Below are 109846 nucleotides of genomic sequence, written 5' to 3' on the forward strand. Positions count from 1 at the left end.
CGCATCCCCGTCGCACAGCCCCATTATACAGCAACGGCAACGTACAAGGATGAGGGCGGCCACCGGTTACCGGCCACAGATCAACCAACCACCAAGGAGCAGAACATGACCGACACTCAAGATCCCTATATCGCGCTTGCCGGCGTCAGGAAGGCGTTCCGGATCGGGGCGGAGACGATACCGATCTTCTCGGGGCTCGACCTTTCCATTCCGCGCGGCGATTTCGTTGCGGTCATGGGGCCGTCGGGTTCGGGGAAATCGACGCTGTTGAATATGCTGGGCGGCATCGACAGCGCTGACGCCGGTGAGATCCGCATCGGGCGCAGCCATCTCGAGCAGATGGGCGAAGGGGCGAGGGCGGCCTGGCGGGCGCACAGCATGGGCATCGTCTTCCAGTTCTACAATCTGCTGCCGATGCTGAATGCGGCGGAGAATATCGAGCTGCCGCTGCTCTTGAAGCCGCTGACGCGCAAGGAGCGGCGGGCGCGCGTCGATACGGTCATGGATCTGGTCGGGCTTGCCGGGCGGCAGCGGCAGTTTCCGTCGAGCATGTCGGGCGGGCAGCAGCAGCGCGTCGGCATTGCCCGTGCCATCGTCGCCGATCCCGATCTCATTCTCTGCGACGAGCCGACCGGCGATCTCGACCGGAAATCGGCCAATGATATCCTCGAGATGCTGGATTTGCTCAATCGCGAGCTTCGGAAGACCATCATCATGGTCACGCATGATCCCGAGGCCGCCGCTTTTTCCCGGCGCACGCTGCATCTCAACAAGGGCGAATTCGTCGAGGGGGACGGCCGATGAGTTTTTTCCAGCTGATGCGGCGCAATGCCTGGCGCAAGCGGCTGCGGGCGATCCTGCTGATGTTTTCGGTCGGTATCGCCTTCCTGATCTACGGACTGACGGGGAGTTTCGTCAGCGGCAGCCAGGGGGCGGCCGGCGCCAGCGCCAACCTGCTCGGCGTGTTCAACAAATCGGGCCGGGGGCTGCCGCTGCCGATCGCTTATCTCAACCGGATTGCGGCGCAGCGCGATGTCGCGGCCGTCGCCTATACCGCGCGCATGCGGGGTTTCGTCGAGGTCGAGAAGAATGTCGTGGCCGTCAGCGCGGTTGATCCAAAGGCGATTGCCGCCGCCAACGGCGCCGAACTCGGGCTGACGCCAGAGCTGATCGCGGCGCTGGAAGTGGGTCGCGACCGGGTGCTCGTCGGCAGGGCATTGGCCGAGGCGCAGGGCTGGTCGGTTGGCCAGCGCATCGGCCTCACCAGCCAGCTCATGAAGGCCGATGGCAGCCGGAACTGGAGCTTCAGCATCGCAGGCATCTTCGAGGGGGCCGATACCAGCACCGATACCTATTTCATGCTCGCCCGCTACGACATGGTCAATTCAGCCCGCGCGCGGGACAGGGATACGGTCGACGCCTTCGTGGTGCGCCCGCGCGAGGGTGTCGCCTCGGGCGTGCTGGCGGCGCGCATCGACGCGCTCTTTGCCAATTCGGCAGCCGAGACCAGGACGCAATCGGAAAAGCAGTTCCTCGAAGCGTTTCTGCGTCAGTTCGCCGATGTCGGGCTGATCGTCAGCCTCGTCGTCGGCGCCGCTTTCGTGACCATCCTGATGATCTCGGTCAACACCATGCTGTTTGCCATCCGGGAGCGCCGTTTCGAAATCGGCGTGATGAAGGTGCTCGGCTTTTCCCGCGGGCGGATCGTGGCGCTCATTCTCGGCGAGACGCTGTTCATCTTCGCCGTCGGCGGGGTGGGCGGGCTCATTCTGGCGAAGCTCGCGACGCTGTCGATCGGGCCGGAATTCGGCCTCGTCTTCAGCGGTGGGGTGCTGCTGAAATCCACCGCGATGATTGCCGGGCTCGGCCTGCTGACCGGGTTGCTGCCTGCGGTGAACGCCATGCGTCTGCCGATCGTCAACGCCTTCAAAACGAGATAAGCCAATGTCATCAGCGCTCAAGCAGACCTTTCTCATGATCAGAGTCAATCTCGGCAGCCTGCCGCGGCGGCTCACGATTTCGCTGTCGATGGTGCTGTCGGTCGCCCTCGTGGTGGCGGTGCTGGCAGGCTTTCTGGCGATGGCGCGCGGCTTCGAGGCCGCTCTTGCCGGCGCCGGCTCGCCCGATATCGTCGTCATCCTCGGCGGCGGCACCAATCAGGAAACCGGTTCGGACGTGCCGGCAGATGCGATCCGCAGTCTGACCGCCAGCAGCGGCGACACCGGCATCGTGCGCGACGGCGCCGGCGGGCTGGCGCTGTCGCGCGAGACCATCGTGCCGATCGACGTAAAGGGGAGCGACGGCGCCGAGCAGACGCTGTCGCTGCGGGGCATGGATCTCACCGGGCCCCATCTGCGCGGCCGCGCCCGGCTTTCTCAGGGGCGGCTGTTTGCGCCGGGTGCGCGTGAGATCGTCGTCGGCGCCCGCGTCGCAGACGCTTTCCCCGGCTTTGCCGTCGGCCAGAGGGTGCGGTTCGGCGCGGTCGATTGGACCGTCGCCGGCCATTTCACCTCAGGCGGCAGCGCCTTCGAATCCGAGATCTGGGCGGATCTGGACGCGGTGCAATCGATCTTCGGCCCCCAGGGGCAGGTGCAGAGCCTGCGCGTGCGGCTCGATGGGGGTGATCCCGTGCGTGCATTGGCGGCGCTGCGCCAGTGTCTGTCCGATATATCGGGCACGCCGCTCACCGCCATCCCGGAGGCCGATCTCTATGCCGCGCAGGCCGAGCGCACCGAGAGCCTGATCCGCCTGTTCGGCTGGCCGATCGCGCTGCTGATGGCGGTGGGTGCGACGGCCGGCGCCCTGAACACGATGATGAGCTCGGTCTCCGACCGCGCCATCGAGATCGCCACACTGCGCCTCCTCGGCTTTGCCCGCCTGCCGGCCTTCGCCGCCACCTGGGTGGAGGCGGTGCTGCTCTCGGCTCTCGGAGCGGCAATCGGCGTCATCGCCTCGCGGCTCGCCTTTGACGGCTGGCAGGCGAGCACGATGGGCGCCAACAACACCAAGATGGCGTTTCAGCTTGTGGTGACGCCGGATGTGCTTTTGACGGCGGGTTTGCTCGGGCTGGCCGTCGGGGTGATCGGCGGCGCGCTGCCGGCGCTGGCGGCCGCGCGGCTGCCGCTGAGGGCGGCGTTGCAGGCGAGGGGGTAGCAACGCAATTCCGGCTACGTTGAAGACTGTGCCGTGTAGCCCCCTTCTGTCTGCCCGGCATCAGCCTGGGCGAGCCATGGGTCTCGCCCGTGCTTCGGACCCCCGCTGGGGAGAACTTCGCGTCCACAATCGATGCTCTGAAGAAGGGCGAGACGTCACCGCGATGCCTCTCCCCAGCGGGGAGAAGATGCCGGCAGGCAGATGAGGGGCACACGGTAAAACTTCTATTGCCTGTCCCTATCCTTACACGTTGCGAATTCATGCAATTTCCAGTGCCTTAGCGAGCGAAACGCGCCAAGCAGCGAAACCTGGCCACCCCTTTACTCCTCCACCACCTCAATCTCCGGCCGCCCGGCAAGCGTCAGCCGCAGGCGGCCGCGGTCGGCGCGTTCGAGTGTGATCGGGCCGGCCTTCTCCTCCAGCCGCCGGCGCAGGAGGATCAGCCGGGTTTCCAGATTGTCCTTGAAGTCGGGCAGTTGCAGGCGACGGTCGCGGCGGATCTCGCGGTTCAGAAAATCCCGCTTGCCGGTGCGCGCGTAGTCTTCGAGGAAGTGCAGGAGTAGCCGCCCCGGCACACCACGGATCAGATAGTCGTCGTCGACGAACAGGGAGCCGTCGCGTGGATAGAAACGAACGGCGATGCGCCGGCTGGCGGGCGCGCTGGCGGCCTCGTCGGCCGGGGCCTCGGCCTTTTCCCGGCCATTCGTCTCCGCCCGCTCGCGTTCCTCGGACAGGAAGGAGAGCGCGGTGGCGAGATGGGATGCGATTATGATCAGCGCCTCCTCGTCGTGATGGCGGAAGGTGAAGCGCTCGGTCGATTCCGAAAACAGCAGGCCGACGAGCCTTCCCCGCGCGACAAGCGGCAGCGCGATCTGGCTGAGCGGCTTTTCGAGCGCCGGAAGCGGGATCGGCGTCGCATCCTCGACGCCCGCCATGGCCTGCACGGCCTTGATGTAGCGCAGGCCGCGGCTGAGATCGGTGATCCGCACGTTGCGTCGCCGCTCGGCCGCAAGTCCGATAATGCCGCGCCCGGCCGGAACCTCGGCGCCGAAGCCGAACTGGTCGTAGCCCCGGCTGCCGATTGTCGTCAGCCCGCCACGTTCGCCGTCCGGCACCAGCACCATGGAATTGTGGTAGCCGAAGAGCTCGCCCAGGCCCTCGAGCGTGGCGTCGAGCAGCGTTTCGGGATCGCTGCAATTCGACATGCGTGCCGTCAGCCGCGCCACCTTGCCCATCAGGTCGGGCAGAAAGAGCGGCTGAGGCTCGACCAGCGGATTGGCCGCCGGCACGGCCCGGCAGTCCTCAACCCGGTAGATGTCGACGGCGCGCAGCTTCATGATCCCGCTCATCCGGCTTTCCAGGATCTCCAGGTGGATCGCCATCCGCTCGAATGTCTCGCCCTCCGTCTCGGAGCGCTCGAACGCCAGGTCGAGCACGTGCTGCTGGCCGCTATAGCCGTCGACCACCATCACGGTCGCGAGTCCGTTGCGCGCCACATTGGCGGCCGTCTTGGAGAAGAACTGGTCGGAGAGCGCCACATGCCTCTCATCGACGTAGTGCACGTGCGAGAGATAGGAAATATTGGGCATTCCGTCGGCATCGGCGGTGGCGATGATGGAGGGAATGATGCCCTCGAAGCTGTCCCGCAGCCCCTCCAGCGGAATCATGCGGCGGCTTCCGGCATCAGCCTGCGTCCGGCGCCGGGCCCCGGCGTCTGCTCGAAGATTTCCTGCGGCTCGATCGTCAGGCAGACGAGGTCCTGGTCCGACAGCGTGCTGGAGAGCTGCATGCGGGTGACCCCGAGCGCCATCATCAGCGCCAGCTGTTCTGTGACATAGGCCTCGCCCCATGCCCGGCCTGCGGCATCGGCCGGCCCTGCCGTGAGGATCCGGCCCTTGACCTGGCAGGCCTTATAGTCGGCGGGCCGCACATAAGTCATGGCAATCGGCCGGCCGATCTGCGCCTCGCTGACGGCTTCCGGCCATTGGCAGCGGGAGGCGAGAAAGTGCAGCTGCCCGCTCTGCCGGTCGACGCGCACGCCGGAGCCGCGGCCAATCATTGGCCGGCCGGCCTCGTCGCGTGTCGCGAACAGGATCATGACGGGACTTTCGATGAATTCTGCGAGTTCCGGCCCCAGCATGCTTTTCCCCACCCCAAGTCAGGCGATGATAGTTACTTAGGATATTCTTAGCAATCGTTCCAAGTGCTTAGGATGGTTTTAGGAAGCGCTTCGCAAGGGCCTCGGTTATCTCACCGTCATCGACCCGGCGCACAAAAAGAGGCGCCTGATAACGAGAGGAAAACCATCATGAGCCATGAATTCTCGCTTACCAGCATTCCCGATCTCAACGGCCGCTACGACATTTACGGCGCGATCCACAAGGGGCTGCGCAAGGCCGGCTGCGACCTGCTCGGACGCCTCGGCACGGCCGATTTCCAGAATGTCGAGGAGACGGTCCTCCTGATCGGCGACCTGCGCCATTACCTGATGCTGGCCGCCTCCCATGTCACGCACGAGGACGACAACATCCACACGGCGCTTGCCGACAAGGGCGTTTCGACCGTCACGCTCGACGAGCAGCACGACGACCACCGCACCGCGTTCCGCGAGCTGGAAGAGCTTGTGGTCGCCTGGGAAAAAGCCTGGCCGCTCAACAAGGCAGCCTGCGGCCGCAAGCTTTATCTCGCCTTTGCCGCCTATATCGCCGACGACTTCGCGCATATGCACGAGGAGGAGGCGGTGACCGGCCCGCTGCTGTGGCGCAACTTCGACGATCAGGAAATATTCGGCATTGAGATGCGCATCATCGGCTCCCTGCCGCCGGAGAAAAGCATGGCCTTCATGCGCATCATGATCCCGGCCATCAATCCGGCGGAGCGGGCGGCACTGCTCGGCGCCATGAAGAAGGATGCGCCGCCGGAAATTTTTCAGGCGGTCATCGACTTCGCCGTCCGTCCGGGGCTTTCCGCCGGCGACTTCGCCAAGCTTGCCGACGCGCTGAAGCTGGCCGCCTGAGAAGAAGTTGCGGGCGGAGGACCGAGGTTCCGCCCGTGGCATCGCCTGTTAATTTGCGGAGAAGAACCATGTGCAAACCAAACGGCGAGGCCGGCACTCCGGCCAAGTGTCCGTGCCGCGGCGACTGTGGCGGCTGCCCCCATTTTGCTTTCGACGATGGCGCGCGAGAGGATCGCCGCACAGCGCCTGGTCCACACATCCGGGCCGGGCGCCAGTCCGCCGATCTGCTGGCGAAATTCGCCGAAGCGCTCGGCGCGGCGGGCCTTTCTAAATGAAGCAAGCCCCGGGGCGAATCATCTGCGGCGCGTTCGAAGGGGAGGGAAGGTGCGATGGCGTACAACCGCGATTTATTCGCCTCCGGGTCGACGGTTTATGGAGCTGGGTTGCAGCTTTCTCGCGATGATCGGAGCTCGCGCCATTGCCTGTGGGATAAGAGCCGCGAACTTCGCCGCTGCCCCATTGACAACATCTTCTCGCCTTTTTGCCATGGACGTTTGCCCGCGCCGCGTTTCCGATCAGCCGATTCCGGCCGGTCGGGCGGCGACTTAGCGATCCGATGAACAGGGCAACATGGCGATATGACAATCTACTATGTGAACTCAGCGACTGGCTCCGACCGCAACGGCGGAACGGGCCAGAACTCGGCTTTTGCGACTTTGTCCAAAGTGGAATCCTTGACGTTGAAACCGGGCGACAGCGTGCTGCTCGCCAAGGGCAGCGTCTTCAACGAGCAATTCGATATCAAATATTCCGGCACGGAGAGTGCGCCGATCAAGATCGGCAGTTACGGGACGGGGGCCGCACCCGTCATCCACAGCGGCGGCGACGGCATTCACAGTCTTTATGCCTCGAACATCGTCATCGAGAACCTGAAGATATCGAACACCGGCGGTGCGGCCATCTATGGCGGCGATGTCACCAACTGGACGGTCCGCAATGTCGAGATTGCCAAGAGCGGAATGTCGGAAAACGCAGGTGCCGTCACCTTCAGGAGCAGCAAGAACGTCACGGTCGAAGACAGCAAGATCTCCGATGTCAAAGGCGACGGCTTCTGGATCGAAAAGGTCAGCGGCGTCAAACTTCTCAACAATACCGTCACCAGCGCCAATGGCTCGACGGCCGATGCGATGCAGCTCAACGACAGCAGCAATATTCTGATCAAGGGCAATCATCTCGACCAGACTCATGCCGTCAGTCCGAAGGGGGGGATCGCGCTGGTGCGGGCCACCGATGCCGTGGTCGCGGACAATGTCCTGACCGGCGGCGGCTTCGGCATCAGCGCGCCTGGAGGTAAGAACGTCGCCATCCACGGCAACGACATATCGGGATATCACGGTTACAGCTGGTCCTTCGCCGTCGGCCTCGGCGATCAGGGCAGTGCGCGCGATTACGACATATCGGGCAACCATATTCACGATGGCGCCTGGGGCGTGGCGGTCAGTGGCGCCACCGGCTCCAGCTATAGTCTCACTGGCATCAAGGTCCACGACAATGTCTTCGACGACCTCACGCAGGCGGCGCTGAAGGTCGACAGGCCGGCATCCGGCTCCTTCTACAACAATACCATCGAGACCGGCGTCAAGGCCACCAGCATATCGCCTGCCATCGTCGACGCGCACACCTTTTCCGTCAGTAACAACCAGACGGTCGCAAATGTCGAGACGGCGCTTGCAAGCACCGAGACCAAGGCTGCCGCGACGACGGAGGCGGCTGTCGACCCGGCGGTCGTCGCCGTCCATGACAATCTGAAGATCTTCACCGATACGGGCGAGGCCCATCGCGGCAATCTCCTGGAAAACGACAGCTCGGACAACGACACCTTGGCGCTTCGCCGCTTCGGCGACGAAGCCGTCGGCAAACACGGACTGACGCTGACCGGGGATTATGGTTCCATCCACGTGGACCGCGAAGGCAACTACGCCTACACGCTCGATGAAACGAAGCTCCCCGACGACCATAGCGGACATGTGAGCGAGTCCTTCAGCTACCGCATAGACGATGGAACCTCCCATCACAGCGACGCGGATACGCTGACCGTCTTCATCCACATGGATGGCTTGCTGAGCTGAGGTTAGGGGACGGTCTCCCTCCGCCCTCATCCTGAAGCGCGCCCCGTGAGGAGCGTTGAAGGGCGAGGGCGGGCGGCCATCCCCTGACGTTAATTGCAAAACGGTCCGTTACCGTTTCATTCACCTTTCGGTCGCTATTTTATAGACTATTTTCTCTTAAGTTGTATTGTTGAGGATGCAGCCACCGCCAGGCTTCTCGGGAGCATCGCAGGCCACAGCCTGTCTACCGCCGTAATGACAATAGAAGATTGTCTTATGGCCTTTCGCCCCGGCCGCATCCGATCCACTGATCGCAGCTGATCCCCACACGGCTGCGCGACAATGCGAGCATATGGCGATATGACAGTCTATTACGTGAACTCGGCGACAGGCGCCAACAGCAACGCTGGCACGAGCGAGGATGCGCCCTTTGCATCCTTCTGGGCGGTGGAAAATTTGAAGCTGCAGCCCGGCGACACCGTGCTGCTCGCTGCAGGCAGCGTGTATAACGACCAGCTCGACCTGAAATATTCCGGCACCGTCAGCGCCCCGATTACCATCGGCAGCTACGGGATCGGCGATGCGCCGGTCATTCATAGTCCCGGCGACGGCATTCACAGCCTTTATGCGTCGAACATCGTCATCGAGAACATCAAGATCTCGGATACCGGCGGTGCCGCCATTTATGGCGGCTATGTCTCGAACTGGACGGTGCGCAATGTCGAGGTCGATCACACCGGCTTGGCAGGCAAGTCCGGTTCGGTCACCTTTCGGACGGGCTCGAACATCACCATCGAAAACAGCACGATCAACGACGTGAACGGCGACGGCGTCTGGATCGAGAAGATCAACGGCGTCACCCTTCTCAACAACACTGTCACCAACGCCCACGGCACCACGGCAGATGCCGTGCAGATGAACGACAGCAGCAACATCCTGATCAGCGGCAATGTTCTCGACCAGACGGGCGCCATTAGCCCTAAGGGCGTGCTGACGCTCATCCGGCCTGTGAATGCGGTGATCGAGGACAATACGCTGGTTGGCGGCGGCTTCGGGGTTAGCGCTCAGGCGGGCACGAATATCGCCATCCACGACAACGACATTTCGGGATATGGCGGCTACAGCTGGTCCTACGCCGTCGGCCTCGGCGACCAGGGCGACACGAGGGACTATGATATCTCAGGCAATTACATCCATGACGGCGTATGGGGCGTGGTGGTCAGCTCTGCCGGCACCACCAGTTACGTTCGTGAAGATATCGATATTCACAACAACGTTTTCGACGACCTGTCGCAGGCGGCGCTGAAGGTCGACAGGCCTGCATCCGGAGCTTTCCACGACAATGTCATCGCCAGCGATGTCACGCCCTACAGCATATCCCCTGCCATCATCGCCGCGAACACCTTTCCCGTCAGCAACAACACAACGCTCGACGAGGCTGACGCCCTGTTTGTTAGCCTCGATAGTCACGCTGCCGGCGATACAGCGCATGCGGACACGGTTCCGACAATCGTCGCAGCCCATGACAGTTTGAAGATCTCAGCCGACATGGATGCCGCCCATCACGGCAATCTCCTTGAAAACGACAGTTCGGCCAATGGGATCCTGCTGCTGCGCCGCTTCGACGGCGAAGTCGTCGGCAAGAACGGCCTGACGCTGACCGGCCAATACGGCAGCATCCATGTCGACGATCATGGCGACTACAGCTACACGCTCGACGCGGCGAAGCTTGCCGGGCTTAGCGGAGATGTGAGCGAGACGTTCTATTATAAGATTTCGGACGGGGCCGCGCATCATTTCGATACGGATACGCTGAGCATCTCCATCGATGTGGACGGTGTGCTGACCTGACAGGGATAGCGGCGGCAAACTCATCGGCCGCCGAGCAGGATCCTGGTGACGTCGATTTCGATTTCCGCACAGATGATCTCGTATTCGGTGACGATCGCCGGGTCGGCCGACCTATCCTTGCGCATGCGATCAAGAACGGCGCAGGCCTCGCCATAGGCTCCGCAGAGTTCGTAAAGATGGGGTTGGCTTGCCGCGGCGGCCCTGATCGTTGCCCGCGTTGCGGGCAGCCTCATCATCAGCCTGGCCAGCCCCTGTTCGGCGATTTGCCGGACGATGTGTGCCACGCCTACTTTTCTGACCATGCCATCAACCCTCGCTGCCTGTATTCCGCTGTCGAGAGTTGGTACGCAGGAATGCTGCATCTGGTTTCATGCCGGATGCAAAGTCGCCGTTTAAAAACTCGATGATGGAGGAAGTCCGGCAGGGTCAGCGGCTGGTGATTGGCGACTTTCTCCTGCGCTATCCGCTCAGGAAGAGAGGCCGATCGTGATGGTGGCGGACAGCACGCCACCGTCGAGCTTGTCGAAGTCGAATATGTGATCGGCGGCGTCTTGCGGGATGATGCCGTCCGCTTCGTTGCGGGTATCGCGGGTAGGACGTCCGAGATAGTCCGGATGCTCGCCATAGATGATGTCGCTCAGCGTATCGTCGAAATAGATCTGGCTGACGAGAAGCTCCTTGCCGTCGACGAGGATGCGGCAGTGAACATGTGGCGTGCGGCCCTGGTACCATCCGGGATAGGCCGTCAGGAAGCTTGCCTGCCCCTCAGCATCCGTCAGTTGGCGCCCGCGAAAGGCGAGGCCGCTGATTGCCTCGGCATCGCCGAGCGTACACATTTCGGCCGCCTCGCGGCCGGAATAGATGCCACGATGATCGGTATGCCAGATTTCGATATCGGCGCTCTCGACCGGCCGGCAATCGGCGGCATGGACGATGCGGACGGCCAGCCGCAACGGCAGCCCGGCCTTTCCTTCCGAGACGTCCTGGCGGGCCGGAATATTGTTGACATGGCAGGGGCCAAGGGTTTGGGCTGATGTCACGATGCAATTCGGACGGCTGCGGAAGAGCGGCGCAGGCAATTTTTCCAATGTGACCGACTTTGTGCCGCCGCTCAGGAAATCCGTCCCCTTCCAGTCGAATGTCCTGGCGGCAACGGTGATATGCCGCCGTGGCCAGATCGCCGCCGCAGCCACGGTCGAGGCGACGATGGTCGCACCTCCAAGCACCAGGGTTCGCCTTTGCATGAGTCTTCCTTTCTCGAAGGCACTGCGTGTAAGGAGGATGCGCAGGAAACTCCAATGAATTCCAGTCAATGATGGAGGGCAGAGAGAGCCAAAGTCTCCAAAACTCGCCATTCCCGGTCATGCAGCCTTTACAGCGCGTAGCGTCTTTTCAGATGCGTAAGGTCGCTGTAATTCTTTGCGGCAGCCATCCGACATTCGTTGCTGAGCCAGGGCGGGGCACATGGAACCAACACACTTATTCGAGCTCGTTATCGCGATGTTTCTCGCGATCATCGCGCTGCAATATGCCGCCCATAGGCTCGGCCTGCCGCCGTCCGTCGCGCTGTTGACCGGTGGTGCTTTGCTGGCGTTCGTGCCGGGGCTGCCGGCGATATCGGTCGATCCCGAGCTGGTGCTGGTTATCTTCCTGCCGCCGCTGTTGATGGATGGCGCCTGGTCGATCGCGCTGTCGCGGCTGCGGCGGCATATGATCGGCATCGCTTCGCTTGCCGTCGGCGCGGTATTCTTCACCTGCATCGTCGTGGCCGTTGTCGCCCACCTTATCTTTCCGTCACTCCCCTGGGGCGCCTGCGCGGCACTGGGCGCGATCGTTGCGCCGCCGGACGCGGTTTCGGCGCGTGCCGTGCTGGAGCGCGTACGATTGCCACGGCGGCTGCAGATTCTGCTGGAAGGCGAGAGCCTGCTCAACGATGCGAGCGGCCTGGTACTCTTCCGTTTTGCCGTTGCCGCCGCCGCGACAGGCGCTTTCAGCGCAGGTGAAGCCGTCGGCAGTTTCTTCGTGCTGGCGCTGGGCGGCGCCGTCGTCGGCATCGCGGTCGGATTGGCATGGGTCAAACTCATCCGCCATCTCGGCGACGATTATCTGATCATCGCGGCCACCGTGCTGCTCGGCTGGATTTCCTATCTGTTGGGCGAACTGCTGCATGTCTCCGGCGTCATCGCCACCGTCAGCACCGGGCTGATCGCTTCCTGGCATCAGCACACGGTCTTTTCAGCGGCGACGCGCATGCGCGGCACGTCGTTCTGGACGGTGATGATCTTCCTGATGGAAGCGGCGGTCTTCACACTGATCGGGCTGTCGCTGCGGGACGTCGTCGAACGCGGCGGCGGCTTCACCACCGTGATCGCGACAATGGGTCTGCCGATGCTGGCAATCATTGTGGCACTCGTGGCTGCGCGGTTTGCGTGGGTCTTTGCCTCCGATCTCGTCATGAGGTCATGTGCCGCGCTGGGGTTCACCCGTGCCCGGCCGCTCGGAGCAGGCGGGGCGACCGTTCTAAGCTGGGCAGGTGTGCGCGGGGTAGTTACGCTCGCCTTGGCGCTGAGCCTGCCCGAGGGTTTCCCGGGCCGTGACTTCATCCTTGCCACGTCCTTTGCCGTCATTCTCGGAACCGTGCTCGTGCAGGGCACCACATTAGGGCGGGTGATTGCCTGGGTGCGGCTGGCGCCGGAGACGGAAAGAGCGCGTCTGACCATGAGCCAGGCCGAAGCCGCCATGGCGCAGGTGCAGTTCGGGATCGTCCAAAACCTGGCCTATGACGCAGAGGGAAAGCTCATCCACCCGCAATTGCTGGAGCGCTATCAGCGCAGGGCGACAGCGATCGTCGACTATGCCGAGAGAACCGAGCATTACGTGCCGCTGCTCCATGCTCATTTTGACGTCGTTCTCGAAGCGGTTGCGACAGGGCGTCGTGAACTCATTCGCCTCCACCGCGCCGGCGACATCGATGACGAGACGCTGGACGAGCTGGAACGGGATCTTGATCTCGAGGAATTGAGCGCGATCTCGGCCAAGGCCTGACGTGCACGCCGCTGCAATTCTCCGCCTCCGGCATCCCGCTCTAAATGGCGATCTGTTCGCCGAGTTCGACGACGCGGTTTGACGGCAGGTTGAAGTAATCGGAGGGATCGATCGCCAAGCCTTCCAATACCATGAATATGCGCTCCTGCCAGCCGGGCAGGCCGGTGTTCGGTGTCCTCACGAGGTTCCGGCGGCCGAGATAGAAGGAGGTCTTCATGATCTCGAACTTGAAACCTCCCTCCCGGCAGAGCGCCAGCGCCCTGGTGACATCAGGGTCGTCCATGAAGCCGAAAGTGAGATCAAGGCGCACGAAGCGTGGCGAGAGCTGGCTGATCTTGATGCGCCTGCTGTCGGGGACATAAGGTTCGTCTTCGGTCCAGACGGTCAGGATGACGTTCTGTTGGTGGAGCACGTGGTTGTGCTTGAGATTGTGGAGCAGAACATTCGGCGTCCGATCCGGGACGCTGGTCAGGAAGACTGCCGTTCCCGGAACGGTGACCGGTGAATGGTCCGACTTTCGCTCGATCGATCTGATGAAGGAATCGAGCGGGATTTCATTGTTGGCGCGCAGTCTCTTCAGATAGGCCTGCCCGCGGGTCCATGTCCACATCAGGATCATGATCGCCAGCGCAAGGGCGACCGGAACCCAGCCGCCATCGTAGATCTTCAAGAGGTTGGCCGCCAGGAACAGGACTTCGATGATGAAGAGCGGCAGCAGCAGGGCAGCGGCGAGCACGAGGGAGTAGCCCCAGACGGCGCGGAGGAACTGGAAGACCAGCATGGTCGAGATGACCATGGTTCCGGTCACCGAGATACCGTAGGCCGTCGCCAGCGACTCGGAGTCGCCGAAGGAAAAGATCAGCATCAAGACGCCGACCAGGAGGAGAAGATTGACGCTTGGCACGTAGATCTGGCCGGTGTTGGTCTCGGAGGTGAACTTGATCCGCAGCCGCGGCAGGAAGCCGAGGTGAACCGCCGAGCGGGCCAGCGAAAACGCACCTGTTATGACAGCCTGGCTGGCGATGATCGTCGCCATCGTCGCCAGCAGAACCACCGGCAGCAAGGCCCAATCAGGATACATCAGAAAGAACGGATTGGCAGCCGTTTCGGGATGGGCGAGAACGAGCGCGCCTTGTCCGAGATAGTTGAGGAGCAATGCCGGAAAGACGAGCACGAACCATGCCGTCTGGATCGGCCGGCGCCCGAAATGCCCGAGATCGGCATAGAGCGCTTCGCAGCCGGTGACGGTCAGAAAGACGGCGCCGAGCACGATCAGGCCGATAGTGCCGGCATGGGTGAGGAACAGGAATGCATTGACCGGATTGAGCGCCTCCAGAATCGTCCAGTCGTCACCGATATGGATCAGACCGCCCGCCGCCATCGCCAGAAACCACAACACCGTGATCGGCCCGAAAAACATCGAGACGGCAGCAGTTCCCCGCGACTGAACGCCAAAGAGAACGATCATAATCGCAGCCGACGCAAGCGGGACGTAGTCCGCAAAGGCCGGGGTAACCAGCTTCAGGCCTTCGAGCGCCGACATCACCGACAGGGCAGGCGTGATCATCGCATCGCCGATGAAGAGGGCCGCTCCGATCAAGCCGGCGAAGAAGAGCACGGGTACGTTTCGCCCCATCTTCTTCATCAGGAGGGCGAGAAGCGAAAGCGTGCCGCCTTCGCCGTCATTGTCCGCCCTGAGAAGGAAGAGCACATATTTGAAGGTCACAATGATCGTCAGCGTCCAGACCATCAGCGAAATGAGCCCGATGACCTCGGCCTCGTGCACGCCGTCGGCGGCAAAGGGCCTCAGTGCCTCACGAAGGGCATAGAGCGGGCTGGTGCCGATATCGCCATAGACGACGCCGATCGCGCCGACGACCAGTCCGACAAAGCCCTTTCGGCTGGCACCTTCACCCGTCTTGTCTGCATGTGTCGACGTCATGGTTCCCCGCTCATGCCACCTGGCCATGAACACAAACATATGCCGCATTGCAGAACGGCAAGTAAATTGATGCGGGTGCGAATTTTTTGTGAGGGGTGGAGGCGAGGAAAGAGGGCAGAATCCCCGAGTGACGTCTTAAGCGGTTGGACCGGCGACGCTTCTGGTGGCCGCCACCTCTCGTGGACCGGCCGGGGGGATCAGCGTGCTGACAGGAACTGTCAGCAACGGTGGGAGATAACCGGGAACCGCGGTTTGGGGGCCGGTCGCCATTTCGTCGGAATATCCGGCTATGCCGCTCGGATGCCTGGACTTCAATCCCGCCCCAATCGGAGCAAGTCCCGAGATGAAGCCGCATGATCGCATTTTCTTCATTCAATTTGCCGTGGCCCTTTCCGTCGGTGCGTTTCTTTCGCGGCTGCCCGACCTCCAGCGCAAGTTCGGCCTTGCCGAAGGAGAACTCGGCCTTTTGCTCGCTGTGTTGTCCTTAGGCGTTCTCTGCGGTCTGACCTTCTCGGTGAAGTTCATCGAGAGGCTTGGTGCGCGCAGAACCGCCTTCGTCACTGTCTTCGGCGCGTCGCTGTTTTTGGCACTGATCCCCTGGATGCCTTCGGCTCCGTCGGCAGTGCCGTTGTTCTTCATTGCCGGCATTTTCACCGGGGCATTCGAGATCAACGCCAATATCGAAACCGATCGCCATGAGGCGCTGCTTGGGTACCGCATCATGAGCCGGGCTCACGGCATGTGGAGCCTCGGCTTCTGCCTCACCGCCCTTGTTGCCGCCGGCATGCGGCAGGCTGCCGTGTCCATCGAACTGCATACTTTCCTCATCCTCGTCATTGTCTTGATTGCCGGATCGATCGTTTTCTCCGGGATCGAGAATGCCCCCAAGCGGCGCGATGCTCACCCCGGACATGCGCCGCTTATCGCCTTTCCCACCGTCGGGCTGCTGCCCCTCTGCCTCGTCGGCGCAGCTCCGCTTCTTGCCGAAGGCGCAAGCGTCGATTGGTCGGCGATCTATATGCGGGACGTTTTTGCCGTCGAACCATTCGTCGGCGGGCTTGGCGTGACCGTCTTCTCCTTGCTGATCGCCATCGGGCGGCTCGGCATGGACCCCGTCATCGACCGCTTCAATCCCCGCCCCGTCGCCATAACCCTCCTTGGAATCACGGCCATCGGTGTTGTGATGGTTGCGACGGCGACGCATCCTGTTGTCGCGCTTGCGGGCTTCGGCGTGACGGGGATCGGCTGCTCATCGGTCTATCCGCTTACCATCTCGGCTGCGGCCCGGCGCACGGATAGACCTGCAGCGGTCAGCGTTGCAGCACTCGGGCAGACGACGTTTCTCGTGTTTTTTGCCGGGCCGCCGCTGCTCGGATTCGTTGCCGAACACGTCGGCATCCGCTTTTCCTACTGGGCGGTCGTCCCTGTTCTCGCCGCCGCACTTCTGCTCACCAGGGCTCTTGCCGCTGATCCTGCCGCCATCACAGGCCAGCCCGACCCGGTACAACCACACGGTTGATACGCCGCACCGGCCCGTCCGCTGTCGCGGAGCGTTCATATCCGCAACCGGCAGGGAGGTGGGCCATCGGCTTTCGTCGGCGGATGGGGCGGTGCGATGTATTTCCCGCCGTATCCAAGTATTATTTGTAGTCGTAGAAAGTATAGCCCGTATGGGTGATGACCAGGGTCGCGCGCCGATGTCAACTCTTTGGCGAATGATCTTGTTGCTCAATCACTTGCGGGTGCGGTTCATCTGCTCCGAAAGAACCCGGTTCGGATAGCGAAAGCTTAGCCTTTCCGGCTCGCAGAACCTCTGTTTTGCGGGATTTTCGACGGTCGTGTCCGGCCGCAAGGGAGACGCGCCTGCAGTCTATCCGCGCCTCGATTCGAACAAATTGCCGCCGTCAAAATGCCAGTATTAGTTGTTTCTAAATCACGCCATAATTGGCATCTACGTTGCCGCGCCTGTTTTATTCTTCGCCACATTTCGGAATTTCAGCGTTATACAAACAATGGTGGGTAACTATGAAGGTTATTCTCGTCATCGTCCTCACGGTGCTTGCCGTGCCCTGTGAGGCGGACATGCTGGGCACGGCATCCAAGTACAAGAGCATGCACGAACGCTCCATCTCCTTCCTCAGCATCAATCCCCGCAAGGTATCGTGGTGCGGTGCGTTCCTGGCCTTTGTCGCCAAGCGATCTTCGCGGCAGCCGCCCCCCAACCCCAACATGGCGGCGTCCTGGAGGAATTTCGGAAAGCCGGTGTTCTTTCGCGCCGCCAGGCGGGGGGATGTCGTGGTGATCCGCACCGGCAGGCGCTTTCATGTGAGCCTTTTCGATCACATCGACCAGCGCCGGCAGTTCGTCTACCTGTTCGGCGGCAATCAATCCAACCGGGTGCAACTGTCGAGGTATCGCGCCAGTTCGGTCGTGGCGGTGCGACGATGATGCCGGCTTGTCTGCGGTGAAGCCGCGTGCGTCAGCGCCAGTGAAAAACGTCCTTCCAAACGTCGATGACGGCGCGTTAAAGTTTGCGCGCCCTGATATGCAGGAAGATCGGCGCGATGCGGGTGTCGGCGACGACGGGCTCGGCCTCTGCCACCTCCAGCGATGCCATCGGCTCCCCGAAGGCCTCGATCGTCAGCCTCGCTTCGACGATCATCGAAATCCAGTTTGACAGCGTCCGGTGAAAGCGCGGGATGGAAAAGAGCGTCGCGCAGATCGAAACCAGCACTGTCACCACGATGGCGCCTGTCTTGGCCGCGGCATACAGCCTGTTTCCTCTATGCGTGTTTGTCTTTCATTCCGGTCGATTTGAAATGTCGTGATCGGGGATAATCCAGTGAGGCCCGAAGGAATCGTCCTCGATTGTGGAAGCGTTGATGATCAGGATCTCCGGCGGAATCTGTATACTGCCGGCGTCATAATCGAAGACCGATGTAACCGTCTGGAAAGGAACCGATTTCTGATCGTACTGGAAAGGAAACAGCATTTGATCTTCACCGAAGTGGCGGATGAGCTTCTGAAGCTTCTTACCGTCAGGTGTCAGCCAGATTTCGGCTCTGGTACCGTGAGGATATTTTTGCCAAATCGCAACATAATGAAACTCGGAGGCGTTGCCGACTGGTTCGCAGTTCAAGAATCTTGTTTTGTTTGGCTCACGCGGAAACCTCAACCAGTTCAATGTGTCGTAATATCTGACGAAATCTCGGCCATCCGCGTGTATGATCTGTACGTATTCCTCGTCTTTTCCGTCTTTTGCCCGACCAAATACGGTTTCGTGGTAGCCGGATGCCTTGATGCCATTGAGTGCATCCATCAGGACCTTGCAGACCGGTTCGGCTGACGGGTCCGTGATCGTTACAGGATTGACATCATCGGCGCTGACGGAGTGCGCCGCCAGAGCCCCACAAAGACAAAGAACCGTAGGGGATAGCTGAATTTTCATGCGCCTGAATTCCTCAACCCGGAAGAGAAGTCGTAGCCGTTTTGAAAAAAGCCGCCGCATGCGTCACTGCGTCAGCGACTGGATCCTGTCGTAGCGGGATGTGTACTCGTTGGCTGTGCCTTCGTCATAGACCTTCGCCAAAGTGGCCTGGAGGTCGGGCGAATAGAGCACGCTCAGAATGTCGACCTGCTCGTCGCCTCTCTTGATCACCTGCTTGATCCTCAGCACCTTGTATGTGCATTCGCCGAGACTGAAGCTCTCCTGGCCGGCGACGGTCAGTTCCAGGCTCCAGAGCGTATCCGCATGCTCGTCCGGGCCAAGCGGCAAGAAAGCGACCTTGATTCGAGCGCCTTTCTTGAGCGGCAGGGTGTGGCTCAAATCGGACAGGGGGTGCATCGCATATTGTTCGTTTTTGCTGAAGCGGGCCAGATCGAACAGGCCTGCAAAGGAAAACACCGTCTGCTGCGGTGAACCGCTGAAATGATTGACGGTCTTAACGATCTGCCCTTCCGCCTTGCGGAACTCGCTCCGCGCGCCGTTATTTTCCAGCACAAAGCCCTTATTGGCGGTGTCAGAAGACGGACAATCGGCTGCGTGAACTGAAACAGGCAGAAGGGTGGCAATGAACAATGAAGCAAGGCTATTCTTAAACATGTTTTTCGTTTCCAATAGGACTGGGATCATTGAGGTTGGACACCTTCAGATCTCGTTTGATTCTCCGGCAATACTGGAACGCGCGGGGCCTGTCATGAACCTCATGATTGCGACAGGAACTATTCCACATTTTCATTAATGGCCTGGGCTTCGTGCGGGCATTCGGGCTGCATTACCCCCGGCTGGCACTCTCGAACGCGGCGATGATGCTTCGGGCGGCGAGTTGCGCCTGATCCGATGTCGTTTGAAAATTGGTGACGGAGAGGCGCAGCACGTCGCGGCCGTGCCATTTGGCGCCGCCGGCGAAGATCAGGCCGTCCGCCTGGATCTTCTCGATCGTCTTTCGGGTCAGGGCATCGCCTTCTTCTTCCGGGCGGCCGGCCCCGAAGCGGATGACGAGCTGGTTCAGCGTGACCTCGTTCAGAATGGCGATGCCGGGTTCGCGGGCGAGCAGGTCGGCCGCCAGCCGCGCCGAAGTGCAGCACTGGTCGATGAGGGCGGCCACACCTTCACGGCCGAGATGTTTCAGCATCGCCCAGGTGGCAAAGCCGCGCGCCCTTCTGGATAGCTCCGGCACGTAATGGGAAGGATCGCGCTCACCTTCACCGGCGAGCGGCAGATAGCTTGCGGCGATCGTCATGGCGCGGCGATGAGCGATTTCGTTACGGACGATCGCATAGCCGCAATCATAGGGCGTCTGCAGCCATTTGTGGCCGTCGGTCGCCCAGCTGTCGGCGGCTTCGATGCCGCGGCTGAGATGGCTGGTCTTCGCCGACGCCTGCGCCCAGAGGCCGAAGGCGCCGTCGATATGCACCCAGGCGCGCTTCGCCTTCAACAGCGGAATGATGGCGGCGAAATCGTCGAATGCGCCGGTATTGATCTGCCCCGCCTGGAGAATGGCGATGACGGGACCAGAGACCGTATCGAGCGCGCCCGCCAGCGCGGCCGGGTCTATCCGTCCTACCGGATCGGTGCGCACGCGCAGCACGCGATCATGACCGAGGCCCAGGAATTGCAGCGCGGAGAACACCGTGGTGTGAGCGTCGTCACCGATCAGCACGGTGATCTCAGGCGCGCCGAACAGACCGTTGGCATCGGCATCCCAGCCGGCTTGGCGCAGCACCTCGCCGCGCGCGGCGGCAAGACAGGTGAAGTTCGCGACCGTCGCCCCCGTGACGAAGCCGACCGAGCATTCGGCCGGAAGCTTCAGGAGATCGAGAAGCCATTTCGCAGCGACGGTCTCGACGGCGGCTGCGGCCGGGGCGGCGGTATGGTTTCCGGCATTCTGGCCCCAGGCGCTGGTGAGGAAATCGGCTGCAACGCCGACGGGATGCGAGCCGCCGATGACCCAGCCGAAGAAGCGTGGGCCGGTGGTTGCATGCAGCCCGGGTTCGGCTCCATCTGAGAGCAGCCTGATGACATCGAGCATATCGGAACCGGCCGTTGGCAGCGGCTCGTCAAAGGAGACAAGCGAGGTTGCGTAGTCGTGAGTGGGCATATGGCGGGAAGGCGCTACCTGCCGAAACTCCGCCGCAAGCCGGGCGGCTTCCTGAAACAGAGATGCAATTGCCGACATGCGGATCCCCCTGCCGCCGACCGTTCGCCCTGGGCGCCCCTCGAGGCAGGGTGTCGGTGCAGGCAGTCTAGCCGATATTGCCGACGCTGTCTTGGCAGCGAACATAAGGTCGATCCTGGACGCCGCGGAACCTTGCAGCATTGCGCCGGCGCGCCGGCATCCATCAAGGCGATCCTGGGGAGGGCGGCATCGATGTAAAATTGCGTGAGCTCCGGCGGCGCATTAACGATTTCCAGTCGGAAGCGCGCGGCAGCCATCGTTGACGCTCGGCTCGCCTTTGCCGGGATATCCAAGATAAATCGAGCGGTGCGGGAGATATTTCCTGCAACTCGCCAATAACTACATTATACGACGTTGTTTATTTCTGAATTTTATTGGGTTTATTTAAAATCTATTGCCTTTTATGAAAGTATCATTCAATGATGGGGAAATATCAATCGCGCTACTGCCAAGGACGCTATGCCAATGAGCGAGGGATATGCACTGAAGTATTTCGTTCTCTATACGCTGTTGTGCATGATGGTAGGGATAGTTCTTCTCGCCATTGTCCAGCAGGTTGCACCCTTCAAGATGGGCACGCGGAGCGACCAATCTGGCTGGTCGGCGACCGGGGCGAGCGAGCAAGCTGATGACCTGGTTGTGGGGTCGACCCCTGACCCAGCGACCAACCCACCAGCCGTCCGGCCGCCCGCTCAATGGGACCTCAGGCCGACGAACCAACCGACTGTCGGACCGTCCGATCAATCGGGCGTCCGGAAAGGCGGCCGGGTCGGAACTCCAGCGCAGTAATGGGCGCTGGCGCCCGCTATTTTGGGTGTGGCACCTCTCCTCATTCTGAATCGCGGGGCCTGAAAGGGCGGAGCGTCGAAGGACACTCTTCAGCACTTCCCCCTGCATTCTTCAGCCGTCCGCGCACCCGCCTCGTCCTTCAATGCTCTGTGCGAGGCGCCTCACGATGAGGCTCTCTTAGGCGCCGACGTGACGGGTGGCGCAATAAGAGCCGGAATCGAAGTCGTCACCGCCGCTTGCATCGGCTGGAGCCCTCTGCAATGACGATAGCTGAGATATCCCAGGAGGTTTCCCGAATGGATGCAATCGGCGTGACGATCAGGCAAATCCAGCCAGGCGAGGTGGAGGCTTTCCGGCGCATCCGTCTGGAAGCGCTTCGCACCGAACCCTCCTGCTTTGCCAGCCGCTACGAAGACTGGGCGGCTCTTTCCCTCGAGGAGTGGCGCAGCCGCCTGAGCGAGCCGGTTTTCATTGCGTTTCAGGATAATGAGCCCGTCGGCATAATGGGCCTGGTGCGGCAGCGGTCGAGCAAGATGGCCCATCGCGCGACGATCATCATGGTCTACATCGGAAGGAGCCTGCGCGGCACCGGTCTTGCCGGGAGGCTGCTCGATGTTGTTTCCGATCATGCGCGCCATATCGGCATCCGGCAGCTGGAACTCTTCGTCAGCGCCGAGAACCCGGCGGCGATCCGGTTTTATCAGCGGCAGGGCTTCTCCGAGGTCGGCAGGATTCCGGCCGGGGTTCTGGAAGAGGGCAGGGAGATCGACGACGTTATCATGGCCCGCCGTCTGGTCACCTAAAGCGGGTCGCGACCTTTCAGAACAACCGCTTTCCCTCCTCTATTGACCTCAAGCGCGGTTGGGGTCGCAGCATGCCGGAATAGGCTGGAGGTTCGCCGTGACGAAAATTCTGAGAGACGAGGATCTGGTCGGCAGTGCGTTGATGGGCGTGGCGATTGATGCACTCGAGACCGCTTTTCTCGCGAGAGCCGGCAATAGCCTGGTCTCTCCGCCCCGGCATCATGTGTCCTTTTCCAATCGAGGCGATCTCGTCTTCACCGTCGGCGGTATCCTCGGCGACAAACCGCTCGCGGGTTTCCGCGTGTACGAAACATTCGACGGGGCGGAGCATTCGCAGATCGTCGCGGTGTGGTCGGCCGATGACGCCAAGCTCAAGGGCATCATTCTCGGGGAGCGCCTCGGCAACCTCAGGACCGGTGCCATCGGAGGTCTCGCCGTCCGCCATCTCAGCGCGCCCAGCGCCAGGATCGTCGGAATTCTTGGCAGCGGAGCGCAAGCGCGAACCCAGCTTGCCGCGGCCACCGCCGTTCGAAAGCTGGATCGCGCCCGCGTCTACAGCCGCGACGAGAAAAATCGCTCCGCCTTCGCAAGCGAGATGCAGATTGCCCTGGGGCTGGAGGTGGAGCCTGTCGGCAGCGCCCGCGAAGCCGTCGAGGCTGCCGACATCGTCATCTGTGCGACGACGAGCCAAACGCCTGTCATCCATGCGCGTGATCTGAAGCCCGGCGTGCACGTCAACACCGTCGGCCCGAAAACGCTTCAGGGATACGAACTCGGCCTTGATATCGCCGATGCCGCAGCGGTGATTGCGACGGATTCTCCCGAGCAGACCCGCGCCTACGCGTCGCCCTTTTTCCTCGCCGGCTCCGGCAAAGACGATCGCATGGCCGATCTTGCCGACATCATTGCCGGGAAGGCGGCCGGGCGAGGATCATCTGGGGAGACGACGCTGTTTTGCTCGGTCGGTCTCGCCGGAACCGAAGTGGTCGTCGCTTCGGCAATCCTCGATAGGTTAGGGATGCCGGCGTAGATTTTGATCAAGGGCGGGATTTAAGCCTTCGTTTTGATGCTGGATGTCACCCGCCTCGTCCTTCGAGGCCCCTCACGGGGCGCCTCAGATGAGGCTCTCTTGGAGGCCGTGCGCAACCAGAGATGCGCTTAGAATTTGATTCAAGGACGAGCCTCAAGCCTCTGTTCACACTGTCCGTTCACCCCAAACCCAGGACATCCTGCATGCCGTATTCGCCGGGCGGGCGTCCCGCCACCCAGCGGGCGGCGGCAAGGGCGCCGCGGGCAAACATGCCGCGATCGAGAGCCGAATGCGAAAGTGTCACGACTTCTTCGGCGGCGGCAAACAGTACGCTGTGTTCTCCGACGAGCCCGCCTGCGCGCAGGACGGCGAAGCCGATCTCGCCGGGTGGCCGCTCGCCGGTGATGCCGTCGCGCCCGCGCCGCTCGACGGAGGCGAGGGAAACGCCGCGGCCTTCGGCGGCGGCTTCACCGAGCATCAGCGCCGTGCCGGACGGTGCGTCGATCTTCCTGTTATGGTGGGCTTCGAGGATTTCGATATCCCAGCCCTGCGCGGGAAGGGCGCGGGCGGCCTGGGCAACGAGGCCGAGCAGCATGTTGAGGCCGATGGAGAAATTGCCGGAGCGCAGGATCGGAATCGTCCGGGCGGCCTCTGATATCCGTTCGAGTTCATCCGACTCGAAACCCGTCGCCCCGATCACCAGGGCCGGTCCGCCGGCCGAGGCACACAAGCCGGCAAGTTCGGCGGCGGCACGTCCCGTGGTGAAATCCAGGATCACGTCGGCGGTCGCGATCGCGGCCGAACGCTCGATCAGCCCTTCACCGATGGAGCCGGGACGACCGATGCCGCCGACGACCGCGAAAACCGGATCGGCCGCCAGCAGCGGCAGGATGGCGCGACCCATGCGGCCGTTCGCGCCGGCGACCGCTATTCTAATTGGTGATGTCACAGACTTTCCTTGCTGCGATATTGCCGATGTAGGGCTGTTCTTATCCGGCGTTCGCGCCGAAGAAGGGGATCTGCAACTACCGCACTTCCGCTTCCGGCGCAAAGCGGGGGCCTCCTCCGTTCCTCCCCGTGAACGTCTCGCCCTTACCAGTTGCCGGGGTCGGCGGTGTGATCGATGCTGGCGAATTCATCCGCCTTTTCCCGATCCAGCTTCACCTCTGTGGTCACCCTTGTCTCGTCGGTGACCGCGTAGCGGTCGGGAACCGGTCCCTTTGATAGTTCCTGATAGAGGAGCAGCGCTGCCTCCTCGGCGGTATCGGCCTCGATCTCCCGGGTGAGGGTAACGGTGAATTTATGCATGGTTCGGCCCTTTCGTTCGGCGCGCCGGCGATGCGCAGCTTGCTGCAGTCTGACACGAGTTTTGTGGCAAGGACACAAAAAGCGTGCCGCTCAGAATTTGATTCATGCGATGAATTCAGGTCTTTGTTTTTATGGATGTCGCGGCCACGGAACCATCGCACAGTTTTGGGCGAACTCCGCCGAGGAGGATAGATCATGCGCCTGAACCAGGTGACCGTTACGATGCCTGACCTCGATCTGGGCTGGAGCTTCTACACTCTCCTCGGTCTGAGGCCGGTCGTTGATGCCCGTCCGCGCTATGCGCGCTTCGTCTGCCCGGACGGAGACAGCACCTTCTCCCTGCATCAGGGCGAAAGCGGCGGTGGGGGAACCATAGTCTATTTCGAGTGTGAGAGCCTGGACGAGACGGTCGGCCGCCTTAGCGAGGCTGGCCTTCACTTCGTGAGCGGCCCCGAGGACAAGAGCTGGCTCTGGCGCGAGGCGGAACTGTTCGACCCCGGCGGCAACCGCGTCATCCTTTATTTTGCCGGATCGAACCGCGTCGATCCGCCTTGGCGGGTGGGTCAAGGAGACCCGAACTAAGGGCCTCGGCGCCGAAGGATCCTCGCCGCCCCCGAATTGACGAATCGCGGGCGCCTCGGCATCTTCAACTCGGCGTGGCCTAACGCCGAACCTCTCCAGACCTTCCCCAGCAGGGTCTTCAACCGGAGGCAAAGGGACTTTTGTCTCGGGTCGTTACCTTGGTCCTGATGTTTCGGGCCTGTTGCTGGGGAACGATGTCACGGAACGTGAGAGGCCCTGATATGACTGAGAATGGAAATTTCAAGCGGCGGGTACGTGCGCGCGCCGCCAAGACGGGTGAATGCTATACCGCCGCCCGCATACATCTGCTGCCCAACTCGGCGGAAGACGCAGCGCCCGAGGTGAGGCGCCTGCGTCTCGCCGTGGCGCAGACCACTCATGCAGACGATCCCCGCGACATCGACAAGCTTCGCCGCAGCGGCCAGGAGATCTGCCTTTTGATGCGGCAGGCGCGGCAGGCGGGGGCACGATTGGTGCACTTTCCCGAAGGGGCGACGTCAGCGCCCAACAAGCGCATCATGTCGGAAATCGGGCCGAGAGAGATTGGGCCGTCCGATTGGCGACGGTTCGAATGGGGCGTGCTTCGTGAGGAACTGGATGCAATACGCAGGCTGGCGCGTGAACTCGGCCTCTGGGCGGTCATCGGCTCGGTGCATCCGCTGACGGCGCTGCACCGGCCGCACAACAGCCTCTATGTCGTCTCCGACCGCGGCGAAGTGGTGACGCGTTACGACGAGCGCCTGCTGTCCAACACCAAAATCTCCTTCATGTACACGCCCGGGTCGATCCCCGTGACCTTCGAGGTCGACGGCATCCGCTTTGGCTGCGCGCTCGGCATGGAATGCCACTATCCGGAGATTTTCAGCGAATACGAGCGGCTCGACGTCCATTGCGTGCTGTTCTCGACGACAGGCGGTTCACCGGCTACTGAACCGTCTTTCGCCGCAGAGGCGCAAGGGCATGCGGCGAGCAATAGTTACTGGGTCAGTTTCTCGATCCCTGCCCATCCCGGTCGGGCTGATCCTGCCTCTGCCGCGATCATCGCGCCTGGCGGCCGATGGGCGGCGCAATGCCCTACGGATGGAACGGCCGCGATAACGCTCGCCGATATCGACGACAATCCCGGCGATCTTTCCCGTCCCTGGCGGCGCAAAGCGCGGAGCGGCCTCTATGAGCCGCATCGCGTCGATGGCGACCCGCGCAGCGACGGGCGGGATATGTTCTAGAGCCGCGTCGCGGCGAACCAGAATTTCATCACCGGTGGCTCGCGCCGCCGGTGATGCGGCGGCAAAAGAGGTCACTTTGAGGCGGCCCGCGGGGGCCGGAAGGGTGAGGCGTGCGCGGCTCTGATGTAGTGGTGGATGTCGATCTCCGACATTAAGCCGCGCTATAAACCGGCAATGAACCTTGGTGGACTACGACGGTCACCGGGACATGACCTTGTTATGCAATCACGCCGGATATCGTATCGGCCGAAGCGGTTACCAGAGTGAACTCACCATCGCAAAGACGATAGAACCCGTCTTGGGGAACGGGCAGTTCCAGCATTTCCCGCTTTGAAAGGCCAGAATAGACACCGCGTACCAATCTGCCAAACAGCCCGTGAGAAATCGCAACTGTCGGTCCATGGGAGCCTGCGAGCCAGTCCATCGCCCGGGCACAGGCAGCATCAAAGCCTTCCCCGTCGGGAGATTTGAAATACCAATCAAAAGCGTCGGATCCGTCCAGCATTCCTGGAAACTCGTTGTCGATCTCGAACTTGGTCATGCCATCCCAACAGCCGATGGTCACCTCCATCAGCCGTGGTTCCAGGCGGGCCGCCAGTGGCAATATCCGTTTCACGCGCGCCGCAGTCTCCTGAGTACGGCCCAGCGGGCTGACCTGGAGTTGGAATGACTGCTCGTTGCCTGCAACTTCCTTTTGCAGAAGCTTCGCGGCCTGGTCGGCCTGTTCGATACCGCGCTCCGTCAGCGATGAATCTTTCTGGCCTTGGAAGCGGCCCAAGCTGTTCCAAATGGTCTCGCCGTGGCGAAGCAGGTAAATCATCAGCGTTGTTCCAGGCCGGCCAATCAACAATGAGCGAGTCTGCTGGACCGAAGAGGGCGGTTGTAGCAGCTCCGTCATGCTACAGATCGATGATGACCGCAATTGGCGCGATCCATGCGAGCCCTGTTTTCTGCTGCCGGCGTTTTTGGTCACTCGGCAGCGCGCGGCGATCACTACCGGGAAATTGCTTCGGTGGGCTGGAGAAAGACGGTTTGCCTCTTATTTCACGGAGGAAATTCGAAACGAAGAGCGAAAGGACCGCGCAATGGCAAAGAACACGATCTGCGTATGGTACGACAAAGACGCCGAGGCGGCGGCCCGCTTTTATGCGGCGACGTTTCCCGACAGTGCCGTGGGCGCCGTCATTCGGGCACCGGGAGATTATCCCGATGGCAAGCAGGGCGACGTGCTGGTTGTTGAATTCACCGTGGCGGGTATTGCCTGTATCGGCCTGAATGGCGGTCCCGCATTCAAACACAGCGAGGCTTTCTCGTTCCAGATCGCCACCGACGATCAGGCGGAAACCGACCGTTATTGGAACGCCATCGTCGGCAATGGCGGCCAGGAAAGCGAGTGCGGCTGGTGCAAGGACAAATGGGGTCTGTCCTGGCAGATCACGCCGCGCGTCCTCTCCGAAGCGCTGTCGGCAGGCGGTGGTGAGGCAAAGCGTGCTTTCGATGCGATGATGAAGATGAGGAAGATCGATGTCGCGGCGATCGAGGCGGCCCGGCGCGGCTGAGGCGCCCGTCCGACGCCAAGAGATATCAGGCTGTCAGAACCAGAGGTCGCGCACGCAGCGCCCTTTGGTGGGAAGATCTTCGAACGTCTCCAAGCCGTCGAACTGATCGATGGGCAGATCGGCGACGAGATCCGGCGGCGCAAGCCGCATGTTGACCGCCATGCGCCGGCGGCCATCCTTGTGAAGCCGCAGGCCGCGCCAGCTGACGCAGGCGCAGGATGGGCAGAACAAGATTTCGAGGGACGACGTCTCCCGGCCGGAGCGGGTATAGGAGGCGGTCTCTCCGCTGAGCGCGATACGCTCTCCTTCGTAATCATAGGCCCAGAGCGTGCCGTAGCGGCGGCAGAGGCTGCAGTTGCAGGCGGTGATCGAGCCGGGATCGCCTTCGAGCGTCCAGCTTGCCTTGCCGCAATGACATGAGCCCGTCAGCATGAGTTTTTCGATCCTGCGGTTTCTTCAGGGTGCGCATCCTGCCCCACTCGCGCGGCGACCGCAATTGGGGCTTTCAAGCGCCTCGATTCGCCCGCTCGCCAGCCCGTTTGGTCAATTTATAAAATTTCTAGTTGAGATGGCAGCCGAAAGATGATCCGATGCGACTTGGCGTAGCCCGAGTCCACGCTTCCTCCCAATTTTGATCCGAGCGGCCCATGTCGATTTCCGATGCGATCTACCGTCCCTTCGAAACGTTGATCCGGCCGCTCGACATTCCCTACCGGCCGCTGCCTTCCAAAGGTCCGGTGACGGTGCTCCTGCACTTCATCTCGATGTTCCGCGGCGTGCTGATCGCGCTTGCGCTTTGCTCCATGGTGTTCGAGTTGATCAACCTGACGATCGTCTGGGGGCTTTCGGTCATCGTCGATGGCGTGACGCAACAGGGCGCCGCCGCCTTCCTGCACAATGAATGGCTGCTGTTGAGCGTTCTCGGCTTCCTGATCTTTCCTGTGATGCCGATCCTGTCGTTCGTGCTGAATACGCTGAACTCGCATACTTTAGGCATCGGCATGCCGGCCGCCATTCAATGGCAGGGACATAAGGCGGTGGAGCGGCAAGACCTTGCCTTCTTCCATGATCTCTATGCCGGCCAGGTTGCCTCGCGCCTCTCGCAGGTATCCTCCGCCGTCCAGCAGCAGATCCTTGCCGGTTTCCAGTCCATCCCGCGCTTCCTAATGCAGCTGGTGGGCTCCGTGATCCTGCTGAGCGCGCTCGCCTGGCAGCTTGCCCTGCCTGTCGTCGTCTGGATCGCGCTCAACATTGCATTCACCGCCAGGATCGTGCCTGTTTTCGTCGAACGCTCGCGCCGCACCGCCAAGCAGCGCAGCCTGGTCGCCGGCGCCATCACCGATCTTTATACCAACATGCAGATGATCAAGCAGTTTGCGGCCGAAGACAGCGAGGCCGGCGCCATCCGCCGCATCATCCAGAAGACCGTGCAGACGCAGCACAGCGAGCAGCGTATCTATCGCTCGTCGGAAGTGACTGTCGTCATTCTCAACACGCTGCTGTGGCTGACCATGCTGTCGATCGGATTTTCCGGCCTTGTCAAAGGCTTCCTCACGGTCGGCGAGTTCGTGGGCGCGGTCTACATCCTCAACCGGCTGTCGTCGCAGATCTTCGTCTTCCTCCAGATGGGCCAGCAGATCTTCCAGGCGATCGGCACGATCAAGGACGCCATGCCCGTGATGACCACACCGCCGACGATCACCGACCGGCCGGATGCGACCGAGCTCAGTGTTCCGCGGGGCGAAATACGTTTCGAGAACCTCCACTTCGCCTATAAGTCAGGCAAACCCGTCATCGACGACCTATCACTGACGGTCCGGCCCGGCGAGAAGGTGGGCCTGGTCGGTCTTTCCGGGGCCGGCAAGACCACGCTCGCAAACCTGCTTCTGCGCTTCTACGACATCAAGGACGGCGCGATCCTGATCGACGGACGGGATATCCGCTCCGTCACCCAGTCCAGTCTTCGCCGGGCGATCGGGGTCATCGCGCAGGATGTCGCCCTGCTGCACCGGTCGGTCGGCGACAATATCCGCTACGGCCGCCCGGAGGCGACGCGGGATGAGATCGAACGGGTGACGAAGATGGCGAGCGCCGATGCCTTCATCGCCGATCTGGCTGACAGCGAGGGCCGCAAGGGCTACGACGCCTTCGTCGGCGACCGCGGCATCAAACTGTCAGGCGGCCAGCGGCAACGCGTGGCGATCGCCCGCGTTCTCCTGAAAGACGCGCCGATCCTGGTGCTCGACGAAGCGACGTCCGCGCTCGACAGCGAATCCGAAGCCGCCATCCAGGAGCGGTTGAACCTCGTCATGGAGGGAAAGACGGTGATCGCCATCGCCCACCGCCTTTCCACAATCGCCAGGATGGACCGGATCGTCGTGCTCGATCGCGGGCGGATCGTGGAAGAGGGCAGGCCGGACGAGCTGGTCGAAGGCGACGGCCTGTTTGCCCGCCTGTGGAAACGCCAGACCGGCGGCTTCATTCCCGAAGACATCGATGAAGCATTGCCGGATTCGGCTGCGACCTGACCGAGGAACTGGCCCCCGTCAGCCTGGATGACGTCAGCGGACCAACAGCAGACGGCCGCCGATCAGGACCAGCGCAGCGCCCATCACGCGCTCGATGCTGGCTTTGAAACGCAGGAAACCGGCGGAAACGCGCGGGTTCGAAAAGAAAAAGGCCAGGCCGCAGTACCAGAGGGCCGAAAGAAGGAAGCAGCTCAGTGCGATGACGCAATAGAGCCAGACGGGCGCATGCGCCGGGATGACGAGGGCAAAGATGCTGCCGAAGAAAGCCACCGATTTCGGATTGGTCATGCTGACGATGTAGGCGCGGCGCATGGCGGAGCGCCATGTGACTTCGCTCGCTCCCGTCGGCCTCAAGGGCTTGGACGCGTTGCGGATCATCTTCAGGCCCAGCCAGATCAGATAGAGCGCGCCGGCCACCTGCAACAACATATGCAGCCATTCGAAATGGCTCAGCAGAAAACCGAGCCCCGCCATCGCCATGATGGCCCAGGTCAGGGATGCGATTGCAAGTCCGAGACCTGCAAAGAGCCCGGCGGCGCGGGACACCGTCATGCTTGTGTTGGTGACGATGATGAAATTCGGTCCGGGGCTGACGAGGGAGGCGATATAGACGCTGACGAGCAATGCGAGTGAGTTGATATAGTCCATCCGGCTTTCCTGTTTTGCTGGGCCGGGAGCCTATGCGAGGCCGGTGGTTTTTGAAAGGCTCCTCGTTCAAGGGCATGATTGACCGGCGGTGGAGAGACAATTTGCCGGTCATTCCTAGCGAAGGCGCATGCCGGCACCCCTTGACGATGACGGCGGCGATCCTGCCTATTGACCGCAAGGGAACCGGGGCAGGGTGGTTATGATCAATCCGTCGAGCAACTCGGGAATGCGCGACGCCGATGTCACCATCCGTCGCATTCTCAAGGTCAACCATGCGGGCGAGTTCGGCGCCATCAGGATCTATGGCGCCCAGATCCTGATGGCCCGGCGGCTGTTTCCCGACATCGTTCCGGCGCTTGAAGAGATGCGTGAGGACGAGATCGACCATTGCCGGCTGTTTCGCGAGGCAATGCCTGCAAGGAGCGCCAGGCCCTGCCGCGTCATGGCCTTCTGGAGCCTCGGCGGTTTCGTGCTCGGCTTGCTGACGGCGCTTGGCGGGCGCAACATGATCTGGATCTGCACGGAGGCCGTGGAAAGCACGGTCCATCGCCATCTCGAAGACCAACTGGCTTTCCTCGCCAAACGCGATCCCGAGCTTCATACCCTGATCGCATCGATACAGGAACAGGAGCTTGCGCATCTCAGGAAGGCCGAGGACAGTCAGAAGAAACGGGGCCTCAGCCACGCCTTGCTCCTGCCCGTCATCGGCGCCCTGACCGACCTGATGATCTGGCTCTCCACCTGGGGCGACTCGAGCTGGATGCGCGCCGAAATGGTGCGTGCGGGGAAGGGATAGGCTTTGATGGGGAGGTTCAGAGGAAGCGATGGCGGCAGAGGAAACGGTAAGCTTTGATGTCGAGGGGCATCGTGTTGTCGGGACATTGTGTCTGAAAGCCTCGGCAAAAGCACCAACGCCGCCTCGATGAAGGCCGGTTCCCTCCGCTACTCGACCACCCCGAGGATCGGCCCGTAACCGCCGTGCCAGGAGCGGTCGTTGCGGCTCATGACCGGGTAGTAAAGCCCGACACCGTTTCCACCGTCGAGAAACAAGGCGTCGGGGCATTTCAGATTGTCGCGGAAGAGCCGCGCGAAATCGTGGAAATTCACTCCGTCTTCGCTGATCGCCAAGCGAACCGTGCCGGCTCCGCAGACCCCGACACCGCTGCGGCGGGTTCGATCGGTCGAACCGGGGATGAAGATCGGGTTCAGCTTGCCGGCGATGACGAGCATCGGACCGGACTGTGTGGCGAACCGCACCTTCGGCGCATGCTGCAGAAATTCATCTGTGGGAAGGATGCCGGCGCCGGTTTCACCTAGAAAGAACACGCCGTTCGGTTTCTTGTAGAAATTCGGCACCTGGCCGGCGGAGCTTTCGGCCTTTGCGGTAGTGGCGGGTTTCAATTCCCTGGCGTTCTCGACATACAGTCCCATCGGCGAAAAATCGGCCCGGTACATGCCGGCGTTAACGGCCAGCACCAGGGTCTTCCCCTCGGCGCGGACAGCTTCGGCAAGGCTTGAAAAAGCCCGGTACGGCGCGCCATCGGCGCTCTTCCAGAACAGGCGCAGGTCGGCTTTTCCCGCTTCCAGCGTGCAGATGACATATTTCGCCTCTTCGAAACTCTGCTGTTCGCATTGCCCGGCATGGGCCTGATGCAGGGATGTCATCGTTGCCGCCAGCATCATCGCCGCGGCGAGCACGCCTTGTTTCAGATAGGTCATTGATCCCACCTCAAATTGCTCACCATGTGCCTGACAAAGCCGTGCCGGCCAGCAGCACGCCCGTCAGGATATTGGCGAGGAACAGGCGATAATTCAGGTCGGGGCGGGCGAGGTCGATCCGCCGGATCTGCCAGGCAAGGTGGGCTGCGACCACCAGCATTCCGATCGCATAAGGCGGCGACATCTCCAGCAGCCAGCCCCCGAGCGACCACGCCCCGACGGCCAGGGCATAGAACAAGCCGATCCACATCTTGCCGCGCCGGCCGAACAGGATCGCCGTGGATTTCAAGCCGAGGCGGGTGTCGTCCCTGACGTCGACATAGGCATAGACCGTATCATAGCCGATCTGCCAGGCGATCGCCCCGGCCCACATCAGAACGGCGCCGGCCGGGATATGGCCTGCAAGCTCGGCCCATGCCATCAGCATCCCCCAATTGAACGCCGCGCCCAGGACCGCCTGGGGCCAATGGGTGAAGCGCTTGCAGAGAGGATAGAGGAAGACGAGCGGCAGAACCGATATCGCCACCAGGCGCGTATAGGGTGTCAGGAAGTGCAGAAGCGTGGCCGCAGCCAAGAGTTCCACAGCCAGAAAGACGAAGGCTTGCAGCGTGCCAAGCTCTCCGCTTGCAAGCGGCCGGAAGCGCGTTCGCTCCACATGGCCGTCAAACTTCCGATCGGCGATGTCGTTGACCGTGGAGCCGGCGCTTCTCATCAGCAGGGCGCCGAGAGAGAAGATCCCAAGTTCACCGAGGTCCGGCAGACCGTGCGATGCCTGGATGAGGGCGGCCCAGCAGGGGAAGAGCGTCAGCCATATTCCGACCGGGCGATCGAGCCGCGCCAGCCGCGTGTATGGCCGCCATGCGGCCGGCAATTGTCGATCCACCCAGTCGCCATGGTTGATATCGCTGAGATCGGGGCGGCTGAGCGTGGTCATGATGTGATCTGAAATTCCTATCGCGATAGCCGGGATGACTCAGTTTTTCATCGCCACCGGCGGCGCTCAGAATAGGAATTTTTGCACGTGCGGCAACGGCCCGACTGGCATTCGATGATTTTTATAAACCGCCGCGGCCGCGTATCGCCTTGGGGAACAGTCGGTCCCTACCAGGCGGTAAATGCAGTGCCGAGTGCCGTCGTGTGAGAGGATGAGACCTGTGCGACGTCGGCCTTGAGCGAGACGACACAGTTTCCCGGACAGCTGAGCTTGTGCATCGTCAGGTGCTTCAGCAAAGCCTCCGCATCGCGCTTCTCGGTGAGCGGGAATGTCACGGTCATGCGAGTTCCTCCAACGAACACAGTGTGCATCTGAAGAAATTAATGTCTAAATTCTTTTGCGCTGCAACAAGAAAATTTTAATGATAAAATTAAAATCGATTAACTCTCGGACGGCGATTTTTAAAATCGGTTGAAATTAGATTCCACGCTGTGCACCTTGGGCGCGCCGGCGGACGCAGGGGCCGGGCACTACCTGCCGTTGCGGGCTGCCCAGCTCCTTAGCCGCAATCCGTTGAGCCTGATGAAGCCTTCGGCGTCGTGATGATCATAGGCGACGGCGCTTTCCTCGAAGGTGACGAGGTCGGCGGAATAGAGTGAGCAGGGCGAGGTGCGGGAGACGACCGTAGCACTTCCCTTGTAGAGCCTGAGCGTCACTTCGCCGCTGACGAAGTCCTGGCTCCGGTCGATCAGAGCCTGCAGCATTTCCCGCTCGGGAGAGAACCAGAAGCCGTTATAGATCAGCTCGGCGTAACGGGGCATGATCTCATCCTTCAGGTGTGCGGCGGCACGATCGAGCGTGATCGATTCAATGCCGCGATGGGCCGCAAGCAGGATCGTTCCTCCCGGCGTCTCGTAGACTCCTCGCGATTTCATGCCGATGAAGCGGTTTTCGACGAGATCGAGCCGCCCGATGCCGTGCCGGCCGCCGAAGCTGTTGAGCGCGGTGAGCAAGGTGGCCGGCGTCATCGCTTCGCCGTTCAGGGACACCGGGTCACCGCTTTCGAAGCCGATGGTGACGGTCTCGGGCGTATCGGGAGCATCGATAGGGTCGACCGTGCGCTGATAGACATATTCGGGCGCGGCCTCGGCCGGATTTTCGAGGATCTTGCCTTCGGTGGAGGTGTGCAGGAGGTTGGCGTCGATCGAGAAGGGCGCTTCGCCGTGCTTGTCCTTCGGCACCGGGATCCCATGCATCTCGGCATAGTCGAGAAGCTGCATGCGGGAGCGGATGTCCCATTGACGCCAGGGAGCAATGATCTTGATCGACGGGTCGAGGGCATTGACGGCGAGCTCGAAGCGGACCTGGTCATTGCCTTTGCCTGTGGAGCCATGGGCGACGGCATCCGCGCCGACCTGCCGGGCTATGGCAACCAGATGCTTGGCGATCAGCGGCCGGGCGATGGAACTGCCAAGCAGATACTGCCCCTCATAAAGCGTGTTGGCGCGCAGCATCGGAAAGACGAAGTCGCGGACAAATTCCTCCCGCAGATCGACGATACGGATGTCCTTGCCCCCCAACATTGCCGCCTTCGCCCGCGCCGGCTCCAGCTCCTCGCCCTGGCCGAGGTCGGCGGTGAAGGTCACGACCTCGCATCCGCAGGTCTCCTGCAGCCATTTGAGAATGATCGAGGTATCCAAGCCGCCGGAATAAGCGAGCACGATTTTATCCATCTGTCTTGTCATCGACCAATCTCCACATCGATGCTTGGAACGATAGGTCATATCTCGCGCAATGAGCTTGCGAAGCGTCCTCAAAATTGCGAATATTTGGCATATTATGCCACGGTGCAGTAGACTGGAGCTATAAAATGCCGGTAGTCCTCGATGCGATCGATCGCCATATCCTGCGTGTGCTCCAGCGCGACGGACGCATTTCGAACGTCGAACTGGCAAAGGAGGTGGGGCTGTCGCCTTCGCCCTGTCTGCGCCGCGTGCGGCTCCTGGAAGAGGCCGGGATTATCGATCGCTATGTTGCCGTGCTGGACCCGGCAAAGGTCGGGGCGGGACTGACCGTTTTTGCTCGCGTGTGGTTCAAGACCCAGGATGCCGAGGTCACCCTGCGCTTCGCCGAGGCCGTCAGGCGGTTTCCCGAGGTGATGGAGTGCTACCTGACGACGGGCGAGTGCGACGCCGTGCTGCGCATCGTCACCGCGGATCTTCACAGCTATTGGCGTTTCCAGGCCGACCACCTGACACGCATTCCGAGCGTCCTCAGCGTCAAGACCGACGTGCCGATGGAAACGCTGAAGAGGAGCTACGAGTTGCCGGTTCGGTAGGGGCGCCTGGCCTTGGCGTATGCCGCGGGTGGCCAGCCCCGTCCTTCGAGGCCCCTTCGGGGCGCCTCAGGATGAGGCTGGAGAGGGGGCGTGCCGTGGAGTCTAGATCGATCGCTGCCCGTCATGATGGAGCGTCTTGCTGGTCACGAAGTCGTTCTCCATGAGGTAAATATAGGCGCTGGCGAGGCGTGCGATGTGGCCCGGCGATCTTGTAGCTCCTAAGCGCTGCCGGTATCGGCTTTCAAGCTATGGCCAGCTGTAGCACTGCCTGCGGCGTTCAAAACATGATCTCGAATAGCGGCGGCACTTTCCTGTGGTGATGCGAAAGTGACATCCAGGACGAGGGTGTTTTGAAGCTGGGGATCGAGAACGCAAGCTTGTCGGCTGCGTTTCCTCGAAGCTTCTGTATCTATGGATTTCAGGTGGACACGGCGTGCCGGGGTGGAAATCCGGCGTGCCAGTTCGTCTTCGTCGCAGAGCAGCCGGACGGGGACGAGCAAGGCCTGGCGCTGTTGAGCTGCTGCAGCAATTTGCTGAAACGTGCGGATGCTTCGCTGATCGCCTTCAATGCCGGCATGCGTGAAGATGAAGTTAGCCGAGGGGGCGCTATAGGCCACGATCGCATCCAAGACGGCTTGCCGAACTCTTCCGGTGTATTCCCATATTCCTTCCGGGAGGGGAGACGTCCCATCGTCATCCAGGAGGCGCAGTATCGGGTTGTTGAACCAGTGATTGTCGATAATCTTTGCGGGGAAAAGCAGACTTAATTCTTTGGCGATCGCGAGTTTGCCGACGCCTGGAAAACCGATCAGCAGAATGAAGATATTCATACGGAGCAACTCCCCACTCTCTTCTGCCAATAGCGTTTTCGCAATCCTTGCAGCTAATGCTCACTCGACCTGGATATGGATATGGTCGTCGTGGCGGGCGGCGCGGCAGCCCTGGAAGCGGACATGGCTGTCGGTAATGCCAAGCGCGTTCTTCAGATGCGGCTCGATGAAGATTTTCTGCAGGCCGAAGCGCGCCACGCCTTCGCTGGTCAGCCAGGCGACCGCGGCCGATGTGCGCTGCTCCTCGATGCCATAGGCCGGAAACAATGGCTGCAGCGCGTCGAAATCCCAGCGCGTGGTCAGCCAGTCGTGGCGCCCCTCGCATGGCAGTTCGTCGCCCGGCGCCGGCTCTTCGAAGGCGAAATAACCGATCGGGGAGCGGGTGGCGCCATTCAGGAAGGCGCCGTCGGCATTCTTGTAATAATAGGCGAAGTCGAGCTTTTTGCCGTCCGCATGCGACAGATGCGGAAGCAGCGGAAAGCCGTCCACGAAGGGGAAATTCGCATCCAGCGCCACGGTGACGGTTCCGGGAAATTTTGCGTCCATGTGGGCGGCAAGCGCCTTTGCCAGATCGCGCAGGTCAGGCGTGACATAGTTGCGGTTCAGCAGGCAGTAGATCGGGGAGCGGACCACGAGCCTGTCGGTGGCGCCTGATATGCAGGAAAGGGGAACCCGGCCGAACATCGGGGCTGCGAGGCTCGCGGCAAATGTCGCACCGGCATAACAAAGCAGCAAGATGGCAAGTTTTGCCGGAAAGCGGCGGATGCCCCAGGCGCGGGACGCGGTGAGGGCGATGAGATAGGCGACGCCGCCGATCTGCGTGAGCAGCGTCAGAATGAGAACCATAAAGATGTGAAGAGCAAAACGGAACATGGGGAGAGGCCTTGCGGGACGTTGCCATCCATAGGCGAGGGGATGGTGATCCGCAAGACGTCTCGAAGCAGCCGCCAAGTGCGGCTGGTGCGTTGGCTCCGAGGGATCGATGTCAGGTCTTATTGGTGGTCCAACTGCTTCGACAGTTCGGCGAAAAGCCTGTCGCGGTGCGTGTTCAGCTGGACGAGATCGACGGCAATAGTGACGGCGCGGCGCCCTTCGATGCTGTCGATGTCGAGCTTCCTCTCGCAGCACCATTGCCGGACGGCGTCGGTGACGATCGTTATTTCATCATCGTTGAGTGAGATGAGCGATAGCATGGTCGCGCCCTCCGTAAAGCGGCAAGAGCACTATGGCCTCTCAAGCGGTCGTGCCGATGCCGATGGGCCGATGGCATTCACTTTACGCTCATTCCCTCGCAACACCACCGCTATTTATCCGGGTTCGGCGCAAGCCCTGTTGCCCGCGCTTCCCGGTCTTCATCCCGTTGCCGCCGCCAACATCCCGCGGCAGGCGGCTGATTTATTTTGCCAGCACGATATGCGTGGCGTGTTCGGTGGCGACATGCTCGGCGACGCGGAAGCCGAGGGCCGGCAGGTCAATGCCAGCGAACATCGCTTCTCCCTTGCCGAGCACGACGGGCGAGGCGGCGAAATGCAGTTCGTCGATCAGGCCGGCCTGCAGATATTGGCGGACGGTGCTGACCCCGCCGCCGATCTTCACGTCCCTGCCGCCGGCCGCGGCCTTCGCCTTGGCGAGCGCCTCCTCGATACCGCCGGTGACGAAGAAAAAGGTCGTGCCGCCTTCCATGACGATCGGTTCGCGGGGATAGTGCGTCAGGATGAAGGTTGGTGCGTGGTATGGCGGATTCGGCCCCCACCAGCCCTTCCAGGCATCATCCGGCCAATCGCCGCGGATCGGGCCGAACATGTTGCGCCCAAGAATGAAGGCGCCGAAATTGGCCATGCCGCGGGCGGCATAATCCTCGTCGATCCCTTGCGAACCGTCGTCCTTTCCCTGCATGGCGCGGAAAGTGCGGGTATGGAAAAACCATTGGAACATCTCCGGCCCCCGCTTGCCGAGCGGATCTTGCATGCTTTGTTCCGGACCCGCGCCGAAACCATCCACGGACACGGAAAACCCTGCGACACGCACTTTGGACATGCTTTCCTCCATCTGATTTCAAAATGAAACTGGTTGCTTTGTCGCATAAGTGCTCCTATATTGCAACCAGTTTTTGATGGAGATGCTTGGTGGATATCGAACGGCGCTCGGGCTGCCCGATCAACCTGACGATGGAGGTGCTGGGCGACCGGTGGAGCCTCATTATCATCCGCGACATCATGTTCGGCAACCGCCGCCATTTCCGCGATCTTCTGACCCATTCGGAGGAGGGGATCGCCTCCAACATCCTGGCCGCCAGGTTGAAGCGGCTGCTCTCGCTCGAATTCATCAGCAAGCGGGATGATCCGAGCCATAGCCAAAAAGCGATCTACAGCCTGGCGGAGCCGGCGATCCAGCTCGTTCCCGTCTTCGCGATGATCGGCGCCTGGGGGCGGCGCCATCTGCCTGTCAGCGAGGAACTGAGCATCCGCGCGCAGCTTCTCGAAGAAGGCGGGCCGCCGCTCTGGGACGCATTCATGGAGGATCTCCGGCAAATCCATATCGTCGATCCGATCGGCGGAGCCAACGGCACGCGCACCTCGGCCGTGCTGGCCAAGCTGACGGCGGCGTTCCTCGAAGTTCGCGCGAAATCGTCGGCGCCGGCATCCTGATATCGAGAAAACTCAGCCGGCCCGATCAGCCGCCGGCACCCTGGTATTTGCCGGTGGCGTAGCGCCAGTACGCCATTGCGATCAGCACCCAGACCGGGCCGGCTGCCAGAGCCGCTGGGCCGGCCAAGTCGCCAAGGATCGGGACGGGTTTGCCGAGCAGGGCGGCGACGGGGACCGAACTGGTCAGCGCCAGCGGAACGGCAGTGAGGAGGGTGATCTGGATGCTGCCGGGAAAAATGTTGAGAGGGTAGCGCATCAGCTCCCAGAAGCCGAAGAAGATCGAGAACAGATGGTTGGAGCGCACCCAGATCAGCGCGGTGGCGCCGATCATGGTGATCAGGGCGGCGGTCAGCAGCGTGGCGCTGAAAAGTGCGGCGGCGAGGAAGAGAGCTGAAGGGACCGACCAGGCGAAATCGACCGAGAAAACCGCCCAGCCGAGCAGCGGCACGGCAAGGATGATGTGGCCGGCATAGCCGATATTGAGACCGGAAAAGATCAGATAGACCCAGGGACTGAACGGCTTGACCAGCAGCGCATCGTAAGTGCCGAGACGCACCAGTTCCTCGAGATCGCGCAGCTGCGTGAAGCTCATCGCAGCACCGAGGGAATAGGCCAGCAGCTGGAAGCTGTAGAGCAGCGCCAGTTCCGGCCAGCTCCAGCCTCCCAACCTATCGAAGCGGGCAAGCAGGATGCCGATGGTGGCGAAGACGCTGCCATAGGAGAGGATCTGTGCAAGGCGATCGAGCCAGAAGGCGCCGCGATATTCCATCTGCGACCGGATATACATGCGCACCAGCAGCGGAATGACGCGGAGGTGATGAAGCAACATGGTCAGCCTCCCTGCACGGTGATGCGGGTCGAGGCTGAGCGCCAGAGCCAAAGAACGCCGAAGAGGAACAATCCGGCCCAGCCGAGACCGAGGCCGAGATGAAACCAGGTGTCGGCAGCCGAAAGCCGGCCGAGATAGACGGCATTGGGGTAATAGACCACCCAGGCGAAGGGCAGGTGGCGGGCGATCGTCGCCAGCGGCTCGGGGAAAAACCAGAAGGGCACCAGCAGGCCGGAGAACAATTGCAGCAGGGCGCCGAGGATCCAGTCGAGCGAGAAGCTCGTCATCAGCCAGAAGGCGATGAGGCCGCAGAACATCGACATCAGGGACAGCAGGATGAAGGAAAGCGCCCAGAAGGCGATGAACATGGCGCCGTCGAACAGGCTTGCCGGCGGCAGCATGCCGTAGAACATGGCTGTGACGGCGACGGTCGGGATGACCTGCGTCATCAGGCGGTAGCCGAAACTGCCGCATTCATTGGTGAAGATGTAGAGCGGATAGAAGATGGGCTTCAGCAACCAGACGGCGACGTCCCCCGTCTTCAGCGACCGGCCGATCTCGCTGATGATCCTCTCGGGGCGGGTGGCACCCATCACCGCGCCGCCGAGCAAGGCATAGGTCACCATCTGCTGCAGCGAGACGCCGTCGACCACCGCTGCACCGACGCCGGCATAGGCTGCCTGCCAGATCGCGACGCGGGCGAAGACTTGCACGAGTTTGCCGAAGATGTTGGCCCAGACCTCGTTGCGGTAGGCCAGCTGGGCATGGAAAGCGCTGCGTGCGAAGGCGGAATAAGCGCTCACGACGCCCGCGCCCTGGCGTTGCGGCCCTGGTAGAATGTGCGGATGACCTCTTCGATGTCGGGCTCGTGCAGCGCCACATCCTTGAGGCCGCGGTCGCTTCCCACCTCCGACAGGATCCTGACCAGCGACACGTCTTCGCGTTCGATCAGATAATTCTTGCGCAGACCCTCGTCGCTGACGAGCGAAGCCGTGCTGAGCGGCAGCGGCCCGGGGTCGCTGGCAAATTCGAGGGTCAGCCGCCGGGCCGAGCCCAAAGCCGTGCGCAGGCTCCTCAACTCGCCGTCGAAGATCAGTCTCGAATGATCTACCATGATCAGCCGCGGGCAGATGGTTTCGATGTCCTGCAGGTCATGGGTGGTGAGGATGATGGTGACGCCGCGCTCGCGGTTTATCTCGGCGAGAAACCGCCGCACGGCATCCTTGGCGACCACGTCGAGCCCGATCGTCGGTTCGTCCAGGAACAGGATCTTCGGATCGTGCAGCAGCGACATGACGATCTCGGCGCGCATGCGCTGGCCGAGGCTGAGCTGGCGCACCGCGCGGCCGAGAAAAGGCGTGAGGTCGAGCAATTCGCTGAAGCGCCTTAGATTGTCCGCATAGCGGGCGGGCGGGATATCATAGATGCGCTGGTGCAAGGTAAAACTGTCGACCAGCGGCAGATCCCACCACAGCTGGCTGCGCTGGCCGAAGACGACGCCGATTTCGCGTGCATTGTCCATCCGCTTGAGATGCGGCGTGCGGCCGAGCACCGAGAGCGTGCCGGCGCTCGGCACCAGGATGCCGGTCATCATCTTGATCATCGTGGATTTACCGGCGCCGTTGGGGCCGAGATAACCCACGGCTTCGCCGGCAGCGACCTCGAAATCAATGTCGGAAACGGCCACAACTTCGGTATATTCGCTCGTCACCAGCGTCTTCAGGGCGCCGAGCAAGCCCGGAAATCTCTTGTGCTGCCGGAAGCGCTTGCTGACGCCCCGTGCCTCGATCAAAGCCGTCATATGTATTTCCCGCCGATTCGGCAGCTGAGAGGATTGGAACCCAGGCTAACGCCGGCCTCGGCCAGTGCAAGCAAAAGTCGCTTTTGCTTATCATTCAATCGCGTAATTCAAAGCCCTGCAGCGTCCTTTGCGACCTGAACCGAGACGCGGCGTCGCAGCCTTTTGCGTTGACAGCCATGATCAATCGATCGCTGTTAGGGCCATGAAGATTCTCGCAATATCCGGCAGCGCTCGGCGCAACTCCACCAATACGGCCATGCTGCGGGCTGTCAGCGCCGTCGCGCCACGTGAGATCGAGATTGCGGTCTTCGATGGCGTCGGAGGTTTGCCGGTGTTCTCGCCGGATCTCGAGGGGGAAGCTCTGCCGGCGGCGGTGCGGGATTTCGTCGCAATGATCGCTGGGAGTGACGGGGTGATCATTGCCAGTCCGGAATATGTGCGATCCATCCCCGGCGGCCTAAAAAATGCGATCGACTGGCTGGTGTCGGGAGAGCAGATCGTCCACAAGCCCGTCGCCCTGCTGCACGCATCGCATCGGGGCGATGACATGCTGGCAGGTCTGCGCACGATCCTTGCGACCATCACCGACCGCTTCGCAGAGGATATCTTCCTCCGGCTTCCTCTGATGAAACTGGAACCGGCCGAGGTGTTGCGGGCCGTTGAGATGGGGGCGAACCGTTCCAGGGTGCAGGCCTATCTTCAGGCCTTCTCGGTCTATTGCATGGCAGCCGGGTAGCCGTCTGAGGTTTGCCCGGTCATCGGACCTCCATCAGCAGGCCGCTCTCGACCCCTGCTTTGCCGTCAAGCGTGTGCAGTATCACCAGCGGGGCTGCGAGCAGCGCCGCGAGGATGAAGGCGGAGAGGAAGTGTCTCTTTAGGAAATGGAGGATAGGTCGGATCATCTCGATCTCCAGATGCTGCGGATATTCTTTGTGCTGGACCTCGACAATTGCGGCAGCATGACCGGCGCCTTGCAAGCTCCGCAATGCTGCCGCAACCCTTGTGGCGGAGAGTGGGAAAGTTGAGAGAGCAGGCGGGCAATGCGGATATTGTTGATAGAAGATGAGAGGGAGCTGGCCGAGGCGCTGTCGGCAGCGCTCGGCAAACATGGGATCGTCACCGACCACACGATGCATCTGGCCGATGCCGTCGAACTGACGCGGCAGAACCTCTATGACGCGATCCTGCTCGACCGGCGCCTGCCCGATGGAGAGGGGCTGAGCTTCATTCCGCAGCTGAGGCGGACGGGCAAGGATACGCCGATCATCGTGCTGACGGCGCTGAATGAGCCGAAGGAGCGGGTGCAAGGGCTCGATCTCGGCTCCGACGACTATCTCGGCAAGCCGTTTCTGGTGGAGGAGCTGATGGCGCGGCTGAGAGCCGTGCTGCGGCGGCCGCCGAACCTTGCCGAACTCAAGATCACCGCCGGGCGGATGGTGATCGATCCCTTGCATCTCAGCGTAACCGTCGATGACGCGCCGCTCGATCTGCCCCGGCGCGAGCTGCTGGTGCTGGCGGCTCTTGCCAAGCGCAAGGAGAAGACCGTGCTGCGCGCGACGCTCGAGGCGGCCGTCTACAACTACGAAGAGGAAATCCAGTCGAACGCGCTCGATGCGCACATCTCGCGGCTGCGCAGGCGGCTCGCCGAGGCCGGCGCCGAGGTTTCGATCCACAATATCCGCGGCGTCGGCTATCTCCTGAAGGAAGAATGATGGGCGAAAAATGCAAGCCTAACTCTTCCCTCTGGTGGCGGCTCAGCTGGCAGCTCAGTCTGGTCTTCGTCGGCGTGGTGACGGCTGTTACCATCGGGCTCTGCTTCTACGGCGCGACGATCCTCTCGCCGAACGTCGCGCTGGAGGACCATGTCACCGCCGCATTGGCTCCGGCCGTTGCGCTCGATGACGAGGGACGGCTCGAAATAAAGGATACGCCGGAGCTGGATGCACTCAAGCGGCAGTATGACGGGCTTTGGTATGTCGCGGCGACGACGAACGGTTCTTTCGTGTCTTACGGGACCATTCCTGCAGCCTACAGCGAGCTTGCGCGTCTGACCTACCTGTTCGAAGGGGCCGATATCAGGGGATCGGCCGGCACGGACGAGATCGCGTCGGTCGAAAGCGTGGAGACCGGGATCGGCGAACTCAGGGTTCTGTTCGGCGGCGTTGCCGACAAGGGCTGGCCGGTTCTTACCCTGATGGGCGCCGTTTATCCGATCTACCTCCCGCTGTTTGCCATCGCCTTGCCTGCGGTTTTTCTTGCCGTTCCCAGGATTGTCGGGTGCGGTCTAGCCAGCGTCAGCGAGGTTGCCCGCAAGGCCTCGGAAATCGACGCTCGCCGCTACGATGCGCGCCTGCCGCTCGACGGCATTCCGAGGGAGGTCGCGCCGCTGGTGATCGCCTTCAACGAGGCGCTCGACAGGCTGGAGAACGAGTACCGCAAACGGCAGCACTTCCTGATCGATGCGGCGCACGAGTTGAGGACGCCGATCGCAATCATGCAGACCCGGATCGACGGAACGCCGGAAGGGCAGGACCGTCGGCGATTGCTCGATGACGTCGCGCGGCTGGCGGAGACGGCCGAACAACTGCTCGATTTCGAGCGCAACGACCAGGCGACCGATCTCCATGAGATGGTCGATCTCGTCGAGATTGCCCGCTCCGTCGTTGCCGACCTCGCGCCGCTGGCGATCGGCGCCGGCTACCAGATCTCGTTTCAGAGCGAGGTCGAGAGCCTGAAGCGCAAGGGCAGCCCCTCGGCGCTGCCGCGAGCGGTGAGCAACCTCGTGCGCAATGCCATCGATCATGGCGGCGGGAGCGGCATGATCACCGTCTCCGTGTCGGCCTCCGGCGGCGGTCGGATCAGCGTCGCCGACGAGGGGCCGGGCATTCCGGCCGAGCACCGCGAGCTGGTGTTCGAACCGTTCTATCGTGTCACTCCGAAGAGCACGGGGGCGGGGCTCGGCCTCAGCCTCGTCAAACAGATCGCCGCAAACCATGGCGGTGAAGTCAGCATCCAGAGCGGCGAAGCCGGCACTGAGGTGGCGATCCGGCTTTGATGACGCGGGTTGTTTCCGGCAGCCGACGCTGCCGGAAACGATGTAATGCTGCGGCAATTCTCGGCCGCCACTTTTGCCTGAACTAGAGCGCCGCGCATCCGACAGACGCGCTAAGGACGCTCTAGCACTTTAAACTGCGCATAATCCTTTCCGAAATCGATCTCGATTTCGGAGTTGTGCGCTATCGGCGATGGAGGCCAGACAGAGTGCGCAGCAATCCATTCACTTCATCCTTTTCAAAGCGGATTTCCAAGTTTTTATCCCTTGCCCTGCCGCTGGCGCTTGCGGCGGCTGCGGCAGGATGCAGCACAGTGCCGCTGAAGCAAGCGGGCACTCTTTCTTCCTATTCCAATCTCGGCCCGCCCAAGGGCAAGCTTCAGAAGTCGCGCATCTATGTCGACGGGGCGGGTCTTGCGCCGGCGAAGACGGTCGCCATCGCCCCGACGACCTTTGCCTTCAGCGCCGCGACCCGGATCAAATCACCGGCCGACCGCGTGATGGTGTCGAATGCGCTCGATCGGGCGCTCTGCATCTCGCTCAGCGATAGATACCGGATAGTGGCGCCGGGCGAGCCCGCCGACCTGACGATCCGCTCGGTCGTCACCGACATCGTGCCGACCAACAAGGCAATGGCCGGCGTTTCCACGGTCGTGACCGTCGGCAGCGGCTTCGCGCTCCCGGTCGGCGTGCCGCGCTTGCCGGCAGGCCTCGGCGGACTGGCGGTCGAGGCGGAAGCCGTCGACCGCGGTGGCGTGCAGCGGGCGGCGATCGTCTGGTCGCGCGGGGCAAACTCGCTGCAGAACGAGCCGCGCGTTTCCGAAGTGGGCGACGCCTATAGCCTGGCGTCGAAGTTCAGCAGCGAATTTTCCCGCATGCTGATCGCACGCAAGGAGCCGAAGGGGCTGGATCTTTCGCTTCCTTCCGGCCAGCGGATGAAATCCTGGCTCGGCGGAAAACCGAAATACGCCGCCTGCGATGCCTTCGGCCGGTCGCCCGGATTGATGGGGGCGGTGGCCGCCAAATACGGTGCGCCGCCGCAATGGACCGAGAAGAAGCCGAAACCGGCCGCCACCTACTGAGAGGATGCGCGGCGGTGCCGGCAGCTGCTGTGACAGCACCCAGCCCGCCCCAGGCTGACGCGACGGACGGAGCAAAGGCGGCAAGGCTTGTGCTCCGTCCGTTAAAGATCCGTCGCGCATTCAGCCGGCGGCTCCGGGCCTCAACCAGAAATACAGTTTGATCTGACCTGGCCTGTCCGAGGGATGCGGGCCGCGCCGGAAGAATTCGCCGCCATTGCTCTCGATCACCCGCCGGGAGGCATGGTTGTCCTCGTTGCAAAGAATGACGAGGCGGTCGAGACCTTCCTTTGCTGCTATTATCAAAAGCAGTTTCAGGGCGGTGGTTGCATATCCCTTGCGTTGCTTCCATGGCACGACCGAGTAGCCCACATGGCCCGAGACCGCGGGCGGCAACTCCTCAGTCCCTGCTTGAAAACGCAGGCTGATGCTGCCGCAGAATTCCCTGTCCCAGATCCAGAACAGACGGGTGATCAGCGGCGGTGGTTTCAACCCGGTGTGCCGCTCGCCATCAGAAACGAGGCCGTCGAGAAACCCTGATCTGTCCTGACGTAGCCGCTGGAGTTCGCCGAAAATATAGGCTTGGTCGCCGGCCCGGCGCGGATCGGGGGACCAGCCGGCGGCGAGTGCCGCTTCGAAGCCCGACAGGTTTTCAAGATCCGGCCCAAGCAGGACGACATGGCCGACGGCCCTTGCTCTATCTCCAGATGTCATCGATCACCCACGCAATATCAGGCGGCGGGGCAATTTAGCAGGTTCGATCCGCGCGGCCGAGAGCCGCAGACAAGCATGATTGAGGGCCATTGAGAAGCGAAACGAGTTGTTTGGGGGCATGGGCATTGCCGGTGGCGCAACCGTTTCCCCGTGCCACATCAAAAAGCCCCGCATCGTCATGCGAGGCTTGATGCTGGTGGATCAGTTTACCGGCACTGGCGGCGAGGGCCGTAGTTCGGCTGGTAGGTGTTGTCGTAGGCGCGGTACGACCGATAGCGGCTGTAGCAATATTCGGCGTGCGAGCTGTAGCCGGTGGAACGGTAGGCGCGCGGCTGCGAGGCGATGATGCCGCCGATCAGGGCGCCGGCCGCCAGGCCGCCGATGATGGCGCCGGTATTGTCATGATGGTAGCGGTGACCATAGCGCCGGCCGTAGCGGTCGCCGCGATAGTAGTCGCGGTCCCGATAGTAGCTGCGGTCGCGGTAGTGGTGGCGTTTGCGGTACCAGTCGTCATTGTTACCAAACTGGCCAGGGCAGTTCGTGAAGTTATTGCAGCCGACGGTAATGATCCTGGCCTCGCCACCTCCGGGGACTGGCTGCGCGGCCGCCTGCTGCGCCGGGCTCGGCACAAAGACGGGGCCTGCCGATGCCGGCATTCCCGAGAAGGCCGTCGCTATCGACAGGGCAATGATGGCGAATTTGTTCATTTCACTCACCTTGGGTAAACGGATGTATCGAGCGGATAACGCAAGGGAAGGGATTTAGTTCATTCTGGGAATGGTGGAGGCATTTCTCGCCGAAATATTCGGCAGGAAGTTCAAATTGAAAGCAGATGCTCAATTAGATCTTTATGAGACTGCTGGTTCAATCCTGCTGCAACAGCACTCCAGTGCGGAAGGATTATCATGCGGCTCTCCAGGCTTCTCGGCGTTCTCTGTCTCTCCACGACAGTGGCGCTTTCACCTCTCACCATTCTATCTACCGATCTCTCGCCGGCGTTCGCCAAGGGCGGCAACGGAGGCGGCGGCGGTAACGGCGGCGGCGGAGGAGGAGGCAACGGCGGCGGCCATGGCGGCGGCAGCGGCAGCGGCAACAGCGGCGGAAGCCATGGCGGTGGCGGCAGTAACAGCGGCGGCAGCGGAAAGAGCAGCACGCACTCCAGCGGCAAGACCGAGAACGGCCGCAGCGCCAAGGGCGCCGGCAAAGCGGTCCAGACCGGCCAGGCCGGCAGGGCGAAGTCTGCCAAGCAGACCGTCAGCACGAAGGGCTCGGCCAAGAAGACGACCATCGCCTCGGTGCCTGCGGCAAAGCCGGCGAAGAAGCCAGCGGCCGAGCTCGCCGGTCTCAATTCGCTCAAACGCAACTTCCATGCGCTGATGAACACGGCGGATCCGCGCATGTCGGCGATCTCGGCATTCGCTACCGCCTATGCGCAGTACGAACTGGCCAACGGCGTTGCCCCGTCGGCCGACGATCCCGCTCTTGGCGACGCGGCGCTGGCGGCCGCGCTCGCTACCGCCACCAAGACCGGCACGGTCAGCCCTGAGGCCCTCAGCTGGGCAAAGGATACGCTGGGCGTCGGCCCGGCGGTTGGCACGATTGACCAGATGCGGGAGGCCTTGGCGGCGCAGGCTCCGGCGGCGGAAACCCCTGCAGACGGAACCGAAACCGAGACCAGCGATACGGCCGAGGGCGGCGAGACGACAGATCCTGCGGTGACTGCGGAGACGCCGGAAGCCGACACGGGCAGCACGGAAGAGGTCTCGGGAACGACCGAATCCACGCCGGCCATCGATCCGACCGAAACCTCGGCGCCGACGAGCACGGAAACCACCGGCCTCTGATCGCGCCGATCATTGGAAAACGTCCGTCCCTATCCCGACCGTGACGCGGAAGGTCAGGGGCGCGGAGAAGAAGGGGAGGCCGGGCATCGCCTGACGCGCCCGGTCAGCCTCACCTTCCGCCAGCCAGCAATCGAAGCTGGTTCTCGTCATGCACGCCTTGCCGGTAAAGCTCGATGATAAGGGCGCCAAGACGGGCGGCTTGCTCGCCTGATCGATCAATCTGGAGCTCGCTACACAGCGCTTCATGGACACGCCTGCACACGTCGAGATCTTCGGAGGCGAGCGGTTCGTCACGCGTGCTGAACAGCTTGTCTGACATCGCAATCTGCCCTTTTCGATGCGGTGAATCGCTATCAGTGAAAAAAAGATAATTTCGCGATCTTTGCTCTGCAAGATGGGCGAACGTCCGATGTTCAAAAACAATTCGGCGCGCGCGCGCACGCCAGGAAAGATTGGGGTGAGGGCGGCGCGGCTGGATATGAGACCGATGGGGCGTCGGCCCGACGGGCGGCGCGCGTGAGGAGGTCTACCCGGGTGCGGGATCCTTGCCGCTTTGCTTAGACAGGCGCAGTTCTTTCAGCCGCTTGGTTTTCTCCCGGCGGGCCCGCTGCTCCGCCTCGATGGTTTCCTTGGCGGCTCGCTCGGTGTTTTCGAAACGATCCTGTCGGTAAGCCTTTGATGAGGGTTCACGTTCTCTTGTCATGGCCGCTAAACGCAAATCGGCGAAAACGGTTTCATGCGAAAATGCGTAACCTGCCATCAATCGATCGGCCTGATCGGGCGGCGGCCCGTTGTTGCAGCCGGCGAATGATGATTTCGCCGTGTGGTCATGCCGGCCGCCGGGTACCTGATCGGCGCCCGGCGGATTGATCGGTCAGCCCTTGATGAAGGCGAGGATGTCGGGATTGATGATGTCGGCATGAGTGGTGCACATGCCGTGCGGAAATTTCTCGTAGACCTTCAGCGTGGCGTTCTGCAGCAGCTTGGACGAGAGCAGGGCGGAGTCGGCGATCGGCACAATCTGATCATCGTCCCCGTGCATGACGAAGGTCGGCAGGTTGATCATCTTCAGGTCTTCGGTGAAATCGGTTTCCGAAAAGGCCTTGATGCCGTCGTAATGGGCCTTGGCGCCGCCGATCATGCCCTGACGCCACCAATTGTCGATAACTGGCTCCGATACTTTCGCACCCGGCCGGTTGAAGCTGTAGAACGGGCCGGCCGGCAGGTCACGGTAGAATTGCGAACGATTGGCGGCGAGCTGCTTGCGCAGATCATCGAAGACCTCGATCGGCAGGCCGCCGGGATTAGCAGCCGTTTTCACCATGATCGGCGGCACGGCGCCGATGATGACGAGCTTGGCGACGCGGCCCTGCGGCTGGCCATGGCGGGCGACATAATGGGTTGCTTCACCACCGCCGGTGGAGTGGCCGATATGGACGGCGTTCCTGAGATCGAGATGCTCGACGACGGCTGCGGCGTCGGCGGCGTAATGGTCCATGTCGTGACCGTCGCCCACCTGGGTGGAGCGGCCATGGCCGCGCCTGTCATGGGCGACGACCCGGTAACCCTTATCGAGGAAGAACAGCATCTGGGCGTCCCAGTCGTCGGAGCAGAGCGGCCAGCCGTGATGGAACATGATTGGCTGGGCGGTCTTCGGCCCCCAATCCTTGTAGAAAATCTCGACGCCGTCCTTGGTCGTGACTTTGCTCATGTCATGCTCCCTTGGTTGGATTGGATCGGATTAATGCGGCTGGACGTTTGCTTCGCTGCCGGCAGAATTGGCAAGACGGCGAGCGTGGTTGCGAAGGCAGCCGCAATGAGCCAATTTTTTGCCGTTCGTTCAAGATATCTCTTCGGGTGGTTCAATATATCTGTCCGGGTAGCTGTGTTCGCGTTCTCTGCATTGCGCCGCAATTGCAGGCCGCCCGTGCTCACTTGAACGCCGGTTTACGCCCAACCATCTAATCCTCAACAACAGCACAATGGCAACCGTCCAACCGAGACCGCTTCGTCGGCGCCGGGCGGTGGTGCCTGAGGATCAAATCATGGGTTACATGGACAAGGAGATAGCGCCTCAGAATGACGGGGCGCTGATCGATGGCTATTCGCAATCGATCGCAGCAGCAGTCGACACGGTCGGCCCCGCCGTCAGCCGGATCGAGAGGGCCGGCAGCCGGCAGGGGCACGGGTCGGGCTTCGCCGTCTCGCCCGACGGCTTGATTATCACCAACAGCCATGTCGTCGACGACGCCAAGGTCGTTCGCATCACCACGCCCGATGGCTTCGTCACCGAGGGCCGCGTGCTCGGCCGTGATATCGATACCGATATCGCCCTCATTCGCGCCAATACAAGCACTGGCGCCTGGGCGAAGCTCGGAGATTCCCAGCGCCTGCGCCGGGGTCATATTGCCATCGCGATCGGAAACCCGCTCGGTTTCGAATGGACTGTCACCGCCGGCATCGTCTCGGCGCTCGGCCGGTCGATGCGGGCAGCCAGCGGCCGGCTGATAGAGGATGTCATCCAGACCGATGCGGCGCTCAATCCCGGCAACTCAGGCGGGCCGCTGGTGTCTTCCAACGGGGAGGTGATCGGCGTCAACACCGCCGTCATCCAAGGCGCGCAGAGCATCGCCTTTGCGGTGGCGTCGAATACCGCCAATTTCGTCGTGTCGGAGATTCTCCGCCACGGTCAGGTCAGGCGCGCCTTCATCGGCATTTCTGGCGATACGATCGTGCTGCCGCGCCGGGTGGCGCTTGCAGCGGGCACGGCGCAGACGACCTCCGTCCGCATCCGCCGCGTCGAGCCGGAAGGGCCGGCGGCAAAGGGCGGGCTGCAGGAGGGCGATTACATTCTCGCCATCGACGCCAGCCCGGTCGGCGGCGTCGACGATATCGTCCGATTGATGGACGGCAGCAGGATCGGCAAGGAGACGGAGATCCTGGTGTTCTCGGTGGCTGCGCGGGTCGAGAAGAAGACCTTGCTGCCGATGGCGCGGACGTCCTGATGAAAACGTCACGCCACGTCAGGCGCTGACCGCCTCCTGCTGCGTCCCTGAAAAATCGACAGCCGCAAAGGCAGCTGCCAGCACCTCCGGCCCGGCGCCGCTTTTGGCTGCATCGGTCGACAGGATCTGACGGTAGCGCCTGGCGCCGGGCAGGCCGGTGAAGAGGCCGACCATGTGGCGGGCCACGTGCTGCAGCCGGCCGCCGCTGGCGATATGGCGTTCGGCATAGGCCATCATTCGGTCGCGCAGGCCTTCCCAGTCCGGCTCTCCCGCGGGGGCGCCGAAGAAGCGCTGGTCGATTTCGGAAAGAATCGCCGCATTCTGATAGGCGGCGCGGCCCAGCATGACGCCGTCGACATGGGCGAGGTGGGTGGCGGCTTCATCAAGCGTGCGGATGCCGCCGTTGATACCGATGAAGACATCCGGCCAGCGCTGTTTCATCCGATAGACGATCTCGTAGTCGAGCGGCGGGATTTCCCGGTTTTCCTTCGGGCTCAGGCCCTTCAGCCAGGCTTTGCGGGCATGGATCCAGATCGCGTCGGCGCCGGCATCGAGAACGCGGGTGATGAGCGCCGGCAGTGCCTGTTCCGGCTCCTGCTCGTCGACGCCGATGCGGCATTTCACGGTCACCGGCACGGTCGCAACCCTCTTCATCGCCGCGATGCATTCGGCCACCGTCTCCGGCGTCAGCATCAGGCAGGCACCGAAGGTGCCAGACTGCACCCGGTCGGAGGGGCAGCCGACATTGAGGTTGATCTCGTCGTAGCCGTAGGCTTCCGATATCCTCACCGCCTCGGCAAGCTTGGCCGGATCCGATCCGCCGAGCTGCAGGGCCAGCGGATGCTCGGCTGCGTCATGGCCGAGCAATCGGTCGCGCGGACCGTGGATGATCGCATCGGCCACCACCATCTCGGTATAGAGCAGCGCCTGCCGGCTGATCTGGCGGTGGAAATAACGGCAATGCCGATCCGTCCAGTCGATCATCGGGGCGACCGCGAAAATCGGGCTCTTCTGCATCATCGACGTTCCATAATTCGTTGTTCTCTGGGTGCCGCAAGGGCGCCGCACCGCCGCGGGGGCGGGATCATTTCCACAGCGCGCATATACCATCCGGCGGTGCGATCGACAAATGACGTTCACGCTGCAAACAGAAACGGCGCCCCTTGCGGAGCGCCGTTCAGGCCGCCGAAGCGGAAGTCTGACTTACGAAGCCGAGATGTTGACGGCCTTCGGGCCCTTGCCCATGCGGTCCGGCTCGGTGTCGAAGGTAACCTGCTGGCCTTCGCGCAGCGACTGGATGCCAGAAGCCTGCAGCGCAGAGATATGGACGAAAACGTCCTTTGCGCCGCCGTCCGGCGTGATGAAACCAAAACCCTTGTCCTGGTTGAAGAATTTTACGGTGCCCTTGGTGGCCATTGGGATCGTCCTTTTCCCTTAGTCGGTGTAGTATCCGCGCCCCCGAGAGGAAGCGGACGGCTTTAGCTTTCGCCCCGATCGATTGGGACGAAGGGTCAGTCGGAGAAGTCACGTACGGGGAAAGAACGTCTACGTAGGCGGGTAGTCCCGCGCCGCCTTCCAAACGGAAGGGATTACCACATCAGTCCAGTCACCGGCATGCAAATGCCCGAGTAGGTGAATTGGTGCCAGCTTTTCGGGCAAAAAGCAAGCGGGATTCTTTTGGCATGCCCGCATCGATGGCAGGAAATGCCGAAGATTCAGATACTTGACGGAGAGTTAGCGGTTCCTTGTATTGATGTGTCATAGCGGGATTCCGTGCCGAAACGGGATGAAAGGCAGATTCGGCGGCCGGTGTGGATTGTGTCGTGGGCGGCGCCTGCTGCGTCGGTACACCAATCAGCCCTCATCGTGAGGTGCGGAAGCCGAAGGCTGAAGCCTCGAAGGGCGGGGCTGCCACCGGCGCCATTGCCTTCGATTTTGGAGGCGGGGCATGCGAAATTGTATCGGAAGTTTCCACGCCCGCCCTCTTGGTTCCTCCTCACCATGAGGGCTGAACTTGAGGCCTATGGCCATCGCCTACTGCGCATCACCCAGCAACGCGCTCAGGGTCCACGGAGTTTCCCCTTTCTGATTGGCGATATCGTCGACCTTCCAGCCACCATGCTGCCGCACCAGCGTGTAGAAGAGCGTCACCTCTTCGCCGTTTTCGAACTGAACCTCCACCTCGGCCTTATCATCCAGCAGGATCGGCTGGCCGATCCTGACGTCGCTCGCCCTGCCGTCCTGGCCTGATATGACGGGATCGAAGTCGATCGCGCCGACATCGCCATCGGGCGTGTTGTCGAGGTCGGTCTGGAGGAGCTCGTTCAGATGGTCGGAGAAGAAGATCGAATAAGGCGAGGGCGCCTCGGCATCGCTGTTGTCGGTGTTGTAACTGTAGAGCGCCTTGAGCAGCGCCTTCGGCGTCTTGTAGGTCTCGGCCGATGCGGGCAGGGCTGCGAGCGCCGACACGGCAAGGGCGAGGATGAATGTGGGCAGACGCATGCGGGCTCTCCTCGGACGGGTGGAAATCATAACCGAAACCGGCGTCAAGGTGGAGCTGCATTTTGAGAGGGGTTGCCTGGGAGTGGCCGCCGGCCTTGCCGTCTCTGGCAGGTCTGAGGGTGTCAGGCAAGTTCGGTCGGTGGGACTACGATAGCCACGCGGGAAGTCCTACCTTTTGTCGAGATCGCCGGTGACGCATCTCTGCGTCCACCGGCAATCGTATCGCGATTAGATCAACGTCTCATGCAACAGGCTCGAAAACGACGGCTCGAAGACGTCCTTCACGGTGATCGTGAAGTCGTGGCTGGTGGTATTTCCAGCCGCGTCATAGGCTTCAGCGGTGAAGGTCAGGCTATGGTTGCTTTCGAAGTCGATTGCTGCCTTGGTCTGGATCTTGTTGCCGACGAGCTTGAAAATGCCGTCCGCATCATCTGTCAGCCGCCACTTCACCGTGCCCCCTTCCGGATCGACGGCCGAGAGAAGGCCGACCGAGGTGCCGATCGCGACGTTCTCGGAGATCGAGCTGCGTGAGAAGGACAGCTTTATCGGCGCCTGGTTGACCGGCGCTTCGTTGACGTCGAGGACGTTGATCGTGATGTCCTTTTCCACAGTGACCTTGCCGTCGGAGACGGCGACCTTGATCGTGTGCGATTTGGCTGTCTCGTAGTCCAGCGCCTTCGAGGTGACGATGCGGTTGCCGTTGATCCGGAAATGATCGTCGTCGCCGTCAAGGAGTTTGTACGTGAGGACGTCGCCGTCGGCGTCCTTGGCGCTGAGCAGACCAACCGTGGTCCAGATCGGCGTGTCCTCCGACATGGAGGTTTTCGAGAGCTGGATATTGGTCGGCGCGGCGTTGCTTTTAGGCGTGAAGCTTTCCGTGGCGAAGTCGTAGACGCCGTCGGCAAAACGGGCGAATTCGACGTCGGTCAGCGTGTCCGTCCCTTCAGCGGCGCTCGTCAGGATGTGACCGCCATTGCTCAATGCCAGGGAATAATTGGCGAAATTGCCGGCGAAGAACGCCGTGTCGATGCCGGCGCCGCCATCAATGGTGTCGTTGCCGCCGCCGCCGGTCAATTTGTCATTGCCGGCATTGCCATTGAGGATGTCGTTGCCGCCGCTGCCGTCGAAAATGTCGTTACCGTCGGTGCCGGTAAATTCGTCGTCGCCGCCGCCGGTCTTGACGTCGATGCCGGAGACATTACCGGCAATGTAAGCCCCGAGATCCCCCAACTCGTCGGAAAGGTCGAGGTGGGCGCTGTCCGTCAAAGCCAATGAGGCGTTGAAATCGTGGAACGGATCGGTCGAGTAAACGATCTTTTCAAAGCTCTCGAATTGCGCGCTCGAACCGGCAACCGACCATCCCTCCGTTTCAAGGATTTCGATGTTCTTGATCGTCAGGCCCCGGAGCGAGATGGCTTCAAGACTATCAATCCCGGCGCCGCCGTCGATCGTTCCGGAAACTAGAGCGAATGTCTCTACGGTTATGGCATCGTCGCCATCGCCGGCATCGACGTTAAAGACCTCAGGGGTATGGCCGAAGCGGTCACCATCGGAGATTGTATCGTTGCCCCCGCCGCCTTTGATGATGTCATTTCCGACGTCGCCCACGATCTGGTCATTGCCGTCGCCGCCATTCAGAATATCATTGCCATCTCTGCCGGCGAGCAGGTCATTGCCATCGCCACCATTCAGCGTGTCATTGCCATCACCGCCACGAAGCTGATCGCTTCCGGCGCCGCCGTTCAGCGTATCATTGCCATCGCCGCCATCGATGTTGTCGTGACCAGCGCCCGTCGTGATCACGTTGTCGCCGCTTGAGCCCGTCACGTTTGCAGAGCCCGAACCCAATTCGTCTGCAAGGTTTACCGTCCCGGAATCCGAGATGACCAGGTTGACCGGGACGAGAGGATTGTCGGAGTCGCGGATGACGTCGTAAGCGTCGAACTCAGCGCCGGTCTTGGTGATCGTGGCGCCGTGCGTGTCCAGGATATTCAGCGGAGTACCCGGCCCGGGGCTGTTGATGGTGAACGTTTCCGTGGCGAAACTGTAGACGCCATCGGCAAAGCGCGCGAATTCGACGTCTGTCAGCTTATCCATGCCCTCAAGCGCGCTCGTCACGACACGGCTGCCATTGTCGATCGCCAGGGAATAGTTGACAAAGTTGCCTGAGAAGATTGCGGTGTCGATGCCGTCGCCGCCATTGATGGTGTCGTTGCCGGCGCCGCCCGTCAATTTGTCATTGCCGGCATTACCATTGATGAGGTCGTTGCCGCCGCTGCCGTCGAAAATGTCGTCGATGTCGCTGCCCGCGAACTCGTCGTTGCCGGCGCCGGTCTTTGCGTCGACGCCGGAGAAGCCGGTGATAAAAGCTCCGAGATTTCCCAGCTCGTCGGAAAGATCGAGGTGGGCGCTGTCAGTAACCGCCAATGATGGGCGAAAATCAGGGAACGGAAAAGTCGATCCCAGAATCTTGTCGAAGCTTTCGAACTGCGCGCTCGAACCGAAAACCTGCGAGAATCCGGTCTCAAGGACTTCGATGTTCTTGAGCGTCAAGCCCTGGAGCGATTGGGCTTGCAGCGTATCGATCCCGGCGCCGCCATCGATCGTCCCTGATATCTGTGACGCGAATCTGTCGATGGTTATGGCATCGTTGCCAGCGCCCGCGTCAATGTTGATGAGTTCCGGCTGGGGGCCGCCAGGTCCCGGCAGAAAGACGGAAAAGCCACCATCGGTGATGCTGTCGTTGCCGTCGCCGCCGATCAGTTTGTCGTTGCCGCTGCCGCCAGTGATCACATCGTCACCGGCGCCGCCGTTCAGCGTATCATTGCCATCACCGCCATTGATGTTGTCGTTGCCGGCGCCCGTCGTGATCACATTGTCGCCGCTCGAGCCCGTCACGTTCGCGGAGACCGAACCCAACTCGTCGACCAGATCGGCCACGCCTGAATCCGAGACGACCAGCGTGACAGCCGAGGAAGGGCTGGTGGCGGAGTGGCGGATAACGTCGTAAGCTTCGAACTCGGCGCCGGTCTTGGTAATCGTTGCGCCGTTGGTGTCCAGAATATTCAAGGCCATATTAAACCTACCCCAATGGATGCGTTGCATTCTATGAAAATCGGAAATCCTCAGTAGAACTGTTCTTGCCGCTTCAACGGACGACAACCCTCTGGGGATCTATGCCAATCCCCTATTAAGTTTTCAATGCAAAATTGTGTCTTTTCATTGCTCTTTTAATCAAAAATTAAGGACGAGATACTGGGAGAAGCATTTTGATTTGAGAACTCAAAGGCATATTTTGATCTGCTAAATAGTATCATTTTTTATTTTCAGCCGAGGTACTCTCGGCAAAATTGTGTTTTGAAGCGGGTTTTCGACGGCGCCGCGCTGCGGATCATCCGAGCCACCATCGCAGGTTGGTGCTGGCTTTCGACGTGTTCCTGCATTCCCGCGCGGGAGGTCTTACTTGAGCTTGATGAGGCCCGCCGCGGTGGCGGTAAATCCGCAGGCGCGGTAGAAGCCGGTCAGGTGCGGTTCGAAATCGACATGCAGCCACGCAGCGCCGCGCTCTCGTGCAACTCTCGTCGCTTCCCTGACCAACCGCGTCGCAATCCCCTGCCGGCGCAGGTCGGGATGCGCCGAGGTGTCGAGAATGAAGGCATGAATGCCGCCATCCCAGGCGACGTTGACGAAGCCGACGAGTGTGTCGTCGTGATAGGCGCCGATATGGGCGAGGCTGCGGGAGAGGATGCGGGAGAAATCCGGTGCTTCGGGCGTGCTCCAGGCTGCTGACCAGAGGGCGTTGAGTTCGGCGGGCGAGGGGAAGGGGTCGATGCGGAGTTCGGGCATGGCTGGTTTCCGATTCGTTTGTCAAGTCGCTTGCCGGACGTGTTTTTCGGCCAATTCCGCTTACTTCGCAATGGGATCGATTGCTGGGGCAGACCGCGAAGGAGCATTCCTGAACGGGTACAACTGACGCTTTGTTGACGATGTCTCTGTCGAGAACATAATCAGAACGTCTAATACTCCATCGGCGGGAAGCGCGATGTGCGGACGCATCTTCGTTAAAACTTCGCTTGAAGAATTGATCAGCAATTTCGCCTTTGCGGTGAAGGGCGGGGATATCGACGGGCTGGGAAATCGCTTTCCCCGCTGGAATGGAGCGCCGTCGCAAGATTATCCTATTATCGTCAGGGACATCGTGCGCGAACCCGATACGTCAGGCCCCATATTCGTCACCGCCCGCTGGGGTCTGATGCCTTCCTGGGCCAAGCCCGGCGGCCGGCCGCCGCCGGTCAATGTTCGATGCGAGACGATCAGCGGCAACGGCATGTTCCGCTCGGCATACCGATCGCGTCGCTGCCTCGTTCCGATCAATGGCTTCTTCGAATGGAAGGACATTCACGGGACCGGCAAGAACAAGCAGCCCTATGCCATCGCCATGAAAGACGGCTCGCCTTTTGCGCTCGCGGGCATATGGGAGACGTGGACGGACGAGAAGGGCGTGTCCATCCGCAACTTCGCCGTCGTCACCTGCGAGCCGAACGAGATGATGGCGGAGATTCATGACCGCATGCCTGTCATCCTGCATCGCGCGGATTACGAGAGATGGCTGTCAGCCGAACCGGACCCGAACGATCTTATGAAGCCTTTCCCAGCGGAACTGATGTCGATGTGGAAGATCGGCCGGGATGTCGGCTCTCCGAAGAACGACAGGCCGGAGATCATCGAAGAGGCCGAGGATGATCCGGAACCGACGCTGATCTAGAGCATGATGCCGAAAAGTGTGAGCGGTTTTCGGGCGACATCATGCTCTAACTCTTTAATTTAGAACAGGATTCAGATTTTTGGCCGGTCCGGCCTAAAATCATCCTGTTCTAGAGCAATCCCGGCAAAAGCGCGCGGCGGTTTTGTCGGGATGGCTCTGATTTTACCGGCTCGGGCGGAGCCATTCACGAAACCATGCGGCAGAGACATCCTCATGAGGAGAGGAAACGCATGCTAGACGATATCGGAACGCTTCTGAGATCGTTCCTCAATAATGCCCTTCGCAAACAGCCTCAGCGTCGCATCCGGGATTTCGGCGGCTATGAGGTCGGCAAGCGCCGAAAGCTGCATGTCATCGAGCCGATCGCCTGGGACACGGCGGAATTTCTCTGCACCTATCTCCGCATCAGGCTGCGCGGTGAACCGGCGAGCCGGGAAGGCGTCGCGTCTGCCGTCGCCGCAGCCTTGAAGAATGTCTCCGATGAGTTCGCCTACAAGCTGACCTGGCACAGTGACGAAGCCTGGAGCAGCGTTTGCAACTCGGTCGCGGAGTATCTGGAAGGCTGCCTGCAGATCGAGCCGAAACCCTATGATGGATCGCTGACGGCGCAATCGGACTATAATGGCTGGAAGAGCTGGGAGATGGTCATCAGCGGCGAGACGCCGAGGGGAAGATGGCGTCACTCCTGGAAGGAAAAGCCCGGCGACGATTTCATCGGCTTCCACGGCGAGGCCTGCATGGGGCGGATCTTCAAGATCGATCTGACGGGGTCAGACGAGCGCTGGTACTGGCTGATCGCGGCCGACGGCAGCCCTCGACGCGGATGGCCGGCGGCGGGGTACGAGGCGAGCGCCAGGAGTGCTGCCTGTCGGGTGGAGCGGATTTACTTTGCGCTGGTGAAGGGTGAGGGGAGGACGGGGTGTGGGTGAGTGGGGAAGGCTAGGCTAGCTTCATGAGGCCCAGGTCGGCCGGAAGCCGCAGGCGCGATAGAAGGAGGTCAGGTGCGGCTCGAAATCGACATGCAGCCACTCGGCGCCGCGCGCGCGGGTAATCCGCATGGCTTCCCTGACCAGTTGCGTGGCGATGCCCTGCCGGCGCATGTCGGGGTGAACGCAGGTGTGGAGAAGGAAGGCATGAATGCCGCCGTCCCAGGCGACGTTGACGAAGCCGACGAGCCTGTTGTCGTGATAGGCGCCGATATGGGCGAGGCTGCGGGCAGGATGCGGGAGAAGTCCGGTGCGGTGGGTGCGTTCGAGGCGGCGGACCAGAGGGGGTTGAGGTCGTCGGGCGAGGGGAAGGGGTCGATGCGGAGTTCGGGCATGGGTGGCGCCTCCTTCCTCCATGCTGGCGGTGTGTTGGCTGGCACGATAGGCCCTGGCGAGGCGTTCTGATATAGCCTAAACGTGCCCCCAAATTTTCCGCAGCGGCGTTCCAAGGCATTCAGCCATCTTCCGATCCTGCTCCTCGGTGGTATCGCCGATGCCTGGATTGTGGGCCTCGAGAGCAAAGCGGCCGAACGCGGCGGGCCAGATATACCGCAAGTCGTTCAATGATACTGTGGCGCCGCAGCAAGGGGCCACGGTGTTGAGGTCTTTAAACCCATCGGCGGAAGCCGCCTCCATCGCCTCTCCCCACCATTCCTGGGCATCCGCGCCGCAGGCGCTGCATTCCACTCCAGACCAGTTTTCGCCGGGATCGTAGAACCTGATCTCATCCTCGAAGCTCGCTTTCACTTCATCCGCCCCGGGGATGATTGTTTCCAATAAGGAGACTGCTTTGTTTGCGTTTTCCGGGGAGGGTTGCCAAGACGGGTCGGCTGGGACGTAGCGTAGAATGGTGTCGGACATTGTTGCTTCCCTTTTGGCTCAACGCGCCGGGTTCATCGACCGTTTGTATGCACCAAAACAGTGGTGTTCGCTACCGCCCCGGCCGCCCGGTCTTCCCCTTCGTCCGCCCCTTGCGCTTCTGCTCGCCCGGGTCCTCATAGCTCCCCACACCCGTCTTGCCCCTGACCACTGGCCGCACGCCATCGTCGCGTTCCGGCTGGCGTGCCGGCCCTTCGCTTGCGCTGCGGGCGTTCGTCTCTGCAATCGATTCACTGGATCGATTGCTCCGGCTGTCGCCGGACCGTTCCTCACCCAGCAGCGGTGAAAACCGCCTCGTGCTCTTTGATGCGTCCGGCTTCTCCGGCACCTGTCCGATGACCGGCTTTTCCGTTCGGCCGACTGTCATTTCGTCGAGGTCGTTTTTGCGGAACAGGCTCTTCTTGGCGGGTTCGGCGATGTCGCGGCCGTTCGTCGCTGCAATCGATTCACTGGATCGATTGCTCCGCTGCGCGGACCGCTCCTCACCTTCGAGGGCGGGTTTGCGGAAGAGCGGGGTGGTGGTGTCGGTGCCTGGGCCCATGTCGTCGATCGAGGGTCTTGAGAAGTAGGAGGGTGTGGCCCCCTCATCCGCCCCGCGGGCACCAGCCGGGGTCGAGCCGCCGGTCTCGACCCGTCCTTCGGACCCCCGCTGGGGAGAAGGGGACTTGCCTCGGGCTTTTCCTTCCATCGCCTTCGACTCTTCACGGGCCATCGGGTCGTCCATGACAGCCAGTTCGGCGGCCTTGAGGCGTTTGATTTCGTCGCGCAGGCGGGCGGCTTTTTCGAAGTCGAGGTCGGCGGCGGCGTCGCGCATGCTTTTTTCGAGCGCGTTGAGATGGGTCTGCAGGTTGTTGCCGACGAGGTTGCCGCCATCGGCGAAGCCCTTGCCGGAGACGCCTGATATATCGGCGCGGACGTGGTCGCGTTCGTAGACGCTGTCGAGAATGTCGGAGATCCTGGCTTTCACCGATTCCGGGGTGATGCCGTGCTCCTGGTTATAGATCATCTGCTTTTCGCGGCGGCGGCCGGTTTCTTCCATCGCCCGCTTCATCGAGCCGGTGACCTGGTCGGCATAGAGAATGACCTTGCCGTCGACGTTACGCGCCGCACGACCAATGGTCTGGATCAACGAGGTCTCGGAGCGCAGAAAACCTTCCTTGTCGGCGTCGAGGATGGCGACGAAGCCGCATTCGGGAATGTCGAGGCCCTCGCGCAGCAGGTTGATGCCGACGAGCACGTCGAAAGCACCCAAACGAAGGTCGCGGAGGATTTCGATGCGCTCCAGCGTGTCGATGTCGGAGTGCATGTAGCGGACGCGCACGCCCTGCTCATGCAGATATTCTGTGAGGTCCTCGGCCATGCGCTTGGTCAGCACGGTGCACAGGGTGCGATAGCCCTTGGCGGCGGTTTCGCGGATCTCGCCGAGCACGTCGTCGACCTGGGTGCGGGCCGAGCGGACCTCGACAGGCGGGTCGATCAGGCCTGTGGGTCGGATCACCTGTTCGGCGAAGACGCCGCCGGATTGTTCCATTTCCCAGCCGCCTGGCGTGGCCGAAACGGCGATGGTGTCGGGGCGCATGGCGTCCCATTCCTCGAAGCGCAGCGGCCGGTTGTCCATGCAGGAAGGAAGGCGGAAGCCGTATTCGGCCAGCGTCGCCTTACGCCGGAAGTCGCCCCGGTACATGCCGCCGATCTGCGGCACGGTGACATGGCTCTCGTCGATGAAGACGAGGGCGTTGTCGGGGATGTACTCGAACAGCGTCGGCGGCGGATCGCCGGGGTCGCGGCCGGTGAGATAACGCGAATAGTTCTCGATGCCTTGGCAGGAGCCTGTGGCTTCGAGCATTTCGACATCGTAGCGGGTGCGCTGCTCCAGGCGCTGGGCCTCCAGCAGGCGGCCGGCCTTCTCCAGTTCGGCCAGGCGAAGCCTGAGCTCTTCCTTGATCGACTTGATGGCGCCGTTCAACGTCGGGCGCGGGGTGACATAGTGCGAGTTGGCGTAGATCTTCACCGATTTCAGGTCGCCGACCTTCTGGCCGGTCAGCGGATCGAACTCGGTGATGGCGTCGATCTCGTCGCCGAACATCGAGATGCGCCAGGCGGCATCCTCCAAGTGGGCGGGGAAGAGTTCGATCGTATCGCCGCGCACCCGGAAGGAGCCGCGGGTGAAATCCATGTCGCGTCGCTTATACTGCTGGGCGACGAGGTCGGCCAGCAGCTGGCGCTGGTCGAGCCGGTCGCCGACCGACATCTGGAAGGTCATCGCCGTATAGGTCTCGACCGAGCCGATACCGTAGATGCAGGAGACCGAGGCGACGATGATGCAGTCGTCGCGTTCGAGCAGCGAGCGCGTCGCCGAGTGGCGCATGCGGTCGATCTGTTCGTTGATCGAGCTTTCCTTCTCGATATAGGTGTCGGAGCGCGGCACATAGGCTTCCGGCTGGTAGTAATCATAGTAGGAAACGAAATATTCCACCGCATTGTCGGGGAAGAAATTCTTAAATTCGGAATAGAGCTGGGCGGCCAGCGTCTTGTTCGGCGCCAGGATGACGGCCGGACGCTGCGTCGCCTCGATCACCTTTGCCATGGTGAAGGTCTTGCCGGAGCCGGTGACGCCGAGCAGCACCTGGCTGCGGTCGCCATTCTCCAGCCCTTCGACGAGGTCGCGGATGGCGGTGGGCTGGTCGCCGGCCGGCTCGTAATCCGATTTCATCAGGATGCGGATGCCGCCTTCCGTTTTGTCGGGGCGGGCAGGGCGGTGCGGCGTCCAGATCTTGCCGTTCTTGTGCAGCGGATTGCCGCTCTCGATCAGCGCCGACAGCGCCTCGACCGTGGCGGTGACGCCGCCGGACGAGATCTTGTCGGCATCCTCAAGCGAGATATCGAGGCCCGCCACCGGGTTCAGGCCGGCGGCGGCGCGCGTCTTCGGGTCGGAAGAGCCGCCGATCGAGACGCCGCGCGCGGTCTTGCTCACCGTCGCCTTCTTGTTGACGCTGACGGCCTCCGAATGCTTGCGCGCCTGGTTTTCCACAGCCTTGCGGTGCTTGCCGGCCTTAGAGGCGATATCGCGCTGGCTCTCGACGCCCGAGGCTTCGGCATCGGCCTCCAACTGCTTCACCCAATCGGCGACGGAGCCGGAGAGGGGCGCGCCTTCAAAGGACGACTGCGGGGCTTCCTCGAAGCCATTCGGGGCGGGAGATTTCTTCGGAGATTTGGCCATGGCGGGAATATGGAGAGAGTCAGCGCGAAAGGGAAGAGGGAAAGAGTACAAAAGGGAAACGAATGAATCGTTCGGATTGGGTGAATAATTGCCACTCTATAAAACGTCCAGTGCCGCCGCGCCGACGCACTCGCCTCGTCCTTCGAGACCCGCGCGGGGCGCCTCAGGATGAGGCTCTCTTGAGCGTTTGCGGCTATCTTGGAGCTCTCTTGAGCGTCGGCGGCGTACCGCCCTTTCCAACAGTGACGCCAGCGGACCCATACTGGAACCGAGATTGACCTTCGGCAGTTATTCCTGGTCAATTCAGCTGCAGGTGCGACTGCCATTAGCGACCATTCCGCCTTCTGGAAAAAAACGATCTCGATCGATCTTGATGCCGGCGAACGGCTGGTTCTCCGCTCACCGCAGGATGCGCTTTACGCACTCGTCTCCGACTGGCCGATCCATGACGGCGTCCATCAGCAGAGAGCCATCGATTTCTGCCGCGCTTGGCTTGCGGGCCGCATGCCGGCCGAGACCGTGCGGCAGGCCTTTATCCTCGCGGCGCTGGAAGCCGGCGTGGTGATCACCGATGATGCGAACGGGACCGCAAACTCCGTTTCAAACCCTCCGGTATAAGTCGAGCGGCGTAGCCATATCCACGGTCACGCAGTTACATGCGCAGGGTCGTGTTCAAGAGAGCAGACGATCAGGTTCCGCGCAGCCTCAGAACCGCCGAAGGTCGCCACGGTCGCCGCCATGCGGAAACATATCCGCATGATCACGCCTCAGAAAACGGACGCCCTGGAATCCGTCGCAGCCGGCGCTCTGCAATACCAGGCGAGGACGACAATCGTTCCGATGGGCACCAACAGCGCAAGCAACTGGAACCAGCCGCTGCGGTTGATGTCGTGAAGTCGGCGGGTGGCCATGGCGATTGACGGGAGGCACACCGCCAGCGACCAAATTCCGCCCAATGCTCCGGTTGGCTCGATGAGGTAGAAAGCGATGTCGACGAGAACGACGAAGAGCGTCGAAAACCAGAATTCCGATCGGCTCGCTCTGCCGGTGAAATCCACATATTTCCTGAAAAAGCTGCTGATCGCCTGCCCGAAACCCATTGCCTGCGGCAGGTCACCGAAACGGTTCGGCCCGGCCGCCGGTTTTCTGAAGGCGAGGATCAAGCCTACGCTGAGCGGGACCAAGATGATCAACCAGTGAAACAGAGAAAAACTACCCATAAGATACCCCGAGGATTTAAACGGCCTAACGATAAGCAACGTTCGTTTCGGGAAGATTAATCGGCTTGCAAGGCGATGCGTCGGCAATCAGAGCGTGAATCTGCGACTGTCGCAATGAGGGAGAAGTCCGTGGCGCGAGCAGTTGTTCATTGCTTGATCAGCACGCTCGCCCGCACCGGCTGTTCGATGCCCTTCAGCGCAAGCACGCGGGTTTCGGCGCCTGCCGTGAGGTCGGGAGCTTTCGCTGCCGTTTCCGCCGAAACCAAAATTTCGCCGGCCGCCGCCTGGGATTCAAGTCTCGCGGCCTGATTGACGACGCCGCCGATGGCGGTGAAATCGCTGCGGAAGCTAGAGAATTCGCCGATCTGCACCTCGCCGGAATGGATGCCGACGCCGACGCCGAGGGTGCGGCCGGGCAGGGCCTCGAGCGCCAGGTCGTTCAGGGCGGCGGCGCAGTTTTGCTGGATCTCCTGCGCGGCGAGGATCGCGGCGTCGGCGTGATCCTTGCTGACGATCGGGAAATTGAAGATCGCCATCAGGCCGTCGCCCATCTGCTTGTTGACGATGCCGTCATGCGCCCAGATCGCCTGGGCGCAGCGATCCTGGAATAGGCTGACGATCTCGCTCAACTGCACCGCCTCGATGCGCTCCGACAGATCCGTGAATCCCCTGATATCGGCAAACAGGATGGTGGCGTCGACGGTGATCTGGCGCTGTTTCTTGACGTACTGAAAAGAGCGTTCGCAAATCGTGCAGATATCGGGGTTCATTTTGCTGCGGGTGATGCCGAAGGCGCGGAAGGGCAAAGCGAGCGGACCGCCGATCGGGATCGGCATATGCATCTGATCCCAGCAGCCGCGACAGATCCTGGCGCTGCCGTGCCTGGCCTGCTGGCTGGAAGAGGCTGTCGCCATATCGAACCATCCGTCGCCTGATAGAAAAAACAAGCTTCTGATACTCGCCTGCTTTTGGCAACTCTCCCGATCATCCAGGATGCGATGGCTCGACCTATTTCGCCTTGGGCCATTCTTCGGACGGATCGCGGCCAGATCGAATATTGTGCGGGCGATCGGCTGCGCCGGTCGCGGGAATTACGGTCACACTTGTTACTCCCACTGTGCGATCTGCGATGCGAAACTATCTCCGACCAATGCGCGATGAACCGGCTTCTTCGAGGGAGCGCGGGAATTCGCCACAAAGAGGAGATCGACGTAATGACCGCAGCAACGGAGAATGGAAAGGGCGGGCAGGCCATGAAAAAGCCCGCGGTCGTCTCGCAGCAGGCCTGGGAGGCGGCCCACAAGCAGCTTCTGGTGAAGGAAAAGGCCCATAGCCGCGCTCGCGATGCGCTTGCCGCCCAGCGGCGGCGCATGCCTTGGATGGTCGTGGAAAAGAATTATGTCTTCGAAGGGCCTGAGGGAAGGGCCAGCCTGGTCGAGCTGTTCGAGGGCCGGCACCAGTTGATCGTCTACCGCGCCTTCTACGAGCCCGGCGTCTTCGGCTGGCCCGAGCATGCCTGCCGCGGCTGCTCGATGGTGGCCGATCAGGTTGCCCATGTCGCCCATCTCAACGCCCGCGACACGACTCTGGTCTTCGCCTCGCGCGCGCCGCAGGCCGATATCGCCAGCCTGAAGGAGCGCATGGGCTGGACGATGCGGTGGGTGACCGTCACCGACGACTTCGACAAGGATTTCGGCGTCGACGAGTGGCACGGCACCAACGTGTTCTACCGCGACGGTGAACGCATCTTCCGCACCTATTTCATCAACAATCGCGGCGACGAGCAGATGGGCGGCACCTGGAACTATCTCGACATCACCCCGCTCGGCCGCCAGGAAGTCTGGGAGGATTCGCCGGAGGGCTATCCCCAGACCCCGACCTACAAGTGGTGGAACTGGCACGATGCCTATGTCGCCGACGCCGCGCCCGACAAGAAATGGGTCGAGGTTTCCGATGCCGGCGAGGCGGCGTTCCGGGAGGAAAGCGCACACGAGAAATCGTGACGAGAGCATAATGCCGAAAAGCGTCAGTGGTTTCGGGTAACATCATGCTCTTAGAACGGCCGAACCTGGCTGCCGCCAATAGGGCAATTGCCTTGCCGGCCCGGGTGCATGCATAGTTGCCGGCGACGCGGAGGGGGCGATGACCAGATTGCATGCGCTTGTTTTGATGATGCTTCTCGCGCCCGCCGCGGCGCATGCCGAACGGCGCTGCGGCTGGCTGGACAATCCTTCGACGGCCAACTGGTCGCTCATGGATGCCGGCGGCGGCTGGACCATCATGGAGAATGGCAGCGGCTACAAGGCCGAGGGAATGGGCAAGATTCCGGACCTGACGACCGGCGAATATGTCTACACCCATGCCACACATGGCTATGCCTGCGCCTGCATGGACGTCGACACGGACGGCGAGGGCGGGATCACCCGCATTCATTCCGTGCGGCAATTGCCGCTCTCGCGGTGCCGGAACGACGCCGCCATCAGCTGGTTCCTAGACAGAGACGAGTGAGGGCAGCTGGGCCTGCCGAAGTCGGCACAAATCCACTCTCCTCCCGCTGGAGTGCCTCAGACTTCTGCGCCGTCGGCATGTTCGGTCTGTTCCGCTCGGCCGAAGCGCTGTCGTCCGTAACGGCGGTATCGAGCGACAGCGTCTGCGGCCTTCAAAGAAATTCAATGCAGAGTGGAAACATTATGGGGCGAGTCGCGTTGTACCCGCTACCGGCATTGCGCCCGCCCGCTTTGACAGGGAGACTACCCATGAAGGTCATGATCGTTGAAGATGAGAATATCATCGCTCTGGAGCTCGAACGCATCGCGCAAGAGGCCGGACACCAGACGGTCGGGCCGGTTTCGACCATGGAGCAAGCTCTCGCCTATGCTCCGAGAAGCGATGTGGCCCTCGTCGATCTCAGCCTTTCCGACGGGCTGAGCGGCGCCCAGCTTGCGCGCCGGCTGATCGATCGCTTCGGCGTGGACGTCATCTTCGTGACCGGCAGGCCGGAGAATGTCGGCAATGGTATCGAGGGGGCGCTCGATGTGATATCCAAGCCTTTCACCGACGAAAGGATTGTCAGCGCGCTGTCACGGGCAGAGGCCCGACGCAAGGATTTCGACAGCAAGGCAGCGGTCTGATCAGGATTGACGTCGTTTAATGGGTGCCTTCCAGGGAGGTCATCCGGATGAAGCACGCATTTGTTGCCATTCTCCTCACCCTCACGGCCTGCGCTGGCGCGGCCGGCGGTCCTGTACCTCTTCCCGGCAGTCTTACCTATGACGGCAAGGTCGTCCATTCGCCCTATCGGCCGGGAACGGTAGTCAAACATACCTTTCTCGGCCAGTTCGGCTACCGCGTATTCGAGACCTATGTCGTTCAGCCGGACGGGAGGCTGAAGCTCACGTCCCAGAGCACGGGTCCGGACTTCCTCTGGCAGTAGCGTTATCGCCCTTACAAGCGGAACGACGCTGAGCATCGCACCCCTTGCGCTCGGCAGGTTCGATTCCGAAGAGAGGGCCTTCGGGGCTGTCGCGGTCCGGCGTTCGTTCCGATATCCGTTGGGGATTGTCTCAGAAACACAGGATTTATAGTCATTTGCGTTTTCGATCCGACAGGAGCACGATGTTGCGGTGCTATCGGGGGTGGGGAAGCATGGGGCAGCTCACGACCGGCGAACGACAGTTCGCATCCGCCATACTTGTCGTATTGATGATCCTCGGCATCAGCATGTCGGCTGCCGGGCGCTTTGATCCGATGGGCGTCCACGGGACAATGGTTTTCCTCTGTTCCGGGGCACTGTTTTGGTGGATACTTACGTCATACTTCGGCACAGAGCCGGAGGCGACGCGGTTCGCCGACTATTACGATGATCCGATCAAGGTCGGCGTCGCCCTGACAATGGTATGGGCGGTGTTCGGGATGTTCATCGGCGTTTGGGCGGCGGCGCAACTCGCGTGGCCTGGGCTTAACTTCGATATGGCATGGTCAAGCTTTGGCCGCATACGCCCCGCCCACACCACGGGTGTCATCTTCGGCTTCGGCGGAAACGCAATCATCGCGACGTCGTTCCATGTGGTGCAGCGGACGTCGCGCGCCAGGCTGGCTGATCAGTTGTCGCCCTGGTTCGTCATTTTCGGCTACAACCTCTTCTGTCTGATCGCGGTCAGCGGTTATTTCATGGGCGTCACCCAATCGAAGGAATACGCGGAACCGGAATGGTACGCCGACCTTTGGCTGGTCGTCGTGTGGGTCGTCTATTTCCTGCTTTTCGTGCGCACCCTCGCGCGGCGCAAGGAACCGCATATCTACGTCGCCAACTGGTACTATCTGGCTTTCATCGTCGTGGTCGCCATCCTCCACATCGTCAACAACCTCGCGGTGCCTGTCTCTATCGGCCATGCGAAAAGCTACACGGTGTGGTCGGGGGTCCAGGATGCCATGGTCCAATGGTGGTACGGCCATAATGCGGTGGCGTTTTTTCTCACCGCAGGCTTCCTTGGAATGCTCTATTACTACCTGCCAATCCGCGCCGAGAGACCGATCTTTTCCTATCGATTGTCGATCATCAGCTTCTGGGGGATCACCTTCTTCTACATGTGGGCGGGTTCCCACCATCTCCATTACACAGCGCTGCCGCTCTGGGTGCAGAACCTCGGAATGACCTTCTCGGTGATGCTGCTCGTCCCGTCATGGGCATCGGCCGGAAACGCGCTGCTCACATTGAATGGGGCGTGGCACCGGGTTCGTGACGACGCCACCCTGCGCTTCATCATGATGGCGGCGTTCTTTTACGGGCTGTCGACGTTTGAAGGTTCTTTCATGGCGATCAGACCCGTCAACTCGCTGTCGCACTATACCGACTGGACCGTAGGACACGTCCATGCGGGCGCGCTCGGCTGGGTGGCGATGATCACCTTCGGATCGCTATACACGCTCGTGCCATCAATCTGGAAGCGCGAACGGATGTATTCGTCGAGGCTCGTCGAAGTGCATTTCTGGTTGGCGCTGATCGGTACCCTGATCTACGTCTTCGCCATGTGGAACTCCGGTATCATCCAGGGACTGATGTGGCGCACATATTCGCCGGACAACACGCTCGTCTATTCATTCGTCGACAGTCTGCTGGCAATGTATCCGTATTACATCGCGCGCACCTTCGGGGGGCTGCTGTTTCTGATCGGGGCAGTCGTGGCGAGCTTTAATATCTGGATGACGGTTCGGATGGTTCCGGCCGCTGGCCGCGCATTTTCCGATGCCCCGCTCGACACCGAAGTCTACGGTGCGGCACCTTCTCCGGCGGAGTGAAACATGGGAGAGGGACAACACAGAAAACTGGAACGGACGGCTGTCGGGTTCATGCTTGCGATTGTTTTGGCAGGCAGCGTCGGCGGTATCGTGGAGATCGCTCCGCTGTTCACGATCCACGAGACTGTCGAAGACGCGCCTGACATGAGGGTCTATACTCCCCTCGAAATAGCGGGCCGCGACATATACGTCCGAGAAGGCTGTTACGCCTGCCACAGCCAGATGATCAGGACGTTGCGCGACGAGGTGGAGCGATATGGACCTTACTCACTCGCGGTCGAATCCAAATACGATCATCCGATGTTGTGGGGATCAAAACGAACGGGTCCCGATCTGGCCCGCATCGGTGGCAAATACTCCGATCTCTGGCACGTCGCGCATCTGATCAACCCGCGAGACGTCGTTCCCGAGTCCAACATGCCATCCTATCGCTGGCTGGCGACCACACAGCTCGACCTTTCCGATCTGGGCGGCAATCTTGCTGCCTTGAGAGCAGTCGGGGTTCCCTACACAGACGAGATGATCACCCATGCCGCCGCGGACGCCTACGGTCAGTCCGATCCGGACGGCGATCAGTCGTCGGGAGTGATCGAACGCTACGGGGAGGCGACACAGGTCTCGGCTTTCGACGGCGTCAAAAAGACCGTCACCGAGATGGATGCCCTCGTCGCCTATCTCCAGGTCATAGGCCGTCTGACAAACGCGGCCTACGAAAACACTGCAGCACCCGAGCAAATACCGAACCCCAAGAACTGAATGCGGAGGGGATTGAAATGGACCTTTCCCACGAAACCATGCTGGAACTGTCGAAGGTGTGGGGCCTGCTGTACCTGATCCTATTCTCAATCGGAGTGGTGGTTTACACTTTCTGGCCTTCCAATCGAACTCGCTTCAACCGGGCAGAAACGGAGATATTCGACAAGGACGACAAGCCATGGCGATAGAGGAAATCGACCAGATAACAGGTCGCAGGACGACGGGTCACATCTGGAACGGCATCAAGGAACTGGATACGCCGATTCCGCGCGGCGTGCTCCTCTTTCTGATCGTGACCCATCTGTTTGCCCTCCTGTGGTGGATACTGCTCCCGGCCTGGCCGCTTGGAACGACCTATACAAAGGGCCTGATCGGGGGCAGCCAGAAGCAGACGGTGGAACGCAAGATCGTGGAAGCCGCGGCCTCGCGCGCTCCCTGGACCGCGAAGATCGAAAAAGCTTCCTTTGACGAAATCCGCGCAGATGCACAATTGATGTCCAAGGTGAACGCCAGTGGCCACCAGTTGTTCGGAGACAATTGCGCGGCCTGCCACGGCCGGGACGGAAAGGGTGGACAGAACTATCCCGACTTGACGGATAATGACTGGCTCTGGGGCGGCGAGCCCGACCGGATCGTCGAGACCCTGACGGTCGGTGTCAATTCGCGTCACTCGAACAGCCGTGTGTCGCAGATGCCTGCGTTTGGAGCGGACGAGATGCTCGACCGCAAACAGGTGACCGATGTCGCCGCCTATGTTTATTCTCTCAGCAATTCAGCCTCTTCTGAAGAGCGCGTCGGCGATATCGAAGCTGGCCGCGAGCTGTTCAAGACAACCTGCGCGTCCTGTCACGGTGACAACGCCAAGGGAAAAATCGAGCTTGGCGCCCCCAACCTTACCGATGCAAGCTGGGTTTACGGTGGAACACTCAGCCGTATCGTCGAAACCGTGCATGGCGGAAGACAGGGTCACATGCCGACCTGGGACGAGCGGTTGACACCCGCCGAAATCAAAATTCTCGCGCTCTATGTGAGCGGGATGGGGGAAAGGCAGCCATGACGGCCGGGAACATGCCTTCGACGAGAACCGTCAAATGGGTTTTGATCGGGCTGGCGGCCGCGACATTCGTCGGCGCCAACGCCCATCTCGTCTATGTTGCGATCGCAAGCCAGCCCGCCTGCGTCGAGCACATCAAGGAAAGAGGCCAGCGGCCCGCGGAATTCAGGGCTGCTGCGGCCGCTTGCTGAAGGCAGGAGGAAAATCAGATGGCGCAGGACGACAAATCGGGCCGATATCTGAGCGAGGTATCCGGGATCGAGGAGACGAGGAACGCGAAGTGGCAGCGGCATCTGCCCGTCGGCGCGCCGTTCGATTGGCTGCGCCAAGGCTGGCGCGACCTCGTCCGGCAGCCCTTCACCAGCCTGGCCTACGGTTTCGTTGTCTTCCTCATCGCGTTCGGCACCGTCCTGATCCTGTTCCGATCGGGGCTCGACTATCTTCTGTTTCCCGCATTGGCGGGATTGCTGATCGTCGCCCCACTTTTCGCTGCCGGGCTTTATATCAAGAGCCGGACGCTGGCGGACGGCGGGCATGTGACACTTCGCTCCATGCTCGGCGTGCGTCCACTCGCCGGCAAACAGGTATTCTTCACCGGGATGGTGCTCTGCATGCTCATGCTCCTCTGGATGAGGGCTGCCGTGATCATCTATGCGCTGTTCTTCGGTGTTAATCCGTTCCCGGGTCTCGACGGCGTTACGAGGTTGCTGCTGACGACGCCCGAGGGCTGGGGCATGCTCGTCGTGGGCTTTTCCGTCGGTGCGCTGTTTGCCGGGTTTGCCTTCGCAATCAGCGTCTTTTCAATTCCGATGCTGCTCGATGAACGGGTCGACGCGTTCACCGCGATGGGCGTAAGTGCAGCGATGGTTTGGAACAACATGCAGCCCCTCATGGTCTGGGGTGCGATCGTCCTGGCGCTGTTTGCTGCCAGCGTTGTGACGGGCTTTGTCGGTTTGATCGTCGTGTTTCCGTTGCTTGGGCATGCCACCTGGCATGCCTACAAGGCAGTCCGGTAGCCGACGATGACCAGCCGCGCTCCGCCAGATCTGACGCAAGGCCACGATCCCGGCCCCCGAAGGCCAGGAGTTGATGAGATGGCATTGGCAAGCCGCGATCTGGGCGGTGGCCTCCGGCAGGTCGTCTTATCCGTTCCCGACATGCGATGTGGTGGATGCATGATACGGTTGGAGACGACACTCGCCAGAGCGCCTCAGGTTCGCTCGGTTCGCGCAAACCTGACGACGAAGCGGCTGGCCATCACCTGGCAGACGGAAAACAACAGCCAGCCGGATTTTGCGGCTTTGATCGGAACGATCGGCTACACGGCCGTTCTTCCGACCGAAGGCCATGACCAGCCCGACGGTGAGATGTCGGAGCTATTGCGCGCGCTGGCGGTCGCGGGCTTCTGCTCGATGAACATCATGCTCCTGTCCGTCTCGGTCTGGTGGGGCGCGGACCCGTCAATACGCCAGGCGCTCCATATGATCTCTGCGGCGCTGGCTTTGCCTGCCGTCGTTTTTTCGGGCGCGATATTCTACCGCTCTGCATGGCGGGCGCTCGCGCATGGCAGGGTGAACATGGACGTACCAATCAGCATCGGCGTCCTGCTCTCATTCTTCCTGAGCGCTTACGATACGTTTGCGGAGGGACGGCAGGCCTATTTCGAGGCGGGCACATCGCTACTCTTCGTCCTGCTCATCGGACGCACGCTTGATAAAATGATGCGGAAACGGGCGCGTTCGGCCGCTGCTTCGCTGGCGGACATGATGCCGAAGGGCGCGCATGCGATAGGCCCGGATGGCCGGATCAACTATATCGAGCTGAGCGATATCGCCCCCGGCACCCACCTTTTGATTGCAGCCGGGGACAGAATTCCGGCTGACGGGACGATCCTTGCCGGCATCTCCGAACTTGATCGTTCGCTTGTGACAGGAGAGAGTCGCTGGGAGACCATCGCGCCTGGCGGGCTGGTCCGAGCCGGAGATTTGAACGTCGGCCATCCCCTCACTGTGGAAGCCACGGCCGCCCCGGAAAATTCCACGCTCGCCGAGCTGCACAGGATGCTCGAGGCCGTCGAGGACGGCAGGTCGGAATACAGAATGCTCATCGACCGGGCGGCAAGACTCTACGCGCCCGTCGTTCACGGACTGTCGCTGTTGGCGTTCTTCGGCTGGTTCCTGGCCACCCACGACATCCACCATTCCCTGACGATATCGATCACAGTGCTGATCATCTCATGCCCGTGCGCGCTTGGATTGGCGGTACCCATGGTGCAGGTCGTTGCCGCCCGACGCTTGTTCAAGCACGGCGTCGTCGCGCGGGACGGGTCCGCATTGGAGCGACTTGCGGTGGTTGACACCGTCGTCTTCGACAAGACCGGAACGCTGACACGGTACGACCCGATGTTGGTCGCTGCGACCTCAACCGGGCCGATGGGGCTGTCACTGGCGGCGTCACTAGCACGCTATTCGAGCCATCCGCTGTCCAAGGCGATCGTCAGCCACGCTGCGCGCGGCAAGGCGGAGACCCTGCCGCTCGAGGATGTCAGGGAAATACCCGGCAACGGCCTTGAAGCGTGCTTTCGCGGTAACCGTTATCGGCTTGGACGAGCAGCCTGGGCGACGGACAGTCACTTGATAGCGGCTTCGACGGTGGTCCTGACACAAGGGCGAGAAGTCCTCGCCTCATTCGTTTTCGGTGAACGGGTCGGTGCGGGGTCGGCAAATGCTGTGCGTTTCCTGAGGGAGCAGGGGATCGCAGTGCAGATGTTGACTGGCGATGTTGCGGATGCGGCCCTTGCTGTGGCGCGTGAGGTCGGGATCGACGAGGTGACGGCAGCGGCCCTTCCCAAAGACAAGGCCTGGGCTATCGATGCGTTGCGCAGTCGCGGTCGCAAGGTAATGATGGTTGGTGACGGGATCAACGATGCTGCTGCCCTAAAGCGGGCTCATGTTTCCATGGCTCCGGCATCGGGAAGCGATATCGGGCGGAGCGTCGCCGATTTCATCCTGCTGAATGCCGATATGAATGGCCTGGAAGTTGCGCTTACGACGGCGCGAAGAGCTGCCATGCTGATCCGCCAGAACTTTGCGCTGGCGATCGTTTACAATGTCGTCAGTATTCCGCTCGCCCTGTCAGGCTATGCAAGCCCTCTGATCGCGGCCGTGGCGATGTCAACGTCGTCCATCTTGGTTGTCGCCAATGCGTTGAGGCTTGATAGGAAGGATAGCTTGCCATCGCGGCGGCTTGCCCGGAAAAACAAGCTGGCCGGAGCAGTCCAATGAGCTCATTGTTGTTCCTCATACCTATAGCCGTATTGATGGGGATCGCCGGACTGGGTGCATTTCTGTGGTCTTTGCGGAATGGCCAATACGAAGATCTGGAAGGCGCGGCGGAACGCATACTTTTTGAAAACGACGACAAGCCGCTGGGCGGCTGACACGCACACTGAAGGAAATGCGATGGAAGATTCAGAGCCCCAGTCTCAACTGCCAGAAGATCACACCGGGCATTCCTCTCGCAGCGGCACGATCGATCCGTCAGAGTCCGTGACGGGTGTAGCGATCGTCTTCGGCATCATTGGAGCGGTGGTTGGTATTGTCGCGACCATACTGACCGCCGACGCGTCCGGTGGTCTGGAATGGATTGCCTGTTGCATCATTGGAGTTTTGGCGGGAGGTTCCGCAGGTATCGTCATCGGCGGATTGTTCGGGGCAATCTTCGGCGTCCTAAGGGGAGTGACCGTTCCAACTTTGCGTCATCCCGAGAGGTAGACGCCAAGAGCCCTACGGACGAAGCGACTGCCTCTTGCTTCCCAATCGTTGCAGCCTTGAGAGGAGGCTCCGGCCGATCGCTGCACATTTGAATGTTGCACTGCGGCAAAAACTTCGTCTATACCACGGGCATTCACCACGGACCCGGTGAGACCCCGGGTGGCTCTTCTGGCCGCCGATCCGCCAGACAACGCAAAACCTGCATGCCATCACGCGACCGCTCGGCAGAGCGTGTCGGGCCATGCTTTGCGAGACTCCCTCACATGCTGCTTTCCTCCATCCGTCGCGATTGGTCCGCCAATCCCATGCGCGAAATGCTTGCCGGAGCGGTGGCGACATTCGCCCTGATCCCCGAGGTCATCGCCTTTTCATTCGTGGCGGGGGTCGATCCCGAGGTCGGCCTGTTCGCCTCCTTCGTCATCGGCATCGTCATTGCGTTTACCGGCGGACGCCCGGCGATGATTTCGGCGGCGGCCGGGTCGGTCGCACTGGTCGCGGCGCCGCTGGTGCATGCCCATGGACTACCTTATCTCTTCGCGGCCGGGCTGCTGGCGGGGCTGCTGCAGATCGTATTCGGGCTGCTGCGGCTCGGCGTGCTGATGCGCTTCGTCTCGAAATCCGTGCGCACCGGTTTCGTCAATGCGCTTGCCATCCTGATCTTTGCCGCGCAGATGCCGCACATCATCGGCGCCGGCTGGATGGAATATGCCGTACTGGCTGCCGGGCTTGTCATCATCTATCTGACGCCGCGCATCACCACGGTGATCCCGTCGCCGCTGATCTGCGTCCTGATCCTGACCGTCGCCTCGGTAACTTCAGGGCTTCCCGTTCTCACCGTCGCCGATCTCGGCCGGCTGCCGGAATCGCTTCCGGTATTCGGCTGGCCGGCGGTGCCGCTGACGCTGGAAACGCTGCGGATCATCGCCGGCCCGGCGCTTGCCATCGCCATGGTCGGGCTGCTGGAATCCATGATGACGGCGAGCGTCGTCGATGATCTCACGGATACGCCGAGTTCGAAGAACCGCGAATGCACCGGTCTCGGCCTTGCCAATGCGGCCGCGAGCCTGTTCGGCGGCATCGCCGGCTGTGGCATGATCGGCCAGACCGTGAGCAACGTGAAATATGGCGGGCGCGGCCGGCTCTCGACGCTGTTTGCCGGCGCCTTTCTGCTGGTCCTGATGGTGCTTTTGAAGCCGTGGGTCTCCGAGGTTCCAGTCGCCGCGCTGGTGGCGATCATGGTCATGGTCTCGATCGACACCTTCGACTGGTCGTCGCTGCGAGCCGTGGTCGTTCATCCCCGGATGTCGAGCGCCGTCATGGCGGCAACCGTCGTCGTCACCGTCTTCACCGCCAACCTGGCCCTCGGGGTCACGGTCGGCGTGCTGCTCAGCGGCGTATTCTTCACCTTCAAGGTCGCCCGACTGCTGCGCGTCGATGTGGCGTCCGATCAAGCCTCAGGGCAACGCATCTACCGTGTGTCCGGCCAGGTGTTCTTTGCCTCCGCCGACGTCTTCGTCGAGGCCTTCGACGTTCAGGACGCGATCGGCAAGACCGTGCTGATCGACGTCTCCGAGGCGCATTTCTGGGATATCACCGCGGTCGCCGCGCTCGACAAGGTCGTGCAGCGCTTCAAGGCACACGGCATCGCCGCGGAGGTCGCCGGCCTCAACCAGGCGAGTGCGACCTTGATCGAAATCCTCGACGGCAAGGTGGTGCTGAAGGAAGTGTAACGGGCTACCGCTATAGGATGGCGAAGTCGTCGCTGCCATCGGCTCCCGCGTTCAACCGTCTGGCGGCGAGTTCGATAAAGGTCTTGACCAGAGGCGGCAGGTGCCGGCTGCTCGGATAGACGACGTGCAGGCCGCCGACCGGGGTCGTGTAACCGTCGAGAACGCGGCATAGCCGCCCATCCCTGATGCAGGCATTGGCGACCCCATGGGGCAGTCGGGCGATGCCATAACCGGCGATCGCTGCGGCCATGACCGCCTGCATTTCATTGGCGGCGAAGCGCCCCGAGACCGGGACGGTTTCCTGTCCGTGCGGGCCTTCAAGCAGCCATTGCGCATGGGTGGATTGGCCGGCGACAACGCAGTCGTGGCGGACGAGATCTGCCGGGCGATCGGGCGCACCGCAGCGGGCGAGATAGTCGGGGCTCGCGCAGAGCAAGCGATGGGTAGAGCCGAGCTTGCGGGCGATCAGCGTCGAATCCTCCAGCATGCCGGTGCGGAAGGCGAGGTCTATGCCGTTTTCGACGAGATTCAGCCTGTCGTCGGTCAGCCGCAACTCGACCCTCGACTTCGGGTAGGTCGCCAGAAGATCGAAGATCGCATCCTGCAGGAAGTGGCCGCCGAAGCCGACCGGCGCCGATATGCGGATCGTGCCGGCGGGCTCCGTCCTTGCTTCCGCAAGACGCAGGTTGGCGCCTTCGATCGTGCGGAGCGCCCGGCTGCTTTCCTCGTAATAGAGGCGGCCGGCATCCGTCGGGCTGAGGCTGCGGGTCGTGCGCTGCAGCAGGCGCACGCCGAGTTCGCGCTCGAGAGCGGCAATGCGTCGGCTGACCGTTGTCTTTGGCATGCCGAGCAGCCGCGCCGCGGCGGTGAAGCTGCCGGCTTCAATGACGCGGGCGAAGATCATGATATCGTTGAGGTCGAGCATTGTATCCTCAGATGGTACGATGTTTCTCAACTATAAGCTATTATGGTTCAATGCGACAGGCCCTAACTTTGCTCCATCAGTCACAAACAAGGAGCAGACAGATGAGCAACATTAGAAGCGTTCTGGTCACCGGCGCCACCGGCCAGCAGGGCGGCGCGGTCGTTCGCGCCCTGGCCGCGCGGGGACACCGCGTCAAGGCGATCTCGCGCAAGCCGGATAGCGATGGCGCAAAGCGGCTGGCTGCGGCTGGGGTCGAGGTCGTCGCTGGTGATCTCAACGATGGCGCATCCGTGGCGAGGGCGGCTGAGGGCGTCGATACGATGTTCCTGATGGGCAACAGCTATGAGGCCGGGACGGAGGCGGAAACGCGCCAGGGCATCACCGTTGCCGATGCGGCGAAGGCCGCCGGCATCGGCCACCTGATCTATTCCTCCGTTGGCGATGCCGACAAGAAGACCGGCATTCCGCATTTCGACAGCAAGTACCTCGTCGAGAAGCATGTCGCCGGTCTCGGCATTCCCTATACGATCAGCGCGCCCGTCGCCTTCATGGAAAACACGGTGGCGCCCTGGGCGATCGACGGGCTGCGCCAGGGCGTCTATGCGGCAGCGCTGCCGCCGACCCGCGTGCTGCAACAGATCACCATCACGGATATCGGGGCTTTCGTCGCGGCTTTGGCCGAGCGGCGCGAACAGGTGTTCGGCAAGCGTTTCGACATTGCCGGCGACGAATTGTCTGGCGAGCAGCAGGCGAAGATCCTGTCCGAGACACTCGATCGGCCGATACGCTACCAGGAACTGCCGATCGCCGCGATGCGGCAGCAGAGCGAGGACGCGGCGCTGATGTTCGAATGGTTCGACCGCAGCGGCTACGACGTCGACACCGCTGCCTTGCGCCGCGATTTCCCCGATGTCGGCTGGCACAGCTATGCCGATTGGGCGCGCGGCTTCGACTGGAGCGTTCTCGGCACGGCGCCCGCCTGATACACTCTCCGCCGTCCCCGGCCTGAACCGGGGACGGCGGAGAGCCCGACCCGCCTTGCGCAAGGCGACGGATCGCTCGGCTCTGCGGCGATAGACCATCGTTCTTGAAGAGGGAGGCTTCGATGCCGTCGAGTTTCAATGTCGAAAGTGCGGATGGTTATGAGCGGCTGATGGGGCGCTGGAGCAAGAGGCTGGCGCCGCTGCTGATCGATTTTGCCGGTCTTGCGGATGGGGAGCGCGTGCTCGACGTCGGCTGCGGCACCGGCAGCCTGGCTTTTACGCTGGCGGAAAGACCAGGCCTGAAGGAGATCGCCGCCATCGATTATTCGCCGGTTTTCGTCGAGGCGGCGACACGGCGCAATACCGATCCGCGGATCGCGATCCGGCAGGCGGATGCTTGCGCGCTGCCCTTTGAGGACAACCGCTTCGACCGGGCGATGTCGCTGCTGGTGCTGCATTTCGTGCCGGAGGCCGCCAAGGCGGTGGCGGAGATGGCGCGTGTCGTGCGCCCCGGCGGTGTTGTGGCCGCCACCGTCTGGGATCATTACGGCGGCATGTCCGGTATGCGGATGATGTGGGACACGGTCGTCATGCTCGACGAGAACGCGCTGCCGCTGCGGCGCAAATATTGCTTCCAGCCGATGATGCGGCCGGGAGAGATGAAGGCGTGTTTCATCGACCAGGGTTTGGCTGATGTTGGGGAGACGTCGCTGCTGATCCGGATGGATTATCTTTCCTTCGACGACTACTGGCAGCCGATCGCCGCCGGCGAGGGGCCGCTCGGCCGGTATGTCGCCGGGCTGGGGGCTGGCAAGCGGGAGGCGGTCGATGCTGCGATGAGGGCGGCTTATGAGGCCGGGGAGCCGGATGGGCCGCGGTCGTTTGCGTCCGTGGCTTGGGCGTGCCGGGGTAGGGTGGCGGGCGGCGGGTAGGTGTAGCGGTTTAAAGACTGCGAGATAGCGAGCATGCGCCATCGCTTCAGAGAGCCTCATCCTGAGGTGCCCCAGGGGCCTCGAAGGACGAGGCGGGTGTGCTGACGTCAGATGGATGCAAGAAGCAGCGTTGCGGCGTGCTTCGAGGCTTCGGCCTTTGGCCTGCGCGCCTCAGCATGAGGGGCGTTGGAGGATGCCGCGCCCCAGGTCATGAGCGCTGGCGGTTGCTCCTTCTATTGTAGGCCAGGATCGCTGACATTATCCCCGCTGTCTCGCCTGCGAGCTCCTCGTGCAACCGCAGCCCTGACAGTCACAACCCGCCCGTTTCGGGATCGTCGTGCCCGTGGCACCGCTCTGGGCCTATGCGCCGGGGCCGGTGCTGCTCGCCATCGGCGCCTTCCTGATGCAGTTCTTCGTCCAGGGCGCCTGGGGCATCGTGCCGGTGCATCTGAACGAGCTGTCGCCGGACGAGGTGCGCGGCACCTTTCCCGGCTTCGCCTATCAGCTCGGCAACCTTCTCGCCTCGGGCATGCGCTGCTGATCGTCGCAGCCGTGGTGGCGCTGGTCGTCGCAGCGCTTGCCGGATTCGGTTACGAAAAGAAGGATGTTCGCTTCGGCACGGAGGAGGCCGAGGGGCCGCGTGGCGCGATGCGAATCTAGCGCTGCCTGCGGTTACAGAGGCCGGCGGCTGATGTCGCCGGCCTTTGCTCACGGCCTGCCGACTGTGGCCGGTGATCCGCCTCGTCTCGGTGGCGTGAGACGATCGGTCCGAGCCTTGGGGGCTTGCCGTCGATTGGCGGCGTGCTAGGTAAGGCCCGCCGGTATCTCGCCGGATCGACCGTTTCCTCCACAGCCGAGTTGCTCCATGTCCTTTTCTCCCGCCGCCATCTGGCCCGTCGTCATGCTGTTCGCGTCCAACATCTTCATGACCTTTGCCTGGTATGGCCATCTCAAGCACAAGGGCACGGCCATTTTCCTGGCCATCGTCGTCAGCTGGGGCATTGCCTTCTTCGAATATTGCCTGGCGGTGCCGGCCAACCGCATCGGCTCGGCGGTCTATACGACGGCGCAGCTGAAGACGATGCAGGAGGTGATCACGCTCCTCGTCTTCGCCGGCTTCTCGATCTTCTGGCTCGGCGAGAACCTGACCTGGAACCATGCGATCGGTTTCGCGCTCATCGCAATCGGAGCATCCTTCATCTTTCGGGCGTAAACTGTAATTTTTTCAACAGATTACAAATCGTCCATGTCTGGATATCGCCACATTTCCTACAGATTGCCGTCGCAATCGGCTGGCAGCCTGTCACTCTTTGTTGATCAGGAGTTGACCGGCCATGAGCCTCTCTTTCCCGACGATGGCGGCGATCCGGTTCGGCTACGGTTTCCGGCCGGGCGAGCAGCCGCCCAGCAGCAAGGATGAGCTGATCGGTCAGCTCAGCGAGGGGGCGGCGGCAACGCCGGACTTTCCGCTCGGCGGTCCCGAGACGCGCCACCGCGCGATCCTCAGCCTGCAGGAGCAGCTGAAGCAGATCCGCCTGGACGCCAAGTCGGTGACCGACGATACGGCGCAGCGCGAGATGCGCAAGGGCGTGCAGCGGCAAGCGCAGCAGCAATTCCAGCACGATGCGAACCTGCGGCTTATGCAGGCGGTGCTGTCGCCGTACGGTTTCTACGAGCGGCTTTCGACCTTCTGGACCGATCATTTCTCCACCAGCGCCAATAAGAGCCTGCCGATGCGCCTCATCGTGCCGCTCTACGAGGCCGAGGCGATCCGGCCATTCATATCCGGCAGGTTCGGTGATCTGCTGCGCAGCGCCACGGCCCATCCGGCCATGCTGATCTATCTCGATCAGGCGGAGTCGCTCGGGCCGGATTCAGACGGCGGCATCAAGCGCAACAAGGGGCTGAACGAAAATCTCGGCCGTGAACTGCTGGAGCTGCACACGCTCGGCGCCGGCGGCGGCTATAGCCAGGCGGATGTGACGGCGGCGGCCATGGTGCTGACGGGCTTGACCATCGACCGCAAGGAGATGGACATCGCCTTCCGGCCGAATATCTCCGAGCCCGGCGCGCATCAGGTGCTCGGTGTCAGCTATGGCGGGCGCAAGCGCTCGCGCGACGACTATCTCGATATGCTCGACGATCTTTCCGTCCATCCGAAGACGGCGGCGCATATCAGCCGCAAACTGGCAGTGCATTTCGTCTCCGACCAGCCCGATGAGGGCATGGTGTCCGACATGGCAGCCGCCTGGAAGAAGACGGATGGCGATCTCACCGCCGTCTACACCTCCATGCTCGACCATCCCGCCGCCTGGCAGAACGAGGGCGCCAAGGCGCGCCAGCCCTTCGACTATGTCGTCGCCGGTCTGAGGGCGCTGAATGCGGGACCGGTCAACGGTGTCGTCGGCAGCTTCCTGGCGGCCAACCAGCAGGGCACTGAGGAGGGCGACATGGCGGCGAACACGCCCGGCATGGCGGGGTCGCCTGTGACGACGGATCCTGCCGGCGAAGGGAGGGACAAGCGCCTGAAGGCCTTCCGGACGGCGCGGGCGCTGGGGCAGGGGGCGCTGAAGCGCATGGGGCAGCCGACCTGGCTGCCGCCGAGCCCGGCCGGCTTCGAGGAAGGCTTTTCCGCCTGGATCACCGGCAGCCAGCTGGCCGAGCGGCTGGCCTGGGCGAGGCGGGCTTCTGCGCAGTTCGGCCGCGACGAGGACCCGCGCGAATTCCTGAAATCGACGCTTGCCGATGCTGCGCGCGACGAGACGATCCGGGTGGTGTCGCAGGCGCCGAACAAGATCAGCGGCTTGACGCTGGTATTGGCGTCGCCCGAATTCAACCGCCGCTAAGCAGACTTTCGTTGGCAAACCAACGCTTCGTCTGCTTAGCTCATTTGTTTTGTCGCAGGTTCTGACCGGAAAACCGCCGGACACTTTTCCGGAACCTGCTCAGGAGGCTCCACCCATGACGCTGTCGATGAACCGGATCTCGCTTTCCCGCCGCGGCTTTCTGACCTCGGCCTGCTGTCTTGCCGCCGCTCCCGTCTTCACACCGGTCACTTTCGCGGCGATGCCCGGCGACAACCGTTTTGTCACCATTGTACTGCGCGGCGCGATGGATGGGCTGGATCTGGTGCAGCCCTATGGCGACGCCGGTTTTGCCGCGCTACGACCGACGCTGGCGCTGACGCCCGATACCGGGCTTCTCGATCTCGACGGGCACTTCGGCCTCAATCCTGCAGCCGCCGATCTGATGCCGCTGTGGAAGAGCCGGGAGCTTGCCTTCGTGCATGCGGTGTCGACACCCTATCGCGACCAGCGCAGCCATTTCGACGGGCAGGACATGCTGGAATCCGGCGGCGAGCATGTCGCCGAGGAAAAGACCGGCTGGCTGAACCGGGCGCTCGCGGTCATTCCGCGCTCGGATGCGCGCAAGGCGATCGACGTCAACACCTCGACCGAGCTGATCCTCTCCGGGCCGAACGATGTCGATGTCTGGGCGTCGGATTCCAATCTGGCGCCGGCGCGCGACGAGATGCAGTTCCTGGCGCGGCTTTATGCCGGCGATCCGCCGTTTGCCGCAGCACTCGCCGAGGCGACGCGGGCCGACACCGCCTCGATGATGATCGAACCGGATGGCCAGCGCGGCGAAAAGGTTGCTGATGTGGCAGCCCTTGCGGCCAACATGCTGAAAGGCGATTACCGCATCGCCAGCTTCTCCATCACCGGCTGGGACACGCATATCGGCCAGGCGGCCCAGTTCAAGCGGCCGGCGCAGGATCTGGCGCAGGCGATCAACACGCTGAAGACGACGCTTGGGCCCGAGATCTGGGCAAAGACCGTGGTGCTTGCGATGACCGAATTCGGCCGCACCGCCCGCCAGAACGGCTCCGCCGGCACCGACCACGGCACCGGCGGCTGCGCCCTGCTTGCCGGCGGCGCGGTCCCCGGCGGCCGCATCCTCGGCAAGTGGCCCGGGCTCGGTGACGGCCAGCTGCTCGACGACCGCGACCTGATGCCAACCGTCGACGTGCGCGAGGTGGCGGCGGCAATGCTCCATCGGCAGTTCGATGTCGGCGTGGACGATCTGACGGGGAAAATTTTTCCGGGGTTGGGGTTTGATAAGGGGTCGGAGTTTTTGCGGGGGTGAGAAGCGGTCGGGCGCAGCTCGAGCAATCGATCCAGTGAATCGATTGCTCCCGCTTTGCGGGACCGCGTCTCACCCCATCACCACCTCGATGTGAAGGAAGACCTCCGGCGAGCCGACTGTTTCCATCCCTTATCCCCGGTTTAAGCCTGTCACTCCGCGGGGACGATCTTCGGTTTGCCCTCTTCGTCAAGCGCCACCATGATGAAGGTGCCGGCGGTGACTTTTTCCATCTTGGCGTAGCGGGAACGATGCGCCCAGGCTTCGACGATCAGCGTGATCGAGGTGCGCCCGACACGGTCGATATCGGTATAGACCGACAGCGTATCGCCGATCTTGACCGGCAGTTCGAAGGCCATTTCCTTGACGGCGGCGGTGACGACGCGGCCCTTGGCGCGCTCGGCGGCGCGGATGCCGGAGGCAAGGTCCATCTGTGCCATGACCCAGCCGCCGAAGATATCGCCGGCCGGATTGGCATCACCCGGCATGGCGAGCGTGCGCAGCGTCAGTTCGCCTCTCGGCTTGGCGGTGTCGGTCATTGAGGGGTCTCCATATGGTGCGGCATCGGCCGGCGATTCACTCAAGGATAGCCTAGTGCAAAGGCCATGGGCTGTAAAAGACGGCATAGCGGGGCACCGCAGGCGGCTGGCGGAAAATTGTTGCAGCCGTTGTCGTTCGAAATTTCATTCGATTTCAAGCCTTTGATTTCTGTGACCCAGGCCTCACCTTACGTTATTTAATCATCTTCTCATTAAACTTTACGCTCCAGTAATTCCGCTGCTTCAGTATGTGCACGATCTCACATAGATGAATCGCCGGGAACCTCATGCGCAACATCAAGATTTCCACACGCCTTTACTGCCTCGTCGGCTTCACGCTTGCCGTGCTCGCCGCGACGATGGTGTTCTTTCTGAACTATTCCTATTCCGAGCTGCAAGCGGAGCGGAAGGCGGGGCTGGAGAAGATGGAGGCGACGGCGATCGGCATCTTCGACAAATATTACAAGATGGAGCAGGCGGGCACCCTGACCCGCGAGCAGGCCCAGGCGGCCGCCAAGGACGTGATCGGCGCGATGCGCTACGGCGCCGACGGCTATTTCTGGATCAACGACATGCATCCGACAATGGTGATGCACCCGATCAAGCCGGCGCTCAACGGCACCGACATCTCGCAGATGAAGGATCCGAACGGCAAGTTCCTGTTCGTCGAATTCGTCAACAAGGTGAAGAAGGACGGCAAGGGCTTCGTCGATTATTACTGGCCGAAGCCGGGCGCCGACGAGCCGGTGCTGAAATATTCCTATGTCGCCGGCTTCGAGCCCTGGGGCTGGATCGTCGGCACCGGCGTCTATGCAGACGACCTTGCCGCGCTCTATCGCCAGAATGCGATCTGGGCGGCGGTGCTCTGCCTGCTTGGTGCAGCCGCCACGATTGCCATCGCCTATGCCATCGTGCGCAGCGTCACAGTGCCGATCGCCCGGCTGAAGACGGCGATGAACGCGATCGCCGGCGAAGAGGCATCGGTGGAGATCGCCGGCAGCGATCGTCGCGACGAAATCGGCCAGATGGCCAAGGCGCTGCTGGTGCTGCGTGATTCCGTCGACGAGCGCAGCGCGCTGCGCGGGCGGGAAGACGAGAGACAGCGGCAGATCGAAGATGAGCGCCGCGGCAACGAGGCAAGCCTGCGTTCGGCCTCCGAGCGGCAGACACTTGCGATGCAGGCGCTCGGCGTCGGGTTGGAAAAGCTCGCCGGCGGCGACCTGACGGTTTCGATCGCCGATATCGGCGAGGATTACGCCAAGCTGAGAGGCGATTTCAACGCCGCTGTCGATGCGCTGAACGGCGTCATCCAGGCGATCGCCGAATCGAGCCGCGTCGTCAACGAGAGCGCTTCCGACATCAGCGAAGCGACCGGCAATCTGTCGAAGCGGACGGAACAGCAGGCGGCAGCCCTCGAAGAGACGGCGGCTGCGCTCGACGAGATCACCGCCACCGTCAAGACGGCATCCGAGCGGGCGAACGAAGCGCGCGAGATGGTGGCCGAAACCAAAGCGAGCGCCGGACGCTCCGGCGACATCGTCCGCAACGCGGTGACGGCGATGGGCCGGATCGAGGAATCGTCGAGCCGCATCAATCAGATCATCTCTGTTATCGACGAGATCGCCTTCCAGACGAACCTGCTGGCGCTAAATGCCGGCGTTGAGGCGGCGCGAGCAGGCGAGGCGGGCCGCGGCTTTGCCGTCGTCGCCCAGGAAGTGCGCGAACTCGCCCAGCGTTCGGCCAATGCGGCCAAGGAGATCAAGGAACTGATCAGCCGGTCGGCGACGGAGGTCGAGGGCGGGGTGGCGCTGGTGCGCTCGACGGGCGAGGCGCTGCTGGAGATCGAGGCGCTGGTCAACCAGGTCAACGATCACGTCGCCTCGATCGCGACCGCGGCACGCGAACAGTCGACCGGGCTGAACGAGATCAACGGCTCCGTCAACCATATGGACCAGATGACACAGCAGAACGCCGCGATGGTCGAGGAGACGACGGCGGCAAGCCGGACGCTCGCCGACGAGAGCACCCAGCTGAAGACGCTGCTTTCGAATTTCCGCCTGCGCGGGGCAGGGCAATCGCCTGGAGCCCGGTACACACGGGCAGCGTGAGTTAAACGACAGATCAAAGGCCGCGAAAGCGGCCTTTTTCATCTCTGTCGCGTTCAGATTGTGCCGGTAAGTTTTCATTCACCGTTTTTAATTAAAATTGGAGTGAGTTTTTTCTGTCACTGCCCAGTCGGCCTGCGGAAGCGATAAGAGTATGGCGTTTGTTTCCTTTCCACGGCGATCCCTTTTGCCCTTGCTGCTCTCGGCGTCGCTGACCACCTGTTCGATCAGCGACGGGCTTGTGCCGCCGGCCAATGTCGACAGCGGAACCAGGGTCAGCTCGATCTCGCCAACTCGGGGGGCAGCGCGGATGGCGCCTGCCGTGCGCATGGCGCCGGTGGAAAGCCAGGCCTCCTATCCCGTCTCCAGTGCGCCGGTCGGCAATAGCCAGGGCTCCGTCGATTATCTCGACACGCCGAACCTTGCCGGCACCGGTCATGCCGCACCAGCGACGCGGAACACGCCGGGCGGGCGCAGGCTGCCGATGATCGACAGCGACGAGGCGCTGGCGGCGGGCCAGCCGAGCGGCAATTGGGGCGGCACGCAGAACCTTGCGATCCCTTCCGGCGGCGTCAATATGGATGACGAACTCGGGGCTGAGCCCGTCGTCGGGTTGGCGCAGGAGCAACAGCAGCAGATCGCCGAGGGTAATGCGACCGAGCCGGTCGTTGACGGCATCGGCACCGATAGCCCGACGCAGGTGAACCAGCCGCTACGCCAGCCCACCCCGCAGACGATGCCGCAGCCGGCGGCACAAGCGCAAATGAGCCGGGCGCCCGCCTGGAACGACGGCAGCCCTGTGGTGGCGCCGGCTCGTGTTCCGGAAGAGGACGAAAGCGAAGAGGTCGCGATGCTGCGGCCGAACAATCCGATGATGAGCGAACCGGCAGCACCCGTCGACCCCAGCATCATGCCGACCTCCGAGCTTGCTTGCCGGCGTGAACTGAAGCGCATGGGCGTGCTCTTCGACGAGAAGCCGCCGATTTCCAACGGGCCGGCCTGCCAGGTGCCCTATCCGGTATCGCTGAAGGGGCTTTCCGGTAATATCGGCGTCAAGCCGGCGGTGACGCTGAACTGCCAGGTGACGCTCGCCTTCGCCAAATGGGTGAAGAACGAGCTGGCGCCGTCGGCCCGCTACCGCTACTGGAGCGGCATCAGAACGATCCAGCCGCTCGGCGGCTATTCCTGCCGTCGCATGAACAACAGCCGGCAGCGATACAATCCGATGTCGGAACACGCCCGCGGCAACGCCATCGATGTCGGCAAGTTCGTGCTGAAGAACGGCCACGAGATTGACGTGCGCAAGAAGGGTCTGTTTTCGCTGCGCGAGGGCCGGCTGCTGAAGGCGGTGCGCACCGACAGCTGCCGCTATTTTAATACCGTGCTCGGCCCCGGCAGCAACCCGGAACACTGGAACCACTTCCACTTCGATCTGCGCTCGCGCAAGAGCGGCAAGGTCTATTGCGACTAATATGCTTTGCCTTGAACCGTACGGCGCCGGTGTGGCTGTTGTCGCGGCAAATAAGCCCCCTGGCAGAAAACGGTTCATCCCTGCCGCCCAGCGCGCTATAGAACGGCGAGGCGGATTGCCGTTTGAGAGTTTGATCCATGAGCTATGATTTTCATGTCGGCCAGAAGGTGGTCTGCATCAACGACACCTTCAAGCATGTCAGCATCGACCAGCTGATCCGCAAGGGCGAGATCTATACGATCCGCTGGGTGGGCGAATATACCCATTATGTCGACGGCACGTTCATCGGGGTGAAGCTCGCGGAAATCCATCGCGGCAATGACGACGGGCCGGAAGGCTACGGCGCGGCCGACATGCCCTATCGCGCGACGCGCTTCCGGCCGCTGGTGAAGGACAAGATCGCATCGCTGCGCAAGCTGCTCGCCCCGAAACCGGATGCGCCGGTCGAGCCGAAGGAAAAGACCAGGAAAAAAGAGAAGGTCTGAGCCCCGCTCTGCGTGCGGGGATGGGCCGCTCGACTGCCTGATATTCGCAACACGCTTCAAACGGCTATCTTATCTGCCGTCGCGACGGCTTGACACACCTGAACGAACATGTTTGTTACGAACATGTTCGCGATGGGGCAATCGTATATGGCACTGCAATCCAGGAACCGACGGGAGAGGCCGAGTAAACCGGCTTTGAGCCGCGAAGGGATCATTCGTGCGGCGTTGGCTCTTTTCCACGAGGAGGGGCTGGCGAAGATCACCATGCGGCGCGTTGCTGCCGTACTCGATACCGGTCCGGCATCGCTTTACGTCTATATCAGCAACACCGAGGATCTTCACGCAGAGATCCTCGATGCGCTGCTTGCCGGGATCGCCGCACCGTCTTCGCCGGCGGACTGGCGCGGCCGGCTGAAGGGCACGCTTCGCAGCTATATGTCGGTACTTTTCGAACATCCGGAACTGGCGCGCATGGCGATGTCGACCATGCCGAGCGGGGTGAACTATCTTGCGCTGGTGGAGAAAATCCTGGCGCTCTTGAAGGAGGGCGGAGTGCCGGATGCCGAGGCGGCATGGGCAGTCGACCTGCTTCTGCTCTATGCCACGGCGCAGGCCGCCGAGAAGGCAGCCTGGAAAGCGTCGCCACGCTCGCCATCGGACTTTTCCGCGCTGACGGCCGCGATCGAAGCGGCCGATGCCGAGGCCTTGCCGAATATCACGCGGCTGGGGGGCGACCTGCTGTCGGGCCGTGGCGAGCGGCTGGATTGGGGGTTCGATGTGCTGATCAACGGCATCCTGATGACGCGGCGCGCGGAGACAAAGGCATGATCACCATTCTCGGCGCCGGCCTTGGGGGGCTCGTTCTTGCCCGCATTCTGCATATCAGCGGGATGGATGTGCGCGTCTTCGAGAGCGATGCGTCCGCTTCCGCGCGGCATCAGGGCGGCATGCTCGACATGCACGTCGAATCTGGTCAGGCGGCGCTCAAGGTCGCCGGCCTTTACGAGCAGTTCCGTGGGATCGTCCTGGAGGAGGGGGATGCGCTTCGCGTGCTCGACAAGACGGGCAGGGTGCATCTGGCAGAGGCCGGCAACGATCTGCGCCCCGAAGTCGAGCGCGGCCAATTGCGGGCCATGCTGATCGCATCGCTGCCGGAGGGGATCATTCGGTGGGGGCATCGCGCGACGGCGGTCGCTGCCGCGGCGGATGGCACCTATATCGTCACTTTCACGAACGGACTATCGATCAGGACGGATGTGCTGATCGGTGCCGACGGCGCCTGGTCGAAGGTGCGGCCGCTGCTGACCGATATTCGACCCGTATACACCGGTCTGTCCTTCGCGGAAGCGCGTTTGACCGAGGTGTCCTCCCACTTTCCCGAACAGGGCGAGATCGTCGGGAAAGGGACGGTGATGGCGCTTTCCGAGCGCAAGGGCATTCTGGCCCACCGCGAGCCGGGCGATGTGCTCTGCAGCTACGCCGCCTTCGAGGCGCCGGCCGAATGGTCGGCCGAAGTGGCGTCAAAGGCCGGAGGCTTGTTGGAAGACGTGTTGATGCGGTTCAGCGACTGGGATCGGCCGCTTGTCGATCTCGTCGCCAAAAGCGAGGCGCCGTTGATTGCAAGGCCGCTCTTTGCCTTGCCCGTCGGCCATCGCTGGACCCGCGGGCCCGGCGTCACCCTGATCGGAGATGCCGCGCATCTCATGTCTCCCTTCGCCGGCGAGGGCGCCAATCTCGCCATGCGCGACGGTGCGGAGTTGGCTCAGGCGCTCCTCGCCTACGATGGTGCCGAGGCGGCGCTTGCCGCTTATGAGGCCGTCATGTTCGCGCGCAGCGAAAGCGCTGCCGCGGAATCGGCCACGGGTCTCGCTCTCTGCTTCAACGACCAGGCGCCGCATCCGATCGTCGATTTCTTCCTCGGCATGCGTTCGGAGGCGGAGACGGCCACTGGCGCTGCCTAGGCCGGCAGACTGACGACGCGATTGTGCCATCGTGCGGCCTGTGCGACAGTTCGCGCCGGGACATGCCGAGGAAGGGCCGATGCGAGGGATTTCGACAATTCTGGCATTGTGCGCCGCCATTGCCATGACGATCACCACGGTCGGAGCGGCCGCCGCCGATCCGCTAGTGTTCGGCTATCACGGCTGGCAGGTCGACCTGACCAATGCCAGAGGTGCCGCGCCCGACACGGAGATGGTCGCGGCCGTCAAACGGCAGCTCGATGTCGTCGAGCATGTCGATCTCAAGCGTGACATTCTGAAATTCATGCGGACGATCCCGATATGGGCCAATCCCGCCGCCGCAGGCTTCGGGCCGGGCCACTACAGCCGCAAAACCGGGATCGATTTGCGCGTCGCGAGCCTCGAGCCCGACAAGCCGATCATCCTGCATGAGCTTCTGCACGCCTATAACGACCAGATGCTTCCGGGAGGATTCGGCAACCCCGATATCCGGCAGTTCTTCGATAACGGCCGCGGGCTCTGGCCGGGCGATTCTTACATGATGAGCAACAGTCACGAATTCTTCGCGGTTACCGCCAGCGTCTATCTCTATGGCGATATCGACCGGCCGCCGCATTCGCGCAGTGCGCTCAAAAAGAACCAGCCGCGATATTACCAGTGGCTCGCCACGCTCTTCGACGACGGCCGGCCGCGGTCCTGAGAGGCCACGCGCCGATCAGGCTGTCTTTCGGCTAAGGAACAGCCCGGTCTCCTTGCTGACATCGAGCGCACCGCTGCCTTGCCTGAAGGCATCGGCGATCGCTTGGCGGAAGCGGCTGAGCTGAGGTTCGCCTGCGCCTTCGCCGGGCGGATAGGAGGTCAGCGCCAGAAAGACATCCTCGGGCTCGGTGATCCGCATGCTTGCCGGATACTGCGACATCGCGACGTTTCCGAATTGCGTCCGCATCATTTGCTCGGCGGCGTCATATCCAAAGGCTTCGGCGGCCGGATCGGTCGGCGCGCTGCCGAAGACGGTCGTCAGCTGGTAGATCTCGCGCATGTTGCCGATGCCGTTGGTGGTGACGGCGAGAAAGCCGCCCGGTTTCAGCACCCTTGCCATCTCCGCGATGCCGGCGGCCGGGTCGGGCAGATGATAGAGCATGTGCACGGCGATCACGAGATCGAAGACGCCGTCTTCGAAGGGGAGTGCTGCGGCAGCGGCCTGGCGGCCTTGAACGGACGCGAAGGGCAACGCGCTACCGCCTCGTCGACCATGCCCGAGGAGAGGTCGGCGAGCGTCAGCTGCAGATCCTCCGGCAGAAGACCAGCCGTTGCCGCCCAGAACCATGCCGGCCCGCAGCCGACATCGAGGACGCGATCTCGCGATTTCAACGGCAGTTGCGCGGCAACCCATGGAAACCAGCCCGTTTCAGCGATGGTATATTCGGTATGGAGCCTGGCGCGGGCGGCGAGCTTGCGGCTGTCGCCATACTGCACCGCATTGCCTTCAGTTATGGAGGACATCTCAACTCCGCCTTCTCATGAGGCCGCGAGCCTCGAGGCAGAGCCTAAAGGGGGCTTCGATCCCGGACAAGACGTGACTATACGCAACCGGTCGAGCCTGCCTGCATGGCCCGGAGAGAATGAATCGTATCCGATTAAATCGGAATGTTGTTGACATCGAATTCGGTCTAGCGTATTAACGCGCATCCGATTTAATCGGATACGCTACAATGCTGATCAAACCTGAAGGATACAACAATGACTGAGAAGCTTCTTTTCGCCGGCAAGACCCACATCGCCGGCGGCCGCAACGGCTATGCACGCAGCAGCGACGGTACGCTCGACATCCAGCTGCCGCAGCCGCATCCGGCGGCCGAAAACCTGTTCGGCGCCGCCTGGTCGGCCTGCTATATCGGCGCCATCGAGCTCGCCGCCGCGCAGCGGAAGATCACGCTGCCGTCAGGTCCCGAGGTCGATGCCGAGATTACGCTGAACGGCGATAACGGCTCGTACTTCCTGCATGCACGGCTCAATGTCAGCCTGGCGGACATTGATCGCGAGATCGCAGAGGAGCTGATCGAGGCGGCTCACGGCATCTGCCCCTATTCCAAGGCGGTCCACGGCAATATCGAGGTCGAAACCAAACTTGTCTGAACAGGAAGGGCCGGCCTCGCGCCGTCATCTTCAAGCGGGGGTCTGCCGATCGGCGGCAGACCCGTTTCTGAGCCAGCAGCCAAACCTGCCGATCCGGAGAATATGCCATGATCAAGAGCCACGCGGAGCCGCGCCGGGCCTATGACGAGTTTTCGCTTGTGCTCGATCCCGAGGTCTACGAGCCGCTGCCTGACGATTGGCTGATCGGCATCACCGACGTCGTCAGCTCGACCGAGGCGATCCGATCGGGGCGCTATGAAGACGTCAATTATGCCGGCGCATCGATCATCGCCGCCCTCGGCAATGCCTGGGGTTCGTTCGATTTCCCCTTCGTGTTTCGCGGAGACGGAGCAGCCTTCGCCTTGCCGGCGAACGGCATCATGGCCGCGACATCGGCCTTGCGTGATGTCGCAGGCTTTGCCAAAGCCGATCTTCATCTCGACCTGCGTGTCGGGCTCGTCACGGTCGGCGAAATCCGCGCGAACCGACGCGACATCAGGATCGCGCGCTATGCCGCTTCCGAGAGCGCGACCTATGCGATGTTTGCCGGGGGCGGGCTGAAATGGGCGGAGCAGCAGATCAAGAATGGCCGCTATCTGGTCAAGCCCGGCCGTTATGCGACGAGGCCTGACCTGACGGGCTTGAGCTGCGACTGGGCGCCGTTCGCGAGCCAGCGCGGCGAGATCCTGTCGTTGTTGGTCGAGCCTCGCGACCAGACGCGCCCGGAGGTCTTCGCTGCGCTGGCGAAGCGCGTACTTGCGGTTTTCGATGCCGCGCCGCGCCGGTCCCATCCGCTTTCCGGAGGGGCGGCCATAGCGAAGGGGTCTGCGGAGCAGGTCAGCGCAAAACGCTGGTCGGAGGTCGCCGCCAATTCGGATTTCCGCAAGTTCGACGACGGCCTGCGCCTGACGCTGGACTGCACGCCGGACCAGATCGACAGTGTCGAAGCCATCCTCATCGCGGCACGCGGGAGTGGCGAGATCGATTTCGGGCTGCATCGCCAGTCGCATGCGCTGATGACCTGCCTCGTGCCGTCGGGCCGCCCGGATTCGCACCTGCATTTCCTCGACGGAATGGGCGGCGGTTATGCCAAGGCGGCCGAGATGATGGAGGAGGGCGCACGTCGGGAGGTTACCTGGCGCGAGGCGCTTTAGGCCGGATTTAACCACTTATCCTCCCTCATTCCTGTGACATCCCTCGGGTCAAGCCCGAGGACAGGAATGAGGGAGTGGATGGTGGTACGGTCACCACTGGGCTCATTCCCGCCCGAGCAGGTTTAGGAGCAGTTTCCTGAGCTGAAGCGGCGCCAGCTCGGTTTCGCATTCTATCTCCGCGGCGGTAAACCATCTGAGCGCGGTGTGTTCATCGCCGATAAGGCGCGGAGAGCCCTGCCATCGGGCGACGTGATAGACATGGAAGGTTGCGGATGCCCTGGGCGGGCTTCCGACATGAATTTTCCGGTAAACAGCCAGCGCTGCGGCGTCACGCCGATTTCTTCCAGCAATTCGCGGCGCATTGCCGTCTCAGCGTCTTCACCGCTTTCGACATGGCCGCCCGGCAGGCTCCACCGATCCGGGTGCGTCCTGCGCTTCGAATTTCGCCTGGCGAGGAGAACGGTCCCATTTCCAACCAATGCGCCGATTGCGATCTCGGGTATGTCACCGAGTGCCGACACGTGCTGCGATCATGCTTTTTCCGGTTCGGCCTGCGCCCGCAGCAGGTTGTCGCGCAGCCGCGTCACGGATTTCTGTACGACGGGGAAATCGTCGCCGAGGCCGGTAGCGTCGGTCAGGGAGGAGCCGGGATTGGTTTCGAGAAGCGCGCGGCCGGCCGGCGTCAGGCTGACACGCACCTGCCGCTCGTCGGCGGGATCACGATGGCGGGTGATCAAGCCTGAGGACTCCAGCTTCTTGAGAATGGGCGTCAGCGTGTTGGATTCGAGGAACAGTTTTTCCCCCAGCATGCTGACCGTCTGGTCGTCCTCCTCGGAGAGGGCCACCATGGCGATATATTGGGTATAGGTCAGGCCGATCGCGTCCAGAATCGGCTTATAGGCGCGGCCGAAGGCGAGATTGGCCGAATAGACCGCGAAGCACAGGAAATTCGAAAGTTTCCTGCCGTCTGCGCCTGCCTGAGGGGAGGTGGGCGCGGGCATATCCGGCCCCTTAGCTGCTTTAGACGTCGGCATCGGTCCATCCTGTCCGGGCTTTCTAACGATGAGACCTATATAAATCGTATCCGATTAAATCGCAATAGTGCCGAAGTCGGTATTCGATCCTGCCGTTTGTGGTGACTCCACGAAGATCAGCGGAAACTCCTGGGAGGCTTGCCATACTTCTTGCGAAAAGCGGTCGCGAAATGAGCGGAGTCGGAGAATCCGATTTCAAAGGCGATCGCCGTCATGGGCAGTGTGCTATTTTCGACCAGAAAGCGGCCATAGCGTAATCTCGTCTCGACGATAAAACGCTTCGGGGTCATGCCGATATTGTCCTGGAACAGACGCGCGAACTGGCGTGGCGACAGGCCGACCAGAGAAGCTACCTGTTCCGGTGAGACGTCGCGGCCTTTCCGACTCTCGATGAGAACAACGGCTCGCTGTATGCGCGAATCTTCTGTGCGGCGGAATGTTGTGGCGCGGCCGTGATCGAAGGCGCTCATGTGCTTCTGCTCCGAGAGCGAAAGCTGGTGCACCGCCTTGGCCGCCCGATCCGGTCCGCAGTGCGTGCGGATGAGTTCAGTCATCAGAGACAGGATCGATACGCCGCCAGGCACGGTAATGCGACCGTTCTCGATCAGGAAATCATCGCGCGTGGAGAAGGCAAGACGCGGAAAGGCAATCCGGAAATCCTCCGCATGAAACGGATGAACGCACGCCTTGCGTCCGGCAAGCAGTCCCTCCTGCGCCAAGATGAAGGCGCCCGTGCAAACACCAATTACCGGGACACCCGCCGATGCCGCCACCCTGAGATAGTCGCGATGCTTGCTAGGTGCGGCGCGCAGATGTGGCAGCAGGCCGCCGATGACCACGACGTAGTCGAAGTCGGTCGGGTTAATGTAGGGCGCGTCGGCGTGGACCCGAATGCCGCAACTGGCGACCGCTGCATGGCCCGGAGCCCCCATGATCGACCAGCGACAATGTAATGGACGGGAATTGTCGGCGAAGTCCGCCGCATGCCTTAGAGGCTCGACGATACCCGTCAGCGACATCATCGGGAAGGTTGGCCACAGGAGAATGCCGATGGAGAGATCGGCCTTTCGGTCGCGTGCGACCAGAAGCCGCTCGGCCCAAAGATCGTCGAGCCAGCGCACATAGTCGGGCTCGCCGGCGGATGCTTCAGGAGGTTGCTCGGATGTGATCATGGCGCAGCCATGTCCTTTTTTCAAAGAAAATGTCTGATTTATAAAATTCAGGTGCGGTCTTCGGTGTCAAGTTTCTTCTCGTCAAACGCGACATCCGGGGAGCAGAAACCACCGGACCGGGGAACCAACAAATCAAGGATCACAGAACAATGGCACTTTCTCTTTCGAGAAGGATGGTGACGTGCGCTCTGCTGGCAGGCAGCCTCATGTCCCTTTCATCTATCGCCAATGCTTTCGAACTTGCCGAGCAGGGCAAGCTGACGGTTGCCTTCACCGGCGACATGCCCGGCTCCGGCTGGCAGGACGGGAAGCTGATAGGCTACGACGGTGAAATCATGCAGCGCATTGCCGACAAGCTCGGCCTCAAGATTGAGCCGGCGCTCATGGAATGGTCGGGTACGATCGCCTCCGTTCAGTCAGGCCGTGTCGACGTCATGCTCGGCACCATGGGCTGGACTGAAAAGCGTACGAAGATCATGACTCTGTCCGAGCCGATCCACTACTTCAAGAACGGCATCATGCAATCGACGAAGACGAACTGGGACAAGCTTTCTGACCTGGAAGGCAAGAAGATCGGCACGATCACCGGCTTTTCGTTCATCCCAGAACTGAAGAGCATCAAAGATCTCCAGCTCTCGCTCTACGACACTTCAGATGCGGCTGTGCGCGATCTTATCGCCGGGCGCATCGACGCTGTCATCGGCGATCCGCCGGTGATCTCCTACGCCATCAAGCAGAACCCTGATTGGAATATGCACTTCCTTGCCTTCACCGACAACAGTCCGGATTTCCCGCTGCTGACCGGTCTCGGGCAGGTCGTTTATGGCCTCAATCAGAAGAACGACGATCTGCGCCAGAAGATGGACGCCATCGTCGCCGACATGTGGAAGACTTGTGAGATGAAGGAAATCGGTGCCCGCTACGGATTGTCGTCGGATGTCTGGTTCAAGCCTGTGGGTCAAAATTTCCGCGCCGGCGTCGATCGCCCCGCAGATTACAAGCTGCCGTCCTGCGCAGCTGGCGGCTGAACGGCCGTGCGGACGGAAGCTGCAATCAGCGCCTTTCGTCCACCGTCCTCGCCTACTGCATAATTCCTTAAATCGGAATCGATTTCAGGAGAAAATTATGCGGCAATTCAAAGTGCTACAGCGTCCTTGGCGCGTCTGAAAAGACGCGCGGCGCTGCAGATATAATCGCATAAGGAAACGGCGATGAATGCGCTTCTCAGCGTTGCAGGCCTGCGCAAGAGCTATGGTCCTATCGAAGTTCTCAAAGGCATCGATTTCGATGTCGCGCCAGGTGAGAAGATTGCCCTGATCGGCCCATCCGGCTCTGGGAAATCCACCTGTCTGCGCTGCATGAATTTTCTGGAAAAGCCCACTGCCGGTGAGATCCGCCTCGACGGCGAGCGGATTGGCGTGCGCAACGGCCATGTCATGAGCGACCGGCAACTTGCACCGCAACGCGCCGAGATGGGCATGGTCTTCCAGCTCTTCAATCTCTGGCCGCATCTGTCGGTGACGGAAAACGTGGCGATCGCGGCGCGCAAGGTGCGCGGCCTGCCTGCTGTCGAGGCACGCGAACTGGCTTTGGAAATGTTGGCCAAAGTCCATATGAAACACCGCGCCGACGCCTCACCGCTCGAACTGTCCGGCGGCCAGCAGCAGCGTGTCGCGATTGCGCGAGCGCTTGCCCAGAAGCCAAAGCTCATGCTGTTCGATGAGCCGACATCCGCACTCGACCCCGAACTGGTCCAGGAGGTTCTGAAAGTGATGGAGGAACTGGCAGCCGAAGGGCGCACGATGCTGATCGTCACGCACGAGATCGCGTTTGCGCGCGACATTGCCGATCGCGTCCTGTTTCTTGACGGCGGCACCATCGTCGAAGCCGGGCCGGCACGCCAGGTCATAACCGCTCCCCGCGAAGCGCGCACGCAAGCGTTTCTCAATAAGATCCGGCACTAGGCGCGTCATGACCGGATTTTTCATATTCTTCTCCGTCGTCGAGGGGCTCGTCGCCGGGCTCGGCGCAACCGTTTTCGTCACGATCGCCTCACTGGCGCTCGCAGCCGCTTTCGGGTTCCTTCTCGCCGTGCTCAGGCAATTTGCCGGGATCAAATTCATCGATCTGGTGATCGATGCCTCCTGCGAGATTCTCTGCAATGTGCCGGCCTTGACGCATCTGTTCATCCTCTACTTTGGGCTTGCCAGCATCGGCGTGAAATTGACGTCGATTACGGCGGCCGTCCTGGGCCTCGGGCTCATCGGAGCGGCGATCACCTGTGCAATCTTTCGTGCCGGTTTCGCCGCGCTGCCTGGCGGGCAGGCGGAGGCGGCGCTTGCCGCAGGACTGACCCCGCTCCAGACCATCTTTGAGATACTGACGCCACAGGCAATGCGGATAGCGCTTCCAGGGCTCGGGAACTACGCGGTGCAGCTTCTCAAGGATACATCCGTCGTCTCGGCCATCGCGGCGCCGGAAATCATGTTCTTTGCTCGTTCAATGGTGACGTCGTCCTTCCAGACAACAATGATCTACGCGACGGCGGCGGCACTCTACCTGTTGCTGAGCTTGCCGTTGATGCAGGTCACGCGGTTCCTCGAAAGACGTTACGGGAGATTGAAAGGATGAGCGCTTTTCTAGCGCCCTATGGCGATTATGGTGCCGAATGGCTGTCGCCGCTGCTGCGGGCGATGGTGAATACGGCCCTGCTTTCCGTTTGTGCCTTTGCCCTGGCATTCGTCTTTGGCTTGCTGCTTTCGCTCTGCCAGAAATCCAGTTTCGCGGCGCTAAGGTATTTTGCGGCCCTTTATGTGACGATCGTGCGTGGCGTGCCGCTGCTGGCGGTTTTGTTTCTGCTTTATTTCGGCTTGCCGGGTATCGGGATCGTCTTTGATGCTTTCGGCGCGGCGATTGCGGGCCTGGCGTTGTGTTTCGCGGCCCAGGTCGCAGAGCTTTTCCGCGCTGGCATGAAGGCTATACCTGCCGGGCAGAGCGAGGCAGCGTTGGCCGCGGGCTTTACCCCGGCCCAGAGCTTCGTCCTGATCATCCTGCCGCAGGTCGCGCGTGTCATTCTGGCGCCGATGATCATCACCTTCGTCTCGTTGCTCAAGGATTCTTCGCTCGCTTCGCTGATTACCGTCAACGAACTGGTTCTCACCGGGCGGTCAATGGCGACGGAGTATTTCCTGCCCTTGCAAATCTACATAGCCGTCGGCCTCTGCTATTTCGCGATAGCCTGGCCTTTCTCGGTCCTCTCGCGCCGGCTAGCCCTTCCGGCCGCCCGCTAACTCGTCATGACAAGGCCAAGACAATGACCATTGAAACGACCGTTGCTGTGGGCAACGCCCGTCGGCATGCAACGCAATCGCATGAACCTCGCTGGCCGGTGATCCTCATGACGCCCGATGTTAGCGAGGCGCCTGATGCGCCGACCGAGAAGGAGTATGTCGTGCGCGCCAACTATGCGGACGCCATAGCCGAGGCAGGGGGAATTCCGTTGATCCTGCCTTACAATACCGCGAACCTGGTATCGGCGGTGGCACTCGCCGATGGAATCGTCCTTACCGGTGCGCGTCCGGGGACGGAGGTGACAGGCGTGCGTAGGCAATTCGAAATTCAGCTGGTCGAGCAGGCCTTGAAAACGGGCAAGCCGCTTCTCGGCATATGCCACGGCATGCAACTGATCGGTGAATGCCTTGGGGGCAAATTTCAAACCGAACTGCCGGCCGCCGCCTCCCACATCCCGCGAGATATCCCCGACGTTTTGGCGCACGAGATCATCGTCGAGCCGGGCAGCGTGCTGATCGATTGGGTGGGGAAGGGGCCGGCACGCGTCAATAGCCTGCACAGGCATGCTTTGGCTGGCTACGGGCGCTTCCGTATCGCTGCAAGGGCGCCGGACGGCACCATCGAAGCATTCGAAGGGGAAACGGACGGCTTTTGCCTCGGCATCCAATGGCACCCTGAATACCGGCTGACCGAACTCGACAGGAATATCATGAGGGCCTTCGTCGACCGCAGCGCAGAAGCGGCGGCCCGCAAGGCACGCGATGCTTCATCGGCCGGAAGCAATCGCATACGCGAACGGCTGGCACAGCTCGAGCTTGCTCTGCCGGAGGCATCCTCGCCGCCAGGTGCATTTTCCGGGGCTGTGCGGACCGGCAATATCATCACCGTTTCCGGTCAGGTGCCGCTGAAGGATGGTGCGGTGCTGCGGACAGGACACCTCGGAGCGGACGTCTCCATCGAAGAGGGGCGAGATTGCGCGCGCTGGGCGCTTCTCAATGCGCTAGCGCAGCTGGAGAGGGCTGCGGGCGGCTTTGACAACATTCTGGGTTTCGTCCGGCTCGCGGGCTATGTCGCGGCGGATGCTGCTTTCGAGCGCCACGGCGCCGTCGTCGATGGCGCTTCGGAACTGCTCCGAGAGCTTTTCCCGGATCGATGGGCGCATGCCCGCATCGCGATCGGCATAACATCTCTGCCGCGCGGGGTTCCCGTTGAGGTCGAGTTGACCGCCGTCGTTGGCGACGAGGCTTGAGATGGCGCGTATTTCGGTGATCGGCGCCGGCGTCATCGGCGTATCGTCGGCCTATCTTCTGGCTAGGGCGGGGCATGATGTGACACTTATCGATGCGGCAAGCGAACCGGGCATGGGGGCGAGTGCAGGCAACGCCGCGCAGCTGTCCTGGGCCTATGGTGACGCTATGGCATCGCCAGCCCTGCTGAAGCATCTGCCAGCCATTGCGATGGGCTGCGATCCGGCCTTCCGGATCCGCTGGCAACTCGACCGGGACTTCCTCTGCTGGGGCCTGAAATTTATTGCCAATACCCGGTTCAGGTGTTGGTGGAACAATACGCAGGACATCCTGCGCCTTGCCGAGCAATCCCGTCACGAGCTCGCAATCCTGCTTAAGGAAACCGATGTCGAATTCGATTACCGTGTCGCCGGAAAACTGCATCTCTACGCCGATCGGCAAAGTTTTGCCGCCGCCAATTCCGGTGTCGCGCGCAAGAACGCCCTTGGTTTCGAACAGTGTCTGCTGACGCGGGTGGAGGCGGAAAACATCGAACCTGCGCTCGCCGCCTATCGGGGAGAGATTGCCGGCGCCGTTTACACCCCCGGTGATGCTCTCGGCGATGCGGCCGAATTTTGCCGCCAGCTCACCGCCTGGATGATTGAGCGCCGGCGGGTGTCTGTGCTTTTCGGCAGGAGAGTCTCGAGCTTCGTCCAAACGGGAGGCGTGCTGACAGGATTGAGGTTCGAGGACCGCGATGAGCTTCGCGTCGATGCGGCCATCGTTGCGGCAGGACCGCAGATTCGTTCCCTCATATCCGATTTGCCCGAGGCCCGGGACATACGCCCCGTCAGAGGCTACTCGCTCACCATTCCAAGAACTGGCCTTGCACCAAGTATCAGCCTGACAGACGTCAAGCGAAAGCTTGCTTTTGCTGCCATCGGCGACCGTTTTCGTGTCGCCGGCCTGGCAGACATCGAGCGCCCCGGGGCCGGTTTTGATGCCAGACGTTTCGACACGCTCAAGCTGGCCGCGTCTGCAGTGCTGCCCGATCTTTTCGAGCGATCGGACGAACTGATGAGATGGTCGGGCGAGAGGCCTGTGACTCCGACCTCCAAGCCCATTATCGCCGCCTCCCGACGCATTAAAGGTCTCTACATCAATGCCGGTCACGGCATGTTGGGATGGACGCTTGCATTAGGCTCTGCCCGCCGCGTGGTCGATCTCTTTCAATAAGTCGGTGGCTGGCGCCCGGTGCTTACAGTTGTTGACGCTATTCCACCTGCCGCAGTGTCGACCTCGCACGCACACAAGTTGCAGCTCATTTCTACTTTTGAATGCAACAAAAAAGATGACACTTTTGAAGCTCATTTCCGACACTTTCCCGATCGAAGCTCCGCGCCATCGAGAGCTTGGGAGCTGTGATGTCGGGGATTCTTATCGCCACGCTGTTGGCAACGGTTTCAGCAAAGATTCCCGCGGGACTATCCAGCGGCAATGTACTCTATTCTGATTGCAGCGGGTCCCGGCAGTTTGTCGTCGGATATGTTGCCGGCTGGTTGGACAAATGGAATAGTGACGAATATCTCGCCCGTCGCATTTTTACCGAAGCCGCTCCCCGACCCAGCAGGATGGTGAACTCGGCGCATTTTGCAATTGCCGTTGGTGTCAACGTCTGTATTCCCGAGGGAATCACGGCGGAAGCGATCGGCAATACGCTCTGCACGTTCCTCGAACAGAATCCCGGCATACGCGAGGCGACAGGCGACGAACTGATGATGACCTTGGCTCACTACAAATACCACTGCCCGATTCCTTAGGGGGATTCACACCGGCTTATTGGCCTCGATGAAGCGGCGAGCGAGGTCGCGACGTTCAGCATGTGGGTGCGCATGCGGCGTGAGGCCATCTCACCATCGCCTTCGGCGATGGCCTTCATGATCGCCTCGTGCTCGTCGCGGGATCGGCTGAGCCGTTGGCGTCTATGAAAAGTGTGCCATTGCTGACGCAACCTCGTACCGCTCATCACCCGCCCTCGTCCTTCGAGGCTCCGGCCTTCGGCCTACGTGCCTCAGGATGAGGGCTGATCGGTGTGCCGTGGGGATAATGGGCAATCGGTGTGCGTTTGGCAGGTCGCGATCGGCGTGCCGTATGGGCTTGGGCTGATCTCCGCTCCGCCCTCAGAGACACAAGCCGCGCCCTCACTCCGCCCTCATCCTGAGGCGCCCCGCAAGGGCCTCGAAGGACGAGGGCGGCCACCTGCATCTCCTCCTGTAGTGTCATATTCCAGTTGTGTGCCCAGCCACCCGCTCATCCTTCGAGGCTCCGCCCTTTCGCGGGCGCATGAACGTTGCTGGCGAGAGCGGGTGGGGAAAGTAGCCGCCACATCATCTTGCGCGGCCGGTGCTTTCACGCGACAAAGCCCGCATGAGCATTCCCACGACACATCCCTTCGCCTTCGACCCGACCTATGGCATGCGGGTCGAAGAGCTTCTCGCGGTCGAGCCGCCCGAGGGGCCTGATGGTTTCGACGCATTCTGGAAGGCGCGTTATCGCAAGGCGCGGATGGTCGATCCGCAGCCGGCGCTGTCCTGGAGCCGGTTCACCCATCCCGACTGGCACGTGCTCGATCTCGTCTATCTCTCCACGGATGCATTCCGGATCGGCGGCTGGCTGTTGCTGCCGCGCGAGGGGCAGGTACGGCGCGGCCTCATTGTCGGGCATGGTTACGGCGGGCGGAACCGTCCGGATTTCGAGCTGCCGGTCAAGGAAACGGCAGTGATCTTTCCCTGCTGCCGCGGGCTGTCGCTGAGTGCCCATCCGCCGATTTCGCAGAATCCCTCCTGGCATGTGCTGCACGATATCGACAAGAAGGACGCCTATATCATCGGAGGCTGCGTCGAGGATGTCTGGCTTGCCGTCTCGACGCTCGTCGCGCTCTATCCCTGGCTTTCAGGGCATATCGGCTATAGCGGCATCAGCTTCGGCGGCGGTGTCGGCGCGATGGCGATTGCCTATGATGACCGCATCGACCGCGGGCATCTGGCCCTGCCGAGTTTCGGGCACCAGCCGCTGCGCCTCAAGCTGCCGAGCGTCGGCAGCGCGCAAGCGGTGCAGGAATATCAGGCGGAACATGGAGACGTGCTCTCGACGCTCGGTTTCTACGATGCGGCGACGGCCGCGCGGCGGATCAAGGTGCCGATGCTGACAGCAGTGGCGCTTTTCGATCCCGCCGTCGCGCCGCCCTGCCAGTTCGCTGTCGCCAATTCGCTACCGAAATTTAATGAAATCTTCATCCTGGACGCCGGGCATTTCGATTACCCTGAAAGTGCTGAGCAAGAGGCGGCTCTGCGCGACAAGATCGGACAGTTCTTCAGGGTGCCATGAACCGCGAATATCTCAGCTGGTACAGTCAGCGTCTGCATCGAGACATGGAGATGCTGGTGTTCGGCCATGCCGGCGCCAAGGTGCTGGTCTTTCCGACGCGGGAAGGGCGCTTTTTCGAATATGAGCAGCTCGGCTTGGTCGCGAGCCTTGCCGAGAAACTGCAGGCCGGCCATCTCCAGCTTTATTGCATCGAGGGCTTAGCGGCAGACAGCCTTTACGGTTTCCACCGCCATCCGGCCGATCGCATCCGCCGGCATGCCGCTTTGGAGGACTATATCCTCAACGAGGTGCTGCCGTTGATGGCGGCGAAGAACTCGCATTGCTGCACCATCGTGCATGGATGCAGCCTCGGCGCTTTCCAGGCGGCGAGCCTCGTCTTCCGCCATCCGCATCTCTTCCGCAAGCTCGTCGCCTTTTCCGGGCGCTACGACCTGACGATGAAGGTGGAAGCCTTCGGCGATCTGTTCGAGGGCTATTACGACGACAGCGTCTATTACCACACGCCGACGCATTTTCTGCCCGGCCTCGGCGCGGACTGGCGGCTGGACAGGCTGCGCGAGATCGACATCGTGCTGACCATCGGCGATGCCGACCCCTTCCTCGACAATAACCGCTATCTCAGCCGGCTGCTTGGCGAAAAGAATATTCGCCATCAGTTGCATGTCTGGGACGGCCGCGCCCACCGCGCCGGGGCCTGGCGGAAGATGGCGGCGCTTTACATCTGACGTCTGTGGTACACCCTTATTGCCAATGCAGCGCTGCAGTCGTCACCGGCGCGTCCCAGAGCGCGGCCTCCTCGTCGGTCAGCAAAGCCAGCGTGATCGATAGCCCCTGCATGTCGAGCGAGGTGACGTAGGTTCCGACAAGTGAGCGCTCGATCGGGATGGCTTTTTCCTCGAGGAAACGGCGGGCGCCATTATAGGCGAGGTAGAGTTCGGCAGGCGGTGTGCCGCCGAGGCCGTTGACGAATAGCAGTGCTCTGCTGCCCGGCGTCACTGAGATGTCGGCAAAGATGGTCTCGCAGAGATGGCCGATGATGGCGTCGGCGGTGGCGAAGGGCTGCCTGGCATGGCCGGGCTCGCCGTGGATGCCGACGCCCATTTCCATCTCGCCGGGTCCGAGCGCAAACGTCGCGCGCTCGGTCTGCGGCACCGTCACACCGTTCAGCGCCACTCCCATCGAGCGGATGCGCGTGTTCAACCCTTCGCCGAGCTGCTTCAGCTCGTCAAGCGGCATGCCGCGTTCGGCCGCAGCCCCCAGGATTTTTTCGACGATGAGCGTTCCCGCGACACCGCGCCGGCCTCGGCTTTCGCCTGTTCTCGACGTTTCGATATCATCACTGACGACGATCATGTCGAGGCTGCGGCGGTCACCGGCCATCTCGATCGCCATTTCGAAATTCATCAGGTCGCCGTCGTAATTCTTGACCACGAGCAGGCAGCCGGCGCCGGTATCGGTCTCTTCGATGGCGGCAATGATCTGGCTCGGCGTCGGCGAGGTGAAGATATGGCCGACGCAGGCGGCATCCAGCATGCCCTGGCCGACGAAACCGATATGCATCGGCTCATGGCCGGCGCCGCCACCTGATATCAGCGCCACCTTGCCCGAGGTAAGATGGCGGCGGCGAATGAATTTGCGCTCCGGCCCGAACATCACGAAAGTCTCATGGGCGCGCACGAAGCCTTCGACGCTTTCGGCGACCATGGTTTCCGCGGTGTTCATGAACTTCTTCATCAAGCCCCTCCCAAGGCCAAAGGCATTACATCACGTCAAGCGGTTCACGCGTCATTCCGCACCCGATATTGCGACGATCTTCTGCACCAGATCGGAGATCGCCTCTTCCAGCAGGCGGTTTTTCCTGTCGTCGCCGAAATCCGGCACCATCAGCGACAGGTGCCGCAATTTCTCGGAGTGGCCGAGGTCGGGCAGCTTGCCGGGATGGGCGGCCTGATAGGCTTCGAGAAAGCGTTCCTCCTCAGTGGCGCTGAAGTGGCAGACGCGGACGATCGTCGCGAGATGGCGCGCCGGCAGCGGCGTCGCATAGGTCGGGCTGGTGATCTGGGTGACGAAGCTGCGGTGCTTTCCAAGCGCCGTCGCCAGGCGCTGGCGCGTGCCCGACGGCCTGTTGTCGATGATCTGCGCCAGAATGGACTTGTAGGCGATAATGGCGTCTTCAGTGTCTTCGCGCGCCATCCTACTCTCCGGCTGCCCTTGTGCCATCGGCATTGAGTCCGACGATCGCCGATCTTATCGCGGGACGCCGGGCCGGCGCCACGGAAAAATGCCGGAGACCGGCGGCGAGCAGTCCCGGCAGATAGCTGGGGTCGCCGGCCATGTCGCCGCAGATGCTGACCGGCTTGCCGGCGGCAAGCTTCACCGCCTGGGCGATCAGCCGGAGCACGGCGGGCGCTGCCTTGCCGGCATCGGCGTCGATGTCCTCTCGGGCAGAGGCGGCAAGATATTGCGTGAGATCATTGGTACCGAACGAAAAGAATGCCGCCGACCCGAAGGTGTCGAGCATCAATGCAGCTGCCGGCACCTCCACCATCATGCCGATCGGCGGCATGCGGTGGAGCTGGGAACGGCGGCCGAGTTTTTCGGCCTCCTCGCGGAATATCGCGCGCATCCTGTCGATTTCGTCGGGAAAGGTCACCATTGGCAGCATCACCGAGAGCCTGCCGAAGACGGCGGCGCGCAGCAGGGCGCGTGCCTGGACGCGGGCGATCTCGGGCTGGGCAAGCAACAGCCGGACGCCGCGCAGACCCGGGGCGACGGCCGGAAGGTCTTCGAGGCCAGCAAGGGGCTTGTCGCCGCCAATATCTAGCATTCTGATGATCACCGGCCTTTCGCCTGCCTGCTCCAGCACATGGCGATAGATCCCCAGCTGCCGCTCCTCGTTGGCGGCATCGGCGATCGAGGTGATCGAAAATTCCGAGCGCATCAGGCCGACGCCTGCCGTTGCCGGATCGAGCGCGCCGATCTCGGCGGGGTCGTTGATATTGATGGAGACGAGGATCGGCACGCCATCCGCCGTGCGTAGCTCGCCGCTTTCGGTTTGCATGTCGCCGGTAGGGGTTTGTGCGGGCGCCAGCGGCGGGATCGGCATCCTGCCGGCCTGAAGGACGACCGCGCCGGCATCGCCGTCGATGCGAACAGGATCTCCGTCTTCGGCCGAAAAGCGGCCCGTGCCGACCACCATCGGCACCGATTTCGCCCGGGCGAGCAGGGCGACATGGCCGGCTGTGCTGCCTGCAAACAGCGCGATGCCGCCGCCTTTCGACCAGTCATGGGCGAGAAAGCGGCTCGGCTCCATGTCCTTGCCGACAAAGACGGAGCCGGGCGGGAAATCGGCGGTCGGGGTACCGGCGAGCGCGCCGAGCACACGGTTCTTGATGTCGAGAATATCGACGGCGCGCGCCCGCATCTGCTCTTCGTCGGCCGTTTCGAGTTCACCGATATAGGCGTCGAGGGTGGCGACCCAGGCAAAGACGACGTTCTCGTCGGCTTCCGTGCGCGCGCCGGTCGCTTCGGCGATGCTGGGATCGCGCAGTACCTCGATCTGGAAATCGATGATATCGCGGCTTTCGGCGTCGGCCCCCTCGGCTAGGCGCTCGAGTTCGCCGATCGAAATATCGATCGCCTTCTCCAGCGCGCCGTATCCGCCGGCGGTCTGGGGCGCCGGACCAGCGCCCGGCCGCTCGGCAGCGGAAGGAGCCTTCAGCTCCTCCGCGAGAAAGGCCGGGCCGGATCCGATGCCCGGGGATGCGCTCTTTGCTTTCAGCCTAAGCGGTTCGGCCATGTTTCTTTTCCTCATCGAAGTTGCGCTCGATGAGTTCCTTCAGCGCGCGGATCGCCTCTTCGGCGAGGATGCCGTCGGCGCGGATCCTGAGGATCGACCCTTTACGGATTCTCGCGCCCATGATCTTGATGATGCTCTTGCCGTTCAGCCAGACATCGCTGCCGTTGACCGCGATCTCGATCGAACAGGGGAAGGACTTGGCAAGCCGCGTGAAGGTGACGGAGGGGCGGGCATGCAGCCCGACGCCATGCTTGACCTCCACCTCCGTCTGGCAGTTCACCTTAAATGGCTCGGGCAATGGCTCGGGCTCCTGTTTCTCTTTTCGTAATCCGCTGCTCATCAGGGGGACAGTTCCTCGGCTGTGGCGACGACCTTGGCCAGCGACGCGCCCCCCGACGCTTCGGCGGCGGCGATGACGGCGCCCTCGACCAGCGGCGCGTTGCAGATGGAGACGAGGCCCGAGCGGGGAGGCCCCAGCATTTCGATTGCCATCTCGCTGTTGGTTTCGGCGCCGCCGAGATCGACGAAGACGGCAACGCCGGCATCGGACCAGGCGGCCTCGATCGCTCTCAGGATGCCGCCGGCATCGGTGCCGAGCTCGCCATGGACGTTGCCGCCCGACCAGGACAGCGGCACGCAGTCGCCGACCATCTGCCGCACCATGTCGGCAATGCCCCGTGCCACAAGCGGCGAATGGGAGACGATCACGATGCCCACATTTGCGGTCTTTCCATTCATTCCGGACGGTGCTCCCCGAGATAGCGGCAGATCGCCGTGGTCAATAGTGCGCAGCTCGACGCGCCGGGATCGACATGGCCGATCGAACGGTCGCCGAGATAGGCCGCGCGCCCGCGCATCGCCTTCATCTCAGCCGTGCGGCTGGCGGAGCGTTCGGCCTTGCGGGCGACGTCACCGAGCGGA

The 109846-nt window shown here is 62.0% G+C and carries 112 protein-coding genes, 6 pseudogenes and 1 other annotated feature (1 of these 119 cut by a window edge); of the genes and pseudogenes, 64 read left to right on the top strand and 54 right to left on the bottom strand.

All coding sequences use genetic code 11. The features are described from left to right. Positions 1-105 precede the first annotated feature (105 nt). Genes AF337_RS08160 through AF337_RS08170 form a run of 3 tightly spaced genes read left to right on the top strand, consistent with a single transcriptional unit; the run spans position 106 to position 3153 of the window. Positions 106-804 (top strand): ABC transporter ATP-binding protein, encoded by a 699-nt coding sequence (locus tag AF337_RS08160; protein ID WP_049731721.1) that lies wholly within the window; start codon positions 106-108, stop codon positions 802-804. Further along, positions 801-1940: an ABC transporter permease gene (locus tag AF337_RS08165; protein ID WP_049731722.1), complete on the top strand. Its 1140-nt coding sequence runs from the start codon at positions 801-803 to the stop codon at positions 1938-1940. Before AF337_RS08160 ends, AF337_RS08165 begins: the two co-directional genes overlap by 4 nt. A gap of 4 nt (positions 1941-1944) precedes the next feature. Next, on the top strand, positions 1945-3153 hold the full coding sequence (locus AF337_RS08170; protein WP_049731723.1) for an ABC transporter permease: 1209 nt from the start codon (positions 1945-1947) through the stop codon (positions 3151-3153). A 320-nt stretch (positions 3154-3473) separates the two neighbouring features. Here AF337_RS08170 and AF337_RS08175 read toward each other — a convergent pair whose 3' ends face one another. Continuing rightward, on the bottom strand, positions 3474-4820 hold the full coding sequence (locus AF337_RS08175; RefSeq protein ID WP_049731724.1) for a GAF domain-containing protein: 1347 nt from the start codon (positions 4818-4820) through the stop codon (positions 3474-3476). Further along, complete coding sequence (locus tag AF337_RS08180) at positions 4817-5293, bottom strand: hypothetical protein (RefSeq protein WP_049731725.1); 477 nt, start codon at positions 5291-5293, stop codon at positions 4817-4819. Before AF337_RS08180 ends, AF337_RS08175 begins: the two co-directional genes overlap by 4 nt. A 168-nt stretch (positions 5294-5461) precedes the next feature. Here AF337_RS08180 and AF337_RS08185 point away from each other — a divergent pair, with 168 nt between their 5' ends. The 3 genes from AF337_RS08185 (at position 5462) to AF337_RS08200 (ending at position 10068) form a co-directional block, all read left to right on the top strand. Then, complete coding sequence (locus tag AF337_RS08185) at positions 5462-6169, top strand: hemerythrin domain-containing protein (protein ID WP_049731726.1); 708 nt, start codon at positions 5462-5464, stop codon at positions 6167-6169. A gap of 578 nt (positions 6170-6747) precedes the next feature. Beyond that, a complete protein-coding gene (locus AF337_RS08195) occupies positions 6748-8238 on the top strand; it encodes a right-handed parallel beta-helix repeat-containing protein (protein ID WP_049731728.1) in 1491 nt (496 codons plus the stop codon). A 339-nt stretch (positions 8239-8577) separates the two neighbouring features. Further along, on the top strand, positions 8578-10068 hold the full coding sequence (locus AF337_RS08200) for a right-handed parallel beta-helix repeat-containing protein (protein ID WP_049731729.1): 1491 nt from the start codon (positions 8578-8580) through the stop codon (positions 10066-10068). A gap of 20 nt (positions 10069-10088) precedes the next feature. Here AF337_RS08200 and AF337_RS08205 read toward each other — a convergent pair whose 3' ends face one another. After that, positions 10089-10370 carry a hypothetical protein gene (locus tag AF337_RS08205; RefSeq protein ID WP_049731730.1) on the bottom strand — a complete coding sequence of 94 codons (282 nt, stop codon included), beginning with the start codon at positions 10368-10370 and terminating at the stop codon, positions 10089-10091. 165 nt (positions 10371-10535) lie between these two features. Further along, a complete protein-coding gene (locus AF337_RS08210) occupies positions 10536-11312 on the bottom strand; it encodes a dioxygenase family protein (protein ID WP_049731731.1) in 777 nt (258 codons plus the stop codon). Between the two features lie 220 nt (positions 11313-11532). Here AF337_RS08210 and AF337_RS08215 point away from each other — a divergent pair, with 220 nt between their 5' ends. After that, complete coding sequence (locus tag AF337_RS08215; protein ID WP_049731732.1) at positions 11533-13113, top strand: Na+/H+ antiporter; 1581 nt, start codon at positions 11533-11535, stop codon at positions 13111-13113. A 40-nt stretch (positions 13114-13153) separates the two neighbouring features. Here AF337_RS08215 and AF337_RS08220 read toward each other — a convergent pair whose 3' ends face one another. Further along, a complete protein-coding gene (locus AF337_RS08220) occupies positions 13154-15055 on the bottom strand; it encodes a potassium transporter Kup (RefSeq protein WP_049731733.1) in 1902 nt (633 codons plus the stop codon). Between the two features lie 343 nt (positions 15056-15398). On the opposite strand from AF337_RS08220, the gene AF337_RS08225 reads away from it, so the two are divergent. Together AF337_RS08225 and AF337_RS08230 are read left to right on the top strand one after the other, a co-directional pair. After that, positions 15399-16574: an MFS transporter gene (locus AF337_RS08225; protein WP_049731734.1), complete on the top strand. Its 1176-nt coding sequence runs from the start codon at positions 15399-15401 to the stop codon at positions 16572-16574. Positions 16575-17080: 506 nt separating this feature from the next. Continuing rightward, complete coding sequence (locus tag AF337_RS08230; protein ID WP_049731735.1) at positions 17081-17503, top strand: TIGR02594 family protein; 423 nt, start codon at positions 17081-17083, stop codon at positions 17501-17503. Positions 17504-17579: 76 nt separating this feature from the next. On the opposite strand, the pseudogene AF337_RS08235 reads toward AF337_RS08230, so the two are convergent. From AF337_RS08235 to AF337_RS08250, 4 genes and pseudogenes are all read right to left on the bottom strand, one after another. Further along, positions 17580-17768, bottom strand: a pseudogene (locus tag AF337_RS08235) (SAM-dependent methyltransferase); the annotation flags it as partial. Positions 17769-17855: 87 nt separating this feature from the next. After that, positions 17856-18503 (bottom strand): hypothetical protein, encoded by a 648-nt coding sequence (locus tag AF337_RS08240; RefSeq protein WP_049731737.1) that lies wholly within the window; start codon positions 18501-18503, stop codon positions 17856-17858. A gap of 63 nt (positions 18504-18566) precedes the next feature. Continuing rightward, positions 18567-19172, bottom strand: coding sequence for a hypothetical protein (locus tag AF337_RS08245; protein WP_244471203.1), 606 nt, complete (start codon positions 19170-19172; stop codon positions 18567-18569). 157 nt (positions 19173-19329) lie between these two features. Beyond that, positions 19330-20733, bottom strand: a complete 1404-nt coding sequence (locus tag AF337_RS08250) for a pyridoxal phosphate-dependent decarboxylase family protein (RefSeq protein WP_049731739.1) — start codon at positions 20731-20733, stop codon at positions 19330-19332. A 1085-nt stretch (positions 20734-21818) separates the two neighbouring features. On the opposite strand from AF337_RS08250, the gene AF337_RS08260 reads away from it, so the two are divergent. Continuing rightward, positions 21819-22325, top strand: a complete 507-nt coding sequence (locus tag AF337_RS08260) for a GNAT family N-acetyltransferase (RefSeq protein ID WP_049731741.1) — start codon at positions 21819-21821, stop codon at positions 22323-22325. Between the two features lie 97 nt (positions 22326-22422). Further along, entirely contained in the window at positions 22423-23355 is a 933-nt protein-coding gene (locus AF337_RS08265) for an ornithine cyclodeaminase family protein (protein WP_049731742.1), read from the top strand. Positions 23356-23533: 178 nt separating this feature from the next. Here AF337_RS08265 and dapB read toward each other — a convergent pair whose 3' ends face one another. Together dapB and AF337_RS08275 are read right to left on the bottom strand one after the other, a co-directional pair. Next, positions 23534-24304: a 4-hydroxy-tetrahydrodipicolinate reductase gene (gene dapB, locus AF337_RS08270; RefSeq protein WP_049731743.1), complete on the bottom strand. Its 771-nt coding sequence runs from the start codon at positions 24302-24304 to the stop codon at positions 23534-23536. 143 nt (positions 24305-24447) lie between these two features. After that, the gene (locus tag AF337_RS08275; RefSeq protein ID WP_049731744.1) at positions 24448-24663 is read right to left on the bottom strand and encodes a hypothetical protein; all 216 of its coding nucleotides are present in this window, start codon (positions 24661-24663) and stop codon (positions 24448-24450) included. A gap of 195 nt (positions 24664-24858) precedes the next feature. Between AF337_RS08275 and AF337_RS08280 the strand changes: the two genes are divergently transcribed. After that, positions 24859-25245, top strand: coding sequence for a VOC family protein (locus AF337_RS08280; RefSeq protein ID WP_049731745.1), 387 nt, complete (start codon positions 24859-24861; stop codon positions 25243-25245). Between the two features lie 221 nt (positions 25246-25466). After that, positions 25467-26471 (top strand): carbon-nitrogen hydrolase family protein, encoded by a 1005-nt coding sequence (locus AF337_RS08285; RefSeq protein ID WP_049731746.1) that lies wholly within the window; start codon positions 25467-25469, stop codon positions 26469-26471. Between the two features lie 217 nt (positions 26472-26688). Here AF337_RS08285 and AF337_RS08290 read toward each other — a convergent pair whose 3' ends face one another. After that, a complete protein-coding gene (locus AF337_RS08290; RefSeq protein WP_049731747.1) occupies positions 26689-27291 on the bottom strand; it encodes a histidine phosphatase family protein in 603 nt (200 codons plus the stop codon). Between the two features lie 265 nt (positions 27292-27556). Here AF337_RS08290 and AF337_RS08295 point away from each other — a divergent pair, with 265 nt between their 5' ends. Next, complete coding sequence (locus AF337_RS08295) at positions 27557-28030, top strand: VOC family protein (protein ID WP_049731748.1); 474 nt, start codon at positions 27557-27559, stop codon at positions 28028-28030. A 33-nt stretch (positions 28031-28063) separates the two neighbouring features. Here AF337_RS08295 and AF337_RS08300 read toward each other — a convergent pair whose 3' ends face one another. Further along, positions 28064-28462, bottom strand: a complete 399-nt coding sequence (locus AF337_RS08300) for a GFA family protein (RefSeq protein ID WP_049731749.1) — start codon at positions 28460-28462, stop codon at positions 28064-28066. A 215-nt stretch (positions 28463-28677) separates the two neighbouring features. Between AF337_RS08300 and AF337_RS08305 the strand changes: the two genes are divergently transcribed. Next, positions 28678-30558 carry an ABC transporter ATP-binding protein gene (locus AF337_RS08305; protein WP_049731750.1) on the top strand — a complete coding sequence of 627 codons (1881 nt, stop codon included), beginning with the start codon at positions 28678-28680 and terminating at the stop codon, positions 30556-30558. A gap of 33 nt (positions 30559-30591) precedes the next feature. On the opposite strand, the gene AF337_RS08310 is transcribed toward AF337_RS08305, so the two are convergent. Next, the gene (locus tag AF337_RS08310) at positions 30592-31206 is read right to left on the bottom strand and encodes a LysE family transporter (RefSeq protein ID WP_049731751.1); all 615 of its coding nucleotides are present in this window, start codon (positions 31204-31206) and stop codon (positions 30592-30594) included. 199 nt (positions 31207-31405) lie between these two features. Between AF337_RS08310 and AF337_RS08315 the strand changes: the two genes are divergently transcribed. After that, a complete protein-coding gene (locus tag AF337_RS08315) occupies positions 31406-32002 on the top strand; it encodes a demethoxyubiquinone hydroxylase family protein (RefSeq protein WP_049731752.1) in 597 nt (198 codons plus the stop codon). A 146-nt stretch (positions 32003-32148) separates the two neighbouring features. Here AF337_RS08315 and AF337_RS08320 read toward each other — a convergent pair whose 3' ends face one another. The 4 genes from AF337_RS08320 to AF337_RS08330 form a co-directional block, all read right to left on the bottom strand. Further along, positions 32149-32925, bottom strand: coding sequence for a phosphodiester glycosidase family protein (locus AF337_RS08320; protein ID WP_049731753.1), 777 nt, complete (start codon positions 32923-32925; stop codon positions 32149-32151). Positions 32926-32944: 19 nt separating this feature from the next. Continuing rightward, the gene (ubiA, locus tag AF337_RS08325; RefSeq protein WP_049731754.1) at positions 32945-33859 is read right to left on the bottom strand and encodes a 4-hydroxybenzoate octaprenyltransferase; all 915 of its coding nucleotides are present in this window, start codon (positions 33857-33859) and stop codon (positions 32945-32947) included. Between the two features lie 167 nt (positions 33860-34026). Further along, positions 34027-34200: a hypothetical protein gene (locus tag AF337_RS43590; RefSeq protein ID WP_167347732.1), complete on the bottom strand. Its 174-nt coding sequence runs from the start codon at positions 34198-34200 to the stop codon at positions 34027-34029. A 189-nt stretch (positions 34201-34389) separates the two neighbouring features. Beyond that, a complete protein-coding gene (locus AF337_RS08330) occupies positions 34390-35604 on the bottom strand; it encodes an argininosuccinate synthase (protein ID WP_049731755.1) in 1215 nt (404 codons plus the stop codon). A gap of 125 nt (positions 35605-35729) precedes the next feature. Between AF337_RS08330 and AF337_RS08335 the strand changes: the two genes are divergently transcribed. Then, positions 35730-36197: an Lrp/AsnC family transcriptional regulator gene (locus AF337_RS08335; protein WP_049731756.1), complete on the top strand. Its 468-nt coding sequence runs from the start codon at positions 35730-35732 to the stop codon at positions 36195-36197. 218 nt (positions 36198-36415) lie between these two features. On the opposite strand, the gene AF337_RS08340 is transcribed toward AF337_RS08335, so the two are convergent. From AF337_RS08340 to AF337_RS08355, 4 genes are all read right to left on the bottom strand, one after another. Continuing rightward, positions 36416-37027, bottom strand: coding sequence for a DEAD/DEAH box helicase family protein (locus tag AF337_RS08340; protein WP_049732032.1), 612 nt, complete (start codon positions 37025-37027; stop codon positions 36416-36418). A 60-nt stretch (positions 37028-37087) separates the two neighbouring features. Then, positions 37088-37900: a hypothetical protein gene (locus AF337_RS08345; RefSeq protein WP_049731757.1), complete on the bottom strand. Its 813-nt coding sequence runs from the start codon at positions 37898-37900 to the stop codon at positions 37088-37090. Positions 37901-38019: 119 nt separating this feature from the next. Continuing rightward, on the bottom strand, positions 38020-38220 hold the full coding sequence (locus tag AF337_RS08350) for a hypothetical protein (RefSeq protein WP_049731758.1): 201 nt from the start codon (positions 38218-38220) through the stop codon (positions 38020-38022). A gap of 202 nt (positions 38221-38422) precedes the next feature. Then, positions 38423-39064, bottom strand: coding sequence for a dihydrofolate reductase family protein (locus AF337_RS08355; RefSeq protein ID WP_049732033.1), 642 nt, complete (start codon positions 39062-39064; stop codon positions 38423-38425). 89 nt (positions 39065-39153) lie between these two features. On the opposite strand from AF337_RS08355, the gene AF337_RS08360 reads away from it, so the two are divergent. Then, positions 39154-39675 carry a winged helix-turn-helix transcriptional regulator gene (locus AF337_RS08360; protein ID WP_049731759.1) on the top strand — a complete coding sequence of 174 codons (522 nt, stop codon included), beginning with the start codon at positions 39154-39156 and terminating at the stop codon, positions 39673-39675. Between the two features lie 25 nt (positions 39676-39700). Here the strand turns inward: AF337_RS08360 and AF337_RS08365 are convergent, their stop codons facing one another. Genes AF337_RS08365 through AF337_RS08375 form a run of 3 tightly spaced genes read right to left on the bottom strand, consistent with a single transcriptional unit; the run spans position 39701 to position 42305 of the window. Further along, positions 39701-40504, bottom strand: coding sequence for an ABC transporter permease (locus AF337_RS08365; RefSeq protein WP_049731760.1), 804 nt, complete (start codon positions 40502-40504; stop codon positions 39701-39703). Between the two features lie 2 nt (positions 40505-40506). Then, entirely contained in the window at positions 40507-41307 is an 801-nt protein-coding gene (locus AF337_RS08370) for an ABC transporter permease (protein WP_049731761.1), read from the bottom strand. Then, positions 41304-42305 (bottom strand): ABC transporter ATP-binding protein, encoded by a 1002-nt coding sequence (locus AF337_RS08375; protein ID WP_049731762.1) that lies wholly within the window; start codon positions 42303-42305, stop codon positions 41304-41306. Before AF337_RS08375 ends, AF337_RS08370 begins: the two co-directional genes overlap by 4 nt. A 202-nt stretch (positions 42306-42507) precedes the next feature. On the opposite strand from AF337_RS08375, the gene AF337_RS08380 reads away from it, so the two are divergent. Continuing rightward, on the top strand, positions 42508-43041 hold the full coding sequence (locus AF337_RS08380) for an NADPH-dependent FMN reductase (protein ID WP_049731763.1): 534 nt from the start codon (positions 42508-42510) through the stop codon (positions 43039-43041). Between the two features lie 19 nt (positions 43042-43060). Here the strand turns inward: AF337_RS08380 and AF337_RS43595 are convergent, their stop codons facing one another. After that, complete coding sequence (locus AF337_RS43595; RefSeq protein ID WP_167347734.1) at positions 43061-43207, bottom strand: hypothetical protein; 147 nt, start codon at positions 43205-43207, stop codon at positions 43061-43063. Between the two features lie 138 nt (positions 43208-43345). On the opposite strand from AF337_RS43595, the gene AF337_RS08390 reads away from it, so the two are divergent. The 3 genes from AF337_RS08390 to AF337_RS08400 all read left to right on the top strand — a co-directional run bounded on the left by AF337_RS08390 (position 43346) and on the right by AF337_RS08400 (position 46439). Then, entirely contained in the window at positions 43346-44017 is a 672-nt protein-coding gene (locus AF337_RS08390; RefSeq protein ID WP_049731765.1) for a response regulator transcription factor, read from the top strand. Next, entirely contained in the window at positions 44017-45360 is a 1344-nt protein-coding gene (locus AF337_RS08395; protein WP_049731766.1) for a sensor histidine kinase, read from the top strand. The genes AF337_RS08390 and AF337_RS08395 overlap by 1 nt, the downstream gene beginning before the upstream one ends. A gap of 176 nt (positions 45361-45536) precedes the next feature. After that, positions 45537-46439 carry a DUF3313 domain-containing protein gene (locus tag AF337_RS08400; protein ID WP_049731767.1) on the top strand — a complete coding sequence of 301 codons (903 nt, stop codon included), beginning with the start codon at positions 45537-45539 and terminating at the stop codon, positions 46437-46439. A gap of 120 nt (positions 46440-46559) precedes the next feature. Here AF337_RS08400 and AF337_RS08405 read toward each other — a convergent pair whose 3' ends face one another. Together AF337_RS08405 and AF337_RS08410 are read right to left on the bottom strand one after the other, a co-directional pair. After that, the gene (locus tag AF337_RS08405; protein ID WP_049731768.1) at positions 46560-47150 is read right to left on the bottom strand and encodes a GNAT family N-acetyltransferase; all 591 of its coding nucleotides are present in this window, start codon (positions 47148-47150) and stop codon (positions 46560-46562) included. Between the two features lie 206 nt (positions 47151-47356). Beyond that, positions 47357-47857 (bottom strand): BA14K family protein, encoded by a 501-nt coding sequence (locus AF337_RS08410; RefSeq protein WP_049731769.1) that lies wholly within the window; start codon positions 47855-47857, stop codon positions 47357-47359. 198 nt (positions 47858-48055) lie between these two features. Here AF337_RS08410 and AF337_RS41920 point away from each other — a divergent pair, with 198 nt between their 5' ends. Beyond that, the gene (locus AF337_RS41920; protein WP_049731770.1) at positions 48056-48994 is read left to right on the top strand and encodes a hypothetical protein; all 939 of its coding nucleotides are present in this window, start codon (positions 48056-48058) and stop codon (positions 48992-48994) included. A gap of 109 nt (positions 48995-49103) precedes the next feature. On the opposite strand, the gene AF337_RS08420 is transcribed toward AF337_RS41920, so the two are convergent. The 3 genes from AF337_RS08420 to AF337_RS08430 all read right to left on the bottom strand — a co-directional run bounded on the left by AF337_RS08420 (position 49104) and on the right by AF337_RS08430 (position 50705). Then, the gene (locus AF337_RS08420) at positions 49104-49313 is read right to left on the bottom strand and encodes a hypothetical protein (RefSeq protein WP_049731771.1); all 210 of its coding nucleotides are present in this window, start codon (positions 49311-49313) and stop codon (positions 49104-49106) included. A 207-nt stretch (positions 49314-49520) separates the two neighbouring features. Then, positions 49521-49754: a hypothetical protein gene (locus AF337_RS08425; RefSeq protein WP_049731772.1), complete on the bottom strand. Its 234-nt coding sequence runs from the start codon at positions 49752-49754 to the stop codon at positions 49521-49523. Between the two features lie 114 nt (positions 49755-49868). Then, a complete protein-coding gene (locus tag AF337_RS08430; protein ID WP_049731773.1) occupies positions 49869-50705 on the bottom strand; it encodes an alpha/beta fold hydrolase in 837 nt (278 codons plus the stop codon). Between the two features lie 334 nt (positions 50706-51039). On the opposite strand from AF337_RS08430, the gene AF337_RS08435 reads away from it, so the two are divergent. Continuing rightward, entirely contained in the window at positions 51040-51999 is a 960-nt protein-coding gene (locus AF337_RS08435; RefSeq protein ID WP_049731774.1) for a S1C family serine protease, read from the top strand. 18 nt (positions 52000-52017) lie between these two features. Here the strand turns inward: AF337_RS08435 and dusA are convergent, their stop codons facing one another. From dusA to AF337_RS08460, 5 genes are all read right to left on the bottom strand, one after another. Continuing rightward, positions 52018-53019: a tRNA dihydrouridine(20/20a) synthase DusA gene (gene dusA / locus AF337_RS08440; protein WP_049731775.1), complete on the bottom strand. Its 1002-nt coding sequence runs from the start codon at positions 53017-53019 to the stop codon at positions 52018-52020. A gap of 183 nt (positions 53020-53202) precedes the next feature. After that, positions 53203-53415, bottom strand: coding sequence for a cold-shock protein (locus AF337_RS08445; protein ID WP_003540801.1), 213 nt, complete (start codon positions 53413-53415; stop codon positions 53203-53205). A gap of 618 nt (positions 53416-54033) precedes the next feature. After that, positions 54034-54501, bottom strand: coding sequence for a DUF3828 domain-containing protein (locus tag AF337_RS08450; RefSeq protein ID WP_049731776.1), 468 nt, complete (start codon positions 54499-54501; stop codon positions 54034-54036). A 228-nt stretch (positions 54502-54729) separates the two neighbouring features. Further along, entirely contained in the window at positions 54730-57576 is a 2847-nt protein-coding gene (locus AF337_RS08455) for a cadherin domain-containing protein (protein WP_049731777.1), read from the bottom strand. Between the two features lie 384 nt (positions 57577-57960). Beyond that, positions 57961-58347, bottom strand: a complete 387-nt coding sequence (locus AF337_RS08460; protein ID WP_049731778.1) for a GNAT family N-acetyltransferase — start codon at positions 58345-58347, stop codon at positions 57961-57963. Positions 58348-58543: 196 nt separating this feature from the next. Here AF337_RS08460 and AF337_RS08465 point away from each other — a divergent pair, with 196 nt between their 5' ends. Both AF337_RS08465 and AF337_RS08470 read left to right on the top strand, forming a co-directional pair. Continuing rightward, the gene (locus AF337_RS08465) at positions 58544-59266 is read left to right on the top strand and encodes an SOS response-associated peptidase (RefSeq protein ID WP_049731779.1); all 723 of its coding nucleotides are present in this window, start codon (positions 58544-58546) and stop codon (positions 59264-59266) included. A 230-nt stretch (positions 59267-59496) separates the two neighbouring features. Then, the gene (locus tag AF337_RS08470; RefSeq protein ID WP_049731780.1) at positions 59497-60195 is read left to right on the top strand and encodes a hypothetical protein; all 699 of its coding nucleotides are present in this window, start codon (positions 59497-59499) and stop codon (positions 60193-60195) included. A gap of 21 nt (positions 60196-60216) precedes the next feature. Here AF337_RS08470 and AF337_RS08475 read toward each other — a convergent pair. The 3 genes and pseudogenes from AF337_RS08475 to uvrB all read right to left on the bottom strand — a co-directional run bounded on the left by AF337_RS08475 (position 60217) and on the right by uvrB (position 64351). After that, positions 60217-60587: pseudogene (locus AF337_RS08475) on the bottom strand (GNAT family N-acetyltransferase). 76 nt (positions 60588-60663) lie between these two features. Beyond that, positions 60664-61113, bottom strand: a complete 450-nt coding sequence (locus AF337_RS08480; protein ID WP_049731781.1) for a hypothetical protein — start codon at positions 61111-61113, stop codon at positions 60664-60666. A gap of 70 nt (positions 61114-61183) precedes the next feature. After that, positions 61184-64351: an excinuclease ABC subunit UvrB gene (uvrB, locus tag AF337_RS08485; RefSeq protein ID WP_049731782.1), complete on the bottom strand. Its 3168-nt coding sequence runs from the start codon at positions 64349-64351 to the stop codon at positions 61184-61186. 387 nt (positions 64352-64738) lie between these two features. Between uvrB and AF337_RS46225 the strand changes: the two genes are divergently transcribed. Continuing rightward, positions 64739-64969 carry a DUF982 domain-containing protein gene (locus AF337_RS46225; protein WP_049731783.1) on the top strand — a complete coding sequence of 77 codons (231 nt, stop codon included), beginning with the start codon at positions 64739-64741 and terminating at the stop codon, positions 64967-64969. A gap of 149 nt (positions 64970-65118) precedes the next feature. Here AF337_RS46225 and AF337_RS39985 read toward each other — a convergent pair whose 3' ends face one another. Beyond that, positions 65119-65571, bottom strand: a complete 453-nt coding sequence (locus AF337_RS39985) for a DUF805 domain-containing protein (RefSeq protein WP_082336777.1) — start codon at positions 65569-65571, stop codon at positions 65119-65121. Between the two features lie 146 nt (positions 65572-65717). Further along, the gene (locus tag AF337_RS08500) at positions 65718-66485 is read right to left on the bottom strand and encodes an adenylate/guanylate cyclase domain-containing protein (protein WP_049732034.1); all 768 of its coding nucleotides are present in this window, start codon (positions 66483-66485) and stop codon (positions 65718-65720) included. Between the two features lie 300 nt (positions 66486-66785). On the opposite strand from AF337_RS08500, the gene AF337_RS08505 reads away from it, so the two are divergent. From AF337_RS08505 to AF337_RS08570, 14 genes are all read left to right on the top strand, one after another. Continuing rightward, positions 66786-67574, top strand: a complete 789-nt coding sequence (locus tag AF337_RS08505) for a DUF899 domain-containing protein (protein ID WP_049731785.1) — start codon at positions 66786-66788, stop codon at positions 67572-67574. Between the two features lie 139 nt (positions 67575-67713). Then, positions 67714-68079, top strand: a complete 366-nt coding sequence (locus AF337_RS08510) for a DUF4087 domain-containing protein (protein WP_049731786.1) — start codon at positions 67714-67716, stop codon at positions 68077-68079. 248 nt (positions 68080-68327) lie between these two features. Further along, positions 68328-68702, top strand: coding sequence for a response regulator (locus AF337_RS08515; RefSeq protein WP_049731787.1), 375 nt, complete (start codon positions 68328-68330; stop codon positions 68700-68702). Positions 68703-68749: 47 nt separating this feature from the next. Further along, positions 68750-69004, top strand: a complete 255-nt coding sequence (locus AF337_RS08520; protein WP_049731788.1) for a hypothetical protein — start codon at positions 68750-68752, stop codon at positions 69002-69004. Positions 69005-69216: 212 nt separating this feature from the next. After that, positions 69217-70869, top strand: coding sequence for a cytochrome-c oxidase, cbb3-type subunit I (gene ccoN / locus AF337_RS08525; protein ID WP_049731789.1), 1653 nt, complete (start codon positions 69217-69219; stop codon positions 70867-70869). 3 nt (positions 70870-70872) lie between these two features. Further along, positions 70873-71625, top strand: a complete 753-nt coding sequence (gene ccoO / locus AF337_RS08530) for a cytochrome-c oxidase, cbb3-type subunit II (protein WP_049731790.1) — start codon at positions 70873-70875, stop codon at positions 71623-71625. 17 nt (positions 71626-71642) lie between these two features. Next, positions 71643-71813 carry a CcoQ/FixQ family Cbb3-type cytochrome c oxidase assembly chaperone gene (locus tag AF337_RS08535; protein WP_049731791.1) on the top strand — a complete coding sequence of 57 codons (171 nt, stop codon included), beginning with the start codon at positions 71643-71645 and terminating at the stop codon, positions 71811-71813. After that, positions 71804-72682, top strand: a complete 879-nt coding sequence (ccoP, locus tag AF337_RS08540) for a cytochrome-c oxidase, cbb3-type subunit III (RefSeq protein WP_049731792.1) — start codon at positions 71804-71806, stop codon at positions 72680-72682. The genes AF337_RS08535 and ccoP overlap by 10 nt, the downstream gene beginning before the upstream one ends. Beyond that, positions 72679-72870 carry a hypothetical protein gene (locus tag AF337_RS08545; RefSeq protein ID WP_049731793.1) on the top strand — a complete coding sequence of 64 codons (192 nt, stop codon included), beginning with the start codon at positions 72679-72681 and terminating at the stop codon, positions 72868-72870. Before ccoP ends, AF337_RS08545 begins: the two co-directional genes overlap by 4 nt. Positions 72871-72888: 18 nt before the next feature. Beyond that, positions 72889-73695, top strand: coding sequence for a DUF2189 domain-containing protein (locus AF337_RS08550; protein ID WP_049731794.1), 807 nt, complete (start codon positions 72889-72891; stop codon positions 73693-73695). A gap of 6 nt (positions 73696-73701) precedes the next feature. Next, positions 73702-75963, top strand: a complete 2262-nt coding sequence (locus AF337_RS08555; protein WP_049731795.1) for a heavy metal translocating P-type ATPase — start codon at positions 73702-73704, stop codon at positions 75961-75963. Then, complete coding sequence (ccoS, locus tag AF337_RS08560; RefSeq protein WP_049731796.1) at positions 75960-76118, top strand: cbb3-type cytochrome oxidase assembly protein CcoS; 159 nt, start codon at positions 75960-75962, stop codon at positions 76116-76118. Before AF337_RS08555 ends, ccoS begins: the two co-directional genes overlap by 4 nt. Before the next feature lie 22 nt (positions 76119-76140). Beyond that, positions 76141-76452, top strand: a complete 312-nt coding sequence (locus AF337_RS08565) for a hypothetical protein (RefSeq protein WP_049731797.1) — start codon at positions 76141-76143, stop codon at positions 76450-76452. Between the two features lie 137 nt (positions 76453-76589). Beyond that, positions 76590-76645 (top strand) — a sequence feature (sul1 is cis-regulatory element that is thought to sense ions involved in sulfur or methionine metabolism; They are found in Alphaproteobacteria). 70 nt (positions 76646-76715) lie between these two features. Further along, complete coding sequence (locus tag AF337_RS08570) at positions 76716-78182, top strand: SulP family inorganic anion transporter (RefSeq protein WP_049731798.1); 1467 nt, start codon at positions 76716-76718, stop codon at positions 78180-78182. 10 nt (positions 78183-78192) lie between these two features. On the opposite strand, the gene AF337_RS08575 is transcribed toward AF337_RS08570, so the two are convergent. Next, complete coding sequence (locus AF337_RS08575; protein WP_049731799.1) at positions 78193-79107, bottom strand: LysR family transcriptional regulator; 915 nt, start codon at positions 79105-79107, stop codon at positions 78193-78195. Positions 79108-79208: 101 nt separating this feature from the next. Here AF337_RS08575 and AF337_RS08580 point away from each other — a divergent pair, with 101 nt between their 5' ends. The 6 genes and pseudogenes from AF337_RS08580 (at position 79209) to AF337_RS08605 (ending at position 85168) form a co-directional block, all read left to right on the top strand. Further along, on the top strand, positions 79209-80090 hold the full coding sequence (locus tag AF337_RS08580; protein WP_049731800.1) for an NmrA/HSCARG family protein: 882 nt from the start codon (positions 79209-79211) through the stop codon (positions 80088-80090). A 122-nt stretch (positions 80091-80212) separates the two neighbouring features. Further along, a complete protein-coding gene (locus AF337_RS08585) occupies positions 80213-81022 on the top strand; it encodes a class I SAM-dependent methyltransferase (protein WP_049731801.1) in 810 nt (269 codons plus the stop codon). 331 nt (positions 81023-81353) lie between these two features. After that, a pseudogene (locus AF337_RS39990) lies at positions 81354-81682 on the top strand (MFS transporter); the annotation flags it as partial. Positions 81683-81887: 205 nt separating this feature from the next. Beyond that, on the top strand, positions 81888-82235 hold the full coding sequence (locus AF337_RS08595) for a DMT family protein (protein ID WP_049731803.1): 348 nt from the start codon (positions 81888-81890) through the stop codon (positions 82233-82235). Between the two features lie 121 nt (positions 82236-82356). After that, on the top strand, positions 82357-83868 hold the full coding sequence (locus AF337_RS08600) for a DUF1800 domain-containing protein (RefSeq protein ID WP_049731804.1): 1512 nt from the start codon (positions 82357-82359) through the stop codon (positions 83866-83868). Positions 83869-83983: 115 nt separating this feature from the next. Continuing rightward, positions 83984-85168 (top strand): DUF1501 domain-containing protein, encoded by a 1185-nt coding sequence (locus tag AF337_RS08605; protein ID WP_049731805.1) that lies wholly within the window; start codon positions 83984-83986, stop codon positions 85166-85168. Between the two features lie 149 nt (positions 85169-85317). Here AF337_RS08605 and AF337_RS08610 read toward each other — a convergent pair whose 3' ends face one another. After that, positions 85318-85704 (bottom strand): acyl-CoA thioesterase, encoded by a 387-nt coding sequence (locus AF337_RS08610; RefSeq protein ID WP_049731806.1) that lies wholly within the window; start codon positions 85702-85704, stop codon positions 85318-85320. Positions 85705-85991: 287 nt separating this feature from the next. On the opposite strand from AF337_RS08610, the gene AF337_RS08615 reads away from it, so the two are divergent. The 6 genes from AF337_RS08615 to AF337_RS08640 all read left to right on the top strand — a co-directional run bounded on the left by AF337_RS08615 (position 85992) and on the right by AF337_RS08640 (position 92426). Beyond that, positions 85992-87812: a methyl-accepting chemotaxis protein gene (locus AF337_RS08615; protein ID WP_049731807.1), complete on the top strand. Its 1821-nt coding sequence runs from the start codon at positions 85992-85994 to the stop codon at positions 87810-87812. Positions 87813-87963: 151 nt separating this feature from the next. Further along, positions 87964-89280 (top strand): extensin-like domain-containing protein, encoded by a 1317-nt coding sequence (locus AF337_RS08620; protein ID WP_049731808.1) that lies wholly within the window; start codon positions 87964-87966, stop codon positions 89278-89280. Positions 89281-89417: 137 nt separating this feature from the next. After that, positions 89418-89765 carry a CAP-Gly domain-containing protein gene (locus tag AF337_RS08625; protein ID WP_049731809.1) on the top strand — a complete coding sequence of 116 codons (348 nt, stop codon included), beginning with the start codon at positions 89418-89420 and terminating at the stop codon, positions 89763-89765. Between the two features lie 195 nt (positions 89766-89960). After that, positions 89961-90593, top strand: coding sequence for a TetR/AcrR family transcriptional regulator (locus tag AF337_RS08630; RefSeq protein ID WP_049731810.1), 633 nt, complete (start codon positions 89961-89963; stop codon positions 90591-90593). Continuing rightward, positions 90590-91726, top strand: coding sequence for an FAD-dependent oxidoreductase (locus AF337_RS08635; RefSeq protein ID WP_049731811.1), 1137 nt, complete (start codon positions 90590-90592; stop codon positions 91724-91726). The genes AF337_RS08630 and AF337_RS08635 overlap by 4 nt, the downstream gene beginning before the upstream one ends. 79 nt (positions 91727-91805) lie before the next feature. Then, a complete protein-coding gene (locus AF337_RS08640) occupies positions 91806-92426 on the top strand; it encodes a hypothetical protein (RefSeq protein ID WP_049731812.1) in 621 nt (206 codons plus the stop codon). A gap of 15 nt (positions 92427-92441) precedes the next feature. Here the strand turns inward: AF337_RS08640 and AF337_RS08645 are convergent. Next, positions 92442-93229, bottom strand: a pseudogene (locus AF337_RS08645) (class I SAM-dependent methyltransferase). A 237-nt stretch (positions 93230-93466) separates the two neighbouring features. On the opposite strand from AF337_RS08645, the gene AF337_RS08650 reads away from it, so the two are divergent. Together AF337_RS08650 and AF337_RS08655 are read left to right on the top strand one after the other, a co-directional pair. Then, positions 93467-93862, top strand: a complete 396-nt coding sequence (locus tag AF337_RS08650) for an Ohr family peroxiredoxin (RefSeq protein ID WP_049731813.1) — start codon at positions 93467-93469, stop codon at positions 93860-93862. Between the two features lie 107 nt (positions 93863-93969). Next, positions 93970-95016 (top strand): DUF3095 family protein, encoded by a 1047-nt coding sequence (locus AF337_RS08655; protein ID WP_049731814.1) that lies wholly within the window; start codon positions 93970-93972, stop codon positions 95014-95016. A gap of 102 nt (positions 95017-95118) precedes the next feature. On the opposite strand, the pseudogene AF337_RS39995 reads toward AF337_RS08655, so the two are convergent. From AF337_RS39995 to AF337_RS08665, 3 genes and pseudogenes are all read right to left on the bottom strand, one after another. Then, a pseudogene (locus AF337_RS39995) lies at positions 95119-95519 on the bottom strand (NUDIX hydrolase). A gap of 27 nt (positions 95520-95546) precedes the next feature. Then, a complete protein-coding gene (locus tag AF337_RS08660; RefSeq protein ID WP_049731815.1) occupies positions 95547-96050 on the bottom strand; it encodes a MarR family winged helix-turn-helix transcriptional regulator in 504 nt (167 codons plus the stop codon). A gap of 116 nt (positions 96051-96166) precedes the next feature. Further along, entirely contained in the window at positions 96167-97222 is a 1056-nt protein-coding gene (locus AF337_RS08665; RefSeq protein ID WP_049731816.1) for a GlxA family transcriptional regulator, read from the bottom strand. Between the two features lie 149 nt (positions 97223-97371). Here AF337_RS08665 and AF337_RS08670 point away from each other — a divergent pair, with 149 nt between their 5' ends. The 7 genes from AF337_RS08670 to AF337_RS08700 all read left to right on the top strand — a co-directional run bounded on the left by AF337_RS08670 (position 97372) and on the right by AF337_RS08700 (position 103559). Beyond that, positions 97372-98250 (top strand): ABC transporter substrate-binding protein, encoded by an 879-nt coding sequence (locus AF337_RS08670; RefSeq protein ID WP_049731817.1) that lies wholly within the window; start codon positions 97372-97374, stop codon positions 98248-98250. 183 nt (positions 98251-98433) lie between these two features. Next, positions 98434-99186 (top strand): amino acid ABC transporter ATP-binding protein, encoded by a 753-nt coding sequence (locus AF337_RS08675; RefSeq protein WP_049731818.1) that lies wholly within the window; start codon positions 98434-98436, stop codon positions 99184-99186. A gap of 7 nt (positions 99187-99193) precedes the next feature. After that, entirely contained in the window at positions 99194-99853 is a 660-nt protein-coding gene (locus AF337_RS08680; RefSeq protein WP_049731819.1) for an amino acid ABC transporter permease, read from the top strand. Next, the gene (locus tag AF337_RS08685) at positions 99850-100512 is read left to right on the top strand and encodes an amino acid ABC transporter permease (RefSeq protein WP_049731820.1); all 663 of its coding nucleotides are present in this window, start codon (positions 99850-99852) and stop codon (positions 100510-100512) included. Before AF337_RS08680 ends, AF337_RS08685 begins: the two co-directional genes overlap by 4 nt. Positions 100513-100535: 23 nt before the next feature. Next, a complete protein-coding gene (locus tag AF337_RS08690; RefSeq protein ID WP_049731821.1) occupies positions 100536-101762 on the top strand; it encodes an Atu1372/SO_1960 family protein in 1227 nt (408 codons plus the stop codon). A gap of 1 nt (position 101763) precedes the next feature. Next, positions 101764-102975: an FAD-dependent oxidoreductase gene (locus tag AF337_RS08695; RefSeq protein ID WP_049731822.1), complete on the top strand. Its 1212-nt coding sequence runs from the start codon at positions 101764-101766 to the stop codon at positions 102973-102975. 188 nt (positions 102976-103163) lie between these two features. Next, entirely contained in the window at positions 103164-103559 is a 396-nt protein-coding gene (locus tag AF337_RS08700) for a Rap1a/Tai family immunity protein (RefSeq protein ID WP_049731823.1), read from the top strand. A 12-nt stretch (positions 103560-103571) separates the two neighbouring features. On the opposite strand, the pseudogene AF337_RS40000 reads toward AF337_RS08700, so the two are convergent. After that, positions 103572-103720: pseudogene (locus AF337_RS40000) on the bottom strand (FCD domain-containing protein); the annotation flags it as partial. 446 nt (positions 103721-104166) lie between these two features. Here AF337_RS40000 and AF337_RS08705 point away from each other — a divergent pair. Beyond that, entirely contained in the window at positions 104167-105126 is a 960-nt protein-coding gene (locus AF337_RS08705; RefSeq protein WP_049732035.1) for an acetylxylan esterase, read from the top strand. Further along, positions 105123-105851, top strand: coding sequence for an esterase family protein (locus AF337_RS08710; RefSeq protein WP_049731824.1), 729 nt, complete (start codon positions 105123-105125; stop codon positions 105849-105851). Before AF337_RS08705 ends, AF337_RS08710 begins: the two co-directional genes overlap by 4 nt. Before the next feature lie 16 nt (positions 105852-105867). On the opposite strand, the gene dhaK is transcribed toward AF337_RS08710, so the two are convergent. The 6 genes in view from dhaK to dhaL are tightly spaced (at most 51 nt apart) and all read right to left on the bottom strand, a layout consistent with a single transcriptional unit that may run on beyond the window. Beyond that, positions 105868-106860: a dihydroxyacetone kinase subunit DhaK gene (gene dhaK, locus AF337_RS08715; protein WP_049731825.1), complete on the bottom strand. Its 993-nt coding sequence runs from the start codon at positions 106858-106860 to the stop codon at positions 105868-105870. Between the two features lie 51 nt (positions 106861-106911). After that, on the bottom strand, positions 106912-107319 hold the full coding sequence (locus AF337_RS08720) for a hypothetical protein (protein ID WP_010001912.1): 408 nt from the start codon (positions 107317-107319) through the stop codon (positions 106912-106914). Between the two features lies 1 nt (position 107320). Then, entirely contained in the window at positions 107321-108925 is a 1605-nt protein-coding gene (locus AF337_RS08725) for a putative PEP-binding protein (protein WP_049731826.1), read from the bottom strand. Continuing rightward, positions 108909-109265, bottom strand: coding sequence for an HPr family phosphocarrier protein (locus tag AF337_RS08730; protein WP_049731827.1), 357 nt, complete (start codon positions 109263-109265; stop codon positions 108909-108911). Before AF337_RS08730 ends, AF337_RS08725 begins: the two co-directional genes overlap by 17 nt. Then, positions 109265-109663 (bottom strand): dihydroxyacetone kinase phosphoryl donor subunit DhaM, encoded by a 399-nt coding sequence (dhaM, locus tag AF337_RS08735; RefSeq protein WP_049731828.1) that lies wholly within the window; start codon positions 109661-109663, stop codon positions 109265-109267. Before dhaM ends, AF337_RS08730 begins: the two co-directional genes overlap by 1 nt. After that, positions 109660-109846, bottom strand: the final stretch of a protein-coding gene (dhaL, locus tag AF337_RS08740; protein WP_049731829.1) for a dihydroxyacetone kinase subunit DhaL. The gene runs 434 nt beyond the window's last position; only the last 187 of its 621 coding nucleotides appear in the window; the start codon falls outside the window, past its right edge; it ends in the stop codon at positions 109660-109662. Before dhaL ends, dhaM begins: the two co-directional genes overlap by 4 nt.

It is taken from the genome of Rhizobium ecuadorense, from assembly GCF_001187535.1.
GTDB lineage: Bacteria > Pseudomonadota > Alphaproteobacteria > Rhizobiales > Rhizobiaceae > Rhizobium > Rhizobium ecuadorense.

Excerpts from the sequence above, each read along its gene's own strand:
- AF337_RS08160 (WP_049731721.1), top strand. The coding sequence starts at position 106 with ATGACCGACACTCAAGATCCCTATATCGCGCTTGCCGGCGTCAGGAAG.
- AF337_RS08165 (WP_049731722.1), top strand. The coding sequence starts at position 801 with ATGAGTTTTTTCCAGCTGATGCGGCGCAATGCCTGGCGCAAGCGGCTG.
- AF337_RS08170 (WP_049731723.1), top strand. The coding sequence starts at position 1,945 with ATGTCATCAGCGCTCAAGCAGACCTTTCTCATGATCAGAGTCAATCTC.
- AF337_RS08175 (WP_049731724.1), bottom strand. The coding sequence starts at position 4,820 with ATGATTCCGCTGGAGGGGCTGCGGGACAGCTTCGAGGGCATCATTCCC.
- AF337_RS08180 (WP_049731725.1), bottom strand. The coding sequence starts at position 5,293 with ATGCTGGGGCCGGAACTCGCAGAATTCATCGAAAGTCCCGTCATGATC.
- AF337_RS08185 (WP_049731726.1), top strand. The coding sequence starts at position 5,462 with ATGAGCCATGAATTCTCGCTTACCAGCATTCCCGATCTCAACGGCCGC.
- AF337_RS08195 (WP_049731728.1), top strand. The coding sequence starts at position 6,748 with ATGACAATCTACTATGTGAACTCAGCGACTGGCTCCGACCGCAACGGC.
- AF337_RS08200 (WP_049731729.1), top strand. The coding sequence starts at position 8,578 with ATGACAGTCTATTACGTGAACTCGGCGACAGGCGCCAACAGCAACGCT.
- AF337_RS08205 (WP_049731730.1), bottom strand. The coding sequence starts at position 10,370 with ATGGTCAGAAAAGTAGGCGTGGCACACATCGTCCGGCAAATCGCCGAA.
- AF337_RS08210 (WP_049731731.1), bottom strand. The coding sequence starts at position 11,312 with ATGCAAAGGCGAACCCTGGTGCTTGGAGGTGCGACCATCGTCGCCTCG.
- AF337_RS08215 (WP_049731732.1), top strand. The coding sequence starts at position 11,533 with ATGGAACCAACACACTTATTCGAGCTCGTTATCGCGATGTTTCTCGCG.
- AF337_RS08220 (WP_049731733.1), bottom strand. The coding sequence starts at position 15,055 with ATGACGTCGACACATGCAGACAAGACGGGTGAAGGTGCCAGCCGAAAG.
- AF337_RS08225 (WP_049731734.1), top strand. The coding sequence starts at position 15,399 with ATGAAGCCGCATGATCGCATTTTCTTCATTCAATTTGCCGTGGCCCTT.
- AF337_RS08230 (WP_049731735.1), top strand. The coding sequence starts at position 17,081 with ATGAAGGTTATTCTCGTCATCGTCCTCACGGTGCTTGCCGTGCCCTGT.
- AF337_RS08240 (WP_049731737.1), bottom strand. The coding sequence starts at position 18,503 with ATGAAAATTCAGCTATCCCCTACGGTTCTTTGTCTTTGTGGGGCTCTG.
- AF337_RS08250 (WP_049731739.1), bottom strand. The coding sequence starts at position 20,733 with ATGTCGGCAATTGCATCTCTGTTTCAGGAAGCCGCCCGGCTTGCGGCG.
- AF337_RS08260 (WP_049731741.1), top strand. The coding sequence starts at position 21,819 with ATGGATGCAATCGGCGTGACGATCAGGCAAATCCAGCCAGGCGAGGTG.
- AF337_RS08275 (WP_049731744.1), bottom strand. The coding sequence starts at position 24,663 with ATGCATAAATTCACCGTTACCCTCACCCGGGAGATCGAGGCCGATACC.
- AF337_RS08280 (WP_049731745.1), top strand. The coding sequence starts at position 24,859 with ATGCGCCTGAACCAGGTGACCGTTACGATGCCTGACCTCGATCTGGGC.
- AF337_RS08285 (WP_049731746.1), top strand. The coding sequence starts at position 25,467 with ATGACTGAGAATGGAAATTTCAAGCGGCGGGTACGTGCGCGCGCCGCC.
- AF337_RS08290 (WP_049731747.1), bottom strand. The coding sequence starts at position 27,291 with ATGATTTACCTGCTTCGCCACGGCGAGACCATTTGGAACAGCTTGGGC.
- AF337_RS08295 (WP_049731748.1), top strand. The coding sequence starts at position 27,557 with ATGGCAAAGAACACGATCTGCGTATGGTACGACAAAGACGCCGAGGCG.
- AF337_RS08300 (WP_049731749.1), bottom strand. The coding sequence starts at position 28,462 with ATGCTGACGGGCTCATGTCATTGCGGCAAGGCAAGCTGGACGCTCGAA.
- AF337_RS08305 (WP_049731750.1), top strand. The coding sequence starts at position 28,678 with ATGTCGATTTCCGATGCGATCTACCGTCCCTTCGAAACGTTGATCCGG.
- AF337_RS08310 (WP_049731751.1), bottom strand. The coding sequence starts at position 31,206 with ATGGACTATATCAACTCACTCGCATTGCTCGTCAGCGTCTATATCGCC.
- AF337_RS08315 (WP_049731752.1), top strand. The coding sequence starts at position 31,406 with ATGATCAATCCGTCGAGCAACTCGGGAATGCGCGACGCCGATGTCACC.
- AF337_RS08320 (WP_049731753.1), bottom strand. The coding sequence starts at position 32,925 with ATGACCTATCTGAAACAAGGCGTGCTCGCCGCGGCGATGATGCTGGCG.
- ubiA (WP_049731754.1), bottom strand. The coding sequence starts at position 33,859 with ATGACCACGCTCAGCCGCCCCGATCTCAGCGATATCAACCATGGCGAC.
- AF337_RS43590 (WP_167347732.1), bottom strand. The coding sequence starts at position 34,200 with ATGACCGTGACATTCCCGCTCACCGAGAAGCGCGATGCGGAGGCTTTG.
- AF337_RS08330 (WP_049731755.1), bottom strand. The coding sequence starts at position 35,604 with ATGACAAGACAGATGGATAAAATCGTGCTCGCTTATTCCGGCGGCTTG.
- AF337_RS08335 (WP_049731756.1), top strand. The coding sequence starts at position 35,730 with ATGCCGGTAGTCCTCGATGCGATCGATCGCCATATCCTGCGTGTGCTC.
- AF337_RS08340 (WP_049732032.1), bottom strand. The coding sequence starts at position 37,027 with ATGAATATCTTCATTCTGCTGATCGGTTTTCCAGGCGTCGGCAAACTC.
- AF337_RS08345 (WP_049731757.1), bottom strand. The coding sequence starts at position 37,900 with ATGTTCCGTTTTGCTCTTCACATCTTTATGGTTCTCATTCTGACGCTG.
- AF337_RS08350 (WP_049731758.1), bottom strand. The coding sequence starts at position 38,220 with ATGCTATCGCTCATCTCACTCAACGATGATGAAATAACGATCGTCACC.
- AF337_RS08355 (WP_049732033.1), bottom strand. The coding sequence starts at position 39,064 with ATGTCCAAAGTGCGTGTCGCAGGGTTTTCCGTGTCCGTGGATGGTTTC.
- AF337_RS08365 (WP_049731760.1), bottom strand. The coding sequence starts at position 40,504 with ATGTTGCTTCATCACCTCCGCGTCATTCCGCTGCTGGTGCGCATGTAT.
- AF337_RS08375 (WP_049731762.1), bottom strand. The coding sequence starts at position 42,305 with ATGACGGCTTTGATCGAGGCACGGGGCGTCAGCAAGCGCTTCCGGCAG.
- AF337_RS08380 (WP_049731763.1), top strand. The coding sequence starts at position 42,508 with ATGAAGATTCTCGCAATATCCGGCAGCGCTCGGCGCAACTCCACCAAT.
- AF337_RS43595 (WP_167347734.1), bottom strand. The coding sequence starts at position 43,207 with ATGATCCGACCTATCCTCCATTTCCTAAAGAGACACTTCCTCTCCGCC.
- AF337_RS08390 (WP_049731765.1), top strand. The coding sequence starts at position 43,346 with ATGCGGATATTGTTGATAGAAGATGAGAGGGAGCTGGCCGAGGCGCTG.
- AF337_RS08395 (WP_049731766.1), top strand. The coding sequence starts at position 44,017 with ATGGGCGAAAAATGCAAGCCTAACTCTTCCCTCTGGTGGCGGCTCAGC.
- AF337_RS08405 (WP_049731768.1), bottom strand. The coding sequence starts at position 47,150 with ATGACATCTGGAGATAGAGCAAGGGCCGTCGGCCATGTCGTCCTGCTT.
- AF337_RS08410 (WP_049731769.1), bottom strand. The coding sequence starts at position 47,857 with ATGAACAAATTCGCCATCATTGCCCTGTCGATAGCGACGGCCTTCTCG.
- AF337_RS41920 (WP_049731770.1), top strand. The coding sequence starts at position 48,056 with ATGCGGCTCTCCAGGCTTCTCGGCGTTCTCTGTCTCTCCACGACAGTG.
- AF337_RS08420 (WP_049731771.1), bottom strand. The coding sequence starts at position 49,313 with ATGTCAGACAAGCTGTTCAGCACGCGTGACGAACCGCTCGCCTCCGAA.
- AF337_RS08425 (WP_049731772.1), bottom strand. The coding sequence starts at position 49,754 with ATGGCAGGTTACGCATTTTCGCATGAAACCGTTTTCGCCGATTTGCGT.
- AF337_RS08430 (WP_049731773.1), bottom strand. The coding sequence starts at position 50,705 with ATGAGCAAAGTCACGACCAAGGACGGCGTCGAGATTTTCTACAAGGAT.
- AF337_RS08435 (WP_049731774.1), top strand. The coding sequence starts at position 51,040 with ATGGGTTACATGGACAAGGAGATAGCGCCTCAGAATGACGGGGCGCTG.
- dusA (WP_049731775.1), bottom strand. The coding sequence starts at position 53,019 with ATGATGCAGAAGAGCCCGATTTTCGCGGTCGCCCCGATGATCGACTGG.
- AF337_RS08445 (WP_003540801.1), bottom strand. The coding sequence starts at position 53,415 with ATGGCCACCAAGGGCACCGTAAAATTCTTCAACCAGGACAAGGGTTTT.
- AF337_RS08450 (WP_049731776.1), bottom strand. The coding sequence starts at position 54,501 with ATGCGTCTGCCCACATTCATCCTCGCCCTTGCCGTGTCGGCGCTCGCA.
- AF337_RS08455 (WP_049731777.1), bottom strand. The coding sequence starts at position 57,576 with ATGGCCTTGAATATTCTGGACACCAACGGCGCAACGATTACCAAGACC.
- AF337_RS08460 (WP_049731778.1), bottom strand. The coding sequence starts at position 58,347 with ATGCCCGAACTCCGCATCGACCCCTTCCCCTCGCCCGCCGAACTCAAC.
- AF337_RS08465 (WP_049731779.1), top strand. The coding sequence starts at position 58,544 with ATGTGCGGACGCATCTTCGTTAAAACTTCGCTTGAAGAATTGATCAGC.
- AF337_RS08470 (WP_049731780.1), top strand. The coding sequence starts at position 59,497 with ATGCTAGACGATATCGGAACGCTTCTGAGATCGTTCCTCAATAATGCC.
- AF337_RS08480 (WP_049731781.1), bottom strand. The coding sequence starts at position 61,113 with ATGTCCGACACCATTCTACGCTACGTCCCAGCCGACCCGTCTTGGCAA.
- uvrB (WP_049731782.1), bottom strand. The coding sequence starts at position 64,351 with ATGGCCAAATCTCCGAAGAAATCTCCCGCCCCGAATGGCTTCGAGGAA.
- AF337_RS39985 (WP_082336777.1), bottom strand. The coding sequence starts at position 65,571 with ATGGGTAGTTTTTCTCTGTTTCACTGGTTGATCATCTTGGTCCCGCTC.
- AF337_RS08500 (WP_049732034.1), bottom strand. The coding sequence starts at position 66,485 with ATGGCGACAGCCTCTTCCAGCCAGCAGGCCAGGCACGGCAGCGCCAGG.
- AF337_RS08505 (WP_049731785.1), top strand. The coding sequence starts at position 66,786 with ATGACCGCAGCAACGGAGAATGGAAAGGGCGGGCAGGCCATGAAAAAG.
- AF337_RS08510 (WP_049731786.1), top strand. The coding sequence starts at position 67,714 with ATGACCAGATTGCATGCGCTTGTTTTGATGATGCTTCTCGCGCCCGCC.
- AF337_RS08515 (WP_049731787.1), top strand. The coding sequence starts at position 68,328 with ATGAAGGTCATGATCGTTGAAGATGAGAATATCATCGCTCTGGAGCTC.
- AF337_RS08520 (WP_049731788.1), top strand. The coding sequence starts at position 68,750 with ATGAAGCACGCATTTGTTGCCATTCTCCTCACCCTCACGGCCTGCGCT.
- ccoN (WP_049731789.1), top strand. The coding sequence starts at position 69,217 with ATGGGGCAGCTCACGACCGGCGAACGACAGTTCGCATCCGCCATACTT.
- ccoO (WP_049731790.1), top strand. The coding sequence starts at position 70,873 with ATGGGAGAGGGACAACACAGAAAACTGGAACGGACGGCTGTCGGGTTC.
- AF337_RS08535 (WP_049731791.1), top strand. The coding sequence starts at position 71,643 with ATGGACCTTTCCCACGAAACCATGCTGGAACTGTCGAAGGTGTGGGGC.
- ccoP (WP_049731792.1), top strand. The coding sequence starts at position 71,804 with ATGGCGATAGAGGAAATCGACCAGATAACAGGTCGCAGGACGACGGGT.
- AF337_RS08545 (WP_049731793.1), top strand. The coding sequence starts at position 72,679 with ATGACGGCCGGGAACATGCCTTCGACGAGAACCGTCAAATGGGTTTTG.
- AF337_RS08550 (WP_049731794.1), top strand. The coding sequence starts at position 72,889 with ATGGCGCAGGACGACAAATCGGGCCGATATCTGAGCGAGGTATCCGGG.
- AF337_RS08555 (WP_049731795.1), top strand. The coding sequence starts at position 73,702 with ATGACCAGCCGCGCTCCGCCAGATCTGACGCAAGGCCACGATCCCGGC.
- ccoS (WP_049731796.1), top strand. The coding sequence starts at position 75,960 with ATGAGCTCATTGTTGTTCCTCATACCTATAGCCGTATTGATGGGGATC.
- AF337_RS08565 (WP_049731797.1), top strand. The coding sequence starts at position 76,141 with ATGGAAGATTCAGAGCCCCAGTCTCAACTGCCAGAAGATCACACCGGG.
- AF337_RS08570 (WP_049731798.1), top strand. The coding sequence starts at position 76,716 with ATGCTGCTTTCCTCCATCCGTCGCGATTGGTCCGCCAATCCCATGCGC.
- AF337_RS08575 (WP_049731799.1), bottom strand. The coding sequence starts at position 79,107 with ATGCTCGACCTCAACGATATCATGATCTTCGCCCGCGTCATTGAAGCC.
- AF337_RS08580 (WP_049731800.1), top strand. The coding sequence starts at position 79,209 with ATGAGCAACATTAGAAGCGTTCTGGTCACCGGCGCCACCGGCCAGCAG.
- AF337_RS08585 (WP_049731801.1), top strand. The coding sequence starts at position 80,213 with ATGCCGTCGAGTTTCAATGTCGAAAGTGCGGATGGTTATGAGCGGCTG.
- AF337_RS08595 (WP_049731803.1), top strand. The coding sequence starts at position 81,888 with ATGTCCTTTTCTCCCGCCGCCATCTGGCCCGTCGTCATGCTGTTCGCG.
- AF337_RS08600 (WP_049731804.1), top strand. The coding sequence starts at position 82,357 with ATGAGCCTCTCTTTCCCGACGATGGCGGCGATCCGGTTCGGCTACGGT.
- AF337_RS08605 (WP_049731805.1), top strand. The coding sequence starts at position 83,984 with ATGACGCTGTCGATGAACCGGATCTCGCTTTCCCGCCGCGGCTTTCTG.
- AF337_RS08610 (WP_049731806.1), bottom strand. The coding sequence starts at position 85,704 with ATGACCGACACCGCCAAGCCGAGAGGCGAACTGACGCTGCGCACGCTC.
- AF337_RS08615 (WP_049731807.1), top strand. The coding sequence starts at position 85,992 with ATGCGCAACATCAAGATTTCCACACGCCTTTACTGCCTCGTCGGCTTC.
- AF337_RS08620 (WP_049731808.1), top strand. The coding sequence starts at position 87,964 with ATGGCGTTTGTTTCCTTTCCACGGCGATCCCTTTTGCCCTTGCTGCTC.
- AF337_RS08625 (WP_049731809.1), top strand. The coding sequence starts at position 89,418 with ATGAGCTATGATTTTCATGTCGGCCAGAAGGTGGTCTGCATCAACGAC.
- AF337_RS08635 (WP_049731811.1), top strand. The coding sequence starts at position 90,590 with ATGATCACCATTCTCGGCGCCGGCCTTGGGGGGCTCGTTCTTGCCCGC.
- AF337_RS08640 (WP_049731812.1), top strand. The coding sequence starts at position 91,806 with ATGCGAGGGATTTCGACAATTCTGGCATTGTGCGCCGCCATTGCCATG.
- AF337_RS08650 (WP_049731813.1), top strand. The coding sequence starts at position 93,467 with ATGACTGAGAAGCTTCTTTTCGCCGGCAAGACCCACATCGCCGGCGGC.
- AF337_RS08655 (WP_049731814.1), top strand. The coding sequence starts at position 93,970 with ATGATCAAGAGCCACGCGGAGCCGCGCCGGGCCTATGACGAGTTTTCG.
- AF337_RS08660 (WP_049731815.1), bottom strand. The coding sequence starts at position 96,050 with ATGCCGACGTCTAAAGCAGCTAAGGGGCCGGATATGCCCGCGCCCACC.
- AF337_RS08665 (WP_049731816.1), bottom strand. The coding sequence starts at position 97,222 with ATGATCACATCCGAGCAACCTCCTGAAGCATCCGCCGGCGAGCCCGAC.
- AF337_RS08670 (WP_049731817.1), top strand. The coding sequence starts at position 97,372 with ATGGCACTTTCTCTTTCGAGAAGGATGGTGACGTGCGCTCTGCTGGCA.
- AF337_RS08675 (WP_049731818.1), top strand. The coding sequence starts at position 98,434 with ATGAATGCGCTTCTCAGCGTTGCAGGCCTGCGCAAGAGCTATGGTCCT.
- AF337_RS08680 (WP_049731819.1), top strand. The coding sequence starts at position 99,194 with ATGACCGGATTTTTCATATTCTTCTCCGTCGTCGAGGGGCTCGTCGCC.
- AF337_RS08685 (WP_049731820.1), top strand. The coding sequence starts at position 99,850 with ATGAGCGCTTTTCTAGCGCCCTATGGCGATTATGGTGCCGAATGGCTG.
- AF337_RS08690 (WP_049731821.1), top strand. The coding sequence starts at position 100,536 with ATGACCATTGAAACGACCGTTGCTGTGGGCAACGCCCGTCGGCATGCA.
- AF337_RS08695 (WP_049731822.1), top strand. The coding sequence starts at position 101,764 with ATGGCGCGTATTTCGGTGATCGGCGCCGGCGTCATCGGCGTATCGTCG.
- AF337_RS08700 (WP_049731823.1), top strand. The coding sequence starts at position 103,164 with ATGTCGGGGATTCTTATCGCCACGCTGTTGGCAACGGTTTCAGCAAAG.
- AF337_RS08705 (WP_049732035.1), top strand. The coding sequence starts at position 104,167 with ATGAGCATTCCCACGACACATCCCTTCGCCTTCGACCCGACCTATGGC.
- AF337_RS08710 (WP_049731824.1), top strand. The coding sequence starts at position 105,123 with ATGAACCGCGAATATCTCAGCTGGTACAGTCAGCGTCTGCATCGAGAC.
- dhaK (WP_049731825.1), bottom strand. The coding sequence starts at position 106,860 with ATGAAGAAGTTCATGAACACCGCGGAAACCATGGTCGCCGAAAGCGTC.
- AF337_RS08720 (WP_010001912.1), bottom strand. The coding sequence starts at position 107,319 with ATGGCGCGCGAAGACACTGAAGACGCCATTATCGCCTACAAGTCCATT.
- AF337_RS08725 (WP_049731826.1), bottom strand. The coding sequence starts at position 108,925 with ATGGCCGAACCGCTTAGGCTGAAAGCAAAGAGCGCATCCCCGGGCATC.
- AF337_RS08730 (WP_049731827.1), bottom strand. The coding sequence starts at position 109,265 with ATGAGCAGCGGATTACGAAAAGAGAAACAGGAGCCCGAGCCATTGCCC.
- dhaM (WP_049731828.1), bottom strand. The coding sequence starts at position 109,663 with ATGAATGGAAAGACCGCAAATGTGGGCATCGTGATCGTCTCCCATTCG.